The organism is Amycolatopsis jejuensis (assembly GCF_000717335.1).
Lineage (GTDB): Bacteria > Actinomycetota > Actinomycetes > Mycobacteriales > Pseudonocardiaceae > Amycolatopsis > Amycolatopsis jejuensis.
In genome coordinates this window covers 1-86,597 of the sequence record NZ_JNYZ01000036.1, presented here as the reverse complement: position 1 = coordinate 86,597, position 86,597 = coordinate 1, and the positions used below count along the sequence as shown (strand labels likewise).

General features: G+C 68.9%; 78 protein-coding genes. 28 read left to right on the top strand and 50 right to left on the bottom strand.

Translation table 11 applies throughout. The annotated features are described in order from the left end of the window. The first annotated feature begins 1,137 nt into the window (after positions 1-1,137). Positions 1,138-2,424: an O-acetylhomoserine aminocarboxypropyltransferase/cysteine synthase family protein gene (locus tag OO71_RS37645; RefSeq protein WP_033294806.1), complete on the top strand. Its 1,287-nt coding sequence runs from the start codon at positions 1,138-1,140 to the stop codon at positions 2,422-2,424. After that, positions 2,421-2,897 (top strand): CoA-binding protein, encoded by a 477-nt coding sequence (locus OO71_RS37640; RefSeq protein ID WP_033294805.1) that lies wholly within the window; start codon positions 2,421-2,423, stop codon positions 2,895-2,897. The genes OO71_RS37645 and OO71_RS37640 overlap by 4 nt, the downstream gene beginning before the upstream one ends. Positions 2,898-3,502: 605 nt before the next feature. Here OO71_RS37640 and OO71_RS47945 read toward each other — a convergent pair. Then, the gene (locus tag OO71_RS47945) at positions 3,503-4,294 is read right to left on the bottom strand and encodes an SbtR family transcriptional regulator (RefSeq protein ID WP_051792717.1); all 792 of its coding nucleotides are present in this window, start codon (positions 4,292-4,294) and stop codon (positions 3,503-3,505) included. 112 nt (positions 4,295-4,406) lie between these two features. Between OO71_RS47945 and OO71_RS37630 the strand changes: the two genes are divergently transcribed. Continuing rightward, positions 4,407-5,855, top strand: coding sequence for an MFS transporter (locus OO71_RS37630; RefSeq protein WP_051792715.1), 1,449 nt, complete (start codon positions 4,407-4,409; stop codon positions 5,853-5,855). Between the two features lie 6 nt (positions 5,856-5,861). After that, positions 5,862-6,785, top strand: coding sequence for an NAD(P)-dependent alcohol dehydrogenase (locus tag OO71_RS37625; RefSeq protein ID WP_033294804.1), 924 nt, complete (start codon positions 5,862-5,864; stop codon positions 6,783-6,785). Between the two features lies 1 nt (position 6,786). On the opposite strand, the gene OO71_RS37620 is transcribed toward OO71_RS37625, so the two are convergent. From OO71_RS37620 to OO71_RS37610, 3 genes are read right to left on the bottom strand one after another with little or no spacing between them, the layout of a single operon-like run. Next, positions 6,787-7,623: a class I SAM-dependent methyltransferase gene (locus OO71_RS37620; protein WP_033294803.1), complete on the bottom strand. Its 837-nt coding sequence runs from the start codon at positions 7,621-7,623 to the stop codon at positions 6,787-6,789. Continuing rightward, positions 7,620-7,946 (bottom strand): VOC family protein, encoded by a 327-nt coding sequence (locus OO71_RS37615; protein ID WP_033294802.1) that lies wholly within the window; start codon positions 7,944-7,946, stop codon positions 7,620-7,622. The genes OO71_RS37620 and OO71_RS37615 overlap by 4 nt, the downstream gene beginning before the upstream one ends. Position 7,947: 1 nt before the next feature. Next, positions 7,948-8,112: a ribbon-helix-helix domain-containing protein gene (locus tag OO71_RS37610; RefSeq protein ID WP_033294801.1), complete on the bottom strand. Its 165-nt coding sequence runs from the start codon at positions 8,110-8,112 to the stop codon at positions 7,948-7,950. Positions 8,113-8,188: 76 nt separating this feature from the next. Between OO71_RS37610 and OO71_RS51365 the strand changes: the two genes are divergently transcribed. The 3 genes from OO71_RS51365 to OO71_RS37600 all read left to right on the top strand — a co-directional run bounded on the left by OO71_RS51365 (position 8,189) and on the right by OO71_RS37600 (position 10,332). Then, on the top strand, positions 8,189-8,365 hold the full coding sequence (locus OO71_RS51365; RefSeq protein ID WP_169776615.1) for a hypothetical protein: 177 nt from the start codon (positions 8,189-8,191) through the stop codon (positions 8,363-8,365). A 135-nt stretch (positions 8,366-8,500) separates the two neighbouring features. Then, complete coding sequence (locus tag OO71_RS37605) at positions 8,501-8,833, top strand: hypothetical protein (RefSeq protein ID WP_033294800.1); 333 nt, start codon at positions 8,501-8,503, stop codon at positions 8,831-8,833. Next, positions 8,830-10,332: a WXG100 family type VII secretion target gene (locus tag OO71_RS37600; RefSeq protein WP_033294799.1), complete on the top strand. Its 1,503-nt coding sequence runs from the start codon at positions 8,830-8,832 to the stop codon at positions 10,330-10,332. The genes OO71_RS37605 and OO71_RS37600 overlap by 4 nt, the downstream gene beginning before the upstream one ends. Positions 10,333-10,587: 255 nt before the next feature. Here OO71_RS37600 and alc read toward each other — a convergent pair whose 3' ends face one another. After that, positions 10,588-11,604 (bottom strand): allantoicase, encoded by a 1,017-nt coding sequence (gene alc / locus OO71_RS37595; protein WP_033294798.1) that lies wholly within the window; start codon positions 11,602-11,604, stop codon positions 10,588-10,590. 2 nt (positions 11,605-11,606) lie between these two features. After that, positions 11,607-12,935: an allantoinase AllB gene (allB, locus tag OO71_RS37590; RefSeq protein ID WP_033294797.1), complete on the bottom strand. Its 1,329-nt coding sequence runs from the start codon at positions 12,933-12,935 to the stop codon at positions 11,607-11,609. Positions 12,936-13,038: 103 nt separating this feature from the next. Between allB and OO71_RS37585 the strand changes: the two genes are divergently transcribed. The 6 genes from OO71_RS37585 (at position 13,039) to OO71_RS37560 (ending at position 17,246) form a co-directional block, all read left to right on the top strand. Next, a complete protein-coding gene (locus OO71_RS37585; RefSeq protein WP_033294796.1) occupies positions 13,039-13,515 on the top strand; it encodes a helix-turn-helix domain-containing protein in 477 nt (158 codons plus the stop codon). Between the two features lie 81 nt (positions 13,516-13,596). Then, the gene (gene uraD / locus OO71_RS37580) at positions 13,597-14,076 is read left to right on the top strand and encodes a 2-oxo-4-hydroxy-4-carboxy-5-ureidoimidazoline decarboxylase (RefSeq protein ID WP_033294795.1); all 480 of its coding nucleotides are present in this window, start codon (positions 13,597-13,599) and stop codon (positions 14,074-14,076) included. Continuing rightward, a complete protein-coding gene (gene uraH / locus OO71_RS37575; RefSeq protein ID WP_033294794.1) occupies positions 14,073-14,390 on the top strand; it encodes a hydroxyisourate hydrolase in 318 nt (105 codons plus the stop codon). Before uraD ends, uraH begins: the two co-directional genes overlap by 4 nt. Before the next feature lies 1 nt (position 14,391). Beyond that, positions 14,392-15,282: a factor-independent urate hydroxylase gene (gene pucL / locus OO71_RS37570; RefSeq protein WP_033294793.1), complete on the top strand. Its 891-nt coding sequence runs from the start codon at positions 14,392-14,394 to the stop codon at positions 15,280-15,282. A 24-nt stretch (positions 15,283-15,306) separates the two neighbouring features. Continuing rightward, positions 15,307-16,653 carry a nucleobase:cation symporter-2 family protein gene (locus OO71_RS37565; protein ID WP_051792712.1) on the top strand — a complete coding sequence of 449 codons (1,347 nt, stop codon included), beginning with the start codon at positions 15,307-15,309 and terminating at the stop codon, positions 16,651-16,653. Continuing rightward, positions 16,650-17,246: a TetR/AcrR family transcriptional regulator gene (locus OO71_RS37560; RefSeq protein ID WP_033294792.1), complete on the top strand. Its 597-nt coding sequence runs from the start codon at positions 16,650-16,652 to the stop codon at positions 17,244-17,246. Before OO71_RS37565 ends, OO71_RS37560 begins: the two co-directional genes overlap by 4 nt. A gap of 3 nt (positions 17,247-17,249) precedes the next feature. Here the strand turns inward: OO71_RS37560 and htpG are convergent, their stop codons facing one another. From htpG to aceB, 3 genes are all read right to left on the bottom strand, one after another. Beyond that, complete coding sequence (gene htpG / locus OO71_RS37555; RefSeq protein WP_033294791.1) at positions 17,250-19,133, bottom strand: molecular chaperone HtpG; 1,884 nt, start codon at positions 19,131-19,133, stop codon at positions 17,250-17,252. Between the two features lie 100 nt (positions 19,134-19,233). Continuing rightward, positions 19,234-20,430 carry a DUF6986 family protein gene (locus OO71_RS37550; protein ID WP_033294790.1) on the bottom strand — a complete coding sequence of 399 codons (1,197 nt, stop codon included), beginning with the start codon at positions 20,428-20,430 and terminating at the stop codon, positions 19,234-19,236. After that, complete coding sequence (aceB, locus tag OO71_RS37545) at positions 20,430-22,004, bottom strand: malate synthase A (RefSeq protein ID WP_033294789.1); 1,575 nt, start codon at positions 22,002-22,004, stop codon at positions 20,430-20,432. Before aceB ends, OO71_RS37550 begins: the two co-directional genes overlap by 1 nt. A gap of 118 nt (positions 22,005-22,122) precedes the next feature. On the opposite strand from aceB, the gene OO71_RS37540 reads away from it, so the two are divergent. Then, positions 22,123-22,887: an IclR family transcriptional regulator gene (locus OO71_RS37540; protein ID WP_033294788.1), complete on the top strand. Its 765-nt coding sequence runs from the start codon at positions 22,123-22,125 to the stop codon at positions 22,885-22,887. Here OO71_RS37540 and OO71_RS37535 read toward each other — a convergent pair. Both OO71_RS37535 and ftsY read right to left on the bottom strand, forming a co-directional pair. After that, a complete protein-coding gene (locus tag OO71_RS37535; protein WP_033294787.1) occupies positions 22,880-23,377 on the bottom strand; it encodes a GNAT family N-acetyltransferase in 498 nt (165 codons plus the stop codon). The genes OO71_RS37540 and OO71_RS37535 overlap by 8 nt on opposite strands. Positions 23,378-23,381: 4 nt before the next feature. Further along, positions 23,382-24,671: a signal recognition particle-docking protein FtsY gene (ftsY, locus tag OO71_RS37530; protein ID WP_033294786.1), complete on the bottom strand. Its 1,290-nt coding sequence runs from the start codon at positions 24,669-24,671 to the stop codon at positions 23,382-23,384. Positions 24,672-24,811: 140 nt separating this feature from the next. On the opposite strand from ftsY, the gene OO71_RS37525 reads away from it, so the two are divergent. Beyond that, entirely contained in the window at positions 24,812-26,026 is a 1,215-nt protein-coding gene (locus OO71_RS37525; protein WP_033294785.1) for an anhydro-N-acetylmuramic acid kinase, read from the top strand. A gap of 10 nt (positions 26,027-26,036) precedes the next feature. Beyond that, positions 26,037-27,602, top strand: coding sequence for a sodium:solute symporter (locus tag OO71_RS37520; RefSeq protein ID WP_033294784.1), 1,566 nt, complete (start codon positions 26,037-26,039; stop codon positions 27,600-27,602). Positions 27,603-27,647: 45 nt separating this feature from the next. Here OO71_RS37520 and OO71_RS37515 read toward each other — a convergent pair whose 3' ends face one another. The 10 genes from OO71_RS37515 to kdpF all read right to left on the bottom strand — a co-directional run bounded on the left by OO71_RS37515 (position 27,648) and on the right by kdpF (position 41,601). Then, on the bottom strand, positions 27,648-28,172 hold the full coding sequence (locus OO71_RS37515) for a hypothetical protein (RefSeq protein ID WP_051792711.1): 525 nt from the start codon (positions 28,170-28,172) through the stop codon (positions 27,648-27,650). Between the two features lie 85 nt (positions 28,173-28,257). Next, a complete protein-coding gene (gene smc / locus OO71_RS37510) occupies positions 28,258-31,860 on the bottom strand; it encodes a chromosome segregation protein SMC (RefSeq protein ID WP_033294783.1) in 3,603 nt (1,200 codons plus the stop codon). Positions 31,861-32,566: 706 nt separating this feature from the next. Then, entirely contained in the window at positions 32,567-32,863 is a 297-nt protein-coding gene (locus OO71_RS49590) for an acylphosphatase (protein WP_211260796.1), read from the bottom strand. A 652-nt stretch (positions 32,864-33,515) separates the two neighbouring features. Continuing rightward, positions 33,516-33,716, bottom strand: a complete 201-nt coding sequence (locus OO71_RS50605) for a hypothetical protein (protein WP_033294782.1) — start codon at positions 33,714-33,716, stop codon at positions 33,516-33,518. Positions 33,717-33,807: 91 nt separating this feature from the next. Further along, complete coding sequence (locus OO71_RS37500; protein ID WP_033294781.1) at positions 33,808-34,506, bottom strand: response regulator; 699 nt, start codon at positions 34,504-34,506, stop codon at positions 33,808-33,810. After that, a complete protein-coding gene (locus OO71_RS37495) occupies positions 34,503-37,052 on the bottom strand; it encodes a sensor histidine kinase (RefSeq protein ID WP_084145546.1) in 2,550 nt (849 codons plus the stop codon). Before OO71_RS37495 ends, OO71_RS37500 begins: the two co-directional genes overlap by 4 nt. A gap of 4 nt (positions 37,053-37,056) precedes the next feature. Next, positions 37,057-37,668 (bottom strand): potassium-transporting ATPase subunit C, encoded by a 612-nt coding sequence (locus OO71_RS37490; RefSeq protein WP_033294780.1) that lies wholly within the window; start codon positions 37,666-37,668, stop codon positions 37,057-37,059. A gap of 1 nt (position 37,669) precedes the next feature. Then, positions 37,670-39,763, bottom strand: a complete 2,094-nt coding sequence (gene kdpB / locus OO71_RS37485) for a potassium-transporting ATPase subunit KdpB (RefSeq protein WP_033294779.1) — start codon at positions 39,761-39,763, stop codon at positions 37,670-37,672. Positions 39,764-39,836: 73 nt separating this feature from the next. Then, a complete protein-coding gene (gene kdpA, locus OO71_RS37480; RefSeq protein WP_033294778.1) occupies positions 39,837-41,498 on the bottom strand; it encodes a potassium-transporting ATPase subunit KdpA in 1,662 nt (553 codons plus the stop codon). Position 41,499: 1 nt separating this feature from the next. Continuing rightward, positions 41,500-41,601 carry a K(+)-transporting ATPase subunit F gene (kdpF, locus tag OO71_RS37475; RefSeq protein WP_033294777.1) on the bottom strand — a complete coding sequence of 34 codons (102 nt, stop codon included), beginning with the start codon at positions 41,599-41,601 and terminating at the stop codon, positions 41,500-41,502. A gap of 405 nt (positions 41,602-42,006) precedes the next feature. Here kdpF and asnB point away from each other — a divergent pair, with 405 nt between their 5' ends. Continuing rightward, positions 42,007-43,848 (top strand): asparagine synthase (glutamine-hydrolyzing), encoded by a 1,842-nt coding sequence (asnB, locus tag OO71_RS37470; RefSeq protein ID WP_033294776.1) that lies wholly within the window; start codon positions 42,007-42,009, stop codon positions 43,846-43,848. A 340-nt stretch (positions 43,849-44,188) separates the two neighbouring features. Here the strand turns inward: asnB and OO71_RS37465 are convergent, their stop codons facing one another. The 3 genes from OO71_RS37465 to OO71_RS37455 all read right to left on the bottom strand — a co-directional run bounded on the left by OO71_RS37465 (position 44,189) and on the right by OO71_RS37455 (position 46,846). Then, the gene (locus OO71_RS37465; RefSeq protein WP_245633906.1) at positions 44,189-44,692 is read right to left on the bottom strand and encodes a GNAT family N-acetyltransferase; all 504 of its coding nucleotides are present in this window, start codon (positions 44,690-44,692) and stop codon (positions 44,189-44,191) included. A gap of 142 nt (positions 44,693-44,834) precedes the next feature. After that, positions 44,835-45,836, bottom strand: a complete 1,002-nt coding sequence (locus OO71_RS37460) for a Gfo/Idh/MocA family protein (RefSeq protein WP_211260795.1) — start codon at positions 45,834-45,836, stop codon at positions 44,835-44,837. Then, positions 45,833-46,846 carry a LacI family DNA-binding transcriptional regulator gene (locus OO71_RS37455; protein ID WP_033294774.1) on the bottom strand — a complete coding sequence of 338 codons (1,014 nt, stop codon included), beginning with the start codon at positions 46,844-46,846 and terminating at the stop codon, positions 45,833-45,835. Before OO71_RS37455 ends, OO71_RS37460 begins: the two co-directional genes overlap by 4 nt. 124 nt (positions 46,847-46,970) lie before the next feature. On the opposite strand from OO71_RS37455, the gene OO71_RS37450 reads away from it, so the two are divergent. Genes OO71_RS37450 through iolC form a run of 5 tightly spaced genes read left to right on the top strand, consistent with a single transcriptional unit; the run spans position 46,971 to position 51,584 of the window. Continuing rightward, a complete protein-coding gene (locus OO71_RS37450; RefSeq protein WP_033294773.1) occupies positions 46,971-47,837 on the top strand; it encodes a sugar phosphate isomerase/epimerase family protein in 867 nt (288 codons plus the stop codon). A 27-nt stretch (positions 47,838-47,864) separates the two neighbouring features. Then, positions 47,865-48,857: a sugar ABC transporter substrate-binding protein gene (locus OO71_RS37445; RefSeq protein ID WP_033294772.1), complete on the top strand. Its 993-nt coding sequence runs from the start codon at positions 47,865-47,867 to the stop codon at positions 48,855-48,857. Next, a complete protein-coding gene (locus OO71_RS37440) occupies positions 48,854-49,882 on the top strand; it encodes an ABC transporter permease (RefSeq protein WP_033294771.1) in 1,029 nt (342 codons plus the stop codon). Before OO71_RS37445 ends, OO71_RS37440 begins: the two co-directional genes overlap by 4 nt. After that, the gene (locus OO71_RS37435; RefSeq protein WP_033294770.1) at positions 49,879-50,652 is read left to right on the top strand and encodes an ATP-binding cassette domain-containing protein; all 774 of its coding nucleotides are present in this window, start codon (positions 49,879-49,881) and stop codon (positions 50,650-50,652) included. The genes OO71_RS37440 and OO71_RS37435 overlap by 4 nt, the downstream gene beginning before the upstream one ends. Next, the gene (iolC, locus tag OO71_RS37430; protein ID WP_033294769.1) at positions 50,649-51,584 is read left to right on the top strand and encodes a 5-dehydro-2-deoxygluconokinase; all 936 of its coding nucleotides are present in this window, start codon (positions 50,649-50,651) and stop codon (positions 51,582-51,584) included. The genes OO71_RS37435 and iolC overlap by 4 nt, the downstream gene beginning before the upstream one ends. Here iolC and OO71_RS50600 read toward each other — a convergent pair. Both OO71_RS50600 and OO71_RS37420 read right to left on the bottom strand, forming a co-directional pair. Next, entirely contained in the window at positions 51,573-51,983 is a 411-nt protein-coding gene (locus tag OO71_RS50600; protein WP_033294768.1) for an SAM-dependent methyltransferase, read from the bottom strand. The two genes, iolC and OO71_RS50600, sit on opposite strands and share 12 nt — an antisense overlap. Before the next feature lie 4 nt (positions 51,984-51,987). Then, entirely contained in the window at positions 51,988-53,445 is a 1,458-nt protein-coding gene (locus OO71_RS37420) for an amidohydrolase family protein (RefSeq protein WP_033294767.1), read from the bottom strand. A 131-nt stretch (positions 53,446-53,576) separates the two neighbouring features. On the opposite strand from OO71_RS37420, the gene OO71_RS37415 reads away from it, so the two are divergent. Beyond that, positions 53,577-54,443, top strand: coding sequence for a LysR family transcriptional regulator (locus tag OO71_RS37415; protein ID WP_033294766.1), 867 nt, complete (start codon positions 53,577-53,579; stop codon positions 54,441-54,443). Here the strand turns inward: OO71_RS37415 and OO71_RS37410 are convergent. The 22 genes from OO71_RS37410 to OO71_RS37305 all read right to left on the bottom strand — a co-directional run bounded on the left by OO71_RS37410 (position 54,424) and on the right by OO71_RS37305 (position 78,940). Continuing rightward, positions 54,424-55,251, bottom strand: coding sequence for an alpha/beta fold hydrolase (locus OO71_RS37410; RefSeq protein WP_033294765.1), 828 nt, complete (start codon positions 55,249-55,251; stop codon positions 54,424-54,426). The two genes, OO71_RS37415 and OO71_RS37410, sit on opposite strands and share 20 nt — an antisense overlap. A 67-nt stretch (positions 55,252-55,318) precedes the next feature. After that, positions 55,319-56,263 carry a TolB-like translocation protein gene (locus OO71_RS37405; RefSeq protein WP_033294764.1) on the bottom strand — a complete coding sequence of 315 codons (945 nt, stop codon included), beginning with the start codon at positions 56,261-56,263 and terminating at the stop codon, positions 55,319-55,321. Further along, the gene (locus tag OO71_RS37400; protein WP_033294763.1) at positions 56,260-57,492 is read right to left on the bottom strand and encodes an MFS transporter; all 1,233 of its coding nucleotides are present in this window, start codon (positions 57,490-57,492) and stop codon (positions 56,260-56,262) included. The genes OO71_RS37405 and OO71_RS37400 overlap by 4 nt, the downstream gene beginning before the upstream one ends. 10 nt (positions 57,493-57,502) lie before the next feature. Next, complete coding sequence (locus OO71_RS37395; protein ID WP_245633905.1) at positions 57,503-59,107, bottom strand: discoidin domain-containing protein; 1,605 nt, start codon at positions 59,105-59,107, stop codon at positions 57,503-57,505. A 195-nt stretch (positions 59,108-59,302) separates the two neighbouring features. Next, positions 59,303-60,358 carry an NAD(P)-binding domain-containing protein gene (locus OO71_RS37390; protein WP_033294762.1) on the bottom strand — a complete coding sequence of 352 codons (1,056 nt, stop codon included), beginning with the start codon at positions 60,356-60,358 and terminating at the stop codon, positions 59,303-59,305. 44 nt (positions 60,359-60,402) lie between these two features. Beyond that, positions 60,403-61,611, bottom strand: a complete 1,209-nt coding sequence (locus OO71_RS37385) for a GGDEF domain-containing protein (protein WP_033294761.1) — start codon at positions 61,609-61,611, stop codon at positions 60,403-60,405. Between the two features lie 214 nt (positions 61,612-61,825). After that, positions 61,826-62,518, bottom strand: coding sequence for an SRPBCC family protein (locus OO71_RS37380; protein ID WP_033294760.1), 693 nt, complete (start codon positions 62,516-62,518; stop codon positions 61,826-61,828). A 132-nt stretch (positions 62,519-62,650) separates the two neighbouring features. Beyond that, complete coding sequence (locus tag OO71_RS37375) at positions 62,651-63,505, bottom strand: FAD binding domain-containing protein (protein ID WP_033294759.1); 855 nt, start codon at positions 63,503-63,505, stop codon at positions 62,651-62,653. Beyond that, positions 63,502-65,892 (bottom strand): xanthine dehydrogenase family protein molybdopterin-binding subunit, encoded by a 2,391-nt coding sequence (locus OO71_RS37370; RefSeq protein WP_033294758.1) that lies wholly within the window; start codon positions 65,890-65,892, stop codon positions 63,502-63,504. The genes OO71_RS37375 and OO71_RS37370 overlap by 4 nt, the downstream gene beginning before the upstream one ends. Further along, the gene (locus tag OO71_RS37365; protein ID WP_033294757.1) at positions 65,892-66,416 is read right to left on the bottom strand and encodes a (2Fe-2S)-binding protein; all 525 of its coding nucleotides are present in this window, start codon (positions 66,414-66,416) and stop codon (positions 65,892-65,894) included. The genes OO71_RS37370 and OO71_RS37365 overlap by 1 nt, the downstream gene beginning before the upstream one ends. 937 nt (positions 66,417-67,353) lie before the next feature. Next, positions 67,354-68,466 (bottom strand): XdhC family protein, encoded by a 1,113-nt coding sequence (locus OO71_RS37360; protein ID WP_033294756.1) that lies wholly within the window; start codon positions 68,464-68,466, stop codon positions 67,354-67,356. Continuing rightward, on the bottom strand, positions 68,459-69,577 hold the full coding sequence (locus OO71_RS37355; protein WP_033294755.1) for a vWA domain-containing protein: 1,119 nt from the start codon (positions 69,575-69,577) through the stop codon (positions 68,459-68,461). The genes OO71_RS37360 and OO71_RS37355 overlap by 8 nt, the downstream gene beginning before the upstream one ends. A gap of 1,190 nt (positions 69,578-70,767) precedes the next feature. Then, positions 70,768-71,646, bottom strand: coding sequence for an AAA family ATPase (locus OO71_RS37350; protein WP_033294809.1), 879 nt, complete (start codon positions 71,644-71,646; stop codon positions 70,768-70,770). 122 nt (positions 71,647-71,768) lie between these two features. Further along, positions 71,769-72,365 (bottom strand): nucleotidyltransferase family protein, encoded by a 597-nt coding sequence (locus OO71_RS37345; RefSeq protein ID WP_033294754.1) that lies wholly within the window; start codon positions 72,363-72,365, stop codon positions 71,769-71,771. Positions 72,366-72,375: 10 nt separating this feature from the next. Next, on the bottom strand, positions 72,376-73,182 hold the full coding sequence (locus tag OO71_RS37340; protein WP_033294753.1) for an IclR family transcriptional regulator domain-containing protein: 807 nt from the start codon (positions 73,180-73,182) through the stop codon (positions 72,376-72,378). Positions 73,183-73,192: 10 nt separating this feature from the next. Then, on the bottom strand, positions 73,193-73,594 hold the full coding sequence (gene pcaC / locus OO71_RS37335) for a 4-carboxymuconolactone decarboxylase (RefSeq protein WP_033294752.1): 402 nt from the start codon (positions 73,592-73,594) through the stop codon (positions 73,193-73,195). Continuing rightward, a complete protein-coding gene (pcaD, locus tag OO71_RS37330) occupies positions 73,591-74,370 on the bottom strand; it encodes a 3-oxoadipate enol-lactonase (protein WP_033294751.1) in 780 nt (259 codons plus the stop codon). The genes pcaC and pcaD overlap by 4 nt, the downstream gene beginning before the upstream one ends. Positions 74,371-74,904: 534 nt before the next feature. Next, positions 74,905-75,450: a protocatechuate 3,4-dioxygenase subunit alpha gene (pcaG, locus tag OO71_RS37325; RefSeq protein WP_033294750.1), complete on the bottom strand. Its 546-nt coding sequence runs from the start codon at positions 75,448-75,450 to the stop codon at positions 74,905-74,907. A 2-nt stretch (positions 75,451-75,452) separates the two neighbouring features. Continuing rightward, positions 75,453-76,187 carry a protocatechuate 3,4-dioxygenase subunit beta gene (gene pcaH, locus OO71_RS37320; protein ID WP_033294749.1) on the bottom strand — a complete coding sequence of 245 codons (735 nt, stop codon included), beginning with the start codon at positions 76,185-76,187 and terminating at the stop codon, positions 75,453-75,455. Positions 76,188-76,200: 13 nt separating this feature from the next. Beyond that, the gene (locus OO71_RS37315; protein WP_033294748.1) at positions 76,201-77,382 is read right to left on the bottom strand and encodes a thiolase family protein; all 1,182 of its coding nucleotides are present in this window, start codon (positions 77,380-77,382) and stop codon (positions 76,201-76,203) included. After that, positions 77,379-78,134, bottom strand: coding sequence for a CoA-transferase subunit beta (locus tag OO71_RS37310; RefSeq protein WP_033294747.1), 756 nt, complete (start codon positions 78,132-78,134; stop codon positions 77,379-77,381). Before OO71_RS37310 ends, OO71_RS37315 begins: the two co-directional genes overlap by 4 nt. After that, positions 78,131-78,940, bottom strand: a complete 810-nt coding sequence (locus OO71_RS37305) for a CoA transferase subunit A (protein WP_033294746.1) — start codon at positions 78,938-78,940, stop codon at positions 78,131-78,133. Before OO71_RS37305 ends, OO71_RS37310 begins: the two co-directional genes overlap by 4 nt. Positions 78,941-79,432: 492 nt before the next feature. Between OO71_RS37305 and OO71_RS37300 the strand changes: the two genes are divergently transcribed. Further along, the gene (locus tag OO71_RS37300) at positions 79,433-80,380 is read left to right on the top strand and encodes a 2-hydroxyacid dehydrogenase (protein ID WP_033294745.1); all 948 of its coding nucleotides are present in this window, start codon (positions 79,433-79,435) and stop codon (positions 80,378-80,380) included. Next, positions 80,377-81,501 carry a glycerate kinase gene (locus tag OO71_RS37295; RefSeq protein WP_033294744.1) on the top strand — a complete coding sequence of 375 codons (1,125 nt, stop codon included), beginning with the start codon at positions 80,377-80,379 and terminating at the stop codon, positions 81,499-81,501. The genes OO71_RS37300 and OO71_RS37295 overlap by 4 nt, the downstream gene beginning before the upstream one ends. Before the next feature lie 637 nt (positions 81,502-82,138). Here the strand turns inward: OO71_RS37295 and OO71_RS37290 are convergent. Together OO71_RS37290 and OO71_RS37285 are read right to left on the bottom strand one after the other, a co-directional pair. Beyond that, positions 82,139-82,441: an iron-sulfur cluster biosynthesis protein gene (locus OO71_RS37290; protein ID WP_033294743.1), complete on the bottom strand. Its 303-nt coding sequence runs from the start codon at positions 82,439-82,441 to the stop codon at positions 82,139-82,141. A 139-nt stretch (positions 82,442-82,580) separates the two neighbouring features. Next, on the bottom strand, positions 82,581-82,967 hold the full coding sequence (locus OO71_RS37285) for a hypothetical protein (RefSeq protein WP_084145544.1): 387 nt from the start codon (positions 82,965-82,967) through the stop codon (positions 82,581-82,583). Between the two features lie 147 nt (positions 82,968-83,114). Here OO71_RS37285 and OO71_RS53495 point away from each other — a divergent pair, with 147 nt between their 5' ends. The 3 genes from OO71_RS53495 (at position 83,115) to OO71_RS37270 (ending at position 86,529) form a co-directional block, all read left to right on the top strand. Then, positions 83,115-83,927 (top strand): GtrA family protein, encoded by an 813-nt coding sequence (locus tag OO71_RS53495; protein WP_084145543.1) that lies wholly within the window; start codon positions 83,115-83,117, stop codon positions 83,925-83,927. A gap of 372 nt (positions 83,928-84,299) precedes the next feature. Continuing rightward, positions 84,300-84,953 (top strand): RNA polymerase sigma factor ShbA, encoded by a 654-nt coding sequence (gene shbA, locus OO71_RS37275; RefSeq protein ID WP_033294741.1) that lies wholly within the window; start codon positions 84,300-84,302, stop codon positions 84,951-84,953. Positions 84,954-85,803: 850 nt separating this feature from the next. Beyond that, a complete protein-coding gene (locus OO71_RS37270) occupies positions 85,804-86,529 on the top strand; it encodes a FadR/GntR family transcriptional regulator (protein ID WP_033294740.1) in 726 nt (241 codons plus the stop codon). The last annotated feature ends 68 nt before the right edge of the window (positions 86,530-86,597 follow it).

Genomic DNA, 86,597 nt, shown 5'->3' with positions numbered 1-86,597 from the left:
CGTCCACTGGATCCCACCCACAATCCTCGACCCCGAACAAAAACCCCTCCGCAACACCGCCCACAACCCACCACCCGTACCCAACCCACCACCCACCCCAAGCACCGCCCCGGCACCACGCCAGATACCCACTCCGACGGCCCCGCCAACTCCGACCTGGACCCTCACCTCAACAACCGCACCCCCAACACCGACTCGGACTCTCGCGTCAACACCAGCCCCAACTCCGACTCTGACCTCAACACCAGCCCCAACTCCGACTCTGACCTCAAGACCAGTCCCGACTCCGACTCTGACCTCGACACCAGTCCCGACTCCGACTCTGGCCTCAAGACCAGTCCCGACTCCGGCCAAGCCCCCCACCCCGACGCCAACCTCAGCTCCCGCAGCGGACCCGGGTCTGACCCGTGTCCCGGCTTCGGCCTAGACCCAAGCCGGGACACCGGCACCAGCACCGGAATGGATATCGGCTCCAGCTCCAGCACCAGAATGGATACCGGCTCCAGCCTCACCGCCCCGCCCAGGGCCCCGACACAGGCACCAGCCCGGCACCGGCACCGGCACCGGCACCGGCACCGGCACCGGCACTGGCACTGGCACTGACGTAAGCCCCTCTCCCAAACCCAACAAACCCGAACCCTTCCCACCACCAGCCCGGATGCGCGCCTCGGCACTCACGCCCCCCGCATCCCGATCCAACCTGCCCGAGGTGGCCCAGCGCCGATGACCACGTACAGCCCGCACCACACCCCCGTACCCGTGCACCGAATCCAGCAGCCCGCATCACACTCTGTAGCGCGCACCGCCCAGGCCCCTCAACCCCACGTACCCCGCAGCCGCCTCGCCACACGCAGTCCAAGCCCACCCCAGCCCACTGCCCGACCACCACCCGTCGCACCCCCGTTCGCCTCGCACAGTGCGTCCCGCACTCGGATCCCACACCCCGTTCCGCACGCGCGCCCACAACCTGCACTCACAACCCCCGGCAAACTCCGCAATACCTGCAGCTCGCACCGAACCCATGCACTCCCCGCAACCAAGGCTCCCCGCGACAATCACCAACACCGCTCCGCAGGGCCAGGCCACACTCCGGGAAGAATGGCCTCCCCGCCCAGGGCTGGGTTAGCGTGGCGCCTGATGAGCGAACGTACCTGGGGCTTCCGCACCCGCGCGCTGCATGCCGGGGGTACCCCCGACCCCACCACCGGGGCCCGGGCCGTGCCGATCTACCAGACCACGAGCTTCGTGTTCGAGGACACCGCCGACGCGGCCAGCCTGTTCGCGCTGCAGAAGTACGGGAACATCTACAGCCGGATCGGCAACCCGACCGTCGCGGCGTTCGAGGAGCGCATCGCGAGTCTCGAGGGGGCGATCGGCGGGGTCGCGACGGCAAGCGGGCAGGCCGCGGAATTCCTCACGTTCTCCGCGCTCGCCGAGGCCGGTGACCACATCGTGTCGGCCAGCGGGCTGTACGGCGGCACCGTCACGCAGCTCACCGGCACGCTCGCGCGGTTCGGGGTCGAGACGACGTTCGTCAATGGTGGCGTCGACGCGTACGCCGCGGCGGTCACGGAGCGCACGAAGCTGCTCTACACCGAGATGATCGGCAACCCGAGTGGCGCGATCGCGGACCTCACCGGGCTGGCCGATCTCGCGCACTCGCACGGCATTCCGCTGGTGGTCGACGCCACGCTCGCCACGCCGTACCTTTGCCGCCCGATCGAGCACGGCGCGGACATCGTGCTCCACTCCGCCACGAAATTCCTCGGCGGGCACGGCACGACGCTCGGTGGCGTGGTCGTCGAAGGGGGCACATTCGACTGGGGCAACGGCAATTTCCCGCGCATGACCGAAACGGTCGACAGCTACGGCGGGCTCAAATACTGGGAGAACTTCGGCGAATACGCCTTCTGCACCCGGCTGCGGGTGGAACAACTGCGTGACATCGGCGCGGTCCTGTCGCCGCATTCGGCGTTTTTGCTGCTGCAGGGCGTCGAAACGCTGCCGCAGCGGATGGACGCGCACGTCGCCAACGCGCGCGCGATCGCCGACTACCTCAACGCCGATCCGCGGGTCGCCTGGGTCTCCTACGCCGGGCTGCCCGACCACCCGGACCACGACCTCGCCGCGCGCTACCTCCCGGCCGGACCGGGAGCGGTGTTCTCATTCGGGGTGAAAGGCGGACGGACGGCAGGCGAGAAGTTCGTGGAATCGGTGGAACTGTTGTCGCACTTGGCCAACGTCGGCGACGCCCGGACGCTCGTCATCCACCCAGCCTCCACCACACACGCGCAACTGTCCGAAGACCGGCTCGCGGCAGCCGGCGTCAGCCCGGACCTGATCCGGCTGTCGGTGGGCCTGGAGGACGTCGAAGACCTGCTGTGGGACCTGGACCAAGCGCTCGACAAGGCGGTGACCGCATGAGCTACGACGTCGGCGCAGTCGAACGGCGACGGATCCTGACCCGCACGAAGTCGGTCACGATTGTTGGCGCGTCGGCAAATCCCGCGCGACCGAGCTACTTCGTGGCAACGTACCTGCTGTCATCCACGAGGTACGACGTCACCTTCGTCAACCCGCGCCTGGACACGCTGCTGGGCCATCCGGTGTACCCGTCGCTGAAGGACCTCCCGAGCCAACCGGACCTGGTGAGTGTGTTCCGCAAACACGACGACCTCCCGGACGTCACCGAAGAAGTCATCACCGCAGGCGCCCGCACGCTGTGGCTCCAACTGGGCCTGCGGCACGAACCAGCCGCAGACCGCGCCCACGAAGCCGGCCTCGACGTGGTGATGAACCGCTGCGTGAAAATCGAACACGCCCGCTTCGCCGGAGGCCTTCACCTGGCGGGCTTCAACACAGGTGTGATCAGCTCCCGCCGCCAAGCAGCCCCCTGAACAGAGCACGCCGAACACGGTCGCGGTGGCCGGGGTGGAGTCGAGTGGACACGGTGGAGGGTTCCGGCCACCGTGGCGGCGGTCGGGGTCGCCGTGGCCGGGGTCGCGGTGGCGGTGGTTACGGACATGATTGCGGCGGGAGTGGCGGTCGCGGGCTTGCAGTCGCGGGCTTGCAGTCGCAGGCTTGCAGTCGCAGTGGCGGGAGTGGCAGTCGCAGGCTTGCGGTTGCTGGGTTGCAGTCGCAGTGGCCGGGTTGCGGACACGGTGGCGGCTTCCATCAGCGACCGGACATCCAGGCTCCCCGACCAGGCCAACCAGCTCCCGGACCGCGCTTCCCAGGCCGACTCGCGCCCCGCTGGAACCACAGCGACCGGCCCTTCCGAGCCGAGTTCACCCGACTAGCCACCGCCCGGGTAGCCACAACCGAACAAGCTCACCCCGACCCGAGTTCCGCTCACCAAGCCGTTCCACTCACCAAGCCACCCGCTCACCAAGCCGTTCCACTCACCAAGCCGCCCGCTCACCAAGCCGTTCCACTCACCAAGCCACCCGCTCGGCTAGCCACGGCCAGGCCGCTCACCCCACCCAAGCGACCGAGCAGGCGCTCAACGCCCCCCGACGCGCAGTGAGTTCAACGCCAGTTCCACGAATCGCTGCGATTCTTCGGTTTCGTGGCCTGGGGAGTTGGCCACCACGCCGGCGTTTGCTTTCAAGATCAGCAGTACGTCGTCGAAGGTGGCGTCGTTCCGGAGTTTTCCGGCGGCTTTTGCCGGTTCCGCCAGGGTGGCGAACACCGGCTCGACTGCCTCGCGCACGCCCGCCGACGTCACGGCTGCCAGGGCCTGGGCCAGTGCTCCGGCCAGGCCCGGTTCATTGGCCTGGTGTGCGCAGCAGGCGCGGATCGGGGTGGTAAAGACCTCCCACGGGTCGCCGGATCGCCCGGCCTCGCCCATTCGCCCAGCCTCGCCCATTCGCCCAGCCTCGCCGGGCCGCCCGGCCTCGCCCATTCGCCCGACCTCACCGGGCCGCCCGGCCTCGCCCATTCGCCCGACCTCACCGGACCGCCCGACCTCGCCCACTCGCCCGACCTCACCGGACCGCCCGACCTCACCCATTCGCCCGACCTCACCGGACCGCCTGCCCTCGCCCATTCGCCCGGCCTCACCCATTCGACCGGCAAGCTCCCCGATCCCGGCCAGCTGCTCGCCCACCACCTCGCGGATCAGCGACTCCTTCGTCGGGAACCGGCGTTGCGCGGTGGCGAAACCGACGCCTGCGCGGCGGGCGATTTCCGCCATCGACACCGTCGTTCCTTCGGTTGCGAATGCGTGCCGCGCGGCTTGCACGATGCGGTCACGGTTGCGCTGGGCGTCTGCCCTCAGCTCGGCCGCTCCCATCACACCATCCATTCTCCGGGCACCCACGATAGTGCCGCCTCCCGGTGGTCGGTGCTACGCTCGGGTCCTAAGTGGTGAGACCTCTCCACTTAGTCGAAGGAACGGTGGACCCGTGACGAGATACCGGTGGTGGGCGCTGGGGATCCTGGCGCTTGCCCAGCTGACCGACGTCATGGACGTCACCATCATCAACATCGCGCTGCCTCGCGCCCAGGCTGACCTCGGCTTTTCCGATCTGCAGCGGCAATGGATCGTGACCGCTTACGCGCTCGCTTTCGGTGCGCTGCTGCTCACCGGCGGGCGGCTCGCCGACCGGTTCGGGGCTCGGCGCGCGCTGCTCGCCGGGCTGGTCGGGTTCGCGGTCGCGTCGGCGGTGGGTGGGCTGGCGCCGAACTTCACCGTCCTCGTGACCGCGCGGGCGTTTCAAGGTGCGTCCGGCGCGTTGCTCGCGCCGGCGGTTCTCTCGTTGCTCAACCACATCTTCACCGAACCCGCAGAGCGGCGGCGGGCGTTTGCGGTGTTCGGCGGTGTCACGGGGGCGGGCGGCGCGGTCGGGCTCGTGCTCGGCGGCGTGCTCACCGAGCATCTGAACTGGCGGTGGGGCATGTACGTCAACGTGCCGATCGTGGTCGTGGTGCTCGTCGCTTGCCTTTTCCTGCTGCGCAGCACGAAACCGAGCGACCCGGTGCCGGTGAACCTGCCCAGTGCGGTGGTCGCGGCGGCCGGGCTCGGACTGCTCGTCTACGGCTTCGACCACGCCGGCAGCGCCGGATGGGGCGACCCCGCCACGCTTACCCTGATCGGCGCCGGGGTCGTGGCGACCGCGTTGTTCGTGCTCATGCAGGCGAGGTCGTCCGCCCCACTGCTGCCGCTGCGGATCGTCGCCGACCGGAAACGTGGCGCCGCGCTCGTGGCTGTGGCGCTCACGCCGGTCGCGATGTTCTCGATGTTCCTGTTCATCGTCTACTACCTTCAGCAGATCCTCGGCTTCTCCCCGTTGCAAAGCGGCATGGCGTTCCTGCCGCTGCTGGGCGGGGTGGTCGTCGGCGCGGTGACCGCGTCGGCGAAACCGTTCACGCGCATTCCCGCCGCGGCGGCATTCGTGGGAGCCGCGCTCGTCGGCGCGTTCGGCATCGCTTGGCTGACCGCGCTTCCCGATTCCGGCCGGTACTGGCCACACATCGGGCCGGGCTTGATCATCGCCGGGCTCGGCGTCGGCGTGATTCTGGCGCTGGCCATCAACCTGGCGACGGCAGGCGTCGCCGAGCGGGACACCGGGGTGGCGTCCGCGCTGGTCAACGCGTTGCAGCAGATCGGTGGCGCGCTCGGCGTGGCATTGCTCAACGCCATTGCCGCGCAAACCACCACCAGCCGCCTTCACGCCGTCGCCCGGCCGACGCAGCAGGACGTCCTGAGCGCGACCGTCAGCGGGTTCACCAGCGCGTTCTTCACCGGCACCGTGATCCTCGTCGCCGCCGGGGTCATCGCGGCGTTCCTCTTGCCCCGCACCAAGAAACCCGCGGACACGCCAGTCCCGGTCACCACAGCGAAAGAAGGCTGACCACCGATGCGCGCCGCCCTCCACGACCGGTACGGACCGCCGAGTGTGCTGTACCAAGGGCAACTGCCCATCCCGGCCGTCGGTGACCAGGACGTTCTCGTCCGGGTCACCGCCACCACTGTCAACGGCGGCGACCTGCTGATGCGCGCCGGCCGGTTGCGGCTCGTGACCGGACGGAAGTTCCCGCGGATGGTCGGCATCGATTTCGTCGGCGAGGTGGTCAAGGCGGGCGCCGGGGTCGACATCGGCGACCGGGTGTGGGGAGCTGTCGACGAACGACGGCGCGAAGGTGCGGCGGCCGAGTACGTCGCGGTCCCAGCCGGAAACGTCGCTCCGGCACCGAAAAACCTCAGTGACACCGAAGCCGTCACGCTGCTCGCCGGCGGTACCGTCGCACTGACCGGGTTACAGGACAAGACACGTCTGGCCCGAGGGGAACGGCTGCTCGTCCGTGGCGCGAACGGCGGGGTCGGCAGCATCGCCGTACAGCTCGGCAAGCACCTGGGCGCACACGTCACCGCGCTGTCCCGGAGTGCGGATTTCGTCCGCGGCCTCGGCGCCGACGAGGTGTTCGACTACTCCGCCCAGCTCGGTACCTTCGACGTCATCTTCGACACCCACGGCACCGAGCTCCCCCGGTTTCGCAAGCTGCTGACCGAAAACGGCCGGATGGCAACCATCGCATTCGACCTCCGCACCCCGGTCCGCAGCATCGGGTACCTGGCCGCCTCGACGATTTCCGGCCGGGTGCGGTTCTTCCGCGCCGCGCCGTCCCGCGCACGGCTCGATCAGCTGGCCGACCTGGCCGAACGCGGGGCGCTCCGGCCGGTGGTGCACCGGGTGTTCGACCTGAGCGAGATCGCGGCGGCCCACGAGATGCTCGAAGCCGGTGGGGTGCACGGGAAAGTGGTGCTTCAGGTCGGGAAGTAGCTCAGCCTTCGGTGACAGTCGCGACCAGGAAATCCTCTCCCGACGTGCGCATCCCGTCCGGGCGGCCGGACAGGTACCGGTCGCTGAGGTCGTCCGCGCTGACGTGCCGGACGTCCCGGAAGCCGCATTCCCGCGCGAACTCCAGCATTTCGTCCGGGGCGAAGAAGCTCACGAACGGCGTACCCGCGGCCTTCGCGCCCTTCATCGCGGCTGCCCGAGCGACGCGGTCCGGTTCGTCGAGGTACTCCTCTGGCTGCTGGAACGTCATCGCCACCACGGTGCCCGGCGCGAAGCCCGCGAGCGCACGCAAGGTCGCCGCATTCGCCTCGCGAGTGAGGTACATGCTCACGCCGGTGGACGCGACCACGGCGGGTTGACCTGCGTCGAAACCGTTGGCTGCCAAGCTGTCCGGCCACTGCTCGCCCGACTCGAAGTCGACCGGCACGAAGAACGGCGACGGGAGGCCAAGCTCGGCCAGTCGTGCCTGCTTCCAGGCCTGCGTTCCCGGCTGGTCGATCTCGAAGACCCGCACGCCGTGGTTCGGCTCGCGCTGGGCGAAGGTGTCGAGACCGGCGCCCAGCAGCACGTACTGCGATACGGCGTGCTCGCGCACCAGGTCCTCCACGAACCGGCTGCGCAGGACGATGCCCGCGCGGAACCGGCTGGTGAAGCTGAGGTCCATGTCCGGCCTTGCGCGCCAATCGGGTCCTGGATCGGCGAGCTGGAGCCCGATCACGTCCTCGAGCGCGTGCGGTGGCGCGTCGGCGAGCACGTGCAGCGCGCGCCACAACGCGACGCGCACTGCGGTGTGGTCCGGCAGCGCCGAGGACCCTGTCACGAAGCAGCCCGCAGTACCCACGTGCGACCGTCCGGGTCGCGCACGGTCATCTCGCGCGTGCCGTAGTGGGTGTCCTCGAACGGCGCGATGACGTCCAGCTCCGGGTCGACGGAGTCCTCCGGCACCGCCACCACCACGGCAGTCTTCGGCTCCTGCCCCGCAGGTACCTCGACCACGAAGATCGGCGGGCCGTCGCCGCCCGACAGCTGGCCCGAGTTGTGGTCGGTCTCGAAATCGAGGCCGAAGCCGAGCCGCTGCAGGAACTTCGCGGTCTTGCCCCAGTTGTGCGTTTCCACGACGAGCATCGTGATGCCGTCAGTCATGTCATCCGTCCTCTCCCGAGTTTCCCGGTTCGCCGAGATACGCCCGCAGGGCCGCGGTGACCAGCGCGGACAGCGACTGCTCGGTCTCGATCGCCCGGTACTTCACCTGCTTGATCAGCTCGACCGGCAGGTACACGTTGAACTGCTTGACCTCTTCACCGGCCATTCTAGAATGCTAGCAACCTAGCGTTCACCAGGCAAGCCCGCGCGGTCCGCGGCGGGGCTCGTGAGAGGCTGGCGGCATGGCGAAACCCTCCGGGCTGCAGATCAGGAACATCATCGCGGCCGTGCTCATGGCTGCTGCGTTCGTGTGGAACCTGGTCGTCGGCGGCCCGTGGTGGGTCACCGCGATCGTGGGGGTCGCGTGCCTGCTGTCCTCCTTCTCCGCGTACCTGAACCGGCCCGGCGCGCGGGACTGACCCCTTCGGGCACCACCCGCGGGGCGGACGGGCAGCCACCGGCCGAGTTCAGCCTGCGGTCCCCCGGCGGTCGCCCGTGGTTCAGCCGCCACTGGTCTACTTCGTCGGCTCACGCCCGGCAGGAGAGGACGATCGGTGGCAGGCAAGGACTTCAAGGTCGATCCGGCGGAACTGGACAAGTTCAGCGGCTATCTGGAGAAAACCACGTCACCCGCGGTGAAACAGGCCGCGGCCGACGTGCACACCGCCAACGGTTTCGACAACCAGGCGTTCGGCATCTTCCTCGCCCAGGTCTTCGCGGTGCCCGCGCGGATCACGATGGGGGTCGTCGCCGGGAACCTGGACAAGATCTCCGGCAACGTCACCGAAACCGCGGACCTCACCAAGAAAGCCGCGAAGGCCTACCGCGACCAGGACGCCACCGCGAAGGACGGCATCGACAAGTTCCTTCCGGAGATCGGAAAATGAGCGTCGTCGAGCCGATCACGTCGACGAACTCGACGACCGGCGCCGGGGTTTTCGACAGCTGGAAGAGCTTCGCGTCCGCGATCGACCACCTCAAACATGCACACGGCGCCGACACCGCAGCGGTCGGTGTCGAGATCGGCATCACCGCGGTCAGCGCGATCGCCGACACGGTCGCCTTTGCGCTGGACCCGCTGGCGAAACTCATGGCCGCGGGGGTCGGGTGGCTGATCGAGCACATCTCGTTCCTCAAGGAACCGCTCGACCAGCTCGCCGGTGACCCCGCCGAGATCAAGAAGCTCGCCGAGGGCCTGCACAAGATCGGCGAGAAGCTGCGCCAGGCGTCGACCGACCTCGATTCCGCGCTGAAAGCCCAGATCACGCAGTGGGAGGGCGAGTCGGCGAACCGGTTCAAGAACCAGGTCAACACCCGGGTCACGCAGATCAAGGATGCCGGGCACGCGGTTGACACCGCGGGGTATGTGGTCGAGACCACGATGGCGGTGGTCTACGCGGCGCGGTCACTCATCCGGGACATCATTGCCACGATCATCGGTGAAATCATCGCGACGGCGCTGGTCGCTTTGGCGATGGCGGTGTTCACGTTCGGCGCGTCGATTGTGGTTGCGGTGGGGGTGATCGTTGCCAAGGCGGTGGCCACGGTGGTGGCGTTGACGACCAAGGTGGTCAAGCTGACTGCGCTGGGTGGCCGGTCGATGCAGCGGGTGGCGGAGTTGGCTTCGAAGGTCAAGCCGATGCCGTCGAAGCCGAATTCGCATGAGATGACGCCGATTCGGCCGCAGCCTACGCCTGGTTCGGGTGGGCATGGGGGTTCTGGCGGGTCGGGTGGGCATGGGGGTGGGTCCGGGTCTGGGGCGCCGCACAATCCACCGCGGAATGAGACTCCTCCACCGCGGAATGAGACTCCGCCGCCACGGAACGAGACGCCCCCGCCCAGGAATGAGACACCGCCGCCGCCGAGGAATCAGACTCCGCCGCCGGATCAGCATCTTCAGGACTGGCTGAAGTGGGATCAGCATTTGAATCCGTCGTCGGCGCCGCATCCGACGCCGTCGGGTACTCCGCATCCCACTCCGCCGCCGACGCCACATCCCACGCCGCCGCCTACTCCGCATCCCACGCCGAGCCAGTCGACTACGCCGTCGACTGCCGGTGGGGAGCCGAAGCCGCCGGTGTCGCCGTTCAGGGCTGGGGAGTTCGAGTGGATGAAGAAGCATGAGAGCTGGTTGAAGGGGGCCAGCTGGGACAAGGTCAAGTTCATCGAGAACTGGGTGCGGAGCAGTCCCAAGTTTTCGCAGTATTATCCGGTGATCAAGGCTATTTCGGATGCCAAGAGCGCGAAGAATGCTGCGGGGTGGGCGGGTAAGACCGGGGTGAATTTGGACAAGGCGCTCACTGATATTCACATGCAGGCTGAGCAGGCTTGGAAAGAGGAGGGGGAGCAGTGGCGTAAGGATCATCCTGATCCTAAGGCTCCGTGAGGGTTCTGTGTTGGGGAATTGTTGCGTGGGGGCACCCCGAAGCCCGAGTGTCACTACGGTTTGAGGGGCTTGTCAAGGCGGGAAAGATGCCTTGACAAGCCCCTCAAACCGTGTGCGAGCTTAGGACCGGGTCTGGGTGCCGGGGTCCGGGTGGGCGCGCGGGCGGCGGGTGAGTGGGTGGTGGGTCCGTGAAGGGCTGTGAAGGGAACCTTGAGGGAATCAGATTCCGTGAAGGTGGCCTTCACGGAATTGTGGCTAGCTTGCGGTGTCGGAGAATTTGGTGGTCAGGGTTTCGCGGCCTCGGGTGGACAGTTCGCCGAATAGGCGTAGGCGGGCCAGGCCGCCGTCTGGGTAGATGTCCAGTCTGGCTTCCGTGATTTCTGGGCCGTCTGCCAATGCGAAGCGGTGTCGGGTGTCCGGCTGGAGGCGCGTGCGCGGTAACAACGCGACCCACTCGCCGTCGTCCAGGCGGCCGCTTACGGAGGCCCAGCCTGGTGCGTTTCCCTTCAGGTTGCTCGTGTCCAGCTCTGCGAAGCGCACTACGCCTGCGCCTGCCAGGCGGACCGTCGCCCAGTCGTTTCCGTCGTCTCGGCGGCGGGCGGTTTCCCAGCCTTCGGCCTGGTGCGCGGCCAGGCCCGGCGAAAACATGTTGCTCGGCGACGAATAGAACATGTCGCTGCATCCCGTCACCACTGCGCCGTTCTCCAACGCCGCCAGGTCCAGCGAGCGTGGGTCCAGGAGTGTGGGATCGGGCACCGCGACCCCGTGTACCCGCAGCCGTGCGACGCCGCCGTCTGGGTGTTGGGTCAGGCGTACGTGGGTGTAGCGCCGTGAAGTCGTTACCTTGAAGAAGTTTTCCGTGTCCCCGGCCGCTGGTTCGTGGTCTACCAGGATGTCCCAGTCGGCATCGCGGAGTTCGGCCGCGCTCGGGTACCCGGGCAGGGAGACTGCGGCGACGGAGACGAACGGCGGGTAGTTTCCCTTGAAGAAAGCCGTGTCCACCACGACGCCGGAAATCACCCCGGCCAGGCCAAGGCGTACCAGCGCGTGGTCGTCGCCCGGTTCGCGGTGGCGCCGGGTTTCCCAGCCGTCGTAGACCTGACCCTTCGGGCCGAACGTTTCCGCGCGGTGGGCCGGCCGCCAGGGGTTGACCAGGTTTTCCTTTTCGGCGAACAGTTCGTCGCTCGCCCACATCACGGTGCCGCCGAACTGCCGCGAGGCCAGGTCGGGCTGGGCTGTCCATTCCGGACGGTCGGACACGTGCTCCTCCATCTCTAGCAGTTCCCCCGCGTCAGCAGGCGGCCCCGCGGTTCGTCGCCGGTCACCGGTTCGCCGCGCAGCCACGTCCCCCGCACGACGCCGGCCAGCGGGCGCTGGTCGTACGCGCTCACCGGATTGCGGTGGGCGAGCTTCGCGACGTCCACCACGAACGCCTCGTCGGGCGCGAACACGCAGAAATCCGCGTCGTAGCCCACTTCGAGGTGTCCTTTACGCGTCATCCCGACCTGCGCCGCCGGGCGTTCGGCCATCCAGCGCACCACGTCGACGAGCCCGTACCCACGCTGCCGCGCCTGCGTCCAGATTGCCGGCAAGCCCAGCTGCAGGCTCGAAATCCCGCCCCACGCCAGGCCGAAATCGCCGGTGTCGAAGCGTTTCAGCTCCGGCGTGCACGGCGAATGGTCGCTGACGATCGTGTCGATCACGCCGTCGGCGAGACCCTGCCACAGCAGTTCCCGGTTCGCCGCTTCGCGGATCGGCGGACAGCACTTGAATTGCGTTGCCCCGTCGCGGATTTCCTCGGCCACGAACGTCAGATAGTGCGGACACGTCTCCACCGACAGCGCGACCCCTTCGCGGCGGGCACTGGAAATCAGCGGCAGAGCGTCCGAAGAGGACAGATGCAGGACGTGCACGCGGGCGCCGGTGCGCCGGGCCGCCTCGATCACGTGGGTGATGGCCAGGTTTTCCGCACCGCGCGGGCGGGAACCGAGGAAATCACGGTACTTCTCGCCGTGCGGGTCAGGCGCCGCGTCGATTGCCTCGGAGTCCTCCGCGTGCACGATCATCAATGCGTCGAACGACGACAGTTCGCGCAGCGCCGATTCCAGCCCGGCGGCGTCGAGCGGCGGGAACTCGTCGACGCCCGAATGCAGCAGGAAGCATTTGAACCCGAAAACCCCGGCGTCGTACAGCCCGCGCAGGTCGCCCTCGTTACCCGGAATCGCGCCGCCCCAGAATCCGACGTCCACGTGTACCCGGCCACTCGCCGTTTTGCGCTTGACCTCCAGCGCGGCCATGTCGACCGTGGGCGGCAGGCTGTTGAGCGGCATGTCGACGATCGTGGTGACGCCACCGGCCGCGGCCGCGCGGGTCGCGCTCGCGAAGCCCTCCCATTCGGCGCGGCCGGGGTCGTTCACGTGCACGTGCGTGTCCACGAGCCCGGGCAGCAGCACCTCGTCGGCGGCCAGGTCCACGACCTGGGCACCCGGCAGATCGGCGATGCCCGGCTCGACCGCGGCGATCCGGCCGTCCCGCACGCCGATCGTCGCCGGGCCGAGGCCGGCGGAGGTCACCGCTCGCGCGGCGCGCACCACGAGATCCATCGGCGGTACCCTCCAATTCCACTTTACGGAAATACTCTTTCGCTTACCGAGATTAACCACGTCGCTCGCGGCTAGTCAACGCCCACCACGTTACGGTCAGCGGGTGGAGTTGGAAGCCGAGTTCACCAGCGAACCGTTCCGCGGCGAGGGCGCGCCGCCGGACCACGCGGTGCACGCCCGCGATGCCGCCGACGCCGCCGGGCTCGACACCGATTTCGGTCCGCTCGGCACCCTCGCCCGCGGCCGCGCCGACGACCTGCTCGCCGCGCTGCCGTCCATCGCCAGGGCCGCGCTCGAAGGCGGCGCCACCCGGGTCACCCTGCAGCTGCGCCGCACCGACGAACCCGGCCCCGCACCGGCGGTCGAGCTCAACAGCGCGCTGACCCGGCTGATCGCCGACGTCGAGCGCGAACTCGGGGCCAAACTCGTCGACCTGGACCGCCCCGGCAAGCAGCGCGCGGTGCGGCTGCTGCGCGAGCGCGGGGCCTTCAACCTGCGGAAATCGGTCTCGGCGGTGGCTGAGGAGCTCGGGGTCACGAGGTTCACGGTCTACAACTACCTCAATCGCGAAGCCGACTGAAGAGGGCTTTCAACAAAGTGTTGACGCACGGGCCGGGTCGCCCGTACCGTCAGCGGCACCCCCCGCTGCGAGGAGATTCCGTTGACGCTTGCCCAGTTCAACTCCGCGCCCGCTGCGGAACTGCGGTCCACGCTCACCGCGTGCCTGGCCGTGCCGCGCTGGGTCGACACCGTGCTGGACGGCCGTCCGTACGCCGACGTCGCCGCGCTCGCCAAGAGCGCCGACAGTGCGACGCCGCTACGCCGGGACGAGATCCGCGCCGCGATGGCCGCGCACCCGCGGATCGGGGAACGGCCGAGCGGCAAGGGAACCGACGCGGACTGGTCGCGGTCCGAACAGTCCGGAGTGGACAATGCCGACGAGTTCGCCGCCGCCAATGCCGAGTACGAAGCCAAGTTCGGCCACGTGTTCCTGGTGTGCGCGAGCGGCCGCAGCGGCGCCGAACTGCTGGCGAACCTGCGGTCCCGGCTGGCCAACGACCCGGAGACCGAACTCGACGTCGCCGGCGCCGAGCTGGCCAAGATCGCGCAGTTGCGCCTGGCGAAAGCGGTAACGGCATGAGCCTGGTGACCACCCACGTCCTCGACACGGCCAAGGGCAAGCCCGCCGCCGGGATCGCGGTGCGGTTCGAGCACCACGACGGCACGGCGATCGCGCACGGCGTCACCGACGACGACGGCCGGATCCGCGACCTCGGCCCGGAAACGCTCGCGCCCGGCGGGTACCGGCTCGTCTTCGACACCGCGGACTACCTGGGTCCGCAGGCGTTCTTCCCGGACATCACCATCACGTTCCGGATCACCGACGGCACGGCGCACCACCACGTGCCGGTGCTGCTGAGCCCGTTCGCCTATTCGACCTACCGAGGGAGCTGACGTGGGAATCTCCTTGGGCCCCAACCAATACGGCAAAGCCGAGGTCCGGCTGGTCACCGTCCGCCGCGACGGCGCGGTGCATCACCTGCGCGACCTCACGGTGTCCTCCGCGCTGCGCGGTGACCTCACCGACACGCATCTCACCGGCGACAACTCCGCCGTGCTCGCCACCGACACGCAGAAGAACACCGTGTACGCGTTCGCCAAGCAGCAGGACGTCGGCGAGATCGAGGATTTCGCGCTGCGGCTCGGGCGGCATTTCGTCGGTACGCAGGAAAAGATCACCGGCGCGCGGATTTCGGTCGAAGAGCAGGAGTGGGACCGGATCGCGGTGGACGGCGCGCCGCACGACCACTCGTTCAGCAGCTCCGGCGGCGAACGCCGGACCACCACGGTGACCGTGCAGCCCGACCGCGCGTGGGTGGTGTCCGGAGTGGACGGTCTCGTGGTGCTCAAGTCCGGCGGTTCGGAGTTCCACGGCTACCCGCGCGACGAGTACACCACCCTCGCCGAAACCGACGACCGCATTCTCGCCACCGCCGTCACCGCGCGCTGGCGGTACCAGGGATACACCGGGATCGACTGGGCCAAGAGCCATCGGGAGATCCGGCGGACGCTACTGGAAACGTTCGCCACCAAGCACAGCCTGTCGTTGCAGCAGACCCTGTACGCGATGGGCGAGGCCGTGCTGCAGGCCCGGCCGGAGGTCGCCGAAATCCGGTTCGCCCTTCCCAACAAGCACCATTTCCTCGTCGATCTAAGCCCCTTCGGCCTCGAGAATCACAATGAGGTGTTCTACGCCGCCGACCGCCCGTACGGCCTCATCGAAGGCACAGTGGTCCGCGACGAAGCCGAAGAGCCCGGCCCGGCCTGGACCGACGCCGTGCTCTAGCCCCGAGCCCCTCCGGGAGAGCGCATGTCAGCTTCGCAAGACCGACCAGCCCGGCATCCCGTCGACACGGCGCCTCCCCTCCCCCAGCTCGTCCTGGGCGGGATCCAGCACGTCGCGGCCATGTACGCCGGAGTGGTGGCGCCGCCGCTCGTGATCGGCGCCGCCGTCGGCCTTTCGCCCGGACAGCTCACGCTGCTGATCAGCGCCGCGCTGTTCACCGCTGGTCTGGCCACCCTCCTGCAGACCCTCGGCTGCTGGCGTTTCGGCGCCCGGCTGCCGCTGGTCAACGGCGTCACTTTCGCTGCGGTGGCGCCAATTCTGTCCATCGTGGCGCAACACCGCTCCGGCAACGCGCTCGGCGTGGTGTACGGCGCCACTCTTGTCGGCGGCATGTTCGTCGTGTTCGCCGCACCGTTCTTTTCGAGACTCACCCGGTTCTTCCCGCCGGTGGTGACCGGAACGGTCATCACGCTCATCGGCGTCTCACTGCTGCCGGTCGCGGTGCAATGGATTGCCGCGCAACAGAAAGCGGCCCGGCCGTCAGGGCTCGTCCTCGCCGGGATCACGCTGATCGCGGTCCTCGTGTTCACCCGGTTCCTGACCGGCTTCTGGAGCCGGATCGCGCTGCTGCTCGGACTGGTCGTGGGCACAGTGGTCGCCTGGCCACTGGGTGAAGTCGACACATCGACGTTGCGCGAGGCGCCGGTGTTCGGCATCGCGACGCCGTTCCACTTCGGTGCGCCGGTCTTCGACGTCGCGGCCATCGTCTCGATGCTCATCGTCATGCTCGTGGTGATGGCCGAAAGCACCGCTGACCTGCTGGCCCTCGGCGAAATCGTCGAACGGCCGACCACCAGCCGCATCCTCGCCGACGGCCTGCGCGCGGATGGTCTGTCCACCGCCGTCGGCACCATCTTCGGCGGCTTCGCGTGCACGGCGTTCGCGCAGAACATCGGGCTCGTCTCGCTGACCCGCATGGTGAGCAGGTACGTGGTCGCGGCCAGCGGTGTGGTGCTGGTGCTGCTGGGTGTTTTCCCGGTGACCGGCGGGATCGTCGCGCTGGTGCCGCAGCCGGTGCTCGGCGGGGCCGGGCTGGTGCTGTTCGGCAGCGTCGCGGTGAGCGGCATCCGGACGCTCGCGAAGGCGTCGTTCGAGCATCCCGGCAACGTCGCGATCGTCGCCGCTTCACTCGGCGTCGGCCTGATCCCGATCGCGATGCCGGACTTCTACTCCGGTTTCCCGGCCGCTCTGCAGGTCGTGCTCAACTCCGGGATCAGCGCCGGCTGCCTGACGGCCGTCGTGCTGAACCTGGTCTTCCGGCCGCGCTTGATAGAACGCTCTACCGCGAAAGAGCTATCCTCGGTGTCGTGACAGGCACCAAGGACCGCATCCTCGCCGCCGGCACGGAACTCTTCCGGCAGGGCGGGTACGCCGGAACCGGCGTGAAGCAGATCGTCGAGAAGGCGGGTGCGCCCTTCGGGTCGCTGTACCACTTCTTCCCCGGCGGCAAGGAACAGCTGGGCGAAGAAGTGGTACGCACCTCGGGAATGCAGTACGCGCAGCTGTTCGAGGTGTTCATCGCGCCCGCGCCGGACCTGATCGGCGGCCTGGAGGCGTTCTTCGGCGCCGCGGTCACCACGCTGCTCGAAACGAATTACGTCGAAGGCTGCCCGATCGCGACCGTCGCGCTCGAAGTGGCGACCACGAACGAACCGCTGCGCAAGGCGACGGCGGACGTCTTCGAGGCGTGGATTGCCGCGGGTACCAAGGGTTTCGCCCCCTTCGGCTTACCCTCCGAAGCAGCGCGAACGCTGACGATCACCCTCGTCACCAGCCTCGAAGGCGCGTTCGTGCTGGCCCGCTCGATGCGCTCGACGGAACCGATGGCCGTGGCAGGCGCCGCAGTGGTGGACGTCGCGCGGCGCCTGCTGACCGAACTCGGACACGACGGTAAGCGCTCCTGAGGGTCAGAGCGCCTTCGCCGCCCGGTCCGCGACCAAAGCCAAGAAGCGGCTCGGGTCGGGCAGGTCGCCGCCTTCGGCGAGCAACGCCATCCCGTGCAGCAGCTCCGCCGTCTCGACCAGCGACGGGTCCTCCGGGTGCTCCGCGAACGCCGTGCGCAGGCCGGTGACCAGCGCGTGGTCCGGGTTCAGCTCCAGGATCCGCTTCACCTGCGGCATTTCCTGGCCCATCGCGCGGTACATCTTCTCCAGCGTCGGCGTGAGGTCGCCCGCGTCGCCGACGATGCACGACGGGGACGTGGTCAGCCGCGAGGACAGGCGGACCTCCTTGACCGCGTCGAGGGTCGCCGACATCCACTTCAGCAGGTCCGCGTACTCGTCCTGCCGCTCCTGCGGGATCTCGTCGAGGTCGACCTCGCCCTTCGCGACCGACTGGAACGTCTTGCCGTCGAAGCCACTGACCGCGTCGGCCCACATCTCGTCGACCGGGTCGGTGAGGATCAGCACCTCGTACCCCTTGGCGCGGAACGCTTCCAGGTGCGGCGAGTTCTCGATCGTGGACCGCGATTCGCCGGTGAGGTAGTAGATGTGCTCCTGGCCGTCCTTCATCCGCGACACGTAGTCGCGCAGCGTGGTCGGCTTCTCCGCGTGGTGCGTCGACTCGAACGACGAGATCTCCAGGATCTGCTCGCGGTTCTCCGGGTCATCGAGCAGACCCTCCTTGACCGCGCGGCCGAACTCGGCCCAGAACGTCGCGTACTTCTCGGCGTCCTCGGTCATCATCGTCTTCAGCGTGGCGAGGATCTTCTTCTCCAGCCGCCGCCGGATCGCGCGGATCTGGCGGTCCTGCTGGAGGATCTCGCGCGACACGTTCAGCGACAGGTCCTGCGCGTCGACGACGCCCTTCACGAAACGCAGGTAGTTCGGCATCAGCGCTTCGCAGTCGTCCATGATGAACACGCGCTTGACGTACAGCTGCACGCCGCGCTTCGCGTCCCGCATGAACAGGTCCATCGGCGCCCGCGACGGCAGGAACAGCAGCGCCTGGTACTCGAAGGTGCCCTCGGCCTGCATCCGGACCGTCTCCAGCGGATCGGTCCAGTCGTGGCTGATGTGCTTGTAGAACTCGTGGTACTCCTCGTCGGAGACCTCGTCCTTCGAGCGCGCCCACAGCGCCTTCATCGAGTTGACGGTCTCCAGACCCGCAGCGTCGTTGCCCTCGTCACCCGCAGTGCTTTCTTTGGCCATCTGCACCGGCCAGGTGATGAAGTCCGAGTACCGCTTGACGATCTCGCGCACCTTCCACGGCGACGTGTAGTCGTAGAGGTGGTCCTCGTCGTCGGCAGGCTTGAGGTGCAACGTCACCGCGGTGCCCTGCGGGGCGTCGGCGACCGGTTCGATCGTGTAGGTGCCCTCGCCGGAGGACTCCCAGCGCACGCCCTCATCGGTACCCGCCCGCCGGGTCACGAGGGTGACCTTGTCCGCGACCATGAAGCTGGAGTAGAAGCCGACGCCGAACTGCCCGATCAGGTCCTGCCCGGCGGCGTCCTTGGACTCCTTGAGCTGGCGCAGGAACTCCGCGGTGCCGGATTTGGCGATGGTGCCGATGAGGTTGACGACGTCGTCGCGGGTCATGCCGATGCCGTTGTCGCGCACGGTGAGGGTGCGCGCGTCGGCGTCCAGCTGGATCTCGACGTGCAGATTGTCCGTTTCGGCCTGCAGCTCCTTGTCGCGGAACGTCTCTAGCCGCAGCTTGTCGAGTGCGTCGGAGGCGTTGGAGACCAGCTCGCGCAGGAAGATGTCCTTGTTCGAGTAGATCGAGTGGATCATCAGCTGCAGCAGCTGGCGTGCCTCGGACTGGAACTCCAAGGTTTCGGCCGTGTCTGGCATCGCGCGTTTCCTTCCCGCCCCTGAAAGACCGGCAGGAAGTCTACCCAGACCACTTGTGAGGGTTTATCCCGGTTCGGACCGGTATAAGGGGCGGCGCGAGTCAGGCCAGCCGGCGGGCGTAGGCGTCGAGGGTTGCCACGTCGAACGGCAGCTCCGGCTCGGCCACCGCGCCGCAGTGGAAGCCGCCCAGCAGGTACCTCGCCAGTGCCTCCGCCGTCGCCGGTTCGTCCAGCACGCCACCGGCCGTCTTCGCCGCGTAGTCCAGCAACCGCTTTGCCGCGGACGGGAAACCCTCGCGGTAGAAGGTGTACGTGGCGGCGTATCGCGTGGGCAGCTGGTGCGGATGCAGGTCCCAGCCCTGGTAGAAGCCGTTCTCCAGGGACCGCCGGACCAGGCGCAGGTGCTCGGCCCACGCGCCCGGCAGGTCGTCGCCGATCGGGAGCCGGTTGGTCGAGCCGTCGGACAGCCGCACTCCGGTGCCCGCGGCCGCGACCTGCATGACCTGCTTGGCGAAATCCGCCGACGGATGCGCCATGCTCTGATACGCCGCGCTGATGCCAAGGCCCGCGCTGTAGTCGTAGGTGCCGTAATGCAGGCCCGAACACCGACCGTCCGCGGCCTGGATGATGCGCGCCACCGAAACCGTGCCGTCGGTCGCGAGGATCGACTGTGCGGTCTCGATCTGCACCTCGAACCGCAGCGTGCGCTCAGCGAGCCCGTACGCGGTTTCCAAGCGCCCCAACACCTCCGCGGCAACCTCGACCTGCTCCACCGCAGTCACCTTCGGCAGCGTCACCACGAACCCGTCCGGCAGCGACCCCTCGTCGAGGAGCCCGGACAGGAACAGGTCGAGCGTGCGGATACCGCGGCGGCGCGTGGCCGCTTCGAAGCTCTTGAACCGGATCCCGACGAACGGCGTACCCCCGGTGGTCGCGAGCGTGCGCCCGGCGGCCACCGCGGCGGCGTCCTCGGCCTCGTCGCCGGGGTGGCCGTAGCCGTCCTCGAAGTCGATCCGCAGGTCCTCGATCGGCTCGGTGAGGAGCTTTTCGCGGACCCGATCGGCCACCGCCGGGTCGAGTTCCAGCAGGTCACCGTGTTCCACGAACACCCGCATCGCCTGCTTGCCCCAATCGGCGACCAGGCGCGTGCGGTACTGCGACGCCGGCACGTACACCGTGTGCACGGGACGGCGGCCCGGCGGCTCACCGGGATAGCTTGCCGCGACGCGCGCGTCGGCCTCGGCCAGGCGCGTGTCGGCGGCGGTGTAGACGTCCTCAGTGAGCCGTCCGGTGCCCATTACTGGATGTGCTCGTACGCCGGCAGGGTGAGGAAGTCGGGGAACTCGTCGGCCAGCGCGACCTGCTCGAACAGCTCGACAGCCGGCTTCAGCAGGTCGTCGGGGACCTCGGCGGCCAGGTCGCCCCGCACGTCCGCGACGACCCCGCGCACCAGCTCCGCGGTGACCTTCTCGCCGTTGTCCAGCTGCGTCCCGTTCTTCACCCACTGCCACACCTGCGACCGCGAAATCTCCGCCGTGGCCGCGTCTTCCATCAGGTTGTGGATCGCCGCCGCGCCGTTGCCACCCAGCCACGAGGCCAGGTAGCGGATGCCGACGTCGACCGCCGCGCGCAGCCCGGCCGCGGTGGCGCTGCCCGGCGTCGAGGCGACGTCCAGCAGCTGGTCCGCGGTCACGCTGACCTCGTCACGGGTGCGCTCGAGCTGGTTCGGGTTGTCGCCGAGGACCTTGTCGAACTCCTCCTTGCACAGTGCGACCATGCCCGGATGCGCGACCCACGAGCCGTCGAAGCCGTCGCCGGCCTCGCGCGCCTTGTCGGCGTGCACCTTGTCGAAGGCACCCTGGTTGACCTCGGGGTCCTTGCTCGGGATGAACGCGGCCATGCCGCCGATCGCGAACGCGCCGCGCTTGTGGCAGGTACGCACGAGCAGTTCGGTGTACGCACGCATGAACGGGGCGGTCATGGTGACCGAGTTGCGGTCCGGCAGCACGAACTTCTCGCCCGCGTCGCGGAAGTACTTGATCACGCTGAACAGGTAGTCCCAGCGGCCCGCGTTGAGGCCGGACGCGTGCTCGCGCAGCTCGTAGAGGATTTCCTCCATCTCGAACGCCGCCGGGATGGTCTCGATCAGCACCGTGGCGCGGACGGTGCCGTGCTCGATGCCGAGCTCCTTCTCCGCGTGCGTGAACACGTCGTTCCACAGCCGCGCTTCGAGGTGGCTTTCCATCTTCGGCAGGTAGAAGTACGGCCCCTTGCCGCGGTTGAGCAGCTCCTGGGCGTTGTGGAAGAAGAACAGGCCGAAGTCGACCAGCGCGCCGACGCCCTTGCGGCCGCCGAACGTGAGGTTGCGCTCGTCGAGGTGCCAGCCGCGCGGGCGGACCACGATGGTGGCGTGCTCGACGTCCTTCTTCAGCTCGTAGTGCTTGCCGTTCTGGTCGAGCGTGATGGTGCCGCGGATCGCGTCGGACAGGTTGACCTGGCCGTCGACCACGTTGACCCAGTGCGGCGTGTTGGCGTCCTCGAAGTCGGCCAGCCACACCTTCGCGCCGGAGTTGAGCGCGTTGATGGTCATCTTGCGGTCGGTCGGGCCGGTGATCTCCACGCGGCGGTCCCCCAATGCCGCCGGGGCACCGGCGACCTGCCACTCGCTCTCGCGGATTTCCCTGGTCTCGGGCAGGAAGTCGAGCCGCCCGGTGGTACGGGCTTCCTCGCGCCGCTTGCCACGGGCGGCCAGCAGCTCGTCCCGGCGCGCCGCGAACTTGCCGTGCAGGCCCGCGACGAACGCGAGGGCCTCCGGCGTCAGGATCTCGTCTCCGCGCTCGACCGGACCGCCGAGGACCTGGACTTCAGACATGCGCAACACCCCGAGTAGTGCTTTGGATAACGTCCCTACGGTTTTTACCTGACGGACTATAGTTTCTGCATGGCGGAACATCAATCGGGTCTGTCCGGGTCTGTGAGGAGGACCACTGGTGGCGGCTGAGAAGAGCGGACGCGACGGCGGCGTCCAGTCCCTGCAGCGGGCGTTCGAGCTGCTGGAGCACCTGGCGGACACCGGCGGCGAGGCCAGCCTGTCGGAGCTGGCGACCCTGTCCGGGCTGCCGATGCCGACGATCCACCGGCTGATCCGCACGCTGGTCGCGCTCGGGTACGTCCGGCAGAACACCAACCGGCACTACGCCCTCGGCGCGCGGCTGATCCGGCTCGGTGAGAACGCGAGCATGCAGTTCGGCGCGTGGGCACGGCCGCTGCTGGTGGAGCTGGTCGAGGAGGTCGGCGAGACGGCGAACCTGGCGGTGCTGGAACGCGACGAGGTGGTGTACGTAGCGCAGGTGCCCTCGAAGCATTCGATGCGGATGTTCACCGAGGTCGGCAGGCGGCTGCTGCCGCACGGCACCGGCGTGGGCAAGGCGATGCTGGCACAGCTGCCACCCGGCGATGTCACCGCGCTGCTGGAGCGCACGGGGATGCCTGCGTACACCGAGCACACCTTCACCGATCCGGACGCGCTGGCCGCGGAGCTGAAGAAGATCGCCGGTCAGGGCTATGCGCTGGACGAAGCGGAACAGGAGCTGGGCGTGCGCTGCATTGCCGTTGCGGTACCCGGTGCTCCGGTACCCGCTGCGGTGTCGGTGTCGGGTCCTTCGGGTCGCCTGACCGCCGACGCGGTGAGCCACATCGCGCCGGTCGTGCAGAAGATCGCGGACCGGCTCGCACAGCAGCTGCCGGTCAGCTGAGCTCGCCGTTGAGGAGATCGAGGAGCAGGCAGTCGTGCCAGGTGCCGTCGAGGGCCTGTTCGTAGGCACGGAGCAAACCGACGCGGCGGAAGCCGAGCTTCTCGTACACGTGGATGGCGCGTGCGTTGTGCGCTGCCGGATCGATGGTGAGCCGGTGGTGTCCCTGCGCGAACAGATGCCGGGCGAGCACGCGGATCGCTTCCGCGCCCAGCCCTCGCCCGTAGTGGTCCGGGTGCAGCGCGAGGTCGATCCCGGCGTGCCGGTAACGCCGTTCGAGCTCTTCCCAGCTCTGGATCACGCCGACGGTCTCGCCGCCGAGCTCGATGGCGTAAGCCTGGTGTCCTTCTTCGACCACCAGCAGGTCGTCGGTCTCCTCGTCCGGATCGCCCCACCAGCGGGAAACGTCCGGCGCCGCAAGGATTTCCCGGACCCGCGCCCGGTCACCCGGCTCGAGCGGCCGGAGGCGGATCCGCGGCCCGGAGAGCACCACCGGCTCAGCCGAGCAGCGCGTCCACGAACGCGCCGGGCTCGAACGGGGCCAGGTCGTCCGGGCCTTCGCCGAGGCCGACGAGCTTCACCGGCACCCCCAGCTCCCGCTGGACCTGGAACACGATGCCGCCCTTGGCCGTGCCGTCGAGCTTGGTCAGCACGATCCCGGTCACGTCGATGACCTCGGCGAACACCCGTGCCTGCGCGAGGCCGTTCTGGCCGGTGGTCGCGTCGAGCACGAGCAGCACCTCGTCGACCTTGGCCTGCTTTTCGACGACCCGCTTCACCTTGCCGAGCTCGTCCATCAGGCCGGTCTTGGTGTGCAGCCGCCCGGCGGTGTCGACCAGCACCGCGTCGACGCCCTCGGCGATACCCTGCTTGACCGCGTCGAAGGCGACCGCTGCCGGGTCTGCGCCTTCCTTGCCGCGCACGACGGACGCGCCCACGCGCTCGCCCCAAGTCTGCAGCTGATCCGCGGCCGCGGCGCGGAACGTGTCGGCCGCGCCGAGCACCACGGTGCCGCCTTGGGCCACGAGCACCCGCGCCAGCTTGCCGGTGGTGGTGGTCTTGCCGGTGCCGTTCACGCCCGCGACGAGCACGACCGCGGGCTGCTTCTTGCCGTCGACCTCGTGCGGCAGCGCGCGGACGGAACGCTCGGCGTCCGTCGACAGTTCGGCCGTCAACACCTCGTGCAGCACCTCGCGGGCCTCCGCCGACGACCGCGCGGCGCGGCGGCCGAGCTCGTCCCGCAGCCGCTCCACGATGTGCGTGGTAGTGGCCGCGCCGAGGTCCGCGACCAGCAGCGTGTCTTCCACGTCCTGCCAGGAATCCTCGTCGAGGTCGCCACCGCCGAGCAGGCCCAGCAGGCTCTGCCCGAACATCGACCGCGACTTCGACAGGCGGCCGCGCAGCCGCTCCAGCCGCCCCGTCGCGGGGTCGATCTCGTCGAGCGGCGCGGCTTCCTCGACCGGCTCCGGGAGCTTGACGTCGAGCACTGTGCGCTGGTCGGAGTCGCGCGGGACCGCCGCGTCGTCGCCCACCGCGGGCTGGCCGTCGACCTCCGGCCGGTCCTCCACCGGATGTTCGACCGGTTCGGCCGTGGTTTTCTCCGTGCCGCCGGGGGCCAGCGCGATGCCGCCGGCCGCGGTGTACCCGCCGCCCTTCGGCTTCTCCTCGACCTCGCGCGGCTCGGCGATGCTGATCCGCCGCCTTCGCGCGATGAGCAGCCCCGCCACCAGCACGGCGACCAGGACGACGACGGCGATGACAACGATCCAGAACCAGGTGCTCGACACACCACCATCCTGTCATCCGCCCTCGCCCGGCCCGGGGCACCCCACCGTGCGGCCAACGATTGACGCGAATGGTTCCGATTCGGCCAAGACTCCACGGAGTGGCTTGCGCGGGTCGCCGGGACTTGGCTAGACCACTGCGAATGACCTTCCCCGCCGGCCATCGTTTCCGCGTCCTCGGGCTGCTGTCGGGCACGTCCGTGGACAGCATCGACGTCGCGGTCGCCGACCTGCACGCCGAGGACGGCACCGTCGTGCTCACCCCGCTCGGCGAGCTCGACCTCCCCTACCCCGCCGCCCTCCGCGCGGAACTGCTCGACATCCTCCCGCCGCGGCCGAGCAGCGCGCGGCAGCTGACCGTGCTCGACACCCGGGTCGGGCAGGCGTTCGCGGAGGCCGCCGCGCGCGGGATCGCCGGGTACGGGCCGGTGGACGTGATCGCGTCACTCGGCCAGACGGTGTACCACTGGGTCGAGAACGGAACGGCGCTCGGCACTCTGCAGCTCGGCCAGCCCGCGTGGATCGCCGAGCGCACCGGGGTGCCGGTGATCGCCGACCTCCGCATCCGCGACATCACCGCGGGCGGGCAGGGCGCGCCGCTGGCAAGCACGCTCGACGCGTTGTGGTTACGCGGTCTCGCCGAGCAGACCGGCCGTCCGGTCGCCGCTCTCAACCTCGGCGGCATCGCGAACATCACCGTGGTCACGCAAGGCGACGCGGTACTCGCGTACGACACCGGACCGGCGAACGCGCTGCTGGACATCGCCGCCGCGCACGTCACCGGCGGACGCCTGCCCGCCGACGTGGACGGACGGCTCGCGCTGGCCGGGGACGTCCGCGCGGATCTGCTCGACCGGCTCCTTGCCGACCCGTACTTCGCTGCTGCACCACCGAAATCCACCGGGAAGGAACACTTCCACTGCGGATATCTCGACACCGCGCTGTCCGGACTGCCGGAACTGACGCCGGAAGACCTGCTCGCCACCCTCACCGAACTGACCGCCGTGACGGTCGCCGCGGAGTGCCGACGCCACCGGGCCGCGACGGTCGTGGCGTCCGGCGGCGGAGTCTCGAACCCGGCGCTGATGGCCGCGCTCGCCCGGCATCTGCCCGGCGGAACGCTGTGTACCAGCGACGACCTCGGCCTGCCCGGCTCCGGCAAAGAGGCTTACCTGACCGCGTTGCTCGGCTGGCTGAGCTGGTGCGGCGTCCCCGCGACGCTGCCGTCGGCCACCGGCGCCCGCGGTCCCCGCCTGCTCGGCGCGCTGACGCCGGGGGCGGCCCCGCTCACCCTTCCCGCCCCGCTGGGGGGCACCGTGACCCGGCTCCGGGTCGCGGAATCCGGGCAACCACGGTAGGAGAAACCCCATGAACCCAGTCGATCTGGTGATCGTCATCGTGTACCTCGCGGCGATGCCGATCATCGGCGTGCTGGTCGGGCGCAGACAGAAGTCCGCGAACGACTACTTCGTCGGTGAACGCAGCATGCCGTGGTGGGCGGTCACGCTTTCGGTGGTGGCCACCGAGACGTCCACTCTCACCGTGATCTCCACGCCGGGGCTCGTCTTCGGCAGCGCGTTCCTGTTCCTGGAAGTGGCGTTCGGCTACATCATCGGCCGGGTGATCGCGGCGTTCGTGTTGCTGCCGCGCTACTTCCGCGGGAACTACGTGAGCGCGTACGAATTCCTCGGCCGCCGCTTCGGCCGCGGGCTGCAGGGCACCGCGTCGGTCACCTTCGTGGTCACGCGCCTGCTGGCCGAGGGGCTGCGGCTGTTCGCGGGTGCGATCCCGATCAAGGCGATCCTCGGCCACTACGGCATCCACACCGAGTACTGGCACATCGTGGTGCTGCTGACCGCGCTGACGGTGATCTACGCATTCGTCGGCGGCATCAAGTCGGTGATCTGGGTCGACGTGATCCAGTGGTCACTGTACGTCCTCGGCGCGATCGGTGCGGTGATCTTCCTGACCACCAAGCTGCCGTCCGGCTGGACGTCGATTGCGGCGGACCAGGGCCGGTTCCAGCTCACCGACTTCGCGTCCAACATCATCACCAGCCCGTACGCCTTCCTGTGCGCGGTGATCGGCGGCGCGTTCCTGTCGATGGCGTCACACGGCGCGGACCAGCTGATCGTCGGACGGCTGCTGTCGTGCCGGAACCTGCGCGACGGCCAGCGCGCGCTGATCGGGTCGTCCATCGTGGTGTTCGTGCAGTTCGCGTTGTTCCTGCTGGTCGGCGCGATGCTGTGGGTGTACACCGGCGGCAAGACCGGCGCGACGGCCACCGCGGTCGCGTCCGGGAAGATGTCCGGCGACGACGTCTTCTCCAACTTCATCGTGAACGACCTGCCGGTGGGCCTCGCCGGGTTACTCATCGCGGGCATCCTGGCGTCCACGATGGGAGCGCTCGCGTCCGCGCTCAACGCGCTCTCCACGTCCACCATCGCCGACCTCTACCAGCGGTTCACGCACCGCTCGATCGACGACACCAAACTGCTGCGGCACGGTCGCATGTGGACACTCATCTGGGCGGTGGTGTTCGCGGGCTTCGCGTCGCTGTTCACGAACTCGAAGGACCCGGTGATCCAGCAGGGCCTCGGTATCGTGGGCTACACGTACGGCGCGCTGCTGGGCTCGTTCTTCCTCGGACTGATGGTCCGCAAAGCCCGCCAGGCCGACGCCGTGATCGCGTTCGCCTGCTCCGTGGTGGGCATGGCGTTCCTGATCTTGTTCGTGAAGTTCGACAAGGCGACCACCGCGGTACACATCCAGTTCGGCACGGCCACGAAAACGCTGGTACCCCTGGCGACCTTCTGGTACACGCTCGCGGGCGTGCTGATCACGCTCATCGTGGGCGGGCTGCTGTCCTTGCGCCACCGCGGGGTGGACCCGAAAACCGCTGCGGTGGAGGAAACCGTGGAGACTGCGGCCTGAGCCGGCCGGGTTTCCCGTGGCTGCACGGGAAACCCGGCTGTTCGTTCACGGCTTGGTGTAGAAGACCCGCCCGTCCTTGTCGCAGGCCACCGCTCCGCTGCCGCCCGCGCCGGTGTCGGCCATGCACTGCCAGTCGTTCAAGGTCAGCACGTGCGCGGTCCCCTCGGACTTGGTCGGCGCCTGCTCGAAGTAGTCGGAAATCACCGTGATCGCTTCCTGGCAACCGGGGATACCCGCTTTCGTCTCCTCGGCGATCAGGTCGGCCTGGCGGCCGTTCGGCATGTCGACCTTGCCGCAGTTCACGTCCGGGCCGACCGGGTCGCCCGGGTCGGGGTGCCGTCCGTCCGTGGTCCGCGAGCCGTTGGACGGCGGTTCCGTCTTCTTGGCTACCGGCGGTTTCGCTACTGGCGGTTTCGCCGCCGGAGCAGCCGAGTTGACCACCGCCGACGTGGCAGTGGGCGCGGCTGGCGTGACGGCCGCCGGAAGCGCCGAACCGGCGGTCCCGCCGCAGGCCGTCACCAGCCCGCCGAAGCCCAGAAGCGCTGCGGAAATCCCAATCCTGGCCGCCATTGTGCGCATGAAGAATTCCTCCCCGATCACTGTTACCCCGTACACCCCTAGAGACGCGCCGAGCCCGTAACAGTTGCCCCGGAGATCAAGAAGCGGGTACCGGCTCCTCTTCGGCCGTGCGCAGACGCTGCGAGATCACCTTCGTGATGCCGTCGCCCTGCATGCTCACGCCGTACAGGGCGTCGGCGATTTCCATCGTCGGCTTCTGGTGCGTGATGATGATCAGCTGCGACGAATCGCGCAGCTGCTCCAGCAGGCCGATCAGGCGGCGCATGTTGGTGTCGTCCAGCGCGGCCTCGACCTCGTCCATCACGTAGAACGGTGACGGCCGCGCCCGGAAGATGGCGACCAGCATCCCCACCGCCACCAGCGACTTCTCGCCACCGGACAGCAGCGACAGCCGCTTCACCTTCTTGCCCGGCGGGCGGGCCTCGACGTCCACCCCGGTGGACAGCAGGTCGTTCGGCTCGGTGAGCACCATCCGGCCCTCGCCGCCGGGGAAGAGCACGCCGAACACCGTCTCGAACTCGCGCGCGACGTCGTAGTAAGCCGAGGTGAAGACCTCCAGGATCTTCTCGTCGACCTGCTTGATCACGGCCTCGAGGTCCTTGCGGGTGTCCTTGAGGTCTTCCAGCTGGGTGGACAGGAACTTGTAGCGTTCCTCCAGCGCCGCGAACTCCTCCAGCGCCAGCGGGTTGACCTTGCCCAGCAGGGTGAGGTCCTTCTCCGCGCGCTTGGCGCGGCGGGCCTGGGTGTCGCGGTCGAAAGGCATGGGCGGCGGCGGGGTGACGTCCTCGCCACGTTCCTTCGCCGCCTCGTACTCGGCCATCTCGCCCGCGCTCGGCGGCACCGGTACGTCCGGGCCGTACTCGGCGATCAGGTCCGCCAGCCCGATCCCGAAGTCCTCGGAGATCTTGCCTTCCAGCGTTTCCAGACGCAGCCGCTGTTCGGCACGAAGCACCTCGTCGCGGTGGACGGCGTCGGTGAGCTTCTCCAGTTCGCCGGTCAGCTCGCGCACCTTGGCGCGGACCGCGGTGAGCGCCGTTTCGCGGGTCTGCCGTTGTGCTTGGGCGTCGTCGCGCTCGGCAGCTGCGCGCTGTACCGAGATTTCGATGCGCTCCAACGCAAACTCACCCGCGTTGACGACCGCGTTCGCGATTTCCGCGCCGCGTTTGCGAGCCGCCTGCGCCTTGGCCGCACGTTCGCGCGCCTGCTGTTCGGCGAAAGCCGCGCGGCGCAACGATTCCGCACGTCCGGCGATACTGCGCGCGCGTTCCTCCGCGGTGCGCTGCGCGAGCCGTGCTTCGACTTCTTCCTGCCGTACCACGGCAAGCTGCTCGGCCGCCTCGTCGCGCTCGGCCGTGTCCGGGTCGTCCTCCACCGGCTGCTCGGCGACGGCGGCAAGCCGTTCCTCCAGCTCGGCCAGCTGCTCGAGCGCGTGCTCGCGGCTCTGCTCGACCTTCGCGCGCTGCCCGGTGAGCCGTTCGACCTCGGCCTGCGCCGACCGCGCCGCCTGCTGCAGCCGGTTGAGCCGCTCGGACGACCGGGCCTTGCGGACCTTGGCCTCGCCGAGCGCGTCCTTGGCCTGCCCGACTTCCTCGCGCCGCGCCTGCTGTTCGGACCGCGCGCCTTCCAGCTCCGCGGAATACCGCTCCAGCGCGCGTTCGGCGACACGCAAGCGTTCCTGCGCCTCGTCGACCGCTGCCTGTACCTCGATCACGCTCTCGCGCGCGGCCGACCCACCGGCAATCCAGTTCGCGCCGAACACGTCCCCTTCGCCGGTGACCGCTCGCACGGCCGGATACTGCGCGACGAGACGGCGGGCGGACTCCAGGTCCGGTACCAGCGCAAGCCGGTCGAGTGCCTTTTCGACCGCAGGCCGCAGCTGCTCCGGCGCGCTGACCACCTCGCGGGCCCAACGCGCGCCTTCGGGCAACATCGGCCAGCCACTGGTGTCCACAGTGGACATCGCGCCGACCGGCACGATCCCGGCGCGGCCGGAATCGGTGTCCTTCAAGTACTTCAGCGCGGTGAGCGCGTGTTCGCCACCGGACACCGCGACCGCGTCCGCCACCGGCCCGAGCGCGGCGGCCAGCGCGACCTCGTGTCCAGGTTGGACAGTGAGCAGCGCGGCGACCGACCCGAGCAGACCGGGTAATTCCGCGGACGCACCGAGCAGCGCACCCGCGCCGTCCTTGCGCTTGAGGCCCATCGACAACGCCTCGACGCGCGCCTTCTCCGACGCGATCTCCCGCTCGGCACCGCGCTCGGCCTTCACCAGCTCCTCGACGCGCGCCTTCGCCGCATTGTTCGCCTCGACCGCGCGGTCGAGGCGCTGCTGCAGGTCGGCGTCGTCGGATTCCTCGGCGCCGCCAGTCGCTTTGGCCTCTTCCAGCTCCTCGACCGCGATCTCCGCGCGCTCGGCCGCTTCCTGCAGACCGACCGTGAGCCGGTCGACCTCCTCCGCGGTGGCACCGTTCTTGCTGCGCAGCGCCTCGACCTGGCCGGTCAGCTTCGCCATGCCCTCGCGGCGGTCGGCGATCGCGCGTACCGCAGCCCAGTGCGCGCGCTCGGCAGCCTGTACGCGTTGTTCGAGTTCTTCGCGCCGCAGCACGGTTTCCGCGAGCAGCTCGCGGGCCTCCATCACGGCCTCGGTGAGCTCCTGCTCGCGCTCGGCAGCCTGCTCGGCCTCGGCGAGCAGCTCCTCCGGGTCACGACCGCCGGTGGGCGCGGAAACGTCCGACGACAGGTGCCGCTGCCGTTCCACCGCCAGCCGCACGGTGCCGCGCAGCCGCTCGGTGAGCGCCGACAGCTTGTACCAGGTCTCCTGCGCGCGCTGCAGCCGCGGCGCGTCCTCGGCGAGCGAGGCCTCCAGCTCGGCTTCCTCGGCCGACACCAGCTCCAGCGCCTGCTCGACCTCGGTGCGGCGCTGCCGGGCGGTGCGCTCGTCGGCCTCTTCCCGCGCAATGGACTCACGCTGGGTGACGAGGTCGTCGGCGAGCAGCCGCAACCGGGAATCCCGCAGCTCGGACTGCACCGACTGCGCCTTGCGCGCGATCTCGGCCTGCTTGCCGAGCGGCTTGAGCTGGCGGCGCAGTTCGGTGGTGAGGTCGGTGAGCCGGTCGAGGTTGCCCTGCATGTTGTTGAGCTTGCGCAGGGTCTGTTCCTTGCGCTTGCGGTGTTTGAGGACGCCCGCAGCCTCCTCGATGAACGCGCGGCGCTCCTCGGGCTTGGACTCGAGAATCGCCGACAGCTGCCCCTGCCCGACGATGACGTGCATCTCCCGGCCGATCCCGGAGTCCGACAACAGCTCCTGCACGTCCATCAACCGGCAGCGGTCACCGTTGATCTCGTACTCGCTGGCGCCGTCACGGAACATCCGGCGCGTGATGGAGACCTCGGTGTACTCGATGGGCAACGCACCGTCGGTGTTGTCGATGGTGAGCGTGACCTCGGCCCGGCCAAGCGGCGCGCGTCCCGCGGTACCGGCGAAGATGACGTCTTCCATCTTGCCGCCGCGCAGGTCTTTCGCCCCTTGGGTGCCCATGACCCAGCGCAGCGCATCGAGGACGTTCGACTTCCCGGAGCCGTTCGGGCCGACCACGCAGGTGATCCCGGGTTCGAACCGCAGCGTGGTGGCCGAGGCGAAGGACTTGAAGCCCTTGAGCGTCAGGCTTTTCAGGTGCACGTGCTGCCGACCCCTCTGGCCATGCGTACAGGTTGGCCACCGGTTTCCCCCGGACCGTGGCGACCGGGTTCCCGGGCTCGGGACAGGCTACCCGGGGGTCCGGCAGCGCCGTGGGAGGCGGGGCCGCCCGGGCGCGCCTAGCACATCTGGGACCACCTCGGCAACCCCTTGAGTCCCATCCGTCACACGGACCACAGGGGTTGTGGGGGGTGGGCGGGTGGCTTCGGATCGGTGGGCTGAGGGGGCGGGCGGAGGTGCAGGGCTTTCGGGGCGGGCGGGAGCAACAGGGCAGCCGCGGCAAGCGGGACTGCCGGGATCACTGCGGATCCCCTGTCCCAGCCACCGGATCACCCGGACGTCCGGCTCGGCGGCCACGCAACGCTCGGTGAAACCTGCCAGTCTGCCGGGGCAGACCGAACCAGCAAGGCCGCCGGGACTGCAAGGCAAGAAGGCCGCCGGGACTGCGGGCAAGCAGGGCTGCAGGGGCAGACCGAACCAGCAAAGCCGCCGGGACTGCGGGGCAAGCAGGGCAGGCCAAACCAGTAAGGCTGCCGGGACCGCGGGGCAAGCCGGGCAGAGCAAACCGGCAAGGCTGTCCCGGCAAGAGGGACACTCGGGACCACCGCGGATCCCCACGTGCCCCATCCCAGCCACCGGTTGCCCCATCCCAGCCAGCGGGTCACCGCATGTCCGGTTCGGCGGCCGTTCAGCGCTCCGCGAAACCCGTCAGCCCGCCTTTTGCGGCAGTCCAGCGTTCCACTACCTGATCCACTCTTCCGGGTGAGGTTCCGGACCGCAGGGCGGCCAGCAAGCGCGCACAGTGGTCACGGCTACCCTCTGCAATCACTTCGACACGCCCGTCGGGGTGATTGCGTGCGAATCCGGTGAGGCCCAGCTCCAGTGCGCGGCTTCGGGTCCACCAGCGGAAACCGACTCCCTGTACGTGCCCGTGTACCCAGGCGGCCAGCCGGACGGGTGATTCCTGCTCACTCACCGGTCCCATCCTGCCGTACGAGTGTGGTTGCAGAACGTGACGGGGTCCTCCTGGCGGTCGCGCGAACGGGTCAGCCGCGGTGATAGCCTCCGGCCAGGATCCACGCCCGGAGCCCTCTCCCCCGCATGCCGGGGCCCGGGTGGAGCGCATCCCCCGCATTCTCTGTTCGAACCTTCTAAGGAGCCTGCATGTCCCGTCCCGACGGGCCTGATCCGAGCTCATCCATCTCCGTCCATGCCGTCCCCGCCACTGCGCCGCCCAAAGGGGCGAGCGGGCGGCTGACCCGTACCGGGTACGCCGTGCTGGGGGTCAGCGGACTGGTGGTCGCTACGGCGTTCGCCGCGGTCGCCGAGCTGGCCGGGCCGCTCGGGATCACTGATTCTGCGACCAATGCACCCGGTGGCGGGCAGGGCACGTTGCCCGGTAGTTCCCAGGTTGTTCCGGGGAACGCGGTGCCGGGTGGGCCGATGACGGTGCCGGGGTCGCCGGTGCCTGGGCAGACTGTGCCGTCCACGCCGACGACTGTGGTGTCGGTCGGGGCGGATGGGGTGCCGACCACGAGTGTGGTCACTCCGCCGCCGGTGCCGGTTCCGCCGGGGCAGCCGGGCGGGAATCCGGTGCCTGGGACTACTTCGCAGCGTAGTGACACTCCTACTTCGGATCATTCCACTACTCCGCCGACGAGTACCGACCCTACGTCGACGACTCCTACTTCTCCGACTAGTACGTCCAGTTCGGAGACTCCGCCTTCGTCGAAGCCGTCCGGGAGTAGTTCCACTGGCGGGCAGCCGACCAGTAGTACGTCCAGCGTGTCCACTTCGGACACCACGGGCACCGGCGATACCGCCCCGACCGGCTCCACGCGCTGACGCTCCGCTGAAGTCCGTGAAGGGAACCATGAGGGAATCTGATTCCGTGAAGGTTCCCTTCACGGAACGCCAGCGGGGCGGGAGCTAAACTTCGAAGCGGTAGCCCATTCCTGGTTCTGTCAGCAGGTGGCGGGGGCGGGAGGGTTCTGGTTCCAGCTTTCTGCGTAGCTGGGCCAGATAAACGCGTAGGTAGTGTGATTCCGTCTCGTACGACGGGCCCCATACTTCGTGCAGCAATTGTTTCTGCGCCACCAGGCGGCCTCGGTTCCGTACCAGCAGTTCCAGTACACCCCATTCGGTTTTCGTCAAATGTACTTCCCGGCCGTCTCGCTGGACTTTTTTCGCGGCCAGATCAATGGTGAACGAGCCTGCGTCCACCACTGCTTCTGCGCCGTCTGCGCCTGCTACTGCCGAACGTCTCACCGCCGCGCGCAGGCGGGCCAGTAGTTCGTCCATGCCGAACGGCTTCGTGACGTAATCGTCCGCGCCTGCGTCCAGTGCTTGTACCTTGTCCGCCGAATCGCCCCTTGCGGACAGGACGATGATCGGCACCGTGGTCCAGCCGCGCAGGCCTGCGATGACCTCCGTGCCGTCCAGGTCCGGCAGGCCCAGGTCCAGGACCACCACGTCCGGCTTCGTTTCCGCGACCGCTTTCAGCGCCGCCGTGCCATCATGCGCGGTGATCACCTTGTACCCGCGCGCGTTGAGGTTGATTCGCAACGCTCGGACGATCTGCGGCTCGTCGTCGACGACCAGTACCGTCGCTGCCCGGTCTGCGTTCATCGGGCCACCTCCTCAGCCGCTTCCACCAGTTCCCGGCCCGTGCACGCGGGTAGCGAAATCACCACGGTCAGCCCGCCGCCGGGAGTGTCTTCTGCGCGTACCGTACCGCCCATTGCTTCCGTGAACCCCTTCGCAACGGAAAGCCCCAACCCCACACCGGGCGTCGAATCCCGGTCGCCGCCCAGGCGCTGAAATGGCGCGAAGGCCGATTCCGCGGCCCCTTTTCGCAAGCCTTTTCCGTGGTCGACGATTCGCAGCTCCACGAATTCCGAATGCGCACTTGCCCGCGCCGAAACCTCGCCGCCGCCGTGCCGGAGGGCGTTGTCCAGTACGTTTGCAATCACGCGTTCCAGCAATCCCGGATCGGCTTGCACCGACGGCAGCCGGGCGTCCACGGCGACTTGCACATCCTGCGAATTGTCCACTGTGGACAAAGCATGCGCGAGTACCTCGTCGTAGCCGACCGGGCGCAAATGCGGGGTGACGGCACCGGTCGCCAACCGCGAAGAGTCGAGCAGATTGTCGATCAGCCCAGCCAGCCGGTCGGCCGAAAGTTCCACTGTCTCCAACAGCTCGGAGGTGTCCTCTTCGGACAGTGACAGGTCCGGCGCACGCAGGCTGCCGATGGCGGCCTTGATGGACGTGAGCGGCGTGCGCAGGTCGTGGCCGACTGCGGACAGCAGCGTCGTACGCAGCTCAGTCGCCTCGGCTTTGCGCTCCGCGGCCGCGGCAGCCGTCGCCATCCGCTGCTGGCGCAACGCGAGCAATGCTTGTCCCGCAACGGCTTCCAGTACCCGGCGGTCGGCGGCGGGCAGGGTGCGCCCGCGGAGTGTCAGGTGGACGTCAGCCGTTACGGCAATGTCCACATCGGCCTCGTCCGGATCGTCGCACGGTTCCCCACCGGCCACTGCGACCTTGTCCCACTTCCCGTTACGTTTCTCCAGCAGCGTAACGGAAGTGAGGCCGAAGTTCTCCCGTACCTTCGCCAGCAACCGCTCGATCGGGTTCGGATCGGTGAGCACCGTACGCGCGTACGACGCCAGCAACGACGCCTCCGTACGCGCCCGTGCCGCCGCCGCACCCCGTCGCGCGGCGGATGCGACGACCAGCGCCACCATCACGGCCACCACGATCATCGCGATGAGCGTGACGACGTTCTGCGGGCTGTGCACGTTCAGCGTGTAGAGCGGTGGCGTGAAGAAGAAATTCAGCAACCCTGCCCCGAAAATCGAAGCCACGAGCGCGGGACCGAGCCCGCCGACCAGTGCGACCACCACCGTCGCCAGGACGTACAGCATCACGTCCGTCGAGAACTCCACCGTGTCCCGCAGCAGCACGCCGAGACCGGTCGCGGCCAGCGGCAGCAGGATGCTCAGCAGCCAGCCCACTACCAGCCGAGACGGCGTCAGCGGGCTCGTGCCCAGCCGCGCGCGCAGCCGTCCGCCGGCGTAGGAGTGCGTGACCATGTGCACGTCGATCGATCCGGACTGCTGGACCACCGAAGCGCCGATCCCCTCGTCGAACAGCCGCGCGACCCGGGACCGCCGCGACGTGCCGATCACGAGCTGGGTCGCGTTGACCCCGCGCGCGAAGTCGAGCAGCGCGGTGGGTACGTCGTCGCCGACCACCGTGTGGAACGTCGCGCCGACCTCCTCGGCCAGCGTGCGGGAGCGGACCATCGCGGTCGGCCCGAGCCCGGCCAGCCCGTCCCCGCGCAGGATGTGCACCACCTGCAGTTCCGCGCCCGCGCGGTTGGCGATCCGGCTGGCGCGGCGGATCAGCGTCTCGCTCTCCGGCCCGCCGGTGATCGACACGACCACCCGTTCGCGCGTCTCCCACGTGTCGGTGATCTTCTGCTCGGCCCGGTAGCGCTGCAACGCGACGTCGACCTGGTCGGCCACCCACAGCAGCGCCAGTTCGCGCAGCGCGGTCAGGTTCCCCGGCCGGAAGTAGTTGCCCAGCGCGGCATCGATCCGCTCGGCCGGGTACACGTTGCCATGCGCGAGGCGCCGCCGCAGCGCCTCCGGCGTGATGTCCACCAGCTCCAGCTGCTCGGCCCGGCGCACGACCTCGTCCGGGATCGTCTCCTGCAGGGTGACGCCGGTGATGCGCTCGACCACGTCGTTGAGGCTCTGCAGGTGCTGCACGTTCACCGTGGACAGCACGTCGATCCCCGCGTCGAGCAGCTCGTCGACGTCCTGCCAGCGCTTGTCGTGCCGTCCGCCGGGGACGTTCGTGTGCGCCAGCTCGTCGACCACGACCACCTCGGGCTTGCGGGCGAGCACCGCCTCGAGGTCCATCTCGGCGAACTCGTGCCCGCGGTGGCTGACCGTGCGCCGGGGCACGACGTCGAGCCCGTCGAGCAGGTCGGCGGTCTTCTTGCGGCCGTGCGTCTCGACGAGGCCCACCACCACGTCGGTGCCGCGGTCGAGGCGGCGCCGGGCTTCGCCGAGCATGGCGAAGGTCTTGCCAACGCCCGGAGCCGCGCCGAGGTAGATCCGCAGTTCTCCTCGGCGCGGCTTCGGGGGTGTGTCGGTTGTGCTCACAGTGTCAGTGTGCGCCAGGTGCCGCGGAATGCACGGCAAGGTTGAGCAGGAGCACGTTCACGCCGGGCACGCCGATCCCGGCGCCGCTGGTGTTGTCCGCGACCAGCTGCCGCACCTTCTCCTCGCTCAGCCCGGTGTTCCGGGCCACGCGCGATACCTGCAGCGCGGCGTAATCGACGCTGATCGCCGGGTCGAGACCCGATGCCGAAGCCGTCACCGCGTCCGCAGGCACGGCCGCCGGTGCGACACCTTCGCGCTGGGCGATCAGGTCCCGCCGCTGCGCGATGGCCTTGGCCAGGTCCTCGTTGTACGGCCCCTTGTTGGACGGTCCGGACGTCGACGGATCACCCGGACCCAGCACGTCCTTCGCACTCGCCGACGGCCGGTTGTGGAACCACGGGTCGCGCGCCGGGTCGGCAGGCACCGGGTCGACGCCGATCAGCGACGAGCCGACGGCCTGGCCGTTCTGCGTCACCACCGAACCTTCGGCGTGGCCCTGTAGCCCGGGGATGCGCGAGACCGCCCACACCCCGAGCGGGTAGACGATGCCGAGCAGCACCGTCATCGCGATGAGCAGGCGCAGGCCCGCCCAGGTCTGCTTGAGCAATACGTTCATGTCAACCAATCCCCGGAATGAGCCGTACGATCAGGTCGATCACCCAGATTCCGAGGAACGGGCTCACGATCCCGCCGAGGCCGTAGATCAGCAGGTTGCGGCGCAGCAGCGCGGACGCCGACGACGGCCGGTACCGCACGCCGCGCAGGGCGAGCGGGATGAGCGCGACGATGATCAGCGCGTTGAAGATCACCGCCGACAGGATGGCCGACTTCGGCGTGGCCAGATGCATGATGTTCAGCGCACCGAGCTGGGCGAAGATGCTCGTGAACATCGCCGGCAGGATGGCGAAGTACTTCGCCAGGTCGTTCGCCACGCTGAACGTGGTGAGCGCGCCGCGGGTGATGAGCAGCTGCTTCCCGATCTCCACGATCTCGATGAGCTTCGTGGGGTTCGAGTCGAGGTCGACCATGTTGCCGGCTTCCTTCGCCGCCATGGTCCCGGTGTTCATCGCGACCCCGACGTCGGACTGCGCGAGCGCGGGCGCGTCGTTCGTGCCGTCGCCGGTCATCGCGACGAGCCGGCCGCCCTCCTGTTCCTTCTTGATGAGCGCCATCTTGTCCTCGGGCTTGGCCTCGGCGAGATAGTCGTCGACACCCGCGTCCTCGGCGATGGCCCGTGCGGTGAGCGGGTTGTCGCCGGTGATCATCACCGTCTTGATGCCCATCGACCGCAGTTCCTGGAACCGCTCCTTCATGCCCGGCTTGACGACGTCCGACAGCCGGATCACCCCGCGCACGAACGCCGTGCCACCGGCGGCCTCCGCGACCACCAGCGGAGTTCCGCCCTGCTGGCTGATCTCGTCGACGACGCGCTCGGTCTCGTCCGGCACGTTGCCGCCACGGTCGCGTACCCACTGGCGGACCGCCGAGGTGGCTCCCTTGCGGACCTCGCGGTCGCCGAGGTCGACGCCGCTCATCCGGGTCTGCGCGGTGAACGGCACGAACTCCGCAAGCTTCTCGCTCTCGTCCGCAGCAGGCGGAAGACCGTGCCGCTCCGCGATCAGCTCGACGATGCTGCGTCCTTCGGGAGTGCCGTCGGCGAGGCTGGACAGCCGGGCCGCGCGGGCCAGTTCGTCCACAGTGGACCCGCCGATCGGGATCAGCTCGGTCGCCCGCCGGTTGCCGAAGGTGATCGTGCCGGTCTTGTCGAGCAGCAGCGTCGACACGTCACCGGCGGCCTCGACCGCGCGGCCGGACGTGGCGAGCACGTTGCGCTGCACCAGCCGGTCCATCCCGGCGATGCCGATGGCGCTCAGCAGCGCGCCGATTGTAGTCGGGATCAAGCACACCAGCAGCGCGGTCAGCACGATCACCGACTGCTCACTGCCGGAGTACGTCGCCATCGGCTGCAGTGCCACCACGGCCAGCAGGAAGATGATCGTGAGCGTCGACAGCAGGATCGTCAGCGCGATCTCGTTCGGCGTCTTCTGCCGGGAAGCGCCTTCCACCAACGCGATCATCCGGTCCACAAAGGACTCACCGGGCTTGGTGGTGATCTTCACGACGATCCGGTCGCTCAGCACCGTCGTACCACCGGTGACCGCCGAACGGTCGCCACCGGACTCGCGGATCACCGGCGCCGACTCGCCGGTGATGGCCGATTCGTCGACGGTCGCGATCCCCTCGACGACGTCGCCGTCCCCCGGGATCACCTGCCCCGCCTCGACCACGACCAGGTCGCCGATGCGCAGGTCCACGCCGGGTACCTGCTCCTCGGACCCATCCTCGGTCAGCCGCCGCGCAACCGTCTCCTTCTTGGTGCGCCGCAACGATTCCGCCTGCGCCTTGCCGCGGCCCTCGGCCACCGCTTCGGCCAGGTTCGCGAACACCACGGTGAACCAGAGCCACACCGCGATGAGGATCGAGAACACGCTCGGGTCGGTGATGGCGAAGACGGTGGTGAGCACCGAACCGGCCCACACCACGAACATCACCGGGTTCTTGAGCTGGTGCCGCGGGTTCAGCTTGCGGAGCGCGTCCGGCAGCGACGACCAGAGCTGCTTCGGGCTGAAGATCCCGGCTCCGACGCGCCCGGCGTTCTCCACGTGGTGCTGTGTTTCCTCGGCGGGAGTCCGCTCTTTGGTGATACTCATGCCAACGCCTCTCGAAATTTGCCGGAGGACCACACCCGGCCGCGATCTTCAGCGACACTTCCGAATTGCGTACTCATGCCAAAGCCTCTGCGATCGGCCCCAGCGCCAGCGCGGGGATGAAGGTGAGAGCCGCGACGAGGACGATCGTTCCGGTGAGCATCGTCCCGAACAGCGGCCCGGTGGTGGGCAGCGTGCCCGCGGTTTCCGGCACTTTCTTCTGCGCGGCAAGCGAACCCGCCAGGCAGAGCACGGCCACGATCGGGATCAGCCTGCCGAGCAGCATCGCGACCCCGAACGACGCCTGAAACCAATCGCTGGTCGCGGTGAGACCGCCGAAGGCACTGCCGTTGTTGTTGGCCGTCGACGCGTAGCCGTACAGGATCTCCGACAGCCCGTGTGCCCCCGAGTTGCCCAGTGCGGCACGGGTTCCCGGCAGCATCAGCGCAATCCCGGACCCGAGCAGTACCAGGGTGGGCATCGCGAGCATCGCGATCGCCGCGGCGGTGACCTCGCGTTTGCCGAGCTTCTTGCCGAGGTACTCCGGCGTGCGGCCGACCATCAGCCCGGCCAGGAACATCGCGATCACCGCCATCACGAGGATGCCGTAGAGCCCGGTGCCGACGCCGCCCGGCGAAACCTCGCCGAAGAGCATGTTCAGCAGCGTGCCGCCGCCGCCGAGCCCGGACAGGCTGTCGTGCGCGCCGTTCACCGCGCCGGTCGAGGTTCCGGTCGTCGTATCGGCGAACAGCGAGGTCGCGCTGAGCCCGAACCGCTGTTCCTTGCCTTCGAGATTCGCTCCGGCGGCGAGCGCGGCCGGGTTCTTGGTGAACGCCTCGGAGGACCAGATCACCGCGAGCATCGCGGTCCACAGGACGGCCATCACCGACAGCAGGACGTAGCCCTGCTTGCGGTTGCCCACCAGCAGCCCGAAGGCGCGGGTGAGGCACACCGGGATCACCAGGATCAGGAACATCTCGATGAGGTTGGTCCACACGTTCGGGTTCTCGAACGGGTGCGCGGAGTTGGCGTTGAAGATGCCGCCGCCGTTGGTACCCAGTTCCTTGATCACTTCCTGGCTCGCGGCCGGGGCGAGCGCGAGCGTGCTCTGGCTGCCGTCCGGGTTGGTCACCGCGACGCCGGACCGCAGGCTCTGCACCACGCCGAGCGCCACCAGGACGATCGCGAACACGAACGCCATCGGCAGCAGCACGCGGATCGTGCCACGGGTGAGGTCGACCCAGAAGTTGCCGAGCCGGTCGGTGCGCGAGCGGATGAAACCGCGCGTCACCGCGATGGCCACGGCGAGCCCGACGCCCGCGGACAGGAAGTTCTGCACGGTGAGCCCGGCCATCTGGACGAAGTGGCCCATGGTGGCCTCGGGCGAGTAGGACTGCCAGTTCGTGTTGGCCACGAAGCTCGCCGCGGCGTTGAACGCGACCGCGGGCGACACCGGCCCGCGGTCGAAGTTCCACGGCAGGATCCCCTGCAGCCGCTGCAGCAGGTACAGCAGGATCACCGACACGAACGAGAACCCGAGCACCCCGGACGCGTAGGTCTTCCAGTGCTGTTCGGTGTCCGGGTCGACCCGGACGATCTTGTACAGGGCCTTCTCGACCCGCAGGTGCTTCTCGGCCGAGAAGACGCGGGCGAGGTACCCGCCGAGCGGTTTGTAGACCACCGCCAGGGCGACCAGCAGTATCCCGGCTTGCAGGAAGCCGGCACCGACGTCACTCATCTCAGAATTTCTCCGGCCTCACGAGCGCGATGAACAGGTAGACGATCAAGCCCAGCGCCAGCAGCCCCCCGATGACGTTGGCCACGGTGCCCGCGCCGCTCACAGCTTCTCCAGCCCGCGCAGGACACCGGCGAGCAGAACGAAAACGCCGATGAGCAATAAGGCGTACAGCAAATCCGCCACGAGGCACCTCTCAGGAAGGGTCACCCGGCACGGGGTGACCGTCGGTCGATGCCACTGTGCGGTCGTCGCAGAGCGTGAACACCCGCGTCTGACGGCTCCTTGACGGCGCGACCTGGGGGCGTTTACGGGATCTTGACGGCGGGTGACCCCCGCCACCGATCGATGTCAAGAAATGTCCACGTCCGCCAGTGACAAGTGGGTGACTTACCGCACAAAGAGTAGTGGATCAAGGACAGAGCGTGCAATTCGGGCAGACAACTTCGCGGCGCCGTGTTACACCGGACTTAGTTGTATCAGCTAAGTAAATTTCGGGAGGGGTTTTCGCATGTGCGGAATCGCGGGCTGGGTCTCCTACGACACCGATCTCACGCAGCGGCAGGAGATCGCCGACGCGATGACCGAAACCATGGCCTGCCGCGGTCCCGACGACCGGGGCACCTGGGTACGCCGCGCGGTGGCACTCGGCCATCGCAGGCTCGCCATCATCGACCTGCCCGGCGGGCGGCAGCCGATGAGCGTCGCGACGCCGAACGGCGAGGTCGCCATGGTGTACAGCGGGGAGGCCTACAACTTCACCGAGCTGCGCGAAGAGCTCACGAAGCTGGGCCACCGCTGGGAAACCGACAGTGACACCGAAGTCGTGCTGCACGGCTACCTGCAGTGGGGCCTCGACGTCGTGGATCACCTCAATGGCATGTACGCGTTCGCGATCTGGGACGAGCGCGACCAGAAGCTGGTGATGATCCGCGACCGGATGGGCATCAAGCCCTTCTACTACTACCCGACCCGCGACGGCGTCCTGTTCGGCTCGGAACCGAAGGCGATCCTGGCGAACCCGCTGGCGAGCAAGGTCGTCGACACCGACGGGCTGCGCGAGCTGATGGCGTTCACGAAGCAGCCGGGATGGTCGCTGTGGAAGGGCATGCGCGAGGTCGATCCGGGCACCCTGGTCACGGTGACCCGCGAGGGCATCAACACGCGCACGTACTGGAAGCTCGACGCGCGCCCGCACACCGACGACCAGGAGACCACGGTCGGGCGCGTGCGGGAACTGATGACCGACATCGTCAACCGGCAGCTGATCGCGGATGTCCCGCGCTGCGTCCTGCTGTCCGGCGGCCTCGACTCCAGCGCGATCACCGGCCTGGCCGCCGCCCGGCTCGCCGACGAGGGCGAGCAGCTGCGCACGTTCTCGGTCGACTTCTTCGGCCAGGAGGAACACTTCCAGCCGGACGAGATGCGCGGAACGCCCGACTCGCCGTACATCCGCGACGTGGCGAAGCTCGTCGGTTCGGCCCACCAGGACGTGATGCTGAACCCGTCCGAGCTGACCGACCCCGAGGTCCGCCGCGCAGTACTGCGGGCGCGCGACATCCCCGCCGGACTTGGCGACATGGACACGTCGTTGTACTTGCTGTTCAAGGCAATCCGCGGAGAATCGACGGTAGCGCTGTCGGGTGAATCGGCAGACGAGGTCTTCGGCGGCTACCGCTGGTTCCACGACGAAGCCGCGGTGAACGCGGACACCTTCCCGTGGCTGGCGTTCAGCACCAGCCTGATGGACAACCGCGAGTCGGTGCTGGATCCAGGCCTGGCAGCCAAACTGGACCTGAAGTCCTATGTGGCCGATCAATATCGGGCCGCCGTGGCGGAGGTGGACCAGCTGGACGGCGAATCCGCCCGGGAATCCCGGATGCGCACCATCTCGCACCTGCACCTGACCCGTTTCGTAAGGCAACTGCTCGACCGCAAGGACCGCATGTCCATGGCGGTAGGCCTGGAAGTGCGAGTACCATTCTGCGATCACCGTTTGGTGGAATACGTCTACAACGCCCCGTGGGCACTGAAAACGTTTGACGGCAGGGAAAAGAGCCTCCTCCGCCACGCAACCAAACACGTACTGCCCGCATCAGTGCGCGACCGGGTCAAGAGCCCCTACCCGTCCACTCAGGACCCGGGTTACGCGGTCGCACTTCAGCAGCAAGCAAAGGAAGTCCTTGCCCAGCACGACAACCCGGTCTTCCAGGTAGTAGGCAAAGCCTGGCTGCAATCCGCCACCGAAACCGACCCAGCCGCCATCACCCCCCTGCAACGAGCAGGCCTGGACCGCGCACTGGACCTGCACCACTGGTTCGACCTGTACCGCCCAGAACTACAACTGGACTGAGTTCCGTGAAGGGAACCATCACGGAATCAGATTCCCTCATGGTTCCCTTCACAGCCCTCCACATTCCGTGAAGGTTCCCTTCACGGACTTCCCCCACCACCCTCCCAACCGCAGCCGAGGCACCCACCCGACCCGGGCAGCCAGTCCCGGCCCTGCACCCCGATCCGAAGCCCCCACACGGTCGGAGGGGCTTGTCAAGGCATCTTTCCCGCCTTGACAAGCCCCTCCGACCGTCGTGACACTCAAACTTCGGGGTGCCCCACCGCAACAGTTCCGGCCAACACAGCCCCCACCGCAACAGTTCCGGGGTGCCCCCACGCAACAGTTCCCTCAAGCGACGTCACAACTCCAGCTGTGCATCGACATCAACCCCATGCACGTTCAACTCCGCCCCGGCATCACTCAACAACCGCCGCGCAGCAGCGTTGTCCACCGTGGTAGTGGCGACAAACCGAGCCGCCCCACCGTCCCGGGCCGCCTCCAGCAGCACCTCGGCAACCCGCCGCCCGATCCCCCGCCCTCGCACCGACCGTCCGAGCCACACCCCGGCCTCGACCTCCAGCGCCGCCTGCCCGGACACCGGCCGCAACCGAGCCGCCCCCGCGGCCGCCCCGTCGACCTCGATCACCCAGGTCGTCTCGATCGCGGTATCCGGATCAAGCGACCGCCGCCGGTGAAACGCCAGGAACGCTTCCCGCCGGGCTTCCGTCCACCCGCCAGGACCGGCCACCGGCGGCATGACCTCCACCGGGTCGGCGTCGGCCACGGCAGCTTCCAGCAGCCGCCCCAGCCCCGGCTCGTCGAGCGGAATGAGCACGATCTCGGATTCTCCGGATCCAGGCACGCCCCGCAGCTTGGCACGCCCGGCCGTCCCGCGCTACCCGGCGGCCCCACTCGTTACCCGGACGGGCCCCTTGCCGTTGGTGATCAACACTTCCCGGCGGATCACTGTCGAAACCTCACCGCCGCACCTCACCGTCGAAACCTCACCGCCGCACCTCGGCCACCCGCACCGGCCGGTTCTCCCGACGGGAAACCTCGCACGCTTCGGCAAGGTAAAACGCCTCCAGCGCATCCCCCGCCCCCGCCGGAGACATCCGCTGCCCGGCCGCCACTTCCAGGAATACCCGCAGTTCCGCGGTATAGGCAGGCCGGAACCGTTCCATGAACCCCGGATACGGCGGCCCTGGCAGCGGCGCGACCCCGGGCTCCACCGAACGCAACGGCGCCCGATCGTCCAAGCCCACCACCACATTCCCCGACGAGCCAAGGGCTTCGAAGCGCACGTCGTAACCCGCGCCGTTGTACCGCGTGAGCGAAACCGTGGCCAGCGTCCCGTCGTCGAGGGTCATCGCCACCGCCGCCGTGTCGACGTCTCCAGCCTCGGCGAAGAACTGCTCGCCTTTGTTGCGCCCCACCGCATACACCTCGTCGACCTCGCGGCCGGTGACCCAGCGGATGATGTCGAAATCGTGGACGCCGCAGTCGCGGAAGAGCCCACCGGAATGCGCAACGTACTCCGCAGGCGGCGGCGCCGGGTCCAAAGTGGTCGACCGGATGCTGTGCAGCCAGCCCAGCTCCCCGCTTTCCACGGCGGCGCGCGCGGCCTGGTACCCCGCGTCGAACCGGCGCTGGAACCCGATCTGCACCGGCACGTCCGACCCGGTGATCCGGTCGATCACCGCGAGCGTGCCCGGGATGTCCGCGGCCACCGGCTTTTCGCAGAACACCGGCACCTCGGCATCGACGGCGCGAATGATCAGCTCGGGATGCGCATCGGTGGCCGCGGTGACGACGAGCCCGTCGAGCCCGGCGCGGAACAGCTCGTCGATCCCCTCGACGGCATCCACCCCGAGCTTCGCCGCGGCCGCCTGTGCGCGCGCCGGGTCCGCGTCCGCCACCACCACCGACGTGACCTCGGCAAACCCCTTGAGCGTCTCCGCGTGCGCCGTGCCGATCCGGCCGGTCCCGGCCAGTCCCAACCTCATCGCTGTGCCTCCTGGTCGTGGGAATTCGGTCCCGTGGTCGCGCGCACGACCAGGGACGGATGAAGCAGATGGCGGACCGGCTCGGTGCGTTTGCCGCGAATGCGTTCCAGCAGCGCGTCGAAGGCGAGCCGCCCCATTTCGGTACGCGGCTGGTCCACTGTGGTCAGTGAGATGTGCCGCAGGGAAGCCAAGGACGTGTTGTCGTAGCCCACCACCGAGATGTCCTCGGGTACCCGCAGCCCGTGTTCTTCCAACGCCGAAATCGCCCCGACCGCGTTGAAGTCGTTGCCTGCCAGCAAAGCCGTCGGCATCTCGGACCCGGAAAGCAGCTCCCGGACCGCCTTCTCGCCCGCGGTGTCGGTGTGTTCACTGCGCACCACGATCGGCTCCAGCCCGTGCGCCTGCATTGCCTGCCGGAACCCGCGCCGCCGCGCCGCCGCACCAGCCGCTCCCCCACCGTCGAGGTGCGCGATCCTGCGGTGTCCTAATTGGACCAGGTGCTCGACGGCCAGCGTGGCCCCCGCTTCGCCGTCGTCGTTCACCGTGTCCACTCCGGACAGCCGGGAAGTGCGCGACACCAGCACCACCGGACACTGCTGCGCCGCCGTTTCGATCGCCGCCGCCGGAACCACCGGCGACAACAGCACCACGCCGGCAGGCCGGAACGACAGCAAGCTGCGCAACGCGGAACCCTCCCGCGAAGGCACGCGGCCACCGGTGTTGAGGATCAGGTCGAATCCCGCCGCCTGCGCAGCCGCGTCGAGACCTTCCACCACGTCGGCGAAGAAGGCGTTGCGCAGGTCGTTGACCATCACCCCCAGCACTGTCGACGTGCGGCTCGCCAGCGACCGGGCCATCACGTGCGGCGAATAGCCCAGCTCCTCGGCCGCCTTCAGCACGGCCTCGCGCCGCTGGGGCGACACCTTCGGCGAATTGCGCATGACCAGCGAGACCAGCGCGCGGGAGACGCCCGCGCGCGCGGCGACGTCCTCCATCGTGGGCTTCCCCATCGAGAGCCTCCTGGTGAACGGCGAGCCGGAAACCGGCCCTTGACGTGACGATCCGGACGCTACATTCTTAGAGCGCTCTAATCAATAGCGCGCTCTAACGCTTCCCCCTACCGGAGAGGGATCCATGACCGCGAAGATCCGCGTCGCCGCCGCCCCGATCTCGTGGGGGGTCTGCGAAGTGCCCGGCTGGGGCCGGGTACTCGACGCGCCTGCCGTGCTCGGCGAGATGGCGGAGCTGGGCATCACCGCCACCGAACTGGGTCCGCCGGGCTACCTGCCCCGCGACCCGGCCGAGCTCAAGACCCTGCTGGCGAAATACCGGTTGCAGCTGGTCGGCGGCTTCCTGGCCATTCCACTGCACGACAACCCGGACCTCGCCGCGGCCGGGGAGTCCGCCGCGCTGTTCGCCGCGTGTGGCGCCGACGTGCTCGTGCTGGCCGCCGCGACCGGTCTCGACGGCTACGACGAACGGCCCGCGCTCACCGACGAGCAATGGTCCACTTTGGTCAGCACGGCAGCCAAGATCCGGGATATCGCGGCGGCACAAGGACTTCGGACGGTGCTGCACCCGCACGTCGGCACGCACGTGGAAACCGAGGCCGAGATCGAACGGTTCCTCGCCGACTCCGACCTGCCGCTCTGCCTCGACACCGGCCATCTGCTGATCGGCGGCACCGACCCGGTCGCGCTCGCGCAGCGGCATCCGCAGCGGATCGGGCACCTGCACCTCAAGGACGTGCGTGGCTCCTTGGCCGAAGCAGTCCGCACCGGCAAGATCCCGTACACCGAGGCGGTCGGCCAGGGCTTGTACGTGCCGTTGGGCGAGGGCGACGTCGACCTAATGGCAATGATCCGGTCCGTGGCCGAGGCGGGTTACGACGGATGGTATGTGCTGGAACAGGACACCGCGCTGGGCGAGGACAGCCCCGTCGACCGCCCCGGGCAGGACGTGGCGGCCAGTCTCGCGTACCTGCGCAAGATCACCGCCTGATTCGAAGAAGTGCGAGGAGAGACAACGATGTCCCATCGCTGGAAACGCACCGGGCGCGCGGCGGCGGGCCTGCTCGCGGCAGGTCTGCTGCTCGCCGCGTGCACCGGCCCGGCCGCCGAGCCGAAGGCGACCGCACCCGCAGCCGCGCCGGAGCCGACCGGACCGCTCAAGGTCTCGGTGATCACCCACGGCACCGCGGGCGACGCGTTCTGGAACGTGGTGAAAAACGGCGCCGAGCAGGCCGGGAAAGAGCTCGGGGTGCAGGTCGAGTACACCTCCGACGGCGACCCGGGTGCGCAGGCGAAGCTGATCGACAACGCGGTCGCGCAGCAGACCGGCGGGCTGGTGGTGTCGATGGCGAACCCGGAGGCGCTGCGCCCGTCGATCGAGGCCGCGGTGCGGGCCGGGATTCCGGTCATCACCATCAACTCCGGCGAGGACAAGAGCGCGGCGTACGGCGCGCTGACGCACGTCGGGCAGAACGAGTCGATTGCCGGGCAGGAAGCCGGGAAGAAGTTCAAGGACCTCGGCAAACACCGGCTGTTGTGCGTGATCCACGAGGCCGGGAACGTCGGGCAGGCACAGCGATGTGACGGTGCGAAGGCCGGATTCGCGGGCACCGTCCAGACCCTGCAGGTGGACATCTCCAATCCCACCGATGCCGAGTCCCGAATCCGCGGCGCCGTGCAGACCGACCCGTCGATCGACGCCGTGCTCACGCTGAACTCGCAGGTCGCGGCGCGGGCGGTGAGCGCGGTGAAGTCGGTCGGGTCGAAGGCGCAGGTCGCCACCTTCGACCTCAACTCCGACGTCGTCGCCGCGATCAAGGCGGGCGACGTGCTCTTCGCGGTCGACCAGCAGCAGTACGAGCAGGGTTACCTCCCGGTGCTGTTCCTCAAGCTGTACCGGGACAACGCGAACGTCGTCGGCGGCGGGAAACCGGTGCTCACCGGGCCGGACCTCGTCGACAAATCCACAGTGGACAAGGTCGGCAAGTACGTGCAAAGGGGCACCCGATGACGACCCTCGACGAACGGCTCGTGAAGCCGCGGCTGCTCGACCGGCTCGTGGTGCGGCCGGAGATCGGCGCGCTGCTCGGCGCGGTGGTGGTGTTCCTGTTCTTCACCCTGGTCACGGACAAGTTCTTCAGTGCCAGCGGCGCCGCGACCTGGCTCGACGACGCGGCGACTCTCGGCATCATGGCGGTGGCCGTGTCGCTGCTCATGGTCGGCGGCGAGTTCGACCTGTCGGCAGGCGTGATGACCGCGTCGACCTCGCTGGTCACCGCAATCCTCGCCACCCAAGCGGGCTGGAACGTCTGGCTTGCGCTGCTGGTGTCGTTGATCTTCGCGCTCACCGTGGGTGCGTTCAACGGCTGGCTGGTGATGAAGACCGGGTTACCGAGTTTCATCGTCACTCTCGGCACTTTCCTTGCCCTGCAAGGGCTCAACCTCGGCGTGACCCGCTTGGTGACCGGCACCGTGCAGGTGTCCGGCATGCGCTCCACCGACGGGTACGCCTCCGCCGGGTTCGTCTTCGCGTCCACAGTGGACATCGGCGGGACGCCGTTCCAGATCTCCATCTTGTGGTGGCTCGGCGCGGCGGCACTGGCCGCGTGGCTGCTGGTCCGGACCCGCTTCGGCAACTGGATCTTCGCCGTCGGCGGTTCGGCACCGAGCTCGCGCGCGGTCGGGGTTCCGGTGGTCCGCACGAAAATCCTGCTGTTCATGGGTACCGCGCTGGCGGGCTGGCTGGTGGGTTCGATCAACATTCTGCGCTTCGCGAGCGTGCAGGCGAACCAGGGCATCGGGCTGGAATTCCAGTACATCATCGCCGCAGTGATCGGCGGCTGCCTGCTCACCGGCGGGTTCGGCTCGGCGGTGGGCGCGGCGATCGGCGCGCTGATTTTCGGCATGGCGCGCCAGGGCATCGTGTTCGCGGGCTGGGACAGCGACTGGTTCATGCTGTTCCTCGGCATCATGCTGCTGGCTGCGGTGCTGGTCAACAACGCCTTCCGGCGGCGCGCGGAAAGGGTCCGGCGATGAACGCTCTCCTCGAGGTCAAGGACGTCGGCAAGCGTTACGGCAGTGTGGTGGCCTTGCGGGACGTGTCCACAGTGGTCAATGCGGGCGAGGTCACCTGCGTGCTGGGCGACAATGGCGCTGGGAAGTCGACGTTGATCAAGATCCTCGCCGGAGTGCACCAGCATGACCAGGGCGAGTTCCTGGTCGAGGGTGCGCCGGTGCGGTTCGGCTCGCCGCGGGAGGCGCTGGACCGCGGAATCGCCACGGTGTACCAGGATCTCGCCGTGGTGCCGCTGATGAGCGTGTGGCGCAACTTCTTCCTCGGCTCCGAACCGACCGTCGGCTTCGGTCCATTCCAGGCGCTCGACCGGCGCAAAGGCCGTGAGCTGACCAAAAAGGCGCTCGCTGACATGGGCATCGACCTCCGGGACGTCGAACAGCCGGTGGGCACGCTGTCCGGCGGTGAACGGCAATGTGTGGCGATCGCGCGGGCAGTCCACTTCGGCGCGAAGGTGCTGATCCTCGACGAACCGACCGCGGCTCTCGGAGTCAAGCAGGCCGGGGTGGTGTTGAAATACGTGGCACAGGCGCGCGATCGGGGGCTCGGCGTCGTGCTGATCACGCACAACCCGCACCACGCGTACCCGGTCGCCGATCGGTTCCTGCTGCTCAAACGCGGGGCGGCGCTCGGGTCGTACGAGAAGTCGGAGATCGGCCTGCCAGAGCTCACCCGGCAGATGGCCGGCGGCGCCGAACTTGAGGCGCTGGAACACGAACTGAGGCAGACATGACCGCGCTGGAAGCCTTGACCGTCGGCCGCGTCGGGGTGGACCTCTACCCGCAGCAAAGCGGCGTACCACTCGCCGAAGTCACCACGTTCGCCAAATCGCTGGGCGGCACCGCGACCAACGTCGCGGTCGCCGCCGCCCGGCTCGGCCGCCGGACCGCCGTGCTGACCAAGGTCGGCGCCGACGGTTTCGGCACCTACGTCCGGCAGGCGCTCACCGGTTTCGGCGTCACGGCAGACCACGTCGGCACCGCCGACGACCTGCACACACCGGTCGTCTTCTGCGAGCTCAACCCGCCCGCTGACCCGCCGTTGCTCTTCTACCGCTCCCCCATCGCGCCCGACCTCACGCTCACCGAGGCCGACGTGCCATGGGACGTCGTACGCGAGGTCCCGCTGTTGTGGGTCACTGGCACTGGTGTGTCGGTCGAACCCGCGCGGACCACGCAACGGAAGATCCTCGAAGCGCGCGGCCGTCGCGCGCACACCGTCGCCGACCTGGACCATCGCCCGATGTTCTGGCCGGACGTCGAGACCGCGCGCGCCGAAATCGGGTGGATGCTCGACCACGTGACGGCTGCGGTCGGCAACCGGGCGGAGGCCGAGGTCGCGGTCGGTACCGCCGATCCGGACGAGGCCGCGGACCGGATGCTGGCCCGCGGTCTGCGCCTGGCAATGATCAAGAAAGGCGCGGAAGGCGTTCTCGTCGCTACGCCCGAAGGCCGCTGGACAGTGCCGCCGCAACCCGTCGACGTGGTGTGCGGCCTCGGCGCGGGCGACGGATTCGGCGGGGCTTTGGTGCACGGCCTGCTGTCCGGATGGGAGCCCGTACGCATCGCGCAGTACGCCAATGCGGCGGGCGCGCTGGTGGCGTCGAGGCTCGCGTGCGCGGACGCGATGCCGACGGTGCCGGAAATCGAAGCGCTACTCGGGTAGCCCGTCGACGAAAAACCGTCCACCCTCGACAAGCGCCTGCCGAACCCGGTCCCGCGCCCGGACCCCGGCCTCGGGATACCGTCCGTCGAACGCTCCGACCCGTACCGCAAACGCCAGGTCGAACAGCGGTTCTCCCTGGCGCAGCGCGAACTCCTCGGCCGCCGTGTGCCGCACGCTGAGCAGCCCCGCTTCGATCTCGGCGGCCGCGTTGCGTTCGATGAGCGAGATTCCCTTGGCAGACCTGTCGATCACCAGGATGTGCCCACCGGGCGCGATCCGCTCGCACACCACTTTCGCCGCCGCACCCGGCGCACCACCGATTTCCAGCACGCGCATCCCCGGGCGCAGCGGCAACGCGTCGACGATCGCGGCCAGCCGGGGCGAACATCGCGGGGTCATGGCATCAGGATGGCAGACCTCGGTTCTTTCCGGCCTGTACCGCCTGCTCGTGGAATTCCCGTGCCGTGGTCTCGATTCCGGCCCATGCGTTCGGCGGCGTACCCGGCAGAGCCCGTCCCGCAGCGCGGACGCGGCCGAGGATGCGGTCCGAGGCAGCGTCGGCGGCGGAGGTGAGAGCAGGCAGGTCCACCGAGGTCAGCACGCCGTCGCGCTTCCGGACCTGGCCGTCGATCAGCACCGTGCGGACGTCGGCCGCCGTGGTTTGGTAGACGAGCGTCGCGTACGGGTCGACCCGCGGGTGCTGTTCGAGCGCCGGACCGCCGATGAGCAGCAGGTCAGCGCGCTTGCCCGGGGTCAGCGAACCGATCCGGTCGCCGAGCCCGAGCGCGTCGGCGGCGTTGACGGTGCACCAGTCGAACGCTTCGCGCGCGGTGATCTGGACGGAGTCGGGCATCGCGCCGCCGAGGTTGATCGGCACCAGCCGGTCGGCGCGGGCGCAGCCGAGCCCGAACCGCAGTTCGTGCCACAGATCGCCGCTGTTGAGCGAAACGACGTCGGCCGACAGCGTCGGCTTGATCCCGTGCCGCGCGCAGCGGTCGAAAACCGGACGGCCGAATCCCATGTTGAGCTCGGTTTCGACGGAGATCGACACCTTGCCGCCGCTGCGCGCGATCGCGTCCCATTCGCTGTCGTCAAAGGCGTTGCAGTGCACGTGGACCATGTCCGGGCCGAGGAGGCCGAGCGTGTCCATCTCGGTGATCCCGGCGCAGAGCACGCTGCCGAAAATGCAGCCGGCGTGGTTGACCAGCAACGCCTCGCGCTCGCGGGCGGCAGCGAGCTCGGCCGCCGTGTCCGCCCAGGGCAGGCCGAACAGCTCCGACAGCGACACCCCGAGGGTGAGCAGGCCGTCGGCGGCGAAGTACTTGTCGGCGATCCGGTGGAAGTCCGCGACCCGGTCCGCGTGGCCGCCGAACTTGCTCTGCCCGGGTGAGCTTTCGAAGAACCCGTAACAGAACGCGGCGCGGATTCCGGCTTCCTGCAACCCGTTCACCGCGCCGTCGGAATGGTCGGGAGTGTTGTTGCAGTGGGAGAAATCGAGCAGCGTGGTCACCCCGGCACTGAGCGCGTCGACGGCGCCGTAGAGGTTGCCGAGGCGCACGTCGTCGGCCGTGTAGTTCGGGGAGATGCCGAGGCGGATGCCGTAGTAGTAGTCGGCGAGCGTCCAGTCGCCGCAGATGCCGCGGACGAGCGACTGCCAGGTGTGCCGGTGCGTGTCGATCATCCCGGGCACCACGAGGTGCCCGGTGGCGTCGATGACCTCGGCGTCGGTCACCGGCAGCGACGGGGCGACCGCGGTGATCTCCCCGTCCTCGATCAGCACGTCCCCGGCAGGAAAGTCCCCGAGTGCGGGATCCATGGTGAGCACGTGCCCATTCCGGACCACGGTGCGATGTGCGCTCATGTCTGACCTCCGAAGCGTCGTTGCCACGCCCAGCATCACCCGCGCTCCGGCCGCCATCATCAGCCGAAACGGTTGCGATCTCCGGGTCCCGCGTGGGTATCATCGCCGCGCGCGGAAAGAGGTGGTGGGACATGGACGTCCGGTCCTTGCGCTACGCCCTCACGCTGGCCGACGAGCTGCATTTCGGCCGCGCGGCGCAGGCCCACTACATCGCGGCCCAGCCGTTCGGCCGCCGGATCGCCGAGCTGGAACACCAGCTGGGTACGCGATTGTTCGAGCGCACCAGCCGCCGCGTGCGGCTCACCGACGCGGGTGAACGGTTCCTGCCGCGCGCCCGTCGCGTACTGGCCGAACTGGACGCGCTCATGTCAGCCGCCGAGGGCGACCCGGCCGGACCGGTGCTGCGGGTCGGGGTGCTCGGCTTCGGGCTCGCCGACCGCTGGCCCGCCACCCGATCGCTGCTCGCCGCCAGCCGCCCCGGCCTCCGGGTCGCATACATCGAACTGGACTGGCCGAACCAGTACGACGCAGTCCGCACTGGCGAGGTGGACGTCGCAATCGTGCACGACGTCGGCGGCGCGGAAGACCTCGACATCGAGCCGGTGATGGACACCGGACGCTACGCCGTCGTGCCTGCCGAATCGGAGTTCGCCGACGCGGCCGAACTCACCGAGGCCGATGTGTCCGGCCACCCGCGGATCGGGCTTGTCGGACAGCCCGGGCTGGCGGAGTGGAACGGCCGGGGCGAGGTGGCCAACCCGATCAGCGTGCGCTCCCCCGCCGGGGTGCCGATTGCCGTGGCGACCACCGGCTGTATCGGCCTCCACGGCGAACCCGCGATGCGATTCTTCGCCCACCCCGGGGTCTGCTACCGGCCATTGACCGGGCCGCACGCCACCGTCGCCATCGCTACCCGGCGCCGGGAAACCCGGGATACCATCGCCGCCTTTCGGACTGCAGCCCGCGCGAGCACGGCGCTCACGGAACTCGAGGTCTAAGCGACAGCTTCTCCAGGAACGGCCGCAACACCGGGAGCACCGCCTTGGCCTGCATGGCACTCATGTGGTCCAGCCCGTCCAGCACCTCGACCGTCCAGCCGCGGGCTTCCAGCGTGGCGCGTTCCCGGATCAGCGGACCCGCGATGTCGACCGTGACGCCACCCCAGCGTTCGCCGTATTCGATCCGGTCTTCCGAACCGGCGAAAGCCAGCCGTGGACAGGACAGTTCCACCGATCGGTCGTCGAATTCCTGCAATGCCTCGTACAACGTCACGAACTGTTTCGTCTGGGCGGTCGAGAGGGTGACCTGAACCGAGTCCCAATCCCCCGGCATGACGTCAGTTTTCGGCGGTGTGCCGGACATTTCGTGCGTCGCCCGGGTGACCGCCAGCATTTGCTCGTACGGCCCGTCCACCGGCGGGTATCCCCCCATCACCAGCGCGTCGAGCCGGTCGGTGCGCAAGGCCAGCTGGAGACCGGAAAGCGCCAGCCAGGAATAACCGTAGTAGGAGAACCGCGGTGCATCGACACCGTCGGCAATGGCCAGGAAATCTTCGGTGATCACTTCCGGGGTCAATTCCGCCGGATGCGCCATCCGGTGTCCTTGGTAATCGAACGCGACGACCCGGAATCCGGTGAGCCCGTCGATCAACGACCGGCCGAGCTCGGGATCGGCACCCCATTTCCGGGCAGCGTCGGCTTCCGGCCCCTCGGCCGGGCGTGGGTCCACCGGGAGCAGCAGCACCGGTCCGGCGCCGTTGACCTCGGCCTCGATCCGGGTCCCGTCAGGCAGCGTGACTTCAGGCATCTCATCTCTTTACGTCGTAAAGTATCTCCGGGCCCGAGGATACTTTACGGCGTATCGAGTTGTCGAATCAGCTGGCGACGGCAGGCGACGAGGCGTCCGTGACCAGCTGTTTCGGCGAGCCGGAGCCGTCGGCGGGCACCGCCCACACGGCGTTCTCGACGCCGTACAGAATGGTGTGGTCGTCCTGCCACAATGCCTGGTCGTCGACGCTGCGGGACTCGGCGAGTGGTGTCTCGTGCATCGACTTCAGATCGAGCACCGACAGCCGCCAGACCCCCTCGCTCACCTTCTTCTTGAACGCGATCCGCGTGCCATCCGGCGACAGCGACGGGCATTCCACGTTCTCCCGCAACGCTTTCCCGCGGTAAGTGTCGTAGTCGCCTTCGATCAGGTACGTCTTGCCCTTGCTGCCGAGCGTCGCGTAGAACGTCTTGCCGTCCCGAGCGAAGGTGATGCCCCAATAGTTCACGTCCGGCGCGAAATACCGCTTGCCGTCCACGAGCACCGGCAGTTCCTCGATCGTCTTCGCCAGCTCGCCGTTGTCGAGGTCGTAAATCCCGGCGCGGGTGGAAAACCCGGTCGCAGCATAGGAATCGCCGGTGACGAATACCGTCCAGTACACGCGTTTCCCGTCCGGCGCGACACGGGCCCGGCTCGGCGTACCCGGCAGGTATTCCTCGTGCACTTTCGCCAGGTTCCGGTCGAGGACGGTAAGATCGCTGACTGGCGGCAGCGTCCCGGCACGCACCGCGAGGCACATCGCGGTCGGCCCGGAGACGGCGAACCGGTCACATTTCAGATCGCTGAACTTCGGTTTGGCACCAGGGTTCGCGAGCGGGACCGCGCCGACGTGCCCGGTTGTGGTGCTGCGGAAGAACAACTGGCCGGGTGCGAGCGAAAGGTGCTCGGTGGCAGCAGGTGCGGCCGGGCTGGGCCGCGCGGCAACGGTGTAGACGACCGCGGCGGCAGCGAGCACCACGGTCCCGGCAATGGCGAGGAAGATTTTCTTCACGGCCGCACCGGCCTTGCGAAAGCGGCACCCAGCGCTACGACGGCGAGAGCTCCGGCCGCCACCAGAACTGCGGGCTGCAGGTCCCACACGGTCCAGGCGAGTCCGAAAAGGACAGACGAAAGCATCCGTGCCGCCGCCTGTCCGGTTTGGACAACGGCAAGTCCCGTCGCACGCAGATCTTCCGGTACGAGGGGTCCCGCCGCGGCCATGAGAACCCCGTCGGTGGCGGCGTAGAACACGCCGTGCAGTCCGAGCGCGAGCGCCGCGAGCCAGAAGCCGGAAACCGGACCGGTAAGCGCAACCAGTGCGCCGGTCAGCGCAACGTGCCCGCCGAGAAACACCGGCCAGCGACCGATCCGGTCGGCCAGCTTCCCCAGTGGAACGGCCAGCAGCAGGTACCCCCCGGCGGTCCCGAGCGGCAGGAGCGGGAAGAACGTCGCCGCGACGTCCCACCGCCGCTGCAGCACCAGGTACACGAAGGAATCGCCGACCGTGACCAGCCCGAGCAGCGCCGCCCACACCACCACACGCCGGAACCCGCGCTCACGCAGCAAAGCGAACGCAGCCCGTACGGACACGGTGGCTTTGTCGAGCGAACCCGGCCGATCGCGGACGAACAACACCAACAGCAGCACCGCAATCGCGGCAATACAGAAGCTTGCGAAGAACACTGACGGATAGCTGCCGAGGCTCACCGCCAGCACGCCCATCGCGACCAGCGGGCCGAGGAACGCGCCGACGGTGTCCATCGCGCGATGCACACCGAACGACCGGCCGAGCGTGTCCGGCGCACTGCTGAGCGAGATCAACGCGTCGCGCGGGGCCGTGCGCAGCCCCTTGCCGGTGCGGTCGGCGGCGAGCACCACCCCGATCGCCGCGACCGACGACCCCGCCGCGATGAGCCCGAGTTTGCACACCGCGGACAAGCCGTAGCCGGCCCCGGCCACCGCCTTGAGCCGCCGCCACCGGTCGGCCAGATGCCCGCCGAGCACGCGGACGACCGCGGTCGCCCCCGCGTAAAGCCCGTCGAGCAGGCCGAACTGCAGCGGGTTCAGCCCGAGGCCGAGCACCAGGTACAGCGGGAGCACGGCGGTCACCATCTCCGACGAGATGTCGGTGACCAGGCTGACCGCGCCGAGTGCGACGACGTTCGCCGACACCCGGCGCAGCGCCGGCTTTCGCTGAGTGCCCGCCGCGAGGTCCGTGCTCCGGCTTGCCGCGATGTACATCCCCGGTCCCCTACTGGTGACAGGTGTAGGTCGGGCTGCTGTCGAGGACCTTGCCGTCGAGGCCGATCAGCTGCGATTCGAAGGTCGTGTCGGTCATAGTCAGCTTGAGCACGCCGAAGGTGTCCTTGAGCAGCTTCGCGGTGGTCGGGTGCGCGGAGTGGATCGGGTACGGGTTCGCGCCGCCGATGCCCGCGAGGATCTCGACCGGGCCGTTCGGATCGGCTTTACCACTCGCGTTCTGCGGGTTGAACCGCTCGTAATGGTGGTCGTGACCGTTCAGGACGAGGTCGACCTTGTTCTGCGCGAGGACGTCCCACAGCTGCTTGGAACCACGCTGGTCACCGTGGTCGCCGGAGCTCCACCGCGGATGGTGGTAGGACGTCGCGACGCAGCCCTTGGTGTTCTTCGCGAGATCCTGCTTGAGCCAGTTCATCTGGTCGGTGTCGTGCAGTTCGCCGCCCTCCTCGTCGACGAACCCGTTGGAGTCGAGCGCGATGAAGTGCCAGTTGCCCATTTCCCAGCTGTAGTACCGTTTCCCGTCCGGCTTGGCGATCTTGCCGAAATAGTCCTCGTACCCCTTGAACGGCGTGCCGTCGTACGATTCGTGGTTACCCGGGATGGGGTGCGTGATGCTCTTGAACTTGCCCCAGGTCTTGTCGTAGTACTTGGTGAAGTCCGAAAGGTGCGCGTCGTCGTACTGGTTGTCGCCGATGGTCAGCACGGCGGCGGGGTTCATCTGCTCCACGAGCTTCGCGGTCTTCGGGTGGATACAGCTGGAGTCGCTCGCGGTGCACTGCTCGGCGATGTCACCGGCCGCGGCGAGGACGAAGCTGGTACCCGCGTTGCCAGGCTTCGTGTGCACCTTCACCGGCCCACTCACCGGTGACGTGTTCCCGGCGGCATCGCGGGCGCGCACGGTGTAGGTGTAGTCAGTGTCGGGCTTCAGGCCGCTGTCGGTGTACGACGTCGTCGCGCTGGTGGCCACGACGTTGCCGTCACGCAACACGTCGTACCCGCTCACGCTGACGTTGTCGGTCGCCGCGGCCCAGCTCAGCGCAACACTGCTCGCGCTGGGATCGGCGGTGAGGTTCGACGGCGCGGTGGGCGCCTGGGTGTCACCGGACGAGTCCGGGGTCCCGAAGGCCTGGATTTCCCACAGCGAGTAGCCGTACTTCGTCGCGCGTTCCGTGCCGACGAAGCGCAGGAACCGGCCGTGCGCGGACAACCCGGGTAGGTCGTCGGTCTTGCCGTCGCCGTCAGTGATCGTCGCGATCGAGCGGAAGTTCGTGCCGTCGTCGGAGATCTCGATGCGGTACTTCTTGGCGTACGCGGCTTCCCAGTTGAGCTTCACCTGGTGGACCGTCGCGGGCTGGCCGAGGTCGATGCGCAACCACTGGGCGTCCGAGCTGACGGCGCTGGCCCAGCGGGTCTTGACGTCCCCGTCGACGGCATTGTCACCGCTCAGCGTGGAGGCTTCCAGGGTCGACGTGGTGACGGGTTTGCCTTGGGAGAGCAGCACATCGGCGGCTGCCTGCTGAGGTGCTGCCGACACCGCAGCAGGCAGCAGCACCACCGCCGCCACGGGCAGCACGACAAGACTTCGAAGACGGGACACGGGAGCACTCCTCGGGGGCCGAACGGACAGGACGGCGGCGGGCACTGCGGCGTCTCGTTGCGTTAAGAAAGTTTCCTAACTAAAACGGCAGAGTAGCGGCCGGGCCTTCCCGCGACAAGCCCGGAAAGTCCGTGAAACGATCAAGAAGCCATGGTGGAGAACCGGTCCGACGGGGCAGCTGGCGAACGTGCACCTTCACCGGCCCAGCAGCCGCGCCACCTCATGCACTGCAGCCCGCCCGGCGCGGTTCGCCCCCACCGTGCTCGCCGACGGCCCGTACCCCACCAGATGCAGCCGCGGTTCAGCCACCACGCGGGTTCCGTCCATGCGGATCCCGCCGCCCGTCGTACGCAGGTGCAGCGGGGCCAGGTGGTCGATCGACGCGCGAAAACCCGTCGCCCACAGGATGATGTCGGCCGGTTCGAAAGTCCCGTCCGCCCATTCGACGCCGTCCGGAACCAAGCGCGCGAACATCGGCCGCCGATCGAGGTAACCAGCCGCGCGACCGGCCAGTACCTCGGAGGTCACCGCCAGGTCGGTCACACTCACCACGCTCTCCGGCGCCAGCCCGGCCCGCACCCGCCGGTCGACCTTCGCGACCGCCTGCCGTCCCCAGTCCTCGCTGAACGGCACTTCCCGCCACACCGGCGGACGCCGCGTGACCCACGTCGTCGAGCGAGCGACCGGGCCGATCTCCATCAGCAGCTGCACCGCCGAGGTTCCCCCGCCCACGACGACCACCCGCTGGTTGCGGAACTCCTCGGCGCCGCGGTAGTCCGCCGTGTGCAGCTGCCGTCCGCCGAACGTGCCCGGGTACCGCGGCCAGAACGGCCGGTCCCACGTCCCCGTCGCGCTGATCACCGCACGCGCCGCCCACGTCTCCGCAGGCGATTCGACGAGCAGCCGGTCCCCCGCCCGGCGCACCGCGATGACGTCCACCGGACGGTGCACCGGCAGGTCGAACGTCTTCTCGAACCGCCCGAAGTACTCAGACACGACCTCGCTCGCCGGGCGCGTGACGTCCGGGGTCCCGAGCGCCATCCCCGGCAGGTCGTGAATCCCGTGGACCTTGCCAAGCACCAGCGACGGCCACCGGTACTGCCACGCCCCGCCCGCGCGCTTGCCGTGATCGAGCACGACGAACCCGCGTTCGTTCGCGAACCCGGCGCGGCGCAGGTGATACGCCGCCGACAGGCCCGCCTGCCCTGCCCCGATCACCACGACGTCGGTCTCGTGATCCGCAGCACTCATACAACGTTCAACAACTGCCCGCGCCCGGTATTTCGGGCGTTCGATCACACCGCGACGCGGTTGCGGCCGGCGTCCTTGGCCCGGTACAACGCGGCGTCGGCGGACCGCAGCACCTCGTCGAGCGTGGTACCCGCACCGGGGTAACACGCGACCCCGACGGACACCGAGAGCCCGCTGATCCGCACCGGACCGCCCACCGCGACAGTCAGGTCCCCCACCGCGACGCGGATCCGTTCGGCGATGCCGAGCACGTCGGTACCGCCGGTGGCGGGCAGCAGGACCACGAATTCCTCGCCGCCGAACCGGCCCACGGTGTCGCTTTGCCGTACCGAACCCTCGATGGTGACGGCAACCGCGGCGAGGACCTCGTCGCCGGTGAGATGCCCGTACGTGTCGTTGATGCGCTTGAAATGGTCGAGATCGATCATCAGCACGGCGAACCCGCTGCCGGTTCCCCGCCGACTTACCCGCGTGAACTCCCGGGTCGCGAGGTCGTGCCACCCGGCCGTGTTGAGCAACCCGGTCTTCTCGTCGGTCATCGCGGCCACCTGCAGTTGCTGCTTCAGCAGGAGATAGCGGTGCAGCAACAGCAACGGCGGCAGCACGAACACGACCAGCACCGGCTGTCCCACGAACGCCAGCGCGGCGAGGCCGCCGAGACACAGCGTCGCGAGTTCGAACGCGTTGTCCTCCCAGGTGCCGACGAGGTCCGCAGGCGAGCGGCTGTTCGTGTACAGGAAGATGCCGGTCGCCACGAGCACGACGTTCACCAACTCGAACACCGCTGCGGCCAGCACGAGCGCGCCGACGCCGTACGCAGTGTCGAGCCGCGCGGGACCGCCGATCGTCAGCACCGCCGAAGCCGCGAAGCACGACAGCATCGCCCACGCCGTGCTCGCCGCGAAGCGGTGCGCGGGCCGCGTACGCACGTTTCGCCACACGCGCAGCCACAGATGCAGGTACAGGACCACTGCGAGCAAGGCGACCCACGCCGGCGGTAACAGGAAGGCTCCGGCGAGGTACCAGACCGAGGTGACGTTGATGTGCGTCTGCCCGCTCATCCACCGCCGCAGGCGTTCGATCCGCCGCGACATCTCGGCCTGCGCGATACCCAGCACCACGAGCGCAGCAAACCACCCGAACTGCACCGGCCCGCCGAATCCGGTCACGAGACCCGCAACCGTGACCGCCGTGGCCAGCACTTCGCAGCCGACGGCGTACCAGATCCACCGCCTCCGCGCGACGGTCCACATCGCCCAGCGGGACGGCCAGCCGCGCCAGACCGTCAGTGCACCCCCGCGGGGAACCGGAGCCTGCATGGTGACGCCCCTACGCGAAAATCAGCCGGAAGTGGCCCAGCGTAGCCGGTCGGTTCCCCGGAAATCACCGGGACGAGCGAAAGCCCGCTCGCGAACTGCCCACGGGACACACCGTGAGCAGCGCGAGCGGGCAACCCAACCGGGACGTTCAGCGCCGCCGCAACGCGCGCAAGATCGCCAGGAAGAGCACGAGCACCACAGCCCCCGCGGCGACCGGGATCAGCCGTTTCGCCACCGACTGACCCGCGTAGTCGAGCAGGTCGATCGCCTCGGTCTCGCCGGTGGAACCACCCGCCGGGACGCTGTGCAGACGCGGCTTCTCCTCCTCCGCCGCGGCAGGCGCTTCGGGCTTCTTCTCCTCCGCCGCCGGTTCGGCGGGTTCCTCCGGCTTGTCGTCGGGGGTCTCCAGCGACTTCGCCAGATTTCCCGCGAAAGTGTCCAGGATCTTGCCGCCGACCTCGGAGATCAGGCCGCGGCCGAACTGCGCCGGACGGCCGGTGATGGCCAGGTCGGTGGCGACCGACCCGTGGGTACCGCCGTCGGTTTCGGTGAGCGTGAGGGTGACCGTCGCGGCCGCGGTGCCCCCGCCGCGCGAGTCCTTTCCGGACGCCTTGATGACGACCTTCCGCGCCGCCTCGTCCTTCTCCAGGAACTCACCGGTTCCCTTGTACAGCAACGAGATCGGGCCCAGCTTGACCTTCACCGTACCCGCGAAGGTGTCTCCTTCCACCTTCGTGAGCGAGGCGCCCGGCATGCACGGGGCGACCCGCTCCGGGTCGATGACGGCCTGCCAGACCTCCCCGATCGGAGCGGGGACGGTGAATTCGTGGTCGAGCCGCACGGGCCGACCTCCTCTCCTGCGCACTTCGTCGAGCCGTTGCGGTCCACCTTACGGCCGCGGCGCGCGATGTGGTCCGTGAAGGGAACCATCAGGGAATCAGATTCCCTCATGGTTCCCTTCACGGAAACTGGATCAGGCGCCTACCGCAGCCGCGACGGCACGGCCGGTGAGCACCCTGGCGAGGTGCTGCCGGTACTCGGCGTCGGAGTTTCCGTCGGCGACCGGGCTGGTGCCCTCGGCCGCGTGCGCGGCGGCCGCCCGGATCGTCTCGGCGGTGGCCTGCGCGCCGAGCAGCGCCTGCTCGACGGCAGTGGCCCGGACGGGCGTCGCACCCATGTTGGTGAGCGCGACCCTGGCCTCCTCGATCACGCCGCCCTCGGTGCGCACGGTGGCCGCGACCGCGCACATCGACCAGGCCTGGGCGACCCGGTTGAACTTCTCGTAGTGCGCCCGCCAGCCGGTGTGCTTGGGCAGCCGCACCTCCACGAGCAGCTCGTCCGGGGCCAGCGCGGTCGTGAAGTAGTCCTGGAAGAAGTCCGCCGCGGACACCGTCCGCCGCCCGTTCGGCCCGGCCAGCACGAGCTCGCCGTCGAGCGCGAGCACCGGAGCCAGGAGGTCCCCGGCCGGGTCGGCGTGCGCGATTGCGCCGCCGAACGTGCCACGATGGCGTACCTGCGGGTCCGCGACGGTGTCGGTGGCCTCCTTCACCAGCGCGGCGTGCTGGGCGACCAGCGGGTCCCGCTGCACCTCGTAGTGCGTGGTCATCGCACCGACCACGAGCGCGTCGCCGTCCTCACGCACGCCACGCAGCTCGGCGACCTTCCCGAGGTCGATCAGCGTCGTCGGCGCGGCGAGCCGCATCCGCAACACCGGCAGCAGGCTCTGCCCACCGGCCAGCACCTTCGCGTCCTCACCAGCCGCTGAGAGAGCCTGTACGGCTTCGTCCACCGTGGACGGAGCGACGTAGTCGAACGGGGCCGGGATCACTGGGCACCTCCGTCGGTCGAAGCGGTACCGGACTGCACAGCCCGCCACACGCGCATCGGGCTGAGCGGCATTTCGATGTCGTTCACCCCGAACTGGCGCACCGCGTCGACCACCGCGTTGACCACGGCAGGCGTGGACGCGATCGTGCCCGCCTCGCCGACGCCTTTGGCGCCCAACGGGTTCGTGGTGGACGGCGTTTCCGTGCGGTCGGTGGTGAACGACGGCAGGTCGGCCGCCGAGGGCAGCAGGTAGTCGGCGAATGTACCGGTGGTGAGGGTGCCGCTCTCGTCGAAGACGGCTTCCTCGAACAGCGCCTGCGCGATGCCCTGCGCGAGCCCGCCGTGCACCTGGCCTTCCACGATCAGCGGGTTGACCACCTTGCCGACGTCGTCCACGCAGACGTACGACCGCAGCGTCACCCGGCCGGTCTCGGTGTCCACCTCGGCCGCGCACAGGTGGGTCCCGTGCGGGAAGGAGAAGTTCTCCGGGTCGAAGGTGGCGTCGGAGTCGAGCGACGGCTCGATCCCGTCGGGCAGGTTGTGCGCGGCGAACACGGCGAGCGCGATGTCCTGGATGGTCGTCGACGAATCCGTGCCCTTGACGGTGAACTTGCCGCCGCTGAACTCGAGGTCGTCCTCGGAGCATTCCAGCAGGTGCGCGGCGACCGGCTTGGCCTTCGCGACCACCTTCTCGGCCGCCTTCACGATCGCGATGCCGCCGACGACCAGCGACCGCGACCCGTAGGTGTCCAGGCCCTTGTGCGAGGACTGGGTGTCCCCGTGCAGCACCTCGACGTCCTCGAACGCCACGCCGAGCTGGTCGGCCACGATCTGGCTCCACGCCGTCTCGTGCCCCTGGCCGTGCGCCGACGCACCCGTGATGACCTCGACCTTGCCGGTGGGCAGCATCCGCAGCGACGCGTACTCCCAGCCACCGGCGCCGTAGTCGAGCGAGCCGAGCACGCGGGACGGCGCGAGACCACACATCTCGGTGAATGTCGAGATGCCGATCCCCAGCTGCACCGGGTCGTTGGCCTCGCGGCGTTCCTTCTGCTCCCGGCGCAGCGCGTCGTAGCCGAAGAGCTCCTTCGCTTTCGCCGTCGCGGCCTCGTAGTTGCCGGAGTCGTAGGTGAGCCCGCAGACGGTGGTGAACGGGAATTCCTCGTGCTTGATCCAGTTCTTCTCGCGCAGCTCCACCGGGTCCATGCCCAGCTCGTCGGCGAGCTCGTCCATGATCCGCTCGATCGCGAACGTCGCCTCGGGCCGTCCGGCGCCGCGGTAGGCGTCGGTGAGCGTGGTCGTGGTGAACACGTTGGTGCACGCGAAGTGGTAAGCCGGGATCTTGTAGATCGCGTTGAACATGAACGCGCCGAGGATCGGCACGCCCGGCCCGACCAGTCCGTTGTACGCGCCGAGGTTGGCCAGCAGCTCCACCTTCAGCCCGGTGACGGTGCCGTCGGCCTTCGCCGAGATCGTGATGTCCTGGATCTGGTCGCGACCGTGGTGCGCGGCGAGCATCGTCTCGGACCGGGACTCGTTCCACTTCACCGGCTTGCCGAGCTTGTTCGCCACGAGCAGTGACATCATTTCCTCGGGCAGCACCCCGATCTTGCCGCCGAAACCACCGCCGACGTCCGGGGCGATCACGCGCAGCTTGTGCTCCGGAATGCCGAGCGTGAGCGCCGACATCACCCGCAGGATGTGCGGTACCTGCGTGGCCGCCCACATGGTGAGCTGCGCGCCGGTGGGGTCGACCACGCACGCGCGCGGCTCCATGAACGCGGGTACCAGGCGCTGCTGGCGGAACCGGCGCTTCAGCACGACCTCCGAGGAGGACAGCGCTTCATCGACGTTGCCGCCGGTGCCCGCCGCGGCCGAGTCGAACACCCAGAACGCGTTCTTGTTGCTGCCGAGCTCCTCGTGCACGAGCGGCGCACCGTCCGCGAGCGCGGCTTCGAGGTCGAGGACCGCGGGCAGCTCGTCGTACTCGACTTCGATGGCTTCGAGCGCGTCGTGCGCCTCGCCGGCCGACCGCGCGACCACGACGGCCACGCCCTCCCCGGCGAAGTTGACCCGCCCCGACGCGAGCACCGGACGCCGCGGCGCAGCCATGTCCGGCGTGACCGGCCAGGCGCACGGCATCCCGATGGCACCCTCGGGGTCCAGGTCAGCAGCGGTGTAGACAGCGACGACCCCGGACGCTTCCTTCGCCGCGGACGTGTCGATCGAGACGATCTTCGCGTGCGCCAGCGGGCTGCGGAGCACAGCGAGGTGCAGCATGCCGGGCAGGGTGATGTTGTCGGTCCAGCGGGTACGACCGGTGATCAGCCGCTCGTCCTCCTTGCGGCGACGGGACTTGCCGACCTCGGGTTCGATCGTGGCGGTCATCATTCACCACCCACGCCGACGTGGTTGGCCTGGTCGATCTTCTCGGCGGCAGGTCCGGCGCCGGGACTCATGTGCTGCGCCGCATCGCGCACGGCCCGCACGATGTTCTGGTACCCGGTGCAGCGGCAGAGGTTGCCCTCGAGCCCCTCGCGGACGGCCTGCTCGTCCGGGTCCGGGTTGTCGGCAAGCAGGTCGATGGACTGCATGATCATGCCCGGCGTGCAGAACCCGCACTGCAGCGCGTGGTTGTCGTGGAACGCCTGCTGGACGGGATGCAGCTGCCCATCACGGGCGAGGCCCTCGATGGTGGTGACCTCGGACCCGTCGGCTTGCACGGCGAGAACGGAACAGGACTTCACGCTGTGCCCGTCGAGGTGGACGGTGCACGCGCCGCAGTTGCTGGTGTCACACCCGACGACGGTGCCCACCTTCCCGACCCGTTCCCGTAAGTAGTGGACGAGCAGGGTGCGCGGCTCGACGTCATCGGTGTACTTCGTGCCGTCGACAGTGACGGTGATGCGCATCAAAGGCCTCCAAGTGCAAATGCCCGCACGGCCTCGGCGGGGCCCGGCGGGCCGGTTCGGGAACGGCCAAGGCACGACGGTGATCGGCCTCACAGGGGAGCGTGCTACTCCTTCCGCGAGTGGACAAGTCCTGATGTCGCACGTCAGGGAGGTACTTCCGTAGTTGCGGTGGTTTTTGTCTTTTCGGTCCGCAGATACGGACCTCCGTACGGGTGATTTTTCGCCGCCCCGGAGGTGGCTCTTGTCGGGCGGAGGGGGTCCCGGGTCGGCGGTCGACGGGGCGGACACGGAGGTTTCGGTTGCGGGGATTGGGGTTTCCGCCCCGGGGGGGTTGTTGGGGTGGGTGGGGGCTGGGGGTGCGTCTTTTGGCTCAGGTCAGGGGCTTGGAGCACGGGCTGGTCACGGGCTTGAGGCACGGGCCGAGGTAACGGGCTTGGGGCACGGGCTGGGGTCGCTTTCACCCTTTGGTTCGGTGATCACCATGTCGGCCGCCCACCACCCGTGAGCTCGCCGGGTCTCCGCGTCCGCCGAAGCGGCCGCAACTCGCCCACGACCACCCGCCTCACCACGCGACCGCCCCACCACCCGCACGCCGGGCCCCCCGCGCCACCGAGGCAGACGCAATTCGCCCACGACCACCCGCCACATCACGCGACCGCCCCACCACCCGCACGCCCGCCGGGCCCCCGCATCTACCGGAGCAGCCGCAATTCGCCCACAACCGCCCGCCACATCACGCGACCGCCCCACCACCCGCACGTACGCCGGTCGCCGAGGCCACCGAAACGATCGCAATTCCGCCCACGACCGCCCCGCATCACCGTCCGGCCCGCCAAGCGAACCCGACCCCGAACCCCGGCCTCAGCCGACCCCACCGGTACCGACCACGAACTCGCCCAGCCGACCCGCCGCGCCCCACCGCCCGGCCCGCGCCAGGTCAGCTGTGAATGCGCCCGGTCAGCGCCGCCAGCCGACGTCCCGTTCCGCTCCACCGCAACGCGATGATCTCCGCCGCGATCGACACCGCCGTCTCCTCCGGGGTGCGCGCGCCGAGGTCGAGGCCGATCGGCGACGACAGCCGCTCCAGCTCGGGCTCGGTGACGCCCGCCTCGCGCAGCCGGGCAAACCGGTCGTCGTGAGTCTTGCGGGACCCCATCGCCCCGACGTAGCCGACGTCCAGCCGCAGCGCGATTTCCAGCAGTGGCACGTCGAATTTCGGGTCGTGGGTGAGCACCGCGATCGCCGTGCGCGAGTCGATCCGGCCTGCGTCGGATTCGGCCTTCAGGTAGCGGTGCGGCCAGTCGACGACCACCTCGTGCGCGTCCGGGAATCGGCTGCTGGTCGCGAACACCGGCCGCGCGTCGCAGACCGTCACCTGGTACCCGAGATAAGCACCCATCCGGGCCATTGCGGCGGCGAAGTCGATCGCGCCGAACACGAGGAGTCGCGGCGGCGGTTCGAAGGAATTCACGAACACGGCCATGCCTTCGCCGCGGCGCTGGCCGTCGGGGCCGTAGTGCAGGGTGCCGGTGCGTCCGGAGGCGAGGAGGCCGCGGGCATCGTCGGCGACCGCGTCGTCCATCCGCGACGAGCCGAGCGAACCCTCGGTCCGGTCCGGCCACACGATCATGTGCTCGCCGACCAGGCCGGGCGTCTCGTGCTCGACGATCGTGACCACCGCGACCGGTTCGCCGCTGCGCACCGACTCGACGACCCGCTCCAGCTCGGGCATCGACTCGCGGTCCACCGGCTCGACGTAGATGTCGATGATCCCGCCGCAGGTCAGCCCGACGGCGAAGGCGTCGTCGTCGGTCACGCCGTAGCGCTGCAGCACCGGCTTGCGCTCGGCGACGACCTCGTTCGCCAGCTCGTACACCGCGCCTTCGACGCAGCCGCCGGACACGCTCCCGGCAACCGTGCCGTCCGGCGCGACCACCATCGACGCTCCGGGCGCACGCGGCGCCGACGAGAACGTGGCCACGACAGTGCCGAGCCCGACAGTTTCGCCCGCCAGCCAGCGGCGGTACACGTCGTCCAGTACGTCACGCATCGGCAATCTCCCCGAGGAGTCGTTCCAAGGTCGCCAGACTGTGCCCGGCCAGCAACCGGTCGATGTGGGGCAGGGCGGCCACGATGCCGGACTGGACGGGAGCGTAACCCTCCCGCCCGGCATGCGGATTCACCCAGAATACGGCGTGCGCCAGCCGGTGGAGCCTGCCGAGCTGTTCGGCGAGCAGGCTGACGTCGCCGCGTTCCCACCCGTCCGAGAATACGACGACTACCGCGCGGCGGGCGAAACCTCGCTGTCCCCAGCGGTCGAGGAACACGCGCAGGGTCTCCCCGAGCCGTGTCCCGCCGGCGAAATCGGGTACCGCCGAACCCGCCGCGAGCATGGCCTGCTCCGGGTCACGCTGCCGCAGCTGGCGCGAAACCCGCGTCATCCGGGTACCGAGGGTGAACACCTCGACGGACATCGGCGCCGCCCGCGTCACGACGTGCGCAAACCGCAGCAGCGCGTCGGCGTACGGGCTCATCGACCCGGAAACGTCGATCAGCAAAACAATCCGCCGCGGCCGCGTACCCCGCCGATGATGAGCAAGCCGAACGGGCTCCCCACCGGCAGCGAGCATGGCACGCAAGGTACGAGCCGGGTCGAGCCTGCCGCGCCGCGAAGGCGTCCGCCGCGCCGCCCGCCGCCGAGGTGGAGCTGGCCGCAGCGTGGCGAGCAGTTCCCGAAGATGCGCACGCTCGGCCGTGGTGAGCTCAGCGAGGTCCCGATGACGAAGAACCTCCTGCTCACTGGCCGCGACGCGCAACGTGTCCGCCGACTCGTCCGAGCCCTCGCCGCCGTCACCACCCCCAGCCGCGAGCGGAGCGATCCGCGCCTGCTTCTGCACGGGAGCCCCGGCTGCACTGTGCGGGCTGTCATCGTCCTCGAACCAGCGCGCGAAGGCTTCCTCGTAGCGAGGCAGATCGTCCGGGTCGGAACACAGCGTGAGCCGCCCAGCCCAGTACAGCTGGGTCGGCTTCGCCACGTCGACGGCCGCAACCGCAGCGAGATACGCCTGCACCCGCCGCGCATCACAGGCCACGCCCGCCTCACGCAACGCCGCCGCGAACCCGGCATACCCAGCAATCGGGTCAGCGACTTCGGTGTCCATAGCTCCATTGTGACCCGAGCCCGGACATCCGCACCGCCACGGTGAGCCGACGCCCTGCCCACCCCACCGGTTGACGCGCGCGAAGGTGCACCTCCTTGCCGGTTCCGAACCAACCAGGCTCACTACTCCGCAACTCGCCGACGGGTAGGCCCCGGCGACCGGTGTGATGACGACTCGCCCACCGCATACGGGCGCTGACCGGCGCAGGAAGTCATCTCGCATGGCACCTACTGCCCGGCCGCTCATCTCGGCCGCTGACCCTGCTGCTCACTGAGTCGGCCGCTGCCCTGCCTGCTCACTGACTCGGCAGCCGCCCTGCCTTCTCACTGCAGTCGGCCGCTCACCGGACTCAGCAGCGCAACGTCACCAGCCAACGCAACAGCGCGACAACGCTCCGCAGCGCCTTGCGGCATCACTCGCCGACGCAACACCACTCGCCGACCGAGCACCGGACATCAACGCAACACCGCTCTCCAACGCGGATCCTTGGCAACAGCGCAACGTCATCCTGCACCACCGCGGCGCATCAGCGGTGCACGACGGCGCTCGGCACCACCAGCACCTCGCGGCGACTGCGCGACGTCACCCAGCCCCACAGCACTCGGCACCACGAGCACCTATCGACAACAGCGCGACGCCATCCAGCCCCACAGCACTCGGCACCACGAGCACCTATCGACAACAGCGCGACGTCACCCAGCCCCACAGCACTCGGCACCACGAGCACCTATCGACAACAGCGCGACGCCATCCAGCCCCACAGCACTCCGCACCACGAGCACCTCTCACCGCCGCACCACGTCACCCAGCACCACCACGGCACCTTCAGCGCAGCGCACGACGGCGCTCGGCACCACCACGCATCTCAGCGGCGCACGACAACTCTCATCTCTCTCCTTCCCGGCGCCCATGGCGCCGACGAGGGCGGTCCGCGCACGCACCCCGCCTCCGGGGCGACGTGCGCGGACCGTGGTTACGCGCAGCGGCCGACCCCGGTAGCGCAGAGCGGGCGCGCGGAACCTTCGGAAAAGAACGGAACTCAGTGAACGGCAAGGAGAGCAATCCGGACGACGTCGGTCACGGCCCCTCCTTCACCTGCGGTCATGGAGTAATTCGGTGATACCCCCAAGCATACTGGTATCCCCCACCACCGCAACGGAATTAACCGATCAGTCCACAATGGACTCGAATCAGGAGAACAGCGTGTCCAGCTTCGCCCGGACCCGGTCGAGATCCTCGCTGTACTTCAGCACTGCGCCGAGGGTGCGCGCGGCTGTCGCGGCGTCCAGTTCGTCGCGGTTGAGGGCGAGCAAGGCGCGGGCCCAGTCGAGGGATTCGGCGACTCCGGGCGGCTTCAGCAGGTCCATCGCCCGCAGCCGGTGGACCGCGTCGGCGACCTGGCGGGCGAGCGTTTCGCCGATGCCGGGCAGACGGCGGCGCAGGATGTTGATCTCGCGCGCCAGGTCCGGGTGCTCGAGCCAGTGGTAGAGACACCGCCGCTTGAGCGCATCGTGCACTTCGCGGGTGCGGTTGGACGTCAACACGACCAGCGGCGGCTGCTCGGCGCGCACCTCGCCGTACTCCGGGATCGTGACCGTGTACTCGTCCAGGAGTTGCAGCAGGAATGCCTCGAACTCGTCGTCGGCGCGGTCGATCTCGTCGACGAGCAGTACGCACGGCGCCGTCGTCAGCGCCTGCAACAGCGGGCGGGCCAGCAGGAAGCGCTCGGTGTACAGCGAGCGTTCGGCAGTTTCCGCGTCGAGCCGTCCGCCGTCCGCGGCTTCGAGCGCCCGCAAGTGCAGCAGCTGACGGGGGAAGTCCCACTCGTAGAGCGCCTGCGCGGCGTCGATGCCCTCGTGACACTGAAGTCGCACCAACGGCCACCGCAACGCCTCCGACAACGCAAGCGCAAGCGAGGTTTTTCCGGTACCCGGCTCGCCCTCGCAGAAGAGCGGACGGCGCATCTGCAACGCGAGGAACCCCGCGGTGGCCAGCCCCTCGTCGGCGAGGTAACCGGTGGTGTCAAGGGCGGCCGCGAGCGCGTCGGGCGAGGCGAGAGACTCTGTCACGCCTCCGATCGTAAAGCCGGAACGCTCCGTTGCGCCGTTCACCATCGCACGAAGCCCGATCGGCCGCTGCCGCCGGACCGTCCCAGGCGGCGCCAGAACCAGGCCGAGCCGCTCAACGCCGCTCAACGCCGCTCGGCGCCCGGCCCGGCCAGATCACCGGGCCGGTCGACATCACTGCCGCTGCCGAGGTCACCGCATTCGACGAGGCGCACGTCGGACCGCCCGCGCAGCCAGTCCCGTGCTCCGTGGTCGCCGTGCGCAGTGGCGGCGATCTCGGGCCACCATCGCCGCCCGAATAGGGCCGGATGTCCGGGAACCCCCTGGTAGGCGGCTCGCACGACGGCGTCGTCGGCCGCCTCCGCGAGGACTCGCGCGAGAGCCGCGGCCGGCACCCACGGCAGGTCGACGAGGTGCACGAGGACCGCGACCGCCGGGTCGTCCGCGATCAGCGACTCGAGCCCCGCCTTCAGCGACTCCCCCATCCCCGCCTCCCACCGCTCGGCGAGCACCGCGATCGCCTGCGGCGGAAGGAGTTCGCGGACCTCCGCGGCGGCCGCACCGACGACCACCCGCACCGACGTGCACCCGGCCTCGCTCAGCGTCCGGACCGCCCGGCGGACCAGCGGTTCTCCCTCGTATTCGACCAGCGCCTTGGGTCCGCCGAATCGTCTGCCCGCACCTGCGGCGAGCAGCAGACCGGCAACCGGCAGTCCGGACATCGGCGCCCCCTCAGCCACGCATCGCTCGGCGGGTCGAAACCACGGCGAGATCGTCCGAAATGGCAGCGGCGGTGGCAAGCAACGGCGGAACGAGCTTCGTGCGGACGGCCTCGATCGGCGTACGGCTTGCATGCGTGGAGATGTTCACCGCGGCCACCACCCGTCCGGCGCGATTGCGGATCGGCGCGGCGACCGAACGCAGACCCTCCTCGAGCTCCTGGTCGACCATCGCCCAGCCCTGCTCCCGGACGCGCGCCAGTTCGACCTTGAGCGCAGCCTGTTCGGTGAGGGTGCGGGCGGTCAGTTTGTCCAGCTCGGCGACGATGAAATACGCCTTCAGCTCGGTGTTGTCCATGCCGGCGAGCAGCACGTGCCCCATCGACGTGGCGTGCGCCGGAAACCGCGTCCCGACATTGATGCTCACAGTCATGATCCGCGACACCGCAACGCGCGCGACGTACACGACGTCCGTGGCTTCCAGCACCGACACCGAGCTCGACTCGTGCACTTCCGCCGACAGCCGCTCCAGGTGCGGCTGCGCGACTTCGGCGAGGCTCAGGCTCGACAAATACGCGTAGCCGAGGTCCAGCACCCGCGCGGTGAGCGAGAAGTACTTGCCGTCGGTGCGGACGTATCCGAGGTCGACGAGGGTGAGCAGGAACCGTCGCGCCGCCGCGCGAGTGAGCCCGGTGGCGCGGGCGACCTCACTGAGCGTGGGATGCGGTGCCTCGGCGCTGAACGCCTTGATCACCGCCAGCCCGCGCTCGAGCGACTGCACGTGGTGTGCGCCGCGTTCGGCCTGCTCGTCGGAATCCATGTCGCGAACCCTATCCGGCCGGTGGTCCGGCCGTCGGCTCTCCCATCTCGGCGAGGATGCGCTGGGCGATCGCGATCGCCGTGTTCGCGGCCGGCACCCCCGCGTACACGCCGGTGTGCAGCAAAACCTCACGGATCTCGTCGGTGGTAAGGCCGTTGCGCACCGCCGCCCGGACGTGCATCGCAAGCTCGTCGTGGCAGTGCAGCGCGGTGAGCGCGGCCAGCGTGATGCAGCTGCGGGTCCGCCGGTCGAGCCCGTCGCGCGTCCACACCGAGCCCCACACCGACTCGGTGATGTACTCCTGGAACGGGCTGCTGAACTCGGTGGTCCGCGCGACTGCCCGGTCGACGTGCTCGTCGCCGAGCACCTCGCGGCGCACCTTCATGCCTGCCTCGTAACGGTCTCCGGTCACCGTTCCTCCGTGATCTGCCCGAGGATCAGCCGGGTGAACTCGTCCGGCTGTTCGTAACTGCCCAGGTGCGCGGCGGATGCGACGATCTCCAGCCGCGCGTCCGGGATCCCGTCGGCAATGATCCTGCCGTGTGGTTCGGCGGGCGTCGACGGGTCCTCCGCGCCCGCGATCACCAGTGCCGGCACGGAAATCTTGGCCAGATCCCCGGTGAGGTCCATCCGCTCGATCGCGGCGCAGCAGGCGGCGTACCCCTCGTCGGGCTGTGCCTCGATCATCTCGCGCAGGTACGCAACCCGGTCCGGATGCGCCTGCGCGTACGCCGGGGTGACCCAGCGTCCGACGCCTGCCTCCGCGACCGCCGCCGTGCCCTCGGCCCGCACGGTGCGGGCCCGCTCGGCCCACATCTCCGGCGGACCGAGCTGCGCCGACGTGCAGCACAACGTGAGGCTCACCAACCGATCCGGGACCTGCGTGCCAAGCCACATCCCGACCATCCCGCCCAGCGACAGCCCGACGAAGTGCGCACGGTCGACGTCGAGGTCGTCGAGCAGCCCCAGCACGTCGCCGCCGAGGTCGGCCAGGTCGTACGGCCCCGGCGGCACCGGCGACGCCCCGTGACCGCGCGTGTCGTACCGCACGACGCGGAACCCGCGCTCGGCCAACGGCGCGACCTGCGGCTCCCACATCCGGTGGTCGCTGCCGATCGAGTTGGACAACACCACCACCGGACCAGCCGCCGGACCGTCGACGACCCGGTGCACCCGGACACTGCTCACGCTTGAACCTCCACAATGGACACTCTGGTCACCCTGCTGGTCACCCTGCTGGTCGGCCTGCTCTGGTCGGCCGCTCTGCTCAGCGGCTGGTCAGACTGTGAAGTCACCTCGGCCGGTCAGGCTTACCAGCCACCAGATGGCGAGTCGCCCCGGCCGGTCAGACCGCGAGATCACCCTGCCGGTCGAACCGCTACGTCACCCTCCGATCAGACGATTACGCCACCAGACCGCTACGCCACCGGCCAACCAGACGGCTACGCCACCCCGCCGGTCCGACCAGGACGCCACCCGGCCGATCCGGCAGCTCCGTCGCCGCCTGATCAGACCACTGCGTGACCGCCTGATCGGGCCGCTCATCACCGGCTGATCAGACCGCTGCGTCAGTGCCTGAACAGACCACTGCGTCGCCGCCTGATCGGGCCGCGGCGTCAGTGCCTGAACAGACCACTGCGTCGCCGCCTGATCTGGCCGCGGCGTCAGTGCCGGATTAGACCGCTGCGTCATCGCCTGATCGGGCCGCTCATCACCGGCTGATCAGACCGCAAAGAACACCGTCTCCCCCTCCCCTTGCAGCCGCACGTCGAACCGGTAGCCGTCGCCGTCCTTCCGCGCGAGCAGCGTGCCACGCCGTCCCTCCGGCACGCTCGCCAGCACCGCGTCCGCGGAATTGTCCTGGTCCTCGAAGTAGATCCGCGTCACGACCCGGTTCAGCAGCCCGCGAGCGAACACCGAAACGTCGATGTGCCGCGCCTGCGGTGCACCGGTCGCGTCCGGCACGATGCCGGGCAGCACTGTGAGAATCCGGTACTGCCCCTGCTCGTCGGTGGGACACCGGCCGAACGCACGGAACGGGAGGCCGGGAGCCCCGCGCGGGTCGTCGGGATGGTCGAACGCGCCGTCCGGATCGGCTTGCCACGTCTCGATCATCGCGTCAGGCACCGGATCACCCGCGCCGTCGTAAACCCCGCCGCGGATCCACACGGCGCCTTCGGTGCCCTCCGCGACAACGAACGGCCCGTCCTCCCACGGCAGCCCGATGGACAGGTACGGCCCGACGGTCTGCGAGGGGGTGCTTTCCATCCTCACTCGTCTTCCTCCTCGTCCTCGAACACCGACTGCTCGCGCCCGCGCACCACGATGTCGAACTGGAACGCCAGTGCCCATTCCTCCTCGGTGCGCTGGAGGTCGAACCGCGAGATCATCCGCTGCCGCGCCTTCTCGTCGGGGATCGAGTTGAAGATCGGGTCCTGCGAGAACAGCGGATCGTCGGGGAAGTACATCTGCGTGACGAGCCGTTGCGTGAACGCCGAACCGAAGACGGAGAAGTGGATGTGCGCCGGACGCCAGGCGTTGTCGTGGTTCTTCCACGGATACGCGCCGGGTTTGATGGTAGTGAACTGATAACGCCCGTCGCCGTCGGTGAGGGTGCGGCCCAGCCCGTCGAAGTTCGGGTCGAGCGGCGATGGCCAGCGGTCGCCGGTGTGCCGGTAGCGCCCGCCGGCATTCGCTTGCCAGATCTCGACGAGCGAGTTGCGGATCGGACGTCCGTCGCCGTCGAGGAGCCTGCCGGTGACGATGATCCGCTGCCCCTGCGGCTCTCCTGCGTGCTGCCGCGTGAGGTCGTTGTCGAGTTCGCCGATCCGTCCCGGGCCGAGCAATGGACCGGTGACTTCGGTGAGCATCTGCGGCAACAAGACCAGCGGCTGCTTCGGATGCCGCAGGGTGGTCGAGCGGTACGGCGCATAGTCGAGCGGCGGGTGAGTGCCGTCGGGATCGGTCCGGTAGCGCGGCAAGCGCCGGTCGGTGGGGGTGGCCACGATGAGTCCTCCTCTACTGGCGCTCGAGTACGACGGCGAGACCCTGCCCCACACCGATGCAGATCGCAGCGAGACCCCAGCGCCCACCGGTGCGGCGGAGCTGGTGCGCAAGGGTGCCGATGATCCGGCCGCCCGAGGCTCCGAGCGGATGGCCGATCGCGATGGCACCGCCGTTGACGTTCACGATCTCCGGGTCGAGCTTCGACCATTCCTTGAGGCAGGCCAGCGACTGTGCGGCGAACGCCTCGTTGAGCTCCACTGCCGCAAGGTCACTCCAGTCGATGCCGGCCCGTTCGAGCGCGATTTCCGCCGCACGGACCGGGCCGATGCCGAACACGTCCGGGTCGACACCCGCAGCCCCACGACCGGCGATCCGAGCCAGCGGAGCCTTGCCGAGCCGCTCCGCCGCGGCCGCGTCACCGAGCAGCAACGCCGACGCACCATCGTTCAGCGGTGAAGCGTTGCCCGCCGTGACAGTGCCGTTTTCCTTGCGGAACACCGTCTTGAGCTTTCCGAGTCTCTCGACCGTTGAATCCGGCCGGATTCCTTCGTCACGCGACAGCTCGACGCCCTCGACCGGCACCACGTGATCGTCGTAGAAGCCCTCGTCCCACGCCCGCGCCGCGTTCGCGTGGCTGCGCGCGGCGAATGCGTCCTGCTCGTCCCGGCCGATGCCGTAACGTTCGGCCAGCAGTTCGGTGGACTCGCCGAGCGAGACCGTCCACTGCGACGGCATCGCCGGGTTGACCATCCGCCAGCCGAGCGCTGAGTTGTACAGCGTCTGGTTGCCGGCCGGGAACGCCTTGTCCGGCTTCGGCATCACCAGCGGCGCCCGGCTCATCGACTCGACGCCACCCGCGACGACCAGCGATGCGTCCCCGACCTGGATGGCCCGGCTGCCCTGCATGGTCGCCTCGACGCCGGAGCCGCAAAGCCGGTTGACCGTGGCCCCGGGCACCGACGTCGGCCAGCCCGCAAGCAGCGCCGCCATCCGCGCCACGTTCCGGTTGTCCTCACCGGCGCCGTTGGCGTCACCGAGCAGCACTTCGTCCACTGTGGACGGATCAAGTCCGTTTCGTTCCGCCAGCGCGCGCAGGACACCTGCAGCGAGGTCGTCGGGGCGTACCCCGGACAGGGCGCCGCCGTAGCGCCCGAAGGGAGTACGGATCGCGTCGAGTACGTATGCGTCGCTCATTCGCCGGCCTTCTTCAGTTCGCGGAGCAGGGTCAGTTCGCGTTCAAGGGGCGCCGGGGTGGTCTTCAGGTCCGCCGCCACCTTCAGTGTCCACCCGGTGGTTTCGACAGCCTGCTCCAGCTCGACACCGGGGTGCAGCTCGGTGAGCGTGAGCTCGGCGGTGTCCGGATCGGGTCGCATCAGGCCGAGATCGGTGACCACGAGTGTCGGCCCGGCGCCGCGCAGGCCGAGCCGCTCGCGGTCGCCCCTGCCGGTGCCGTGGCCGAACGAGGTGATGAAGTCGACCTTCTCCACGAACGCCCTTTTGCTCTGCCGCAGCACCACGAACACCTCCTTACAGGAGGCGGCGATCTCCGGCGCACCGCCTGCGCCGGGCAGCCGCACCTTCGGATCGTGGTAGTCGGCGCCGATCACTGTGGTGTTGATGTTGCCGAACTTGTCCAACTGCGCAGCTCCGAGGAACCCGACGTCGATCCGGCCGGGCTGCAGCCAGTAGTTGAATACCTCTGGCACGCTGACGACCGCGTCGGCCGTGTCGGCCAGCTCGCCGTCGCCGATCGACAGCGGCAGCCGGGTGGGTTTTGCGCCGAGGCAGCCAGATTCGTAGATCAGCGTGAGGTCTGGGGCATGGGTGCGCCGGGCGAGGTTGGCCGCTGTACTGGGCAATCCGATCCCGACGAAGCAGGAGGTGCCCGCGCGCAACGCCCGCGCCGCAGCGACGCTCATCATCTCGTCGGAGGTGTACTCGCTCATGCCTTCACCCCGGTCAGTTCGTTCAGCCACTTGGTGAACTCGTCGCGGTCCCGCCCGACCGCATCCCACGCCTGGTACGCCGAGTTGTCCCGTTCGTAGTACCCGGCGGCGTACGACGGCGCCGACCCACCCGGCGCCTCGGCCACTGCAGTGACCGCCCACGACGGCAGGATCAGCGCACCGGGCCGCGGTTCCAGTTCGTCGACGACCTCTTCTACCGTCACCAGTGACCGTTTCGCAGCGAGCACAGCTTCCTTTTGCACGCCGGGGATTCCCCAGAGCTGGACGTTGCCCACCCGGTCGGCACGTTGCGCGTGCACGATCGTGACGTCCGGGTTGAGTGCGGGCACGGCCGTGAGCTGTTCTCCGGTGAACGGGCAGGTGATCGGCTTGATCGTGGAGGTCTGCGCAGGCAGATCGGTGCCGGTGTATCCGCGCAGCACGGCGAACGGCAGCCCGGACGCTCCTGCGACATAGCGGTTGGCCATGCCCGCGTGACTGTGTTCCTCGATCTCCAGCGGCACCGGCCACGAATGCTGCACGGCATCACGGAAGCGGTGCAGCGAGCCGACCCCGGGATTGCCTCCCCACGAGAAGATCAGCTTGCTCGCACAGCCTGCGCCGATGAGCTGGTCGTAGACGATGTCCGGAGTCATCCGGACCAGCGTCAGGTTTCGCCTGCGTTGCCGGATGATCTCGTGCCCGGCCGCGACCGGGATGAGGTGAGTGAACCCCTCGAGAGCGACGGTGTCCCCGTCGTGCACCAGCTCGGCGACCGCCTCGCCGAGCGACAGCACCCTTGCCATCACGAGCCCTTCCGTCCGGATCTTCCTGCGTCGTTTCTTCTGCCGATCTCCGTGTGTTCGTATTGCGCACACACGTTCTGCATGAGAACATAGCACGAGTTAGCCGCCCGCGGCGAGTATCAAACGGAGGACGGGCGAAGGATCGGAAAGGGAGGTGGTCGCCAAGAGAACACGATGCGCTGGCAGGTGGCGAACGGGTTTCGCGGCGCCGGGCCGGGCCGGGGTGGGGACAAAGCGACTGATGCTGGACAGTCCCCAGCGCCGAAGCCGGGTACCGGAGACATCGCGGCAGTCCGGGGTCGAGCGACCATGGCCGACGTGAATCTCTTTGCGTGGTACCACAATGCGGAATGCGGCAGCAGCAGACCATGACCGGCCGTGGCGAGGCTTTGGTCACGTGCCGACGTTCCACTGCAGCTCAGAGCGGGCGTTCAAAGGCGGCCGGGCGGCGAACCTCGCTCATGCGATGTGGTGGGCATTAGGCTGCTCGGCATGCCGAAGATCGCGGTCACCCGCTGGATTCCGGACGAGGCCGCGCAGGTGCTCGGTGAAGCAGGCGAAGTGGAGATCTCCAAGGAGGATCGCCCGCTCACGGCGGAGGAACTGCGTGAGTTCGTCACCGGGTCGTCCGCCGTGGTGTCGATGCTGCACGACCGGATGGACGGCGCGGTGGCCGACGCCGCCGGGCCGGAGCTGAAGGTGGTCGCGAACGTCGCCGTGGGCTACGACAACGTCGACGTCGCTGCGCTGGGCAAGCGCGGGGTGGTGGTGACGAACACCCCTGGCGTGCTCACTGACGCGACCGCGGACCTAACGTTCGGGCTGCTGCTGGCAGTCTCGCGTCGGCTCGGCGAGGGTGAACGTCTCGTCCGGGCGCGCCGGCCGTGGTCGTTCCACCTCGGTTTCCTGCTCGGATCCGGACTGCAGGGCAAGACGCTCGGCATCGTGGGCCTCGGGCAGATCGGGCGTGCGGTGGCGGACCGGGCGGTGGCGTTCGGGATGCAGGTCGTCTGCTCAGGACGGTCAGCGAAACCGGGCTTCGCGGGCGAGTTCGTGTCGTTCGAGGAGTTGCTGCGACGGTCCGACTTCGTGTCGCTGCATTGCCCGCTCACGCCGGAGACGCGGCACCTCATCGACGCGGACGCGTTACGGGCGATGAAACCGGGTGCGTACCTGGTCAACACCACGCGCGGTCCGGTCGTCGACGAGTCAGCGCTTGCCGACGCGCTCGAGGCCGGCGAGATCGCGGGCGCGGCGCTGGACGTGTTCGAGGCGGAGCCGGAGGTCGAGCCACGGTTACTGGCACGCGAGGACGTGGTGCTCACGCCGCACCTCGGGTCGGCGACAGTGGAGACACGCACCGCGATGGCCGTACTCGCTGCCCGCAACGTCGTCTCGGTGCTCGCCGGCGCCGAGCCGCTCACCGGAGTCGCCCGATGACCCGCGTCGTGATCGCACCGGACAAGTTCAAAGGAAGCCTGACCGCGGTCGAGGTCACGGAGGCCATTGCGCAGGGCGTGCGCGATGCGTTGCCGGACGCCGAGATCTCCGCGTGCCCGGTCGCCGACGGCGGCGAAGGAACGTTGGAAGTACTGGAGAACGCTGGCGGCTCGGTGGTGCGCGTGTCCGTGCGGGGTCCGCTCGACGAGCAGGTCGAGGCCCGGTACGTGCTGCTCGACGGCACGGCTTACGTCGAGTCGGCACGGGCGTGCGGCATCGAGTTCGTGACGCCGAGCCGGGAGGTCGCGCTTGCCGCGCACACGTGGGGCGTTGGTGAGCTGCTGGACGACGCGCTCAGGCGCGGCGCGCAGCGGCTCGTGCTGACGGTCGGCGGCACGGCGAGTACAGACGGCGGCGCCGGGATGCTCGCCGCGTTGGGCGCTGACGTCGTCGACTCGTCGGATGTGTCGGTCGGTCTCGGCGGTGGGTCACTCGCTCGGGTTGCTCGTGTCGATCTCGGGTCGGCGCGCGAGCGGCTGGGCGCGGTGCCGGTGGCGGTCGCGACGGACGTGACCAACCCGCTGCTCGGCGCGAACGGTGCGGCCGCGGTGTTCGGCCCGCAGAAGGGCGCGAGCCCGGAGGACGTGCTGGCCCTCGACGATGCGCTGTCGCACTGGGCGAAGGCGCTGGTGAAGGCCGGTGCGGTGGACGTCGCGGATCTTCCGGGCGCAGGAGCGGGCGGAGGCGTCGCGGCGGGAGCGATCGCCGGACTGGGCGCGACGGTCGAGTCCGGCTTCGACCTGATCGCCGCGCTGACCGGCGTCGACGACGCGCTCACCGGCGCGGACCTGGTGATCACCGGCGAGGGTTCGCTGGATGAGCAGTCCCTGTCGGGCAAGGCTCCGGCGGGGATCGCCGCGCGCGCCGGGCGGACCGGAGTTCCGCTGCTGGTGCTGGCCGGCCGGATCCAACTGGACGCCGACGCGCTGGCTGGGCTGGGCGTGGTGGGCAGCAGCGCGCTGATCGACCATGCCCCGTCGCTGGACTACGCCCGCGCCCACGCAGCAGAACTGCTGCGCGAACGGGCCGCGGTACTGGTGCGCGACTGGGCGCGCGGGTGACGGCGCAGCGGGAGGCCGGTCGAGACTGACTGACAGCACGACGGGCAGCCGGTCAGGACTGACGGCACAGCGCGCAGCCAGTCGCCGCTGAAGGCACGGCGCGCGGCCAGGCCACCGCTGAAGACACGGCGCGCGGCCAGGCCACCGCTGAAGACACGGCGCGCGGCCAGGTCACCGCTGAAGGCACGGCAGGCGGCCAGGCCACCGCTCTCGGCGCGGCGGGAGGTCGGTCGAGGTTAACGACTCGGCAGGCGGCCAGGCCACCGCTGTCGGCGCGGCGAGAAGCCGGTGACGGCACGGCAGGCAACCCGTCGAGACTGACGGTGCAATGGGAGGCCGGTCGCCACTGACAACGGCGCGGCAGGCAACCCGTTGAGGCTGTCAGACCAACTCGAGCAGCCCGCCGAGACTGTCGAGCCCACTCTGGCAGCTCATCGAGACTGTCGACGCAGCGTGCAGCCGATTGCGACTGACGGCCGACTCAGACCACCCGTCGAGGGCCGGACCAAGGCCGTCCTCCCCGCCGAGCCAAGCCTGCTACATCGGCGTCCCATTGCCATCCGGCTGCGAACAGACCGGCCTGGCAGCACGGCGTCGCCCTGTCACGAACCTGTCGAGAGGGCTCCGCGGGATGACCTCAAGCGGGTTGCTGCGGCAGTACAGCGAAGGCGACGTCGCCGGTCTCGTCCTGCTGGACGTCCAGGACCTTGTCGTCCAGCAGGGCAGCTGCTTGCGGCTCGAGGAAGACCTTCGCGCCGCCGTCAGCGCCGACGACTCGGTCGCCGTCTTCCGGGGCCGGGGCCACTGACAGTGCCAGCTGAGCGCCCTCGCCTTCCATGCTCTGCAGTGCGAACCTCAGGCCGCTTTGTTCGGAGTCGGTGCCCTGGTCGGCGGTCAGCGCGGTAATCGCCTCGGCGGCGGCTTCGGTGACGGTCAGCATCTTCGGCCTTCCCTTCGTCGCAGTCGGATGCGCGGTCGGTTGCGGGTGGTTTTTCACGCTAGGGGCGGCGCCACGGTCGCGCAGTGTGAGCGCCGGGCCGTAGCTGTGACGGTGGAACCTGTCACAAATACGTTTGAGATCACGATCTCCGGGCCATGGCCGAGCGGATCGCATCGGCGACCGTGCCGCCCGCGCGGTCGGCCCATTCGCCGTGGTCGGACGCGGCATCCCGGTGGGGCACGGAGGAGTCCGGCGCGACCGGCTCGATGTCGGAGTTTTCGACCGTTTCGGGAAGGTCCTCCGCCGGTGTCGCGGCGACCGGGCGGCCGGGGACCGGCGACGGCTGGACGTCCCCCTCGGCAAGCCGGGGCACATCGCTTTCCTCTTCGCGGATCTCCGCTGGACCGCGGTGCACAGCGCTCCAGTGCTCGGGTGGTTCGACGCCTGCCTCGAGCGGGTCGACGCGGAGGTCGTCCTCATCGAGTGCTTCACTCGGCCGGAGCGTGTGGTCGCCGGGATCGCTCACGGGCACCTCCCGAAGTCCGGATTGTTCGTGATGAGCTACCCGAGGCGCTTTCCGGTGAAACGGGCCGCACGGCTGTCACCGGGATCACATATGTTCATTCGGTTCATCAGGTTCACAAATTTGTGAAAACACGCTAGCGTCAGGATCATGACCACCACCAGGTGGGTACCACGAGGACGGATCGGTATCCGCCGCCGGCGCACCATCGTGCCGGGCGCCGGATCTGGCCAAGGCCAGCTCCGTGCCGATGCCGCCAGCCAGTCGCCATTCAGTGGCGACACTGCCGGGTCACGGTCGGCGGACCGCACCGCGACGCACTATTCGCCGGAAATCGGCAACATCGCGGACCGTCCGAGTGCCGCACCTGTCTCGCCGGGTGACGAAGGTTCGGTCAACCGGCAGCGGCCCGAAGCCGACCGGAACGCCTCCTGTAAAGGGTTCGATGAGCGGACCGAGGCACAGGCCGACCGTGGCCGACCCGAGGCCGACGGGGCGGACCGGCAGAACCACCGTCAGCTGGGTAATTGCGGCCGGTCACGAAGCACGAACCGGCCCGGTCTTCGCCGCCACGAGATCGGCGGACACGCGGCCTGGTACCTCGTCGCCGGAGTGGTCACCACGGGACTGCAAGCGATCCTGTTCCTGGCGCTGCGGCCGGAGTTCGGCGCGCAGTGGGCGAATCTCGCGGCGCTCGCGATCACGACCGTCGGCAATACCGAGTTCCACCGGCGCGTCACGTTTTCGGGCCGCCGCAGCCGCGCCGGGAAGCGGCATCTACAGGACCTGGCCACCTTTGCCTTCTACGCGGGCTACGGGTCGGTCGTGCTTTCCGCGCTCGACGCGGTCGCCGGGCAGCCCTCAGCCTGGCAGCAGACCGTCGCGTTGCTCGCGGCGAGCTTCGTCGGCGGAGTCGCCCGGTTCGCCGTGCTGCGGTGGTGGGTGTTCGCGCGGCGCGGCTGAGCAGACTCAAGATCACGCATTGCACCGACCGGTGCCCTCAACCGCAGTGGAACCCGTTCTACCCGCAGTGGTGGCCACTCTCTGTTGCGCTACCTGGCTATCACTCTTCGTGACGTACCGATCGGGTCATCCGCACATGCTGCGAGGCCGAACTCGTACTGTGCGTCGCCTGGTCTCGTTTGTGTCAAGACCACTGCTGCTAACGGGGTATTCGTAGTTGAAATGTGGACGGTCGGCGTCCGGCCGCTTAAGGTTACGGAGCGTCGCAACGGCTGCAGCACTCCCCCCGACCGATCGGAGTAGCTGCGACCGCAACATCACAGAGTGTTGACCCCAAGACAGCGACGGTCGAGGGTTGCCGGGGAGACGACCATGACAGCACCGTCGAAGACGTCCCGTACCGAGGAGTCCGGCGTCGCGGGTTACGTGAACCCGGAGACGCTGCCCCGGTCCGGGGGACGCTTGACCAAAGAGGACTTGGACCCCCTCGTGCGCGCGGCGGGGCAGAACGACCAGGCGGCGATCGCCCGCCTGCTGCACGTGCTCCGGCCCGTGGTCGCGCGCTACTGCCGCGCGCGGATGGGCGGCCGCGACCTCTCGTACCTCTCGGCCGACGACGTCGCCCAGGACGTCTGCATGGCCGTGCTCAAAGCCCTGCCCGACTACCAGGACCGCGGTGGGTCGTTCCTGTACCTCGTGCACGCGATCGCGGCCAACAAGGTCGCCGACGCCTACCGCGCGGTCGCGCGCGACCGTTCCGAGCCGGTGCCGGAGCTGCCGGAGCGCCCGCTGGTCGGCAACGAGCCGGAGTCGCACGCCCTGCGCCTCGACCTCGGCAGCCGGCTGCAGGAGCTGCTCACGCGTCTCGCGCCGCTGCAGCAGGAAATCCTCGCCCTGCGCATCGTCGTCGGCCTCAGCGCCAACGAAACGGCGGAGACACTGGGTATCTCGGCCGGAAATGTCCGGGTCACGCAGCACCGCGCGCTCACGAAGCTGCGCGAAATGATCCAGGGCCAGGAGTTCTGAATCACACCGAATCACACCGAATCACACGGACGAGCGATAGCTCGCTGCTCACAGCAGAACGGCCTGGACAGGCCGCGAGACTCGTTGCATCGTGGAAGAAACACGACATACACATCAATTCACAGAACTCCGATTCTCCGTACTCAGTCCATAGATCTGCTTCAGCAGCGTGTTCGAGGATGTCCTGCCGTTCCCGGTCGCTCGGCAGGCCCGTCCGCGACGGTGCCCGGCGTGCGGTACGTGGCGTTGCGTCGTCGGAAGCCACGGGTATGCGCGACAGCCGGACCGCGAGTGGTGCCGCGGTCGGTCATTGCGCTACCCGACGCGACGGGTCGACCGCCTGGGATGGAAGCGGCCCTGGCACAGGCTCGACGACGGGCTGAGTGGCTCGCTGGACAGTGAGTCTCTGGCTTGTGAGATCTCTGGGCGCTGAGGCCACTGGGGGTGAGACCGCTCGGTGGCGAGACCGCTGGGTAGTGAGACCGCAGGGTGGTGAGACCACTGCGCCGTGAGATCGCTGGGCAATGAGACCCCTGGGCCCTTAAGACCGCTGGGTAGCGAGATCGCTGGGTGGCGCGGTCGCTGAGCAATGAGCCGTGTGACGGGCTCGGTGCCGAACCAGGTGACCTGACGGACCAGTGGGTCCGGCTGACACTGGGTCCGGCTGACCAGCGTGCCGCCCGGACCAGCTGAGGTTGCGTGCACCGTGCACGCCATCCCGAGCTTTGAGCCCCTCAGTGTGGGGCCGCTTTGAGCTGCGCTCGGCCGTGGGTCAGGCATTCGTCCGGCGAGGGCGCGTGGCACGCTGTAGGGAGCAAACATCCGAGGTCTCTGCAGGGAGGGCGGCTCGATGCCGGTCACCGATGTCGCGATCGGCAAGATCAAGGACATGATCCTCTCGGGTGAGCTGGCACCGGGCGACCGGCTTCCCAGGGAGGCCGAACTGGCGCAGCGCCTGGGGCTTTCGCGCAGTTCGCTGCGCGAAGCGGTGAAAGCGTTGTGCCTCGTCCGGGTGCTGGACGTGCGCCAAGGCGACGGCACGTACGTCACCAGCCTCGAACCGCACCTGCTGCTTGACGCGATGACGTTCGTCGTCGACTTTCATCGCGACGACACCATGCTCGATTTCCTTGCCGTGCGGCGCATTCTCGAGCCGGCGGCGACCGCGATGGCCGCGTTGCGCATGAGTGACGAGGACATTGTCGAGCTGGGCACGCTACTCGGCGAGCTGGCCGAATCGCCGACCATCGACGCACTCGTGGCCAACGACCTGCAGTTCCACCGCAAAATTGCGGACGGCTCAGGCAATCCGGTTCTCTGCGCGCTGCTCGACAGCCTGTCCGGGCCGACCGCGCGAGCCCGAATCTGGCGCGGCCTCACACAGGACGGTGCGGTGGCCCGAACACACGAAGAACACACCGCAATCTACGACGCGATCGCCGCCCGAGAGCCGGAACTGGCCCGCTCGTGGGCGACGGTGCACATCGCCGGGGTTGAGCAATGGCTGCGCGGCACCCTGGTCGAGGACTCCGGGAACTCCGAGCCCACAGACGACGCCGAGGCAACTGCTTCCTGACCGGCACGGAACTGAGCCTGTCTCTTATACACATCTGACGCTGCCGACGAGCGATCTAGTGCAGATCT

What these genes read in the sequence shown, in the direction of transcription:
- OO71_RS53495 (WP_084145543.1), top strand. Translation starts at nt 83,115, where the DNA reads ATGACCACCACCAGGTGGGTACCACGAGGACGGATCGGTATCCGCCGC.
- OO71_RS37345 (WP_033294754.1), bottom strand. Translation starts at nt 72,365, where the DNA reads ATGTCCGGACTGCCGGTTGCCGGTCTGCTGCTCGCCGCAGGTGCGGGC.
- OO71_RS37305 (WP_033294746.1), bottom strand. Translation starts at nt 78,940, where the DNA reads ATGGCAAGGGTGCTGTCGCTCGGCGAGGCGGTCGCCGAGCTGGTGCAC.
- OO71_RS37600 (WP_033294799.1), top strand. Translation starts at nt 8,830, where the DNA reads ATGAGCGTCGTCGAGCCGATCACGTCGACGAACTCGACGACCGGCGCC.
- OO71_RS37420 (WP_033294767.1), bottom strand. Translation starts at nt 53,445, where the DNA reads ATGAGCGCACATCGCACCGTGGTCCGGAATGGGCACGTGCTCACCATG.
- OO71_RS37615 (WP_033294802.1), bottom strand. Translation starts at nt 7,946, where the DNA reads ATGACTGACGGCATCACGATGCTCGTCGTGGAAACGCACAACTGGGGC.
- OO71_RS37625 (WP_033294804.1), top strand. Translation starts at nt 5,862, where the DNA reads ATGCGCGCCGCCCTCCACGACCGGTACGGACCGCCGAGTGTGCTGTAC.
- OO71_RS37610 (WP_033294801.1), bottom strand. Translation starts at nt 8,112, where the DNA reads ATGGCCGGTGAAGAGGTCAAGCAGTTCAACGTGTACCTGCCGGTCGAG.
- asnB (WP_033294776.1), top strand. Translation starts at nt 42,007, where the DNA reads ATGTGCGGAATCGCGGGCTGGGTCTCCTACGACACCGATCTCACGCAG.
- OO71_RS37270 (WP_033294740.1), top strand. Translation starts at nt 85,804, where the DNA reads ATGCCGGTCACCGATGTCGCGATCGGCAAGATCAAGGACATGATCCTC.
- OO71_RS37550 (WP_033294790.1), bottom strand. Translation starts at nt 20,430, where the DNA reads ATGGGCACCGGACGGCTCACTGAGGACGTCTACACCGCCGCCGACACG.
- OO71_RS37415 (WP_033294766.1), top strand. Translation starts at nt 53,577, where the DNA reads ATGGACGTCCGGTCCTTGCGCTACGCCCTCACGCTGGCCGACGAGCTG.
- OO71_RS37340 (WP_033294753.1), bottom strand. Translation starts at nt 73,182, where the DNA reads ATGGATTCCGACGAGCAGGCCGAACGCGGCGCACACCACGTGCAGTCG.
- OO71_RS37370 (WP_033294758.1), bottom strand. Translation starts at nt 65,892, where the DNA reads ATGACCGCCACGATCGAACCCGAGGTCGGCAAGTCCCGTCGCCGCAAG.
- OO71_RS37520 (WP_033294784.1), top strand. Translation starts at nt 26,037, where the DNA reads ATGAACCCAGTCGATCTGGTGATCGTCATCGTGTACCTCGCGGCGATG.
- OO71_RS37435 (WP_033294770.1), top strand. Translation starts at nt 49,879, where the DNA reads ATGAACGCTCTCCTCGAGGTCAAGGACGTCGGCAAGCGTTACGGCAGT.
- OO71_RS37525 (WP_033294785.1), top strand. Translation starts at nt 24,812, where the DNA reads ATGACCTTCCCCGCCGGCCATCGTTTCCGCGTCCTCGGGCTGCTGTCG.
- OO71_RS37445 (WP_033294772.1), top strand. Translation starts at nt 47,865, where the DNA reads ATGTCCCATCGCTGGAAACGCACCGGGCGCGCGGCGGCGGGCCTGCTC.
- OO71_RS37400 (WP_033294763.1), bottom strand. Translation starts at nt 57,492, where the DNA reads ATGTACATCGCGGCAAGCCGGAGCACGGACCTCGCGGCGGGCACTCAG.
- OO71_RS37455 (WP_033294774.1), bottom strand. Translation starts at nt 46,846, where the DNA reads ATGGGGAAGCCCACGATGGAGGACGTCGCCGCGCGCGCGGGCGTCTCC.
- OO71_RS37500 (WP_033294781.1), bottom strand. Translation starts at nt 34,506, where the DNA reads ATGAACGCAGACCGGGCAGCGACGGTACTGGTCGTCGACGACGAGCCG.
- OO71_RS37565 (WP_051792712.1), top strand. Translation starts at nt 15,307, where the DNA reads ATGTCAGCTTCGCAAGACCGACCAGCCCGGCATCCCGTCGACACGGCG.
- htpG (WP_033294791.1), bottom strand. Translation starts at nt 19,133, where the DNA reads ATGCCAGACACGGCCGAAACCTTGGAGTTCCAGTCCGAGGCACGCCAG.
- OO71_RS51365 (WP_169776615.1), top strand. Translation starts at nt 8,189, where the DNA reads ATGGCGAAACCCTCCGGGCTGCAGATCAGGAACATCATCGCGGCCGTG.
- OO71_RS37385 (WP_033294761.1), bottom strand. Translation starts at nt 61,611, where the DNA reads ATGTGGACCGTCGCGCGGAGGCGGTGGATCTGGTACGCCGTCGGCTGC.
- aceB (WP_033294789.1), bottom strand. Translation starts at nt 22,004, where the DNA reads ATGTCTGAAGTCCAGGTCCTCGGCGGTCCGGTCGAGCGCGGAGACGAG.
- OO71_RS37365 (WP_033294757.1), bottom strand. Translation starts at nt 66,416, where the DNA reads ATGCGCATCACCGTCACTGTCGACGGCACGAAGTACACCGATGACGTC.
- OO71_RS37390 (WP_033294762.1), bottom strand. Translation starts at nt 60,358, where the DNA reads ATGAGTGCTGCGGATCACGAGACCGACGTCGTGGTGATCGGGGCAGGG.
- OO71_RS49590 (WP_211260796.1), bottom strand. Translation starts at nt 32,863, where the DNA reads ATGGGACCGGTGAGTGAGCAGGAATCACCCGTCCGGCTGGCCGCCTGG.
- pcaG (WP_033294750.1), bottom strand. Translation starts at nt 75,450, where the DNA reads ATGGAAAGCACCCCCTCGCAGACCGTCGGGCCGTACCTGTCCATCGGG.
- OO71_RS37300 (WP_033294745.1), top strand. Translation starts at nt 79,433, where the DNA reads ATGCCGAAGATCGCGGTCACCCGCTGGATTCCGGACGAGGCCGCGCAG.
- uraH (WP_033294794.1), top strand. Translation starts at nt 14,073, where the DNA reads ATGAGCCTGGTGACCACCCACGTCCTCGACACGGCCAAGGGCAAGCCC.
- allB (WP_033294797.1), bottom strand. Translation starts at nt 12,935, where the DNA reads ATGGATCTCGTGGTGCGCGCCGCGCGAGCGGTGACCTCCGCCGGCCTC.
- OO71_RS37450 (WP_033294773.1), top strand. Translation starts at nt 46,971, where the DNA reads ATGACCGCGAAGATCCGCGTCGCCGCCGCCCCGATCTCGTGGGGGGTC.
- OO71_RS37295 (WP_033294744.1), top strand. Translation starts at nt 80,377, where the DNA reads ATGACCCGCGTCGTGATCGCACCGGACAAGTTCAAAGGAAGCCTGACC.
- kdpA (WP_033294778.1), bottom strand. Translation starts at nt 41,498, where the DNA reads ATGAGTGACGTCGGTGCCGGCTTCCTGCAAGCCGGGATACTGCTGGTC.
- alc (WP_033294798.1), bottom strand. Translation starts at nt 11,604, where the DNA reads ATGGAGGAGCACGTGTCCGACCGTCCGGAATGGACAGCCCAGCCCGAC.
- OO71_RS37460 (WP_211260795.1), bottom strand. Translation starts at nt 45,836, where the DNA reads ATGAGGTTGGGACTGGCCGGGACCGGCCGGATCGGCACGGCGCACGCG.
- shbA (WP_033294741.1), top strand. Translation starts at nt 84,300, where the DNA reads ATGACAGCACCGTCGAAGACGTCCCGTACCGAGGAGTCCGGCGTCGCG.
- iolC (WP_033294769.1), top strand. Translation starts at nt 50,649, where the DNA reads ATGACCGCGCTGGAAGCCTTGACCGTCGGCCGCGTCGGGGTGGACCTC.
- OO71_RS47945 (WP_051792717.1), bottom strand. Translation starts at nt 4,294, where the DNA reads ATGGGAGCGGCCGAGCTGAGGGCAGACGCCCAGCGCAACCGTGACCGC.
- OO71_RS50600 (WP_033294768.1), bottom strand. Translation starts at nt 51,983, where the DNA reads ATGACCCCGCGATGTTCGCCCCGGCTGGCCGCGATCGTCGACGCGTTG.
- OO71_RS37355 (WP_033294755.1), bottom strand. Translation starts at nt 69,577, where the DNA reads ATGGACACCGAAGTCGCTGACCCGATTGCTGGGTATGCCGGGTTCGCG.
- OO71_RS37360 (WP_033294756.1), bottom strand. Translation starts at nt 68,466, where the DNA reads ATGCGTGACGTACTGGACGACGTGTACCGCCGCTGGCTGGCGGGCGAA.
- OO71_RS37640 (WP_033294805.1), top strand. Translation starts at nt 2,421, where the DNA reads ATGAGCTACGACGTCGGCGCAGTCGAACGGCGACGGATCCTGACCCGC.
- kdpB (WP_033294779.1), bottom strand. Translation starts at nt 39,763, where the DNA reads ATGAGTATCACCAAAGAGCGGACTCCCGCCGAGGAAACACAGCACCAC.
- OO71_RS37290 (WP_033294743.1), bottom strand. Translation starts at nt 82,441, where the DNA reads ATGCTGACCGTCACCGAAGCCGCCGCCGAGGCGATTACCGCGCTGACC.
- OO71_RS37515 (WP_051792711.1), bottom strand. Translation starts at nt 28,172, where the DNA reads ATGGCGGCCAGGATTGGGATTTCCGCAGCGCTTCTGGGCTTCGGCGGG.
- OO71_RS37410 (WP_033294765.1), bottom strand. Translation starts at nt 55,251, where the DNA reads ATGCCTGAAGTCACGCTGCCTGACGGGACCCGGATCGAGGCCGAGGTC.
- OO71_RS37310 (WP_033294747.1), bottom strand. Translation starts at nt 78,134, where the DNA reads ATGAGCGAGTACACCTCCGACGAGATGATGAGCGTCGCTGCGGCGCGG.
- OO71_RS37490 (WP_033294780.1), bottom strand. Translation starts at nt 37,668, where the DNA reads ATGAACGTATTGCTCAAGCAGACCTGGGCGGGCCTGCGCCTGCTCATC.
- OO71_RS37645 (WP_033294806.1), top strand. Translation starts at nt 1,138, where the DNA reads ATGAGCGAACGTACCTGGGGCTTCCGCACCCGCGCGCTGCATGCCGGG.
- OO71_RS37440 (WP_033294771.1), top strand. Translation starts at nt 48,854, where the DNA reads ATGACGACCCTCGACGAACGGCTCGTGAAGCCGCGGCTGCTCGACCGG.
- OO71_RS37315 (WP_033294748.1), bottom strand. Translation starts at nt 77,382, where the DNA reads ATGAGCGACGCATACGTACTCGACGCGATCCGTACTCCCTTCGGGCGC.